This is a genomic window from Mesorhizobium loti R88b, assembly GCF_013170845.1.
GTDB classification, from domain to species: Bacteria; Pseudomonadota; Alphaproteobacteria; order Rhizobiales; family Rhizobiaceae; genus Mesorhizobium; species Mesorhizobium loti_B.
On sequence record NZ_CP033367.1, the window covers coordinates 2,719,748 to 2,829,012 of the forward strand.

The 109,265-nt window shown below is 63.1% G+C and carries 113 protein-coding genes (2 of these 113 running past the window's edge); 62 read left to right on the forward strand and 51 right to left on the reverse strand.

Annotation, left to right across the window (positions count from 1 at the left end; translation table 11 throughout):
* Positions 1 to 282, reverse strand: partial view of an Lrp/AsnC family transcriptional regulator gene (locus tag EB235_RS13165; RefSeq protein ID WP_027030551.1) — the 5' portion only. The gene continues 198 nt to the left of window position 1, outside the view; 282 of the gene's 480 nt are visible here — the first part of the coding sequence; its start codon is at positions 280 to 282; the stop codon falls past the left edge of the window.
* Between the two features lie 252 nt (positions 283 to 534).
* Between EB235_RS13165 and trxB the strand changes: the two genes are divergently transcribed.
* Positions 535 to 1,509, forward strand: coding sequence for a thioredoxin-disulfide reductase (gene trxB / locus EB235_RS13170; RefSeq protein ID WP_027030550.1), 975 nt, complete (start codon positions 535 to 537; stop codon positions 1,507 to 1,509).
* Positions 1,510 to 1,601: 92 nt separating this feature from the next.
* The gene (locus tag EB235_RS13175) at positions 1,602 to 2,498 is read left to right on the forward strand and encodes a LysR family transcriptional regulator (protein WP_027030549.1); all 897 of its coding nucleotides are present in this window, start codon (positions 1,602 to 1,604) and stop codon (positions 2,496 to 2,498) included.
* Positions 2,499 to 2,517: 19 nt separating this feature from the next.
* Here EB235_RS13175 and EB235_RS13180 read toward each other — a convergent pair whose 3' ends face one another.
* The 3 genes from EB235_RS13180 to EB235_RS13190 form a co-directional block, all read right to left on the reverse strand.
* Entirely contained in the window at positions 2,518 to 3,015 is a 498-nt protein-coding gene (locus EB235_RS13180; RefSeq protein WP_027030548.1) for a methyltransferase family protein, read from the reverse strand.
* A gap of 844 nt (positions 3,016 to 3,859) precedes the next feature.
* Positions 3,860 to 5,911 carry an elongation factor G gene (locus EB235_RS13185; protein WP_027030547.1) on the reverse strand — a complete coding sequence of 684 codons (2,052 nt, stop codon included), beginning with the start codon at positions 5,909 to 5,911 and terminating at the stop codon, positions 3,860 to 3,862.
* Between the two features lie 191 nt (positions 5,912 to 6,102).
* A complete protein-coding gene (locus tag EB235_RS13190; RefSeq protein WP_027030546.1) occupies positions 6,103 to 7,632 on the reverse strand; it encodes a putative bifunctional diguanylate cyclase/phosphodiesterase in 1,530 nt (509 codons plus the stop codon).
* 248 nt (positions 7,633 to 7,880) lie between these two features.
* On the opposite strand from EB235_RS13190, the gene EB235_RS13195 reads away from it, so the two are divergent.
* Together EB235_RS13195 and EB235_RS13200 are read left to right on the forward strand one after the other, a co-directional pair.
* Positions 7,881 to 8,276 (forward strand): (R)-mandelonitrile lyase, encoded by a 396-nt coding sequence (locus EB235_RS13195; protein WP_027030545.1) that lies wholly within the window; start codon positions 7,881 to 7,883, stop codon positions 8,274 to 8,276.
* Positions 8,277 to 8,385: 109 nt separating this feature from the next.
* Positions 8,386 to 9,903 (forward strand): MFS transporter, encoded by a 1,518-nt coding sequence (locus EB235_RS13200; protein WP_027030544.1) that lies wholly within the window; start codon positions 8,386 to 8,388, stop codon positions 9,901 to 9,903.
* Positions 9,904 to 9,965: 62 nt separating this feature from the next.
* On the opposite strand, the gene EB235_RS13205 is transcribed toward EB235_RS13200, so the two are convergent.
* The gene (locus EB235_RS13205) at positions 9,966 to 11,168 is read right to left on the reverse strand and encodes a pyridoxal phosphate-dependent aminotransferase (protein WP_027030543.1); all 1,203 of its coding nucleotides are present in this window, start codon (positions 11,166 to 11,168) and stop codon (positions 9,966 to 9,968) included.
* 217 nt (positions 11,169 to 11,385) lie between these two features.
* Here EB235_RS13205 and EB235_RS13210 point away from each other — a divergent pair, with 217 nt between their 5' ends.
* From EB235_RS13210 to EB235_RS13220, 3 genes are all read left to right on the forward strand, one after another.
* Complete coding sequence (locus EB235_RS13210) at positions 11,386 to 12,276, forward strand: EAL domain-containing protein (protein ID WP_027030542.1); 891 nt, start codon at positions 11,386 to 11,388, stop codon at positions 12,274 to 12,276.
* Positions 12,273 to 13,142: an EAL domain-containing protein gene (locus tag EB235_RS13215; protein ID WP_027030541.1), complete on the forward strand. Its 870-nt coding sequence runs from the start codon at positions 12,273 to 12,275 to the stop codon at positions 13,140 to 13,142. Before EB235_RS13210 ends, EB235_RS13215 begins: the two co-directional genes overlap by 4 nt.
* An 82-nt stretch (positions 13,143 to 13,224) precedes the next feature.
* Entirely contained in the window at positions 13,225 to 13,833 is a 609-nt protein-coding gene (locus EB235_RS13220; RefSeq protein WP_027030540.1) for a glutathione S-transferase family protein, read from the forward strand.
* A 153-nt stretch (positions 13,834 to 13,986) separates the two neighbouring features.
* On the opposite strand, the gene EB235_RS13225 is transcribed toward EB235_RS13220, so the two are convergent.
* Both EB235_RS13225 and EB235_RS13230 read right to left on the reverse strand, forming a co-directional pair.
* A complete protein-coding gene (locus EB235_RS13225; protein ID WP_027030539.1) occupies positions 13,987 to 14,187 on the reverse strand; it encodes a hypothetical protein in 201 nt (66 codons plus the stop codon).
* 244 nt (positions 14,188 to 14,431) lie between these two features.
* Positions 14,432 to 14,644: a cold-shock protein gene (locus EB235_RS13230; protein ID WP_010910991.1), complete on the reverse strand. Its 213-nt coding sequence runs from the start codon at positions 14,642 to 14,644 to the stop codon at positions 14,432 to 14,434.
* A gap of 276 nt (positions 14,645 to 14,920) precedes the next feature.
* Here EB235_RS13230 and EB235_RS13235 point away from each other — a divergent pair, with 276 nt between their 5' ends.
* The gene (locus EB235_RS13235) at positions 14,921 to 15,247 is read left to right on the forward strand and encodes a hypothetical protein (RefSeq protein WP_027030538.1); all 327 of its coding nucleotides are present in this window, start codon (positions 14,921 to 14,923) and stop codon (positions 15,245 to 15,247) included.
* A 69-nt stretch (positions 15,248 to 15,316) separates the two neighbouring features.
* Here the strand turns inward: EB235_RS13235 and EB235_RS13240 are convergent, their stop codons facing one another.
* Positions 15,317 to 16,207 (reverse strand): LysR family transcriptional regulator, encoded by an 891-nt coding sequence (locus tag EB235_RS13240; RefSeq protein WP_027030537.1) that lies wholly within the window; start codon positions 16,205 to 16,207, stop codon positions 15,317 to 15,319.
* A 165-nt stretch (positions 16,208 to 16,372) separates the two neighbouring features.
* On the opposite strand from EB235_RS13240, the gene EB235_RS13245 reads away from it, so the two are divergent.
* Positions 16,373 to 17,275 carry an MBL fold metallo-hydrolase gene (locus EB235_RS13245; RefSeq protein WP_027030536.1) on the forward strand — a complete coding sequence of 301 codons (903 nt, stop codon included), beginning with the start codon at positions 16,373 to 16,375 and terminating at the stop codon, positions 17,273 to 17,275.
* A 119-nt stretch (positions 17,276 to 17,394) separates the two neighbouring features.
* Here EB235_RS13245 and EB235_RS13250 read toward each other — a convergent pair whose 3' ends face one another.
* Positions 17,395 to 17,964 (reverse strand): methylated-DNA--[protein]-cysteine S-methyltransferase, encoded by a 570-nt coding sequence (locus tag EB235_RS13250; protein ID WP_027030535.1) that lies wholly within the window; start codon positions 17,962 to 17,964, stop codon positions 17,395 to 17,397.
* A gap of 171 nt (positions 17,965 to 18,135) precedes the next feature.
* On the opposite strand from EB235_RS13250, the gene EB235_RS13255 reads away from it, so the two are divergent.
* From EB235_RS13255 to EB235_RS13295, 9 genes are all read left to right on the forward strand, one after another.
* Positions 18,136 to 19,098: a transglycosylase SLT domain-containing protein gene (locus tag EB235_RS13255; RefSeq protein WP_246741414.1), complete on the forward strand. Its 963-nt coding sequence runs from the start codon at positions 18,136 to 18,138 to the stop codon at positions 19,096 to 19,098.
* A 5-nt stretch (positions 19,099 to 19,103) separates the two neighbouring features.
* Positions 19,104 to 19,592 (forward strand): GNAT family N-acetyltransferase, encoded by a 489-nt coding sequence (locus EB235_RS13260; protein ID WP_027030533.1) that lies wholly within the window; start codon positions 19,104 to 19,106, stop codon positions 19,590 to 19,592.
* Between the two features lie 152 nt (positions 19,593 to 19,744).
* Positions 19,745 to 20,263, forward strand: a complete 519-nt coding sequence (locus EB235_RS13265; RefSeq protein WP_027030532.1) for a phage tail protein — start codon at positions 19,745 to 19,747, stop codon at positions 20,261 to 20,263.
* A gap of 94 nt (positions 20,264 to 20,357) precedes the next feature.
* Entirely contained in the window at positions 20,358 to 21,101 is a 744-nt protein-coding gene (locus tag EB235_RS13270) for a DUF899 family protein (RefSeq protein WP_027030531.1), read from the forward strand.
* Between the two features lie 101 nt (positions 21,102 to 21,202).
* A complete protein-coding gene (locus EB235_RS13275) occupies positions 21,203 to 21,625 on the forward strand; it encodes a pyridoxamine 5'-phosphate oxidase family protein (RefSeq protein WP_027030530.1) in 423 nt (140 codons plus the stop codon).
* 103 nt (positions 21,626 to 21,728) lie between these two features.
* Entirely contained in the window at positions 21,729 to 22,280 is a 552-nt protein-coding gene (locus EB235_RS13280; RefSeq protein WP_027030529.1) for a DUF4142 domain-containing protein, read from the forward strand.
* 274 nt (positions 22,281 to 22,554) lie between these two features.
* Positions 22,555 to 23,019, forward strand: coding sequence for a cupin domain-containing protein (locus EB235_RS13285; RefSeq protein ID WP_027030528.1), 465 nt, complete (start codon positions 22,555 to 22,557; stop codon positions 23,017 to 23,019).
* Positions 23,020 to 23,248: 229 nt separating this feature from the next.
* Positions 23,249 to 23,641, forward strand: a complete 393-nt coding sequence (locus EB235_RS13290; protein ID WP_027030527.1) for a RidA family protein — start codon at positions 23,249 to 23,251, stop codon at positions 23,639 to 23,641.
* 100 nt (positions 23,642 to 23,741) lie between these two features.
* Positions 23,742 to 24,299, forward strand: a complete 558-nt coding sequence (locus EB235_RS13295; protein WP_155256403.1) for a hypothetical protein — start codon at positions 23,742 to 23,744, stop codon at positions 24,297 to 24,299.
* Between the two features lie 163 nt (positions 24,300 to 24,462).
* Here the strand turns inward: EB235_RS13295 and carB are convergent, their stop codons facing one another.
* The 4 genes from carB to EB235_RS13320 form a co-directional block, all read right to left on the reverse strand.
* A complete protein-coding gene (carB, locus tag EB235_RS13300) occupies positions 24,463 to 27,966 on the reverse strand; it encodes a carbamoyl-phosphate synthase large subunit (protein WP_027030526.1) in 3,504 nt (1,167 codons plus the stop codon).
* A gap of 220 nt (positions 27,967 to 28,186) precedes the next feature.
* A complete protein-coding gene (locus tag EB235_RS13310; RefSeq protein WP_027030525.1) occupies positions 28,187 to 29,443 on the reverse strand; it encodes an SH3 domain-containing protein in 1,257 nt (418 codons plus the stop codon).
* Positions 29,444 to 29,800: 357 nt separating this feature from the next.
* Positions 29,801 to 30,559, reverse strand: a complete 759-nt coding sequence (locus tag EB235_RS13315) for a metallophosphoesterase family protein (protein WP_027030524.1) — start codon at positions 30,557 to 30,559, stop codon at positions 29,801 to 29,803.
* A gap of 80 nt (positions 30,560 to 30,639) precedes the next feature.
* A complete protein-coding gene (locus EB235_RS13320) occupies positions 30,640 to 30,996 on the reverse strand; it encodes an ArsR/SmtB family transcription factor (protein ID WP_027030523.1) in 357 nt (118 codons plus the stop codon).
* Positions 30,997 to 31,202: 206 nt separating this feature from the next.
* On the opposite strand from EB235_RS13320, the gene EB235_RS13325 reads away from it, so the two are divergent.
* Positions 31,203 to 32,381 carry an MFS transporter gene (locus tag EB235_RS13325; protein WP_027030522.1) on the forward strand — a complete coding sequence of 393 codons (1,179 nt, stop codon included), beginning with the start codon at positions 31,203 to 31,205 and terminating at the stop codon, positions 32,379 to 32,381.
* Positions 32,382 to 32,414: 33 nt separating this feature from the next.
* Here the strand turns inward: EB235_RS13325 and EB235_RS13330 are convergent, their stop codons facing one another.
* Complete coding sequence (locus EB235_RS13330) at positions 32,415 to 32,879, reverse strand: MarR family winged helix-turn-helix transcriptional regulator (RefSeq protein ID WP_027030521.1); 465 nt, start codon at positions 32,877 to 32,879, stop codon at positions 32,415 to 32,417.
* 184 nt (positions 32,880 to 33,063) lie between these two features.
* Here EB235_RS13330 and EB235_RS13335 point away from each other — a divergent pair, with 184 nt between their 5' ends.
* Positions 33,064 to 33,858 (forward strand): SDR family NAD(P)-dependent oxidoreductase, encoded by a 795-nt coding sequence (locus EB235_RS13335; protein ID WP_027030520.1) that lies wholly within the window; start codon positions 33,064 to 33,066, stop codon positions 33,856 to 33,858.
* Between the two features lie 392 nt (positions 33,859 to 34,250).
* Here the strand turns inward: EB235_RS13335 and EB235_RS13340 are convergent, their stop codons facing one another.
* Positions 34,251 to 34,850: a LysE family translocator gene (locus EB235_RS13340; protein WP_027030519.1), complete on the reverse strand. Its 600-nt coding sequence runs from the start codon at positions 34,848 to 34,850 to the stop codon at positions 34,251 to 34,253.
* 94 nt (positions 34,851 to 34,944) lie between these two features.
* Between EB235_RS13340 and EB235_RS13345 the strand changes: the two genes are divergently transcribed.
* Positions 34,945 to 35,814: a LysR family transcriptional regulator gene (locus EB235_RS13345; protein WP_051429657.1), complete on the forward strand. Its 870-nt coding sequence runs from the start codon at positions 34,945 to 34,947 to the stop codon at positions 35,812 to 35,814.
* A gap of 212 nt (positions 35,815 to 36,026) precedes the next feature.
* A complete protein-coding gene (locus tag EB235_RS13350; RefSeq protein ID WP_032925508.1) occupies positions 36,027 to 36,674 on the forward strand; it encodes a TetR/AcrR family transcriptional regulator in 648 nt (215 codons plus the stop codon).
* A gap of 53 nt (positions 36,675 to 36,727) precedes the next feature.
* Here EB235_RS13350 and EB235_RS13355 read toward each other — a convergent pair whose 3' ends face one another.
* The 3 genes from EB235_RS13355 to EB235_RS13365 all read right to left on the reverse strand — a co-directional run bounded on the left by EB235_RS13355 (position 36,728) and on the right by EB235_RS13365 (position 39,752).
* Positions 36,728 to 37,378, reverse strand: coding sequence for a dihydrofolate reductase family protein (locus tag EB235_RS13355; protein WP_027030516.1), 651 nt, complete (start codon positions 37,376 to 37,378; stop codon positions 36,728 to 36,730).
* Between the two features lie 93 nt (positions 37,379 to 37,471).
* Positions 37,472 to 38,314: a protein-L-isoaspartate O-methyltransferase family protein gene (locus EB235_RS13360; RefSeq protein ID WP_027030515.1), complete on the reverse strand. Its 843-nt coding sequence runs from the start codon at positions 38,312 to 38,314 to the stop codon at positions 37,472 to 37,474.
* 73 nt (positions 38,315 to 38,387) lie between these two features.
* Positions 38,388 to 39,752 (reverse strand): Nramp family divalent metal transporter, encoded by a 1,365-nt coding sequence (locus EB235_RS13365; protein ID WP_027030514.1) that lies wholly within the window; start codon positions 39,750 to 39,752, stop codon positions 38,388 to 38,390.
* Between the two features lie 236 nt (positions 39,753 to 39,988).
* On the opposite strand from EB235_RS13365, the gene mntR reads away from it, so the two are divergent.
* Positions 39,989 to 40,441 (forward strand): manganese-binding transcriptional regulator MntR, encoded by a 453-nt coding sequence (gene mntR, locus EB235_RS13370; RefSeq protein WP_027030513.1) that lies wholly within the window; start codon positions 39,989 to 39,991, stop codon positions 40,439 to 40,441.
* 96 nt (positions 40,442 to 40,537) lie between these two features.
* Positions 40,538 to 40,726 (forward strand): hypothetical protein, encoded by a 189-nt coding sequence (locus tag EB235_RS13375; RefSeq protein WP_027030512.1) that lies wholly within the window; start codon positions 40,538 to 40,540, stop codon positions 40,724 to 40,726.
* A gap of 72 nt (positions 40,727 to 40,798) precedes the next feature.
* On the opposite strand, the gene EB235_RS13380 is transcribed toward EB235_RS13375, so the two are convergent.
* On the reverse strand, positions 40,799 to 42,874 hold the full coding sequence (locus EB235_RS13380) for a hypothetical protein (protein WP_027030511.1): 2,076 nt from the start codon (positions 42,872 to 42,874) through the stop codon (positions 40,799 to 40,801).
* A 184-nt stretch (positions 42,875 to 43,058) separates the two neighbouring features.
* On the opposite strand from EB235_RS13380, the gene ypfJ reads away from it, so the two are divergent.
* The 4 genes from ypfJ (at position 43,059) to EB235_RS13400 (ending at position 48,450) form a co-directional block, all read left to right on the forward strand.
* Complete coding sequence (gene ypfJ, locus EB235_RS13385) at positions 43,059 to 43,985, forward strand: KPN_02809 family neutral zinc metallopeptidase (RefSeq protein WP_027030510.1); 927 nt, start codon at positions 43,059 to 43,061, stop codon at positions 43,983 to 43,985.
* A gap of 145 nt (positions 43,986 to 44,130) precedes the next feature.
* Positions 44,131 to 45,396, forward strand: coding sequence for a TCR/Tet family MFS transporter (locus EB235_RS13390; RefSeq protein WP_027030509.1), 1,266 nt, complete (start codon positions 44,131 to 44,133; stop codon positions 45,394 to 45,396).
* Entirely contained in the window at positions 45,393 to 46,313 is a 921-nt protein-coding gene (locus EB235_RS13395) for an aldo/keto reductase (protein ID WP_027030508.1), read from the forward strand. The genes EB235_RS13390 and EB235_RS13395 overlap by 4 nt, the downstream gene beginning before the upstream one ends.
* 316 nt (positions 46,314 to 46,629) lie before the next feature.
* The gene (locus EB235_RS13400; protein WP_208603629.1) at positions 46,630 to 48,450 is read left to right on the forward strand and encodes a glycosyltransferase family 2 protein; all 1,821 of its coding nucleotides are present in this window, start codon (positions 46,630 to 46,632) and stop codon (positions 48,448 to 48,450) included.
* A gap of 31 nt (positions 48,451 to 48,481) precedes the next feature.
* Here the strand turns inward: EB235_RS13400 and carA are convergent, their stop codons facing one another.
* A complete protein-coding gene (gene carA, locus EB235_RS13405) occupies positions 48,482 to 49,687 on the reverse strand; it encodes a glutamine-hydrolyzing carbamoyl-phosphate synthase small subunit (RefSeq protein ID WP_027030506.1) in 1,206 nt (401 codons plus the stop codon).
* A gap of 272 nt (positions 49,688 to 49,959) precedes the next feature.
* Between carA and EB235_RS13410 the strand changes: the two genes are divergently transcribed.
* From EB235_RS13410 to EB235_RS13425, 4 genes are all read left to right on the forward strand, one after another.
* Positions 49,960 to 50,412 (forward strand): GatB/YqeY domain-containing protein, encoded by a 453-nt coding sequence (locus EB235_RS13410; RefSeq protein ID WP_027030505.1) that lies wholly within the window; start codon positions 49,960 to 49,962, stop codon positions 50,410 to 50,412.
* A gap of 196 nt (positions 50,413 to 50,608) precedes the next feature.
* The gene (locus tag EB235_RS13415) at positions 50,609 to 50,935 is read left to right on the forward strand and encodes a PadR family transcriptional regulator (protein ID WP_027030504.1); all 327 of its coding nucleotides are present in this window, start codon (positions 50,609 to 50,611) and stop codon (positions 50,933 to 50,935) included.
* On the forward strand, positions 50,932 to 51,498 hold the full coding sequence (locus EB235_RS13420; RefSeq protein ID WP_027030503.1) for a DUF1700 domain-containing protein: 567 nt from the start codon (positions 50,932 to 50,934) through the stop codon (positions 51,496 to 51,498). Before EB235_RS13415 ends, EB235_RS13420 begins: the two co-directional genes overlap by 4 nt.
* 48 nt (positions 51,499 to 51,546) lie before the next feature.
* Positions 51,547 to 52,254: a GIN domain-containing protein gene (locus EB235_RS13425; protein WP_027030502.1), complete on the forward strand. Its 708-nt coding sequence runs from the start codon at positions 51,547 to 51,549 to the stop codon at positions 52,252 to 52,254.
* 16 nt (positions 52,255 to 52,270) lie between these two features.
* Here the strand turns inward: EB235_RS13425 and EB235_RS13430 are convergent, their stop codons facing one another.
* Positions 52,271 to 53,212: a LysR family transcriptional regulator gene (locus tag EB235_RS13430; protein ID WP_027030501.1), complete on the reverse strand. Its 942-nt coding sequence runs from the start codon at positions 53,210 to 53,212 to the stop codon at positions 52,271 to 52,273.
* Between the two features lie 99 nt (positions 53,213 to 53,311).
* Here EB235_RS13430 and EB235_RS13435 point away from each other — a divergent pair, with 99 nt between their 5' ends.
* Positions 53,312 to 54,103 carry an alpha/beta fold hydrolase gene (locus EB235_RS13435; RefSeq protein WP_027030500.1) on the forward strand — a complete coding sequence of 264 codons (792 nt, stop codon included), beginning with the start codon at positions 53,312 to 53,314 and terminating at the stop codon, positions 54,101 to 54,103.
* Between the two features lie 54 nt (positions 54,104 to 54,157).
* Here EB235_RS13435 and EB235_RS13440 read toward each other — a convergent pair whose 3' ends face one another.
* Positions 54,158 to 55,135 carry a hypothetical protein gene (locus EB235_RS13440; RefSeq protein WP_027030499.1) on the reverse strand — a complete coding sequence of 326 codons (978 nt, stop codon included), beginning with the start codon at positions 55,133 to 55,135 and terminating at the stop codon, positions 54,158 to 54,160.
* Between the two features lie 186 nt (positions 55,136 to 55,321).
* Between EB235_RS13440 and EB235_RS13445 the strand changes: the two genes are divergently transcribed.
* On the forward strand, positions 55,322 to 55,879 hold the full coding sequence (locus tag EB235_RS13445; protein WP_027030498.1) for a GNAT family N-acetyltransferase: 558 nt from the start codon (positions 55,322 to 55,324) through the stop codon (positions 55,877 to 55,879).
* Between the two features lie 57 nt (positions 55,880 to 55,936).
* Here the strand turns inward: EB235_RS13445 and EB235_RS13450 are convergent, their stop codons facing one another.
* Entirely contained in the window at positions 55,937 to 56,353 is a 417-nt protein-coding gene (locus EB235_RS13450; protein WP_027030497.1) for a MerR family transcriptional regulator, read from the reverse strand.
* 112 nt (positions 56,354 to 56,465) lie between these two features.
* On the opposite strand from EB235_RS13450, the gene EB235_RS13455 reads away from it, so the two are divergent.
* Positions 56,466 to 58,724 (forward strand): heavy metal translocating P-type ATPase, encoded by a 2,259-nt coding sequence (locus EB235_RS13455; RefSeq protein WP_027030496.1) that lies wholly within the window; start codon positions 56,466 to 56,468, stop codon positions 58,722 to 58,724.
* Between the two features lie 22 nt (positions 58,725 to 58,746).
* On the opposite strand, the gene EB235_RS13460 is transcribed toward EB235_RS13455, so the two are convergent.
* On the reverse strand, positions 58,747 to 59,592 hold the full coding sequence (locus tag EB235_RS13460; RefSeq protein ID WP_027030495.1) for an SDR family oxidoreductase: 846 nt from the start codon (positions 59,590 to 59,592) through the stop codon (positions 58,747 to 58,749).
* A 95-nt stretch (positions 59,593 to 59,687) separates the two neighbouring features.
* Here EB235_RS13460 and EB235_RS13465 point away from each other — a divergent pair, with 95 nt between their 5' ends.
* Entirely contained in the window at positions 59,688 to 60,584 is an 897-nt protein-coding gene (locus tag EB235_RS13465; protein WP_027030494.1) for a LysR family transcriptional regulator, read from the forward strand.
* Between the two features lie 6 nt (positions 60,585 to 60,590).
* On the opposite strand, the gene EB235_RS13470 is transcribed toward EB235_RS13465, so the two are convergent.
* Complete coding sequence (locus EB235_RS13470) at positions 60,591 to 61,775, reverse strand: MFS transporter (RefSeq protein ID WP_027030493.1); 1,185 nt, start codon at positions 61,773 to 61,775, stop codon at positions 60,591 to 60,593.
* Positions 61,776 to 61,879: 104 nt separating this feature from the next.
* Positions 61,880 to 63,544, reverse strand: coding sequence for a Na/Pi cotransporter family protein (locus EB235_RS13475; protein ID WP_027030492.1), 1,665 nt, complete (start codon positions 63,542 to 63,544; stop codon positions 61,880 to 61,882).
* 388 nt (positions 63,545 to 63,932) lie between these two features.
* Here EB235_RS13475 and EB235_RS13480 point away from each other — a divergent pair, with 388 nt between their 5' ends.
* The 3 genes from EB235_RS13480 (at position 63,933) to rpoD (ending at position 68,781) form a co-directional block, all read left to right on the forward strand.
* Complete coding sequence (locus EB235_RS13480) at positions 63,933 to 64,310, forward strand: RcnB family protein (protein ID WP_027030491.1); 378 nt, start codon at positions 63,933 to 63,935, stop codon at positions 64,308 to 64,310.
* A gap of 141 nt (positions 64,311 to 64,451) precedes the next feature.
* Complete coding sequence (dnaG, locus tag EB235_RS13485) at positions 64,452 to 66,389, forward strand: DNA primase (RefSeq protein ID WP_027030490.1); 1,938 nt, start codon at positions 64,452 to 64,454, stop codon at positions 66,387 to 66,389.
* 367 nt (positions 66,390 to 66,756) lie between these two features.
* Positions 66,757 to 68,781 carry an RNA polymerase sigma factor RpoD gene (gene rpoD, locus EB235_RS13490; RefSeq protein ID WP_027030489.1) on the forward strand — a complete coding sequence of 675 codons (2,025 nt, stop codon included), beginning with the start codon at positions 66,757 to 66,759 and terminating at the stop codon, positions 68,779 to 68,781.
* A 75-nt stretch (positions 68,782 to 68,856) separates the two neighbouring features.
* Here rpoD and EB235_RS13495 read toward each other — a convergent pair whose 3' ends face one another.
* Positions 68,857 to 69,912, reverse strand: a complete 1,056-nt coding sequence (locus EB235_RS13495) for a TauD/TfdA family dioxygenase (protein ID WP_032925506.1) — start codon at positions 69,910 to 69,912, stop codon at positions 68,857 to 68,859.
* Between the two features lie 276 nt (positions 69,913 to 70,188).
* Between EB235_RS13495 and EB235_RS13500 the strand changes: the two genes are divergently transcribed.
* From EB235_RS13500 to EB235_RS13520, 5 genes are all read left to right on the forward strand, one after another.
* Positions 70,189 to 70,482: a GYD domain-containing protein gene (locus EB235_RS13500; RefSeq protein WP_027030487.1), complete on the forward strand. Its 294-nt coding sequence runs from the start codon at positions 70,189 to 70,191 to the stop codon at positions 70,480 to 70,482.
* Positions 70,483 to 70,590: 108 nt separating this feature from the next.
* Positions 70,591 to 70,860: a putative hemolysin gene (locus tag EB235_RS13505; RefSeq protein ID WP_027030486.1), complete on the forward strand. Its 270-nt coding sequence runs from the start codon at positions 70,591 to 70,593 to the stop codon at positions 70,858 to 70,860.
* 26 nt (positions 70,861 to 70,886) lie between these two features.
* Positions 70,887 to 71,951: a DMT family transporter gene (locus tag EB235_RS13510; protein ID WP_027030485.1), complete on the forward strand. Its 1,065-nt coding sequence runs from the start codon at positions 70,887 to 70,889 to the stop codon at positions 71,949 to 71,951.
* Between the two features lie 13 nt (positions 71,952 to 71,964).
* Positions 71,965 to 72,357, forward strand: a complete 393-nt coding sequence (locus EB235_RS13515; RefSeq protein ID WP_027030484.1) for a thiol-disulfide oxidoreductase DCC family protein — start codon at positions 71,965 to 71,967, stop codon at positions 72,355 to 72,357.
* A gap of 149 nt (positions 72,358 to 72,506) precedes the next feature.
* Positions 72,507 to 73,181: a PadR family transcriptional regulator gene (locus EB235_RS13520; protein WP_027030483.1), complete on the forward strand. Its 675-nt coding sequence runs from the start codon at positions 72,507 to 72,509 to the stop codon at positions 73,179 to 73,181.
* A gap of 69 nt (positions 73,182 to 73,250) precedes the next feature.
* Here EB235_RS13520 and EB235_RS13525 read toward each other — a convergent pair whose 3' ends face one another.
* On the reverse strand, positions 73,251 to 73,511 hold the full coding sequence (locus EB235_RS13525) for a YiaA/YiaB family inner membrane protein (protein WP_027030482.1): 261 nt from the start codon (positions 73,509 to 73,511) through the stop codon (positions 73,251 to 73,253).
* A gap of 63 nt (positions 73,512 to 73,574) precedes the next feature.
* Entirely contained in the window at positions 73,575 to 74,252 is a 678-nt protein-coding gene (locus tag EB235_RS13530; RefSeq protein ID WP_027030481.1) for a PspA/IM30 family protein, read from the reverse strand.
* 184 nt (positions 74,253 to 74,436) lie between these two features.
* On the opposite strand from EB235_RS13530, the gene EB235_RS13535 reads away from it, so the two are divergent.
* Both EB235_RS13535 and EB235_RS13540 read left to right on the forward strand, forming a co-directional pair.
* The gene (locus tag EB235_RS13535) at positions 74,437 to 75,078 is read left to right on the forward strand and encodes a TetR/AcrR family transcriptional regulator (protein WP_027030480.1); all 642 of its coding nucleotides are present in this window, start codon (positions 74,437 to 74,439) and stop codon (positions 75,076 to 75,078) included.
* 47 nt (positions 75,079 to 75,125) lie between these two features.
* Positions 75,126 to 75,419, forward strand: coding sequence for an HlyU family transcriptional regulator (locus tag EB235_RS13540; RefSeq protein ID WP_027030479.1), 294 nt, complete (start codon positions 75,126 to 75,128; stop codon positions 75,417 to 75,419).
* Positions 75,420 to 75,470: 51 nt separating this feature from the next.
* Here the strand turns inward: EB235_RS13540 and EB235_RS13545 are convergent, their stop codons facing one another.
* On the reverse strand, positions 75,471 to 75,998 hold the full coding sequence (locus EB235_RS13545; RefSeq protein ID WP_051429656.1) for a sigma-70 family RNA polymerase sigma factor: 528 nt from the start codon (positions 75,996 to 75,998) through the stop codon (positions 75,471 to 75,473).
* 68 nt (positions 75,999 to 76,066) lie between these two features.
* Here EB235_RS13545 and EB235_RS13550 point away from each other — a divergent pair, with 68 nt between their 5' ends.
* Together EB235_RS13550 and EB235_RS13555 are read left to right on the forward strand one after the other, a co-directional pair.
* The gene (locus tag EB235_RS13550) at positions 76,067 to 77,161 is read left to right on the forward strand and encodes an AraC family transcriptional regulator (RefSeq protein ID WP_245268813.1); all 1,095 of its coding nucleotides are present in this window, start codon (positions 76,067 to 76,069) and stop codon (positions 77,159 to 77,161) included.
* Between the two features lie 131 nt (positions 77,162 to 77,292).
* On the forward strand, positions 77,293 to 77,526 hold the full coding sequence (locus EB235_RS13555; protein WP_027030477.1) for a hypothetical protein: 234 nt from the start codon (positions 77,293 to 77,295) through the stop codon (positions 77,524 to 77,526).
* A gap of 97 nt (positions 77,527 to 77,623) precedes the next feature.
* On the opposite strand, the gene EB235_RS13560 is transcribed toward EB235_RS13555, so the two are convergent.
* The 3 genes from EB235_RS13560 to EB235_RS13570 all read right to left on the reverse strand — a co-directional run bounded on the left by EB235_RS13560 (position 77,624) and on the right by EB235_RS13570 (position 80,156).
* Positions 77,624 to 78,850 carry an amidohydrolase family protein gene (locus tag EB235_RS13560; RefSeq protein ID WP_027030476.1) on the reverse strand — a complete coding sequence of 409 codons (1,227 nt, stop codon included), beginning with the start codon at positions 78,848 to 78,850 and terminating at the stop codon, positions 77,624 to 77,626.
* Between the two features lie 137 nt (positions 78,851 to 78,987).
* Positions 78,988 to 79,608 (reverse strand): ChrR family anti-sigma-E factor, encoded by a 621-nt coding sequence (locus tag EB235_RS13565; protein ID WP_027030475.1) that lies wholly within the window; start codon positions 79,606 to 79,608, stop codon positions 78,988 to 78,990.
* Positions 79,605 to 80,156, reverse strand: a complete 552-nt coding sequence (locus tag EB235_RS13570) for a sigma-70 family RNA polymerase sigma factor (protein WP_027030474.1) — start codon at positions 80,154 to 80,156, stop codon at positions 79,605 to 79,607. The genes EB235_RS13565 and EB235_RS13570 overlap by 4 nt, the downstream gene beginning before the upstream one ends.
* A gap of 328 nt (positions 80,157 to 80,484) precedes the next feature.
* Here EB235_RS13570 and EB235_RS13575 point away from each other — a divergent pair, with 328 nt between their 5' ends.
* The 4 genes from EB235_RS13575 to EB235_RS13590 all read left to right on the forward strand — a co-directional run bounded on the left by EB235_RS13575 (position 80,485) and on the right by EB235_RS13590 (position 83,470).
* The gene (locus EB235_RS13575; RefSeq protein ID WP_208603628.1) at positions 80,485 to 81,354 is read left to right on the forward strand and encodes a hypothetical protein; all 870 of its coding nucleotides are present in this window, start codon (positions 80,485 to 80,487) and stop codon (positions 81,352 to 81,354) included.
* A 50-nt stretch (positions 81,355 to 81,404) separates the two neighbouring features.
* Positions 81,405 to 81,944 (forward strand): sigma-70 family RNA polymerase sigma factor, encoded by a 540-nt coding sequence (locus EB235_RS13580; protein WP_027030473.1) that lies wholly within the window; start codon positions 81,405 to 81,407, stop codon positions 81,942 to 81,944.
* Between the two features lie 140 nt (positions 81,945 to 82,084).
* Positions 82,085 to 82,840 (forward strand): DUF4142 domain-containing protein, encoded by a 756-nt coding sequence (locus EB235_RS13585; protein ID WP_027030472.1) that lies wholly within the window; start codon positions 82,085 to 82,087, stop codon positions 82,838 to 82,840.
* Positions 82,841 to 82,867: 27 nt separating this feature from the next.
* Positions 82,868 to 83,470, forward strand: a complete 603-nt coding sequence (locus EB235_RS13590; RefSeq protein WP_027030471.1) for a general stress protein — start codon at positions 82,868 to 82,870, stop codon at positions 83,468 to 83,470.
* 63 nt (positions 83,471 to 83,533) lie between these two features.
* On the opposite strand, the gene EB235_RS13595 is transcribed toward EB235_RS13590, so the two are convergent.
* From EB235_RS13595 to EB235_RS13620, 6 genes are all read right to left on the reverse strand, one after another.
* Positions 83,534 to 84,700, reverse strand: a complete 1,167-nt coding sequence (locus EB235_RS13595; protein ID WP_027030470.1) for an extracellular catalytic domain type 1 short-chain-length polyhydroxyalkanoate depolymerase — start codon at positions 84,698 to 84,700, stop codon at positions 83,534 to 83,536.
* Between the two features lie 137 nt (positions 84,701 to 84,837).
* On the reverse strand, positions 84,838 to 85,632 hold the full coding sequence (locus tag EB235_RS13600) for an ATP-binding cassette domain-containing protein (protein ID WP_027030469.1): 795 nt from the start codon (positions 85,630 to 85,632) through the stop codon (positions 84,838 to 84,840).
* Positions 85,632 to 86,729, reverse strand: a complete 1,098-nt coding sequence (locus EB235_RS13605; RefSeq protein ID WP_027030468.1) for an ABC transporter permease — start codon at positions 86,727 to 86,729, stop codon at positions 85,632 to 85,634. The genes EB235_RS13600 and EB235_RS13605 overlap by 1 nt, the downstream gene beginning before the upstream one ends.
* A 180-nt stretch (positions 86,730 to 86,909) precedes the next feature.
* A complete protein-coding gene (locus EB235_RS13610) occupies positions 86,910 to 87,866 on the reverse strand; it encodes a sugar ABC transporter substrate-binding protein (protein ID WP_051429654.1) in 957 nt (318 codons plus the stop codon).
* A gap of 112 nt (positions 87,867 to 87,978) precedes the next feature.
* Entirely contained in the window at positions 87,979 to 88,878 is a 900-nt protein-coding gene (gene iolE / locus EB235_RS13615; RefSeq protein ID WP_027030466.1) for a myo-inosose-2 dehydratase, read from the reverse strand.
* Positions 88,875 to 89,993 carry a Gfo/Idh/MocA family protein gene (locus EB235_RS13620; RefSeq protein ID WP_027030465.1) on the reverse strand — a complete coding sequence of 373 codons (1,119 nt, stop codon included), beginning with the start codon at positions 89,991 to 89,993 and terminating at the stop codon, positions 88,875 to 88,877. The genes iolE and EB235_RS13620 overlap by 4 nt, the downstream gene beginning before the upstream one ends.
* A gap of 97 nt (positions 89,994 to 90,090) precedes the next feature.
* Here EB235_RS13620 and EB235_RS13625 point away from each other — a divergent pair, with 97 nt between their 5' ends.
* Entirely contained in the window at positions 90,091 to 91,551 is a 1,461-nt protein-coding gene (locus tag EB235_RS13625; protein ID WP_027030464.1) for a PLP-dependent aminotransferase family protein, read from the forward strand.
* A 33-nt stretch (positions 91,552 to 91,584) separates the two neighbouring features.
* Here the strand turns inward: EB235_RS13625 and EB235_RS13630 are convergent, their stop codons facing one another.
* Positions 91,585 to 92,502: an alpha/beta hydrolase fold domain-containing protein gene (locus EB235_RS13630; RefSeq protein ID WP_208603627.1), complete on the reverse strand. Its 918-nt coding sequence runs from the start codon at positions 92,500 to 92,502 to the stop codon at positions 91,585 to 91,587.
* A gap of 8 nt (positions 92,503 to 92,510) precedes the next feature.
* A complete protein-coding gene (locus EB235_RS13635) occupies positions 92,511 to 93,029 on the reverse strand; it encodes a cupin domain-containing protein (protein ID WP_027030462.1) in 519 nt (172 codons plus the stop codon).
* 134 nt (positions 93,030 to 93,163) lie between these two features.
* Here EB235_RS13635 and EB235_RS13640 point away from each other — a divergent pair, with 134 nt between their 5' ends.
* Positions 93,164 to 94,213: a LysR family transcriptional regulator gene (locus EB235_RS13640; RefSeq protein WP_051429653.1), complete on the forward strand. Its 1,050-nt coding sequence runs from the start codon at positions 93,164 to 93,166 to the stop codon at positions 94,211 to 94,213.
* An 83-nt stretch (positions 94,214 to 94,296) separates the two neighbouring features.
* On the opposite strand, the gene EB235_RS13645 is transcribed toward EB235_RS13640, so the two are convergent.
* The 3 genes from EB235_RS13645 to EB235_RS13655 all read right to left on the reverse strand — a co-directional run bounded on the left by EB235_RS13645 (position 94,297) and on the right by EB235_RS13655 (position 96,701).
* Positions 94,297 to 94,896, reverse strand: coding sequence for a hypothetical protein (locus EB235_RS13645; RefSeq protein ID WP_051429652.1), 600 nt, complete (start codon positions 94,894 to 94,896; stop codon positions 94,297 to 94,299).
* A gap of 60 nt (positions 94,897 to 94,956) precedes the next feature.
* Complete coding sequence (locus tag EB235_RS34740) at positions 94,957 to 95,907, reverse strand: YadA-like family protein (RefSeq protein ID WP_245268812.1); 951 nt, start codon at positions 95,905 to 95,907, stop codon at positions 94,957 to 94,959.
* Positions 95,908 to 96,242: 335 nt separating this feature from the next.
* Positions 96,243 to 96,701, reverse strand: a complete 459-nt coding sequence (locus EB235_RS13655; protein WP_027030460.1) for an Lrp/AsnC family transcriptional regulator — start codon at positions 96,699 to 96,701, stop codon at positions 96,243 to 96,245.
* Positions 96,702 to 96,873: 172 nt separating this feature from the next.
* Between EB235_RS13655 and EB235_RS13660 the strand changes: the two genes are divergently transcribed.
* Complete coding sequence (locus EB235_RS13660; protein WP_027030459.1) at positions 96,874 to 97,614, forward strand: AzlC family ABC transporter permease; 741 nt, start codon at positions 96,874 to 96,876, stop codon at positions 97,612 to 97,614.
* Complete coding sequence (locus EB235_RS13665) at positions 97,611 to 97,910, forward strand: AzlD family protein (RefSeq protein WP_027030458.1); 300 nt, start codon at positions 97,611 to 97,613, stop codon at positions 97,908 to 97,910. Before EB235_RS13660 ends, EB235_RS13665 begins: the two co-directional genes overlap by 4 nt.
* A 52-nt stretch (positions 97,911 to 97,962) precedes the next feature.
* Here the strand turns inward: EB235_RS13665 and EB235_RS13670 are convergent, their stop codons facing one another.
* Entirely contained in the window at positions 97,963 to 98,598 is a 636-nt protein-coding gene (locus tag EB235_RS13670; protein WP_027030457.1) for an FMN-dependent NADH-azoreductase, read from the reverse strand.
* Between the two features lie 111 nt (positions 98,599 to 98,709).
* Here EB235_RS13670 and EB235_RS13675 point away from each other — a divergent pair, with 111 nt between their 5' ends.
* The gene (locus tag EB235_RS13675; protein ID WP_027030456.1) at positions 98,710 to 99,666 is read left to right on the forward strand and encodes a LysR family transcriptional regulator; all 957 of its coding nucleotides are present in this window, start codon (positions 98,710 to 98,712) and stop codon (positions 99,664 to 99,666) included.
* Here EB235_RS13675 and EB235_RS13680 read toward each other — a convergent pair.
* Entirely contained in the window at positions 99,599 to 100,225 is a 627-nt protein-coding gene (locus EB235_RS13680; protein WP_027030455.1) for a TetR/AcrR family transcriptional regulator, read from the reverse strand. The two genes, EB235_RS13675 and EB235_RS13680, sit on opposite strands and share 68 nt — an antisense overlap.
* Positions 100,226 to 100,291: 66 nt before the next feature.
* Here EB235_RS13680 and EB235_RS13685 point away from each other — a divergent pair, with 66 nt between their 5' ends.
* Entirely contained in the window at positions 100,292 to 100,717 is a 426-nt protein-coding gene (locus EB235_RS13685) for a VOC family protein (RefSeq protein WP_027030454.1), read from the forward strand.
* A gap of 404 nt (positions 100,718 to 101,121) precedes the next feature.
* Here the strand turns inward: EB235_RS13685 and EB235_RS13690 are convergent, their stop codons facing one another.
* A complete protein-coding gene (locus EB235_RS13690; protein WP_027030453.1) occupies positions 101,122 to 102,069 on the reverse strand; it encodes a S1C family serine protease in 948 nt (315 codons plus the stop codon).
* A gap of 227 nt (positions 102,070 to 102,296) precedes the next feature.
* On the opposite strand from EB235_RS13690, the gene EB235_RS13695 reads away from it, so the two are divergent.
* On the forward strand, positions 102,297 to 103,169 hold the full coding sequence (locus tag EB235_RS13695; RefSeq protein ID WP_027030452.1) for a S1C family serine protease: 873 nt from the start codon (positions 102,297 to 102,299) through the stop codon (positions 103,167 to 103,169).
* Between the two features lie 53 nt (positions 103,170 to 103,222).
* The gene (locus EB235_RS13700) at positions 103,223 to 103,888 is read left to right on the forward strand and encodes a helix-turn-helix transcriptional regulator (protein ID WP_027030451.1); all 666 of its coding nucleotides are present in this window, start codon (positions 103,223 to 103,225) and stop codon (positions 103,886 to 103,888) included.
* A 6-nt stretch (positions 103,889 to 103,894) separates the two neighbouring features.
* On the opposite strand, the gene EB235_RS13705 is transcribed toward EB235_RS13700, so the two are convergent.
* Positions 103,895 to 104,284, reverse strand: a complete 390-nt coding sequence (locus EB235_RS13705) for a type II toxin-antitoxin system VapC family toxin (protein WP_027030450.1) — start codon at positions 104,282 to 104,284, stop codon at positions 103,895 to 103,897.
* The gene (locus tag EB235_RS13710) at positions 104,281 to 104,544 is read right to left on the reverse strand and encodes a type II toxin-antitoxin system VapB family antitoxin (protein WP_027030449.1); all 264 of its coding nucleotides are present in this window, start codon (positions 104,542 to 104,544) and stop codon (positions 104,281 to 104,283) included. The genes EB235_RS13705 and EB235_RS13710 overlap by 4 nt, the downstream gene beginning before the upstream one ends.
* 176 nt (positions 104,545 to 104,720) lie before the next feature.
* Here EB235_RS13710 and EB235_RS13715 point away from each other — a divergent pair, with 176 nt between their 5' ends.
* A complete protein-coding gene (locus EB235_RS13715) occupies positions 104,721 to 105,587 on the forward strand; it encodes an SDR family oxidoreductase (RefSeq protein ID WP_027030448.1) in 867 nt (288 codons plus the stop codon).
* 19 nt (positions 105,588 to 105,606) lie between these two features.
* Here the strand turns inward: EB235_RS13715 and EB235_RS13720 are convergent, their stop codons facing one another.
* A complete protein-coding gene (locus tag EB235_RS13720; RefSeq protein ID WP_032925503.1) occupies positions 105,607 to 106,122 on the reverse strand; it encodes a TIGR00645 family protein in 516 nt (171 codons plus the stop codon).
* A 420-nt stretch (positions 106,123 to 106,542) separates the two neighbouring features.
* Positions 106,543 to 108,867, reverse strand: coding sequence for an OmpA family protein (locus tag EB235_RS13725; RefSeq protein ID WP_027030447.1), 2,325 nt, complete (start codon positions 108,865 to 108,867; stop codon positions 106,543 to 106,545).
* A gap of 198 nt (positions 108,868 to 109,065) precedes the next feature.
* On the opposite strand from EB235_RS13725, the gene EB235_RS13730 reads away from it, so the two are divergent.
* On the forward strand, positions 109,066 to 109,265 hold the 5' portion of the coding sequence (locus EB235_RS13730) for a YcgN family cysteine cluster protein (RefSeq protein WP_027030446.1). Its footprint extends 247 nt past the window's final position; the window shows 200 of its 447 coding nt (coding positions 1-200); it begins with the start codon at positions 109,066 to 109,068; the stop codon falls past the right edge of the window.

Sequence of the window (109,265 nt, forward strand, 5' to 3'; positions counted from 1 at the left end):
ACCGCGCGTGCGCTCGGCGAAGGTCCGCAGTTCGGCATCGGCCTGGTGATGCAGGCCGACCAGGCAGAAGGCGACGACATCGAGGCCGAGCGCCGGCGCATTGAGCAGCGCGCGGTAGCCGCGGATGATGCCGGCTTCCTCCAGTCGCTTGACCCGGCGCAGGCAGGGCGGGGCCGAAATGCCGACCCGGCTCGACAGTTCGACATTGGTCATGCGCCCGTCCGCCTGCAACTCGCGCAGGATCTTCCAGTCGATGGCGTCGAGGTCGGCTTTCAGGGGCATGGCGTCTCAGCTTGGCGCAAGAATCTTTCGCGATTTTGTAATTAAACGACTTTTGTGTTGGCGCCAGCCCTCATCAACGTGATTTTTGATCGGTAACGAAAGCGGCCATCGTGCGAATAACCGCTTGGGCCGAAGCTTTCCGGGGACGACGGCCCGTTCGTCTTGCTGGCGTGGTTGGCAACCCTTACATTAAGCGCGAATTCCACGTCCTTTCCCAAGGCATACTCCTTGTCTGCCCCGCTGAGGCTTTAAATGACCACCAAGCACGCGCCCGTTCTCATCATCGGTTCCGGCCCGGCCGGCTATACGGCGGCTGTCTATGCCGCACGCGCCATGCTGAAGCCGATGCTCGTCGCCGGCCTGCAGCAGGGCGGCCAGCTGATGATCACCACCGATGTCGAAAACTATCCCGGCTTCGCCGACCCGATCCAGGGCCCGTGGCTGATGGAGCAGATGCTCAAGCAGGCCGAGCATGTCGGCACCGACATCATCAACGACATCATCACCGAGGTCGACCTCAACGCGCGGCCGTTCCGCGCCAAGGGCGATTCCGGCACCACCTACACCGCCGACGCGCTGATCATCGCCACCGGCGCGCAGGCCAAGTGGCTGGGCATTCCGACCGAGCAGGACTTCATGGGCTTCGGCGTTTCCGCCTGCGCCACCTGCGACGGCTTCTTCTATCGCGGCAAGGATGTCGCGGTGGTCGGCGGCGGCAACTCGGCGGTGGAAGAAGCGCTCTATCTGTCGAACCTCGCCAAGAGTGTCACGGTCATCCACAGGCGCAGCGATTTCCGCGCCGAGCGCATCTTGCGCGAGCGGCTGTTGAAGAAGGAAAATGTCCGCGTCATCTGGGACACGATCGTCGACGAGATCACCGGCCGCCCCGGCAAGGCGCCGCTGCCGCCGTCGGTTGAAGGGCTGAAGCTCAGGCATGCGGTGACCGGTGCCGAAACGCACCTCAAGGTCGACGGCGTGTTCGTGGCGATCGGCCATGCGCCGGCGGTCGAGCTGTTCGCCGGCAAGCTGAAGCAGAAGCCGAACGGCTACCTCTGGACGGCGCCGGATTCGACGCGCACCGATGTGCCCGGCGTGTTTGCCGCAGGCGACGTGACCGACGATATCTACCGCCAGGCGGTGACGGCCGCAGGGCTAGGCTGCATGGCAGCACTCGAAGCCGAAAAGTATCTGGCCGGCATCGAGGTGCATCGCGAAGCAGCGGAATAGGGGCCGCTTACAAAACTGTTAAAAAAGCGGCTTAGAAACGCCGTGTAAAAGCCTGATTTTTCATTCAGACGCCGAACAGAACGAGGGGAATTATGGCGTTGGACTGGGACAAGCTACGCGTGTTTCACGCTGCGGCGGAAGCGGGGTCGTTTACGCACGCGGCCGAGACATTGCATCTGTCGCAATCGGCGATCTCGCGGCAGGTCAGCGCGCTCGAACATGATGTCGGCGTGCCGCTGTTCAACCGCCATGCCCGCGGCCTGGTGCTGACCGAGCAGGGCGAGATGCTGTTTCGTACGGCGCATGACGTGCTGATGAAGCTCGAGACCATCAAGTCGCGCCTCACCGAGACCAAGGACCGGCCCTCCGGCGTGCTTCGCGTGACGACGACCGTCGGCCTCGGTGCCGGCTGGCTGACGGAACGGGTGCAGGAGTTCATCGAGCTCTATCCCGAAATCAGCCTGCAGCTGATCCTCGCCAATGAGGAACTCGACCTCACCATGCGCCAGGCCGATTGCGCCATAAGGCTGCGCCAGCCACAGCAGCCGGACCTGATCCAGCGCCGCCTGTTCACCGTGCATTTCCACCTCTATGCAGCCCCCTCTTATGTCGCCAAGCATGGCAAGCCGGCCTCGGTCGCCGAGCTCAGGAACCATCGCATCGTCACCTTCGGCCTGCCGGTACCCTCGCATCTGTCGGAGTTGAACTGGCTGGAGACGGTCGGCGATTTCGATGGCGGCCAGCGCGTGCCGTCGCTGCAGATCAACGACATATTGTCGATCAAGCGCGCCGTGCAGGGCGGCGCCGGCGTCGCCATGCTGCCCGACTATGTGATCTCGAAGGATTCCGGCCTGGTGCAGCTCCTGCCGGAGACCGAGGTGCCGTCCTTCGACACCTATTTCGCCTATCCCGATGCGATGAAGAACCAGGCGAAGCTGCACGTGTTCCGGGATTTCATCATAGCCAAGGCGCGCGTTTGGTCGTTTTGATGCTCGCGCTATTCCGAGATCAGCCCCGCCAGGGTGTCAGGCGCGGCACCCAGCCGGGAACGTTGCGGCGGTAGGTTTCGTATTCGGCGCCGTAGCGTCGGGCGAGCGTCGGCTCCTCGTAGAGCCTGACGAAGGCGCCCATGACACCAGCGCCGATGACGGCATAGGCGAGAAGCGTCCAGCTCGAGAACAACAGCGCCTGGCCGAGGATGATCGACAGCACGGCGACATACATGGGGTTGCGGACATGGCGGTAGATGCCGCCGATCACCAGCCTCTCGGTCGGCGCGACAGGGGCGGGCGTGCCCGACCCCTCGAATGCGAAGCGGGCGAAGGCATGCAGCAGCACGGCGGTCGCGGCGACGATGAGGACGCCGCCGGCAAGGACGAAGCCCGGCAGGGTGGACCACGGCCGGCCCCAGCGATCGCTGAGCAGCCAGGGAATCAGTCCGGCAACCACGCCAGGCGCTGCAATCAGGAAAAGGCCGCTGCCGGCAATCGCGGAAAAGAGACGCATTGGCTGTTCCTCGCCTGGCTGCCTCAGAATTGAACGGCGGCTGCCTGTTTCCAGGTCATCAGCTGTTTTCACCATTTGGGAGCAAAATCGGGCCGCGAATGACGTTTTCATGACGGCAACAGCCCCGCCGCGTGCTCGATTTCTGGCGATTCTGCTGGTCCTATTGGCTCCAGGAGTGGGTTAGACCACAGCCTCCATCTTTTTGCATGCGTGTGTTGCAAAATAGATGCTTGTTTCTTGGGCATGATGAGCAGATATATAGATCATCTCCTGGACGCGTTCTCCTCCCATTAGCGTCCTCGAGTGTTCCCCTCTGGAGGTTAGCCTTAACAGGCACTTCCAATCAAACTCAGCCGGATCTTCGTTGATCCGGCTTTTTTGTTGCCTGAACCCTGCTGGGGTGGCTGAGAAATTCACCAGAATTGCCGCGTAACAGTGACATGTAACCTCTGGTAACATGACAAGGGCGCCCTCGACCTGCTAAGCAGATCATAGGACGCGGTGTGGTTCGGACGGGAGATGGGGGCATCACTCGGACGACCCGGGCTCAGGCGGCTACCGCGTCCGAACCTTTTCCGCCAAAGCGCGGCGACTGCATATGCGGCGGACCTGCCGTTTCTCCTCCCAAGAAAACGGTCCGCAAACAAAACGGCGTCCGGCCCCCCGGGCGTCGTTTTTGGTTTTGGGCATGTTGTTTCCCAAGCCGCGTCTCACTTTTGAGGCGACACGCGTTGGTCCTGCCGCATCACCAACTTTGACAATCTCAACGTTGACGCTGCCCCTCGCTGTCCTGCCGGACATCTCTCCCCGTAGAACGGGGAGAGAGTGGCTGATCTAGACGGAATCAGGCTGCCTTGCCGTTGGCGTTCATTGCTTCGTCGGCGAGACGGCCGGTGAGTTCGGCCATGTGATCGAAGGCGGCGCGATAGCTGGCGACGCCCGCTGTTGCCGAGCGCAGCTCGATGATCAGGTCGCCGATCTCGGCTTGCGGCATAGTCGCCTCGACGACATCCCATCCCGGCCAGTCGGCGCGCGCGTCATAGCCAAGGATCTGGCCGCGCCGCTGCGGGATGAGTGCGATGATTTTCGAGGTCGCTTCCGACGGCGTGACGATCTCGACCTTCATCACCGGCTCCAGCAGCACCGGCGAGCAGGCGGCCATGCCTTCCTTCATCGCCAGCTTCGCCGCCATCTGGAAGGCCATGTCGGAGGAATCGACCGCATGGTAGGAGCCGTCCGACAGGTTGACGGCGACGTCGACGACGGGGAAGCCGAGCGGGCCGGTCTTCAGGTAATCGCGTACGCCGGTTTCGACCGACTGGATGTAAGTCTTTGGCACGACGCCGCCGGTGATGGTGTCGGTGAACTGGAAGCCCGAGCCGCGCGGCAGCGGCTTGATCTCGATCACCACATCGCCGAACTGGCCATGGCCGCCCGACTGTTTCTTGTGGCGGCCGCGCTGTTGCGCCGGTTTGCGGATCGTCTCGCGATAGGGCACCGCCGGGGCATGGCCTTCGACCGGAATCTGGTTCTTGCCCTCCAGCCGCTCGCGCACGACGCGCAGATGCATCTCGCCATGGCCAGACAGCACCGTCTCGGCCGAGTCCTGGTTGTGGCGCAGGCTGAGCGAAGGGTCTTCCTCGGCCAGCCGCTGGATGGCGGCCGACATCTTGACCTCGTCCTTGCGCTCCTTGGGCCGCAGGGCGAAGGCGAAGACCGGCTGCGGCGGCTCGAACTGGAACAGCTGTTTTGTGCCGCCCTTGGCCGAGGTCAGTGTCTGGCCGGTCTTGACCTCGTCCAGCTTGCCCAGCGCCACGGTGTCACCGGCCTTGGCGGCGGTGAGCTTGAACTGGTCCTTGCCGAGCATCTTGTAGATGCCGGAAACCTTGGCGGTGTCGCCGCCAGGCAGCCAGAATTCCCCGCCGTCGGCGACCTGGCCGGACAGGATGCGCGACACCGACAGCTTGCCGCCATGGGGCGTGTGGATGGTCTTCATCACCTGGACCACGGTGGCCGTGCCATCGGCCAAGCCGAGCCGCTTGCGGGTCGCCTCGATGTCGGGCGCGTCATGGCGGATCGCCTTCAAGAGGCGCAGCACGCCATTGCCTTTCTCCGCGGTGCCGATCAGCACCGGCGTCACCGCGCCATCGCGCAGATCGGCGGCGAGGTCGTCGAAGATCGCATCCTTGGGGGGCTCGATCTCCTCGAGCAGATGCTCCATCAACTGGTCGTCATGGTCGGCCAAGGTCTCCAGCATGGAGAAGCGTGCTTCCAGTTCGCGCGCCTTGTCGTCGCCCGGTATCTGAGCCACTTCGCTCTCGGCATATTCGCGGTAGATGTAGGCGCGCTCCAGCGCCAGGTCGATCGAGCCGATGACGATGCCGTCCTTGCGCAGCGGGATCTGGCGCAACAGCAACGGCACCGAGCTTGCCGGCTGCAGCATCTTCAGCGTGTCGCGCACGCCTGCTATCGCCTTGTCGACCTTGTTGAGGAACAGGATGCGCGGCACGCCGAGATCGTCGAGCTTGCGCATGATGAGCTGCAGGGCAGGGATCTTCTTTTCGTCGGCCTCTGCAACCACCACCGCGAGATCGCAGGCGGCCAGCACCGGTTCGGCCTCGAAGGAGAATTCGATCGAGCCGGGACAATCGACGAAGGTGATCTGCTCGCCCATGAATTCGGTGGTGGCGATCGTCGCTTCGACGCTCATGGCGTGGGCGCGCGCCTCCGGCGAATGGTCTGAGACAGTGCTGCCCGATGAAACGGGATTTTGTCGGGGAATGGCGCCCGTACGGGCCAATATGGCTTCGAGAAGTGTCGTCTTACCGCTGGCAAAGGGACCGACTATGGCAATGCATTTCGGTCCCGTGCGTCGTCCTCCGGCGCGAGTACCCATGACTGACCTCCACTCAGGCGTTTCCCTAGGGACCGACTGGCATGCATGGTTCAGGCGTGGTCAATCGGTCCTGAGCGGCGGCCGGCCTGTTCGACCGTCGCGGGCGGGGTTCTTTAGCCACCTGCCCGAAACCATCGTCCCACTTGTTTGCCGGCAGGGCAAGGAAAATAGAAATCCGGTGCTGGGCTGTTTCAGGCGCTGAGCGCCAGCGGTTCGGTGTTGGCGGCCCGCACGGGACCAACCTTGTCACGCGGCGCCGGCCTGCCGAAGAAATAGCCCTGGAAACGGTTGCAGCCGGCTGCCTTGGCCAGAGCGAACTCTTCCTGCGTCTCCACGCCCTCCGCCACGATGGTGACGTCCTGGATGCGCGCGATCTGCGCCAGCGCCGAAACGAAGATCTGTGCCACCTGGTCATGGGCGAGGCTGCGTATGTAGGAGCGGTCGATCTTGATGCTGTCGATGGGCAGGGTCTTCAGATAGTTGAAGCCGCAATGGCCGGTGCCGAAATCGTCGAGCGCGATGTGGAAGCCGAGGCCGCGCAACGCTTCGAGGCGGCGCAGGATTTCCGGCGTGGCGGCGGTCGCCACCGTCTCGGTGATCTCGATGATGAACTGCGCCGCCGAGCGGCCGGTCTCCTTCAGCACGCGGTCGCACATGGTGACGATCTCGTCGCGCTTCAGCTGCTCGCCGGAGACGTTGATGGAGATGCGGCGGCCGGGGAAATGACTGATGTCGGCGCAAGCCCGCTTGAACACCCATTCGCCGAGCATGTCGATCAGCGTCGAGCGTTCGGCAATGGGGATGAATTCGGCCGGCGAGATCAGCCCGCGAACCGGATGGCGCCAGCGGATCAGGCCCTCGAAGGCATAAGTCGACCCGTCCGGGTTGACGATCGGCTGGTAGTGCAGCTCGAGTTCGCCCAGATACACCGCCGCGCGCAATTCCCGCTCGACCAGGCGGCGGTAGCGCTTGTCGGACAGCATCTCCTCGTCGAACACGGTGACTCGGCCACGGCCCGCCGCCTTGCTTTCATAGAGCGCCAAATCGGCCACCAGCATCAGTTCCATCGTGTTCGAGGCGTGCGCCGGCGCCAGCGCCACGCCGACCGAGATGGAGAGCGGAATGGTCTTGCCTTCATGCGATTTGCCGGCCCGCATCGTATCGAGCAATTGCCTGATATCCTTGTTGATGGCAGCGAGGTCGCTGTGCGGAATGATGACACCGAATTCGTCGCCGCCGAGCCGTCCGACCATGCCGCCGGCGAAGATGCGCTCTGACGTCTTGACCAGGTGCACCAAGGCGAGATCGCCGAACTGATGGCCGAACGTGTCGTTGAGCTGCTTGAAATGATCGACGTCGATCAACAGCAAGGTCGCTTCGCGCCGGTCGCGCATGGTGCCCAGGCTGTCGCGCAGCGCTTCGAGGAAGTAGCGCCGTGTCATCGCTCCGGTCATGACGTCCCGGGTCAGGAAATGATGTTTTTCCGCTTCGGCGGCGGCCGCTGAGCGCAAGCGATGGACGACGCTGCTACGCATGTGCATCAGCGCGAGCAAGGCGAGGCCGGTGGCCAGGATCGAGACGGTGAAGGCGCCGCCCGAGGGCAGGTTCCGCGAGATGTCGAGGGCGCCGAGTGCCGCAGTGGCGATGCTGAGCAGAAGCAGGACCTGGATGCCGCGGTAGATACGGCCGCTGTGGTCCTTGATCGTCGCCAGTATGCTCATCTCATCGCCCCCTGCAATGCAGGCACAGGGCTAGAGGCCAGCCGTTAAGAAGACATTGAATTCGCCGTTGTTTCGCTCCGTGTCGCCATGTGGGAAAGGTTCATGGTTAAGGAGGAAACCCGCGTCTCTCTCCCAGCCGCCGAAACGGCCGGTTGCGCCCCGGATGATATCGGTCGAGAATGTTTTCTGCCTCGATGAGGAGCGGCTTTTGCCGCCAGTCGCTTCACCACCAGTGTTGGGATCAGACGATGAAGATCATTGCTTGCGGCAGCGTGCCGACCATCATAGCGCCGGAAAAATATTTCACCGGCCGGGTTCTGCAGACGCCGATCATAGAGGCGGAGGCGCCGGCGCGGCTCAGGGCCACGCTGGTCAGTTTCGAGCCCGGCGCGCGCACCCACTGGCACACGCATCCGCTCGGACAGACGCTCTATGTCACCTCCGGCGCCGGGCTTGCGCAGACATTGGATGGCCCGGTCCAGGAGATCAGGGCCGGCGACGTGATCTGGTTCGCGCCCGGCGAGAAGCACTGGCATGGTGCCGGACCGAAGACGGCAATGACGCATATCGCCATGCAGGAAGCGCTGGACGGCGTCCATGCCGACTGGCTGGAAGCCGTGACCGCCGAGCAATATGGCGGCTGAGTGCTGCGGGCTTATTCGGGCCGCAACATCCTGAGGAACAGCGCCGAGAGGTTTGCTGCGAGTTCGCCGCTGTCGTAGATGGCTGCGAAAGCTGATGTCTGGACATGCCATGCCGAAAAGTCGCCTGCCTCTTGTCGCCGCCGTCTATCTCGGCTCCTTCGTTGCTCTGCTCGACGTCAGCATCGTCAATGTCGCGCTGCCGACCATCCAGCAGGCGCTGCACACCGATTTCGGCGGCCTGCAATGGGTTGTCGATGCCTACACGCTGTGCCTGTCGGCCTTCATGCTGTCGTCCGGCCTGATCGGCGACCGCTATGGCCGCAAGCGCTCGTGGCTGGCCGGTGTCGGCATCTTCGTTGCCGGTTCGCTGATCTGCGCCATCGCGCCCAACCTGCCAGCGCTCATGGCCGGCCGGGTGGTGCAAGGCATTGCCGGCTCGCTGCTCATTCCGGGCGCGCTGTCGATCCTGACGCAGGCCTTCCCGGATCCGCGCGAGCGGGCCGGCGTCATCGGCGGCTGGGCCTCTTTCGCCGCCATTTCGCTGCTGGTCGGTCCCGTGCTGGGCGGCATACTGGTGCAGACGGTCGGCTGGCAGAGCATTTTCCTGATCAACCTGCCGCTCGGCCTGGTGACGATCGTGCTCGGTGCTGTGTCGATCGACGAGACGGCGCATCCCGAACATGCCCATCTCGACCTTGTCGGCCTGGCGCTTTCGATCCTATGGCTCGGCGCGCTGACCTTCGGCCTGATCTCGGCCGGCGAGACCGGCTGGGGCGACCCCAGGACGGTCACGGCCATTGTCGCCGGTGTCATTGGCCTGGCGGTATTCCTTGGCTTCGAAGCGCGCACGCCACGGCCGATGCTGCCACTCGGCCTGTTCCGCGACGTGCGCTTTGCCGTTGCCAACGTCGCCTCGTTCGCGCTCGGCTTCACCTCCTACACCAGCGTCTTCTTCTTCTCGATGTTCCTGCAGCAGGTGCAGGGTTGGTCGCCGACTCAGACCGGCCTGCGCATGGCGCCGGCCTTCATCGTCCAGATGGTGGTGTCGCCTTTTGTCGGCAGGCTCAGTGCCCGGTATGGCCATTCGGCGCTGATGACAGCAGGCTATGTGCTGATCGGCCTCTCGATGCTCGGCATGTGCTGGGCCGGACCGTCGACGCCCTATTGGGCGCTGTGCGTTCTGTTTGCCATCGGCGGCCTCGGCAATTCGCTGGCGATCCCGACCGGAAGTGCCGCCGCCATGTCCTATGCACCGCGTGAGCGCTCGGGCATGGTGTCGGCCGTCATCAATGCCACCCGCCAGAGCGGGCTTGCCATTGGCATCGCGCTGCTCGGCGCCTTGATGAGCATGCGGGCGACGAACCTTTTGACCGGATATCTCAGTGATGCCGGCGTCGCCAACGCCGCAGCGGTGGCCCGCGCCGCCATCTCTCGGCATGATTTCGCGACCGACGCGGCGATTGGCGAGGGCGGCGTGCATCAGCTGTTCGCCGTCGCCTATGCCGGGGGCTTCCATGCGGCGATGGTAACGGCCGCGATCGGCGCGTTCCTGACCGCTGCCCTGTTGATCGCTGTCCTGGCGCCCGCCGAGGCGCGTTCGGCCAGGGAGGCGAAGCAGCAGGCGTGACGTTTCTGGACAACAAAAACCCGGCAGCGACGCCGGGTTTTTCAGTTTCAGCTTTTACCCGATCAGGTCAGCGACGCGGTAAAACGCTGGATGCGTGTGCAGGCTTCCTCCAGCAGCGCATCCGAGGTCGCGTAGGAGATACGGAAGTTGGGGCCAAGGCCAAAGGCCGAGCCGAACACCACCGCGACGCCTTCGGCTTCGAGCAATTCCGAGCAGAAGGCCTCGTCGGTATCGATCACCTTGCCGGCCTTGGTCTTCTTGCCGATCAGCTGGGCGCAGGACGGATAGACATAGAAGGCGCCTTCCGGCGACGGGCAAGAAATGCCACGCGCCTGGTTGAGCATCGAGACGACAAGATCGCGCCGCCCCTGGAAGATAGCCTTGTTCTTGGCGATGAAATCCTGCGGGCCATTGAGCGCCTCGACCGAGGCCCATTGCGCGATGGTGCAGGCGCCCGAGGTCTGCTGGCCCTGGATCATGTCCATCGCCTTGATCAGCTGTACGGGACCGGCGGCATAGCCGATGCGCCAGCCGGTCATGGCGTAGGCTTTCGACACGCCGTTCATGGTCAGCGTGCGCTCGTATAGCTTCGGTTCGACCTCGGCGAGAGTCTTGAAGACGAAATCGCCATAGGTCAGGTGCTCGTACATGTCGTCGGTCAGCGTCCAGACATGCGGATGCTTCAACAAGACATCGGCCAGCGCGCGCAATTCGGCTTCCGTGTAGGCGGCGCCCGACGGGTTGGACGGCGAGTTCATCAAGAGCCATTTGGTCTTCGGCGTGATCGCCTTTTCCAGCACGGCTGGCGTCAGCTTGAAGCCATTGTCGATCGAAGTGTCGGCAAACACCGACGTGCCGCCGCAGATAGCCACCATCTCGGGGTAGCTGACCCAATAGGGGCGGGGGATGATGACCTCGTCGCCGGGATTAAGCGTCGCCATGAAGGCATTGAACAGGATCTGCTTGCCGCCGGTGCCGACAATGGTCTGCTCGGGTCTGTAGTCGAGATTGTTCTCGCGCTTGAACTTTTTCGCGATCGCCTCGCGCAGCGGCACGATGCCCGAAACCGGCGGGTACTTGGTCTCGCCACGGCGGATCGCCTCGATCGCCGCATTCTTGATGTTGTCGGGCGTGTCGAAATCCGGCTCGCCGGCGCCCAGCCCGATTATGTCACGGCCGGCATTTTTCAGCTCGCGGGCTTTCTGCGTCACGGCGATGGTGGCGGAAGGCTTTACGCGGGAAAGGGTGTCGGCAAGGAAGGCCATGACCAGATATCTCTCCTTGAGAAGATCGGCGCGGCCAGGAGCGGCCGCGGCGCTTCTCATGTCGCATGATTTCGCTCAGTGCAAGCCTTCTCGGCTGTGCCAGGTGGGACGGCGCGGTCAATGCGGCGTGATCGGCAACACTAAATTCATTAACGGGCGGTAGAGGCTTGCATGGCAGGATCGCCATCCATTCCGCCAGTTCGCGGAGCGAGGAACCGTGTCGCGCAGCATTGGGCTTGCCCACATCATCCGTCATGATGACGGCACCTCGTCCGGTGTCTGGGGTATCTACACGCTGCAAAGTGCCTTCCAGCCGATCTTCGCCTTCAAGGAGGGAAAGCTGTCGGTTGCCGCCTTTGAAGGGTTGATCCGGCCGTTCCGCAACGGCGAACCGCAATCGCCGATGGCCTTCTTCTCGACCTGTCCGGCCGCCGACCGCTTGCATGTCGAGGCGCTGACCAGGACATTGCATCTGCTGAATGCCGGCGCCTGCCTGCCGCAGGAGGCGTCGATCTTCGTCAATTTCGACCCGTCGGTGTTTACCGAGCGATCGGTCGCCGACAATGCTTTGCGCGAAATGCGGCTGGTGCTGCACGAAGCCGGCATCGATCCTGGCCGCGTGGTGTGCGAGGTGACCGAGCAGAGGTCGGCATCGCAGGAGACCCTGCACAGCTTCGTCGCCGCACTCAGGGGCAACGGGTTTCGCATCGCCGTCGACGACTATGGCGCCGACGATTCCGACATCCACCGCATCAAGGAATTGAAGCCCGACATCGTCAAGTTCGACGCCACCTGGATCAACCAGTTGATGGAATCCGGCGCCGGCTTCGCTTTGTTGACCACCATGGTGAAAAACTTCGAGGAACAGGGTATCCGCACGGTGTTCGAGGGCATCGAGGAGGGATGGCAGTTGGAGCTGGCCGAAAAGTCTGGCGCTTCGATGGTCCAGGGTTTCGTCTTGGCGCGGCCGGAGCTGGCGCCGACCAGTTTTCGCGTTTTCGGCAAGACCACGCCGCAAGCCGTTCCCGCCACTGCCGCATCGACGCCCCCGGTCGCATCGCATGCGACTCGGCCGGCAAAGGCCTTCGGGCGCCGGGTCGCGCCATGAGGTTGGAGCGGCGGCGCAATGCCAGCGATGCGATCTTCGCCGACGAGATCGGCATCGAATATGGTGTCCTTGGCGACTTCCGCCTGCGCAGCGCCTACCAGCCGATCTTCGCCCCGCATGGCCGGACTTTGCACGCGGTGGCGGTCGAGGGCCTGATCGAGCCGCACCGTGCCGGCCGGCCCGTGTCGCCGCGGGTATTCTTTGAAAGCATCGACGTGCCGGACCGGCTGTTTGTCGAGACCATGTGCCGGGTGCTGCATCTCAGGAATTTCCACAACATCGGTGTCGACGGGCTCGATCTGTTCTTCAACTACAATCCGATGATCAACGACCATCCCGGGCGGGCGCTGGCCGAGATCCGGCTGATGAGCCGGCATCTGGGCGAGCTCGGGCTGGCTCCGCGCATGCTGGTCTGCGAAATCACCGAACAGGCGGCTGATGAGGCGCTTCTCGCGCGGCTGGTGCGCGAAATGCGGCGCGACGGCATCCGCATCGCCATCGACGATTTCGGCACCGGCCATTCGACCGAGGAGCGGGTGAGCCTGCTCCAGCCCGATATCGTGAAGATCGATGGCGGCTGGTTCGCGGAATTCTGCCGCCACGCCGCCGCCGAGCGGTTTTTCCGCCCGCTGGTGTCGAGCCTGCATGACCGTGGCGCCAAGGTGCTGGTCGAAGGCATCGAGCAGTCCGTCCATCTGCGCGTCGCACTGGAAGGCGGCGTCGACCTGCTGCAGGGCTTTCTTCTGGGCCGGCCGGCGCTGGCCGGGACGATCTTCAACGAAGAGCCGCTGGTGATCGACGCGCTGCTGGGCTTCGACAACAAGGTCGTGCCCCTCTTTGCCAGGACTTTGCATCAGCGGCGCTGATGGTCGCGCCAAAACAAATCATTGGTTGGCGCCGCCGCCGCTGCGATAATCCCTTTACAAGGCAACGCTGCGGGGACCGTCCATGATACTGTACAGCATGATCGACAGCGGCAATTGCTACAAGCCGCGCCTGCTGATGGCCAAGCTTGGCCTCGCCTTCACCACGATCGAGGTGAGTTCGCATAGCGGCGACACGCGAAAAGCCGACTTTATCGCCAAGAACCCCAACGCCATGGTGCCGCTGCTCGAACTCGACGACGGCCGGCTTCTGGCCGAATCCAACGCCATCCTGCTCTATCTCGCCGAAGGCACGCGCTTCCTGCCGGCGGACAGATATGAGCGCGGGCTTGCCTATCAATGGCTGTTCTTCGAGCAGTACAGCCACGAGCCCTACATTGCCGTGCGCAAGGCGCTGCTGACCTTTCCCGAACGCGCTGGGGATGCGACGCCCGAGCGGCTGGCGGTAACGCTGGAACGCGGCAACAAGGCGCTCGGCGTGATGAACAGATATCTGGAGACCAACGCCTTCTTCGCCGGCGGCGCCTTCAGCGTCGCCGACATCGCGCTCTATGCCTACACGCACACGGCGGAGCAAGGCGGCTTCCAGCTCGACGCCTATCCGGCGGTCGTGACCTGGCTTGGCCGCGTGGAGGCGGATCCGGGGCACGTGCCGATCGAGTGGGTGGGTTGAGACCTTCCCAATAATTCTACTCCGGCGGCCACCTAGCGCGGTTTTCTGCGCTTCCGGTGCTCACGTACTTAAATGTACGCTCCGCTCCGGTTCTCGAAAACCACGCTATCTGACTCGCCAGAGCGAATTCTTGAAAAGGTCTCGGCGCTGCGGCTAAAAACGTCGAAAGTTTCCGGCTCGAACCTCGGCCAACGCCTTTTCGGCAAACTCGTCCAGTCGACCTGCCTTTGCATCGGCCTCGATCTGCTTGTCCCATACGTCTGCCTGGAACGCCTCGAACCATTTGGCAAAGGCTTTTAGTTCTTTGGGGCTCAGGGCTGCGATCGATCTTTGGATCTGTTCGAGCTTGGTCATGAATTGAAAATACATGATCGGGGTCGCAAAGCGAAATGCCTCAACCCCAGACGCAAAAAAGGCGGGATAAATCCCGCCTTCCCGTGCTTGGTAGCCTGATTGGGAGCGTCCGGTCCGGGCTGGCAGCTATCTGCCGATCCAGCTTGTCGGGTCTTCCGCTCCAGCGCGCTTCTCGCGCGACTGTCAGTACATCCGTGACTTGCCGCGCGCCCCGAACTCTCGTCCGGCGCGCGCTATCGCAAAATCAGGCTGCCTTGCTCAGAGATCCAGCGGACGACTTGCCAGTGCGGCGGTCCTGCTCGATCTCGAAGTTGATCTTCTGGCCTTCGACCAGGGTCGACAGTCCAGCACGCTCGACAGCGGAGATGTGGACGAAAACGTCCGCGCCGCCCGCGTCAGGCTGGATGAAGCCGAAGCCCTTGGTGGCGTTGAACCACTTGACCGTTCCAGTTGCCATTTTAGATAGTCCTTCACATTTGCTTTAGATTGACCGGACCGAGGTCCAGCCGGTGTGCATCGAGATTTTGGAGATAGACGTCAGCAAACGCGATTATCGCGAGGCCCGGATCGATCGGCCGAAATATCAATGGGGCTGATATAGGCTGCTTTCGCACAAAAAACAAGACTGTGTGAAAGGGCTGTGATCAAAGGGTTGCCCAATGATTGCCCCAATCTGGTAAAAGCGTGGCATCAGGATCGCAGGCCAAGCGCAGCGATCCGCAGGGAGGGATTCATGAAAACCATTGTGCTTGCTGCCTGTCTTACGCTGGTGGCCGCCGAGGCGCAGGCGATCTCGCGCTATGACCCGACGCATATGAGCTGCGGCAAGGTGCAGTCGACGATCGCGCGCCAGGGCGCAGTGATCCTGCGATACCAGTCGACGCGCGTGCCGGGACTGCCGCTCTACGACCGCTATGTGCAGAGCCAGCAATTCTGCACCATGGGCGAGGTCAGGACGCGCGCCTATGTGCCGAGCGCCGACACCAAGTCGTGCCCGGTCTATAACTGCAAGCGGCCCGACAACGAGCATTTTCACCGGCGGTTCTTCCACCACCACTAGGCCAGACATCGACCGCACCGGAAGCCGACCGCCTAACCGAACAACCGCGCCTCTCGGCGGCATGTGCATTCAGTCGCGAATCTGTTCCATGAGCATGGACACGAACCGCGTCACCTTCTGCGGGCGAAAGCGCGCGGGCGGGTAGACCACGTGAATGCCGCCGGAGGGCAGCGCCCAGTCCGGGAGCATATGAACGAGACGACCCTGCGATAGATGGTCGACGACCAGATAGTCCGGCAGAACCGCCAGTCCGCCGCCAGCGAGCGTCGCTTCCAGGACGGCCGGGGTCGAGTTGATGGAGAACGTCTCGCGCATGGTGATGGTGCGCCGCTCGAAATCGCCTCGGCTGAAGCTCCAGGTGAATGGCTTGCGAAGGACGGAATTGGCAACGAGCGGCAAGGGAGAAAGGTCTCCCGGTTCGTCTACCTTGACCCCGGCGGCGAAATCCCGCGATGCGACCAGGATTTGCCGGAAGGTGCCGATGCGTCGCGCCTGCTGGCTGGAGTCTTCAAGCCAGCCAACCCGGATGGACAGGTCTATCTTGTTGCCGATCAAATCAATGATTGCATCGGAAATGAACAGTTCGACGCCGCAGGCCGGAAATTTCTGCCGAAAGCGGGCGGCGATCGGGGCCAGCACGATAGCGCCATAGTCATTGGACGCAGAAACGCGCAGCACGCCGGCCACTTCGGTGTTGCCCTCGCCAACCTCGGCGACGGCCTCTTCAACGTCCCGCAGGATCAGAACGCAACGTGCATGCAAAAGACGGCCTGCTTCGGTCGGCTCGAGCCTCCGCGTCGTGCGCACGAGCAGCGTGGTCTGCAGCTCGGCTTCAAGGCGGGCGACCTGCTGGCTGACGACGGCTTTCGTGATGCCAAGTCGCTCGGCTGCCCGGGTAAACGAGCCTGCGTCGATGACGGTAGCAAAATAGGCGAGGCGGTTGAGGTTGACTGGTTCCACGGGAACGCCTTCGGTTGATTGTAGGCCTATGGCATACAGTCTGTATTATTGCACGCAGTTTATCAATTAATCCGGCGGAGCTACTGTCCTCACCGTTCTCTCAATCGGCGGCAGACCCGCGGATTGCCAGCGCGACCCGATCCCAATCATTCGAGGAGCTGTTCCATGTTCACGAGAAGACAGATCATCAAGACCTCATTGGCCGTTGGCGCAGCCGCCGTCTTCGCTTCCGCTGGGCGCGGCCAGGCCGCCGGCAGCAAGCTTGACTGGAAACACTTCCCCGCGGGTCCGAATGGCTTTTTCCGCGCGCCGGTGCTGCTGTCGGGGCCGAGCGAAGCCCTGTTGATCGACGGCGGTTTCACCTATCCGGACGGCAAGGCACTCGCCGAGGCCATCAAGGCCACCGGCAAGAAGCTGACCACCATCTATGTCAGCCAGTCCGATCCCGATTACTACTTCAGCCTGAAGCCGGTGAGGGAAGCCTTCCCGGAGGCAAAAGTGATTGCTGCCTCCGCCACGCTCGACGCCATCAAAGGCAGCGTGGAGAAAAAGCTCGCGGTCTGGGGCCCGCAACTGAAGGAAAACGGCCCCCAGGCGCTGTCCGACATCGTGCTGCCCGAAGCATTCGACGGCCCAACGCTTAGTGTCGACGGCGAGACGATCGAGATCGTCAATGCGGAAGAAGGACTCGCCAACCGCCGGTACCTGTTCGTGCCGTCGCTCAACGCCGTGTTCGGTGGTGTGATGATCTTTGCCGGTGTTCATGTCTGGACCGCCGACACGCAGACCAGGGAAAGCCGCGCCGCCTGGGTCAAGACGCTGGAGGCGATCGCCGCCCGCAAGCCGACCGTCGTGGTGCCTGGCCACATGGACCCCGATGCCGCGACCGGTCCCTCGGCCGTGGAATTCACCAAGTCCTATCTTCTCACCTTCGAGGACGAACTGAGCAAGGCGGCCGACAGCGCCGCGCTAAAGGCCGCCATGGAGGCCCGCTTCCCCGGCCTCGGTATGGGCGTCGCCCTCGATGTCGGATCCAAGGTCGCCAAGGGTGAGATGAAGTGGGACTGACCTGGCGACGAACCTCGACTTGATCCGCAGCCTCCAAAGAGAACGGCCGTAATCTTCCGGCCGTTCTTTCCCAGACGTCGAATGGACCGAGGCGGAAGGGCAGTGTCGGCGCCGGCGGTTCAGAACCCGAACGAAACCTGCGCCGGCGGCGGCGGGCCGACGCGCACGCCTTCCATGGCCAGCATCTTTTCCTTGGTGACGGAGCCGCCGGGAGCGGAGAAACCGCCGATCTTGCCGCCGGCGGCCATGATGCGGTGGCACGGGATGACCAGTGGCACCGGGTTGGCGCCAAGGGCAGCACCGGTCTCGCGCGGCAAGCCGGGCTGGCCGGCGCGCTTGGCCAGTTCTCCATAGGTGGTGGTTTCGCCGTAGCCAAGCTTTCGCGCCGCGTCGTAGATGGCGAGGCGGAAATCGTCGACGCCGTCGAGATCGACCGGCACACTGGAGAAGTCGATGTCCTCGCCTGAGGCGTAGGCCTTGATCGAGGCGATGAGCTCGACCACCCATTGCGGCTGCTCGGTATTGGCCGAAACGCCGGCGTGGCGCATCAGCCGGCGCTCCACCGCTTCGCGGCTGCGTTCGGGCAGGCAGAGCCGGATCAGGCCCTTTTCGCTCCAGGCGATGCCCATGAAGCCGATCACTGTTTCTAACACTGCGTGGCCGGCTGTGATCGAAGCTGTCGTTTCCATCATGCGTTCCTTTCCGCAAAGTGGCGAAAACCGGCATTTGCGCTGGTACATATGGAGAACAATATGGCAGTTCGGCCCGAGTCCCGCCACCCGAAAACCACCTGATGGCCCCGATTGCCCGCCCTGAATCGCTGGTGTAAGGGATTTATTAACACCCGACGAACCGGACCCGTGCGCGGCTTGCCAGCAAAACATACCCTTATCGCGATCGGCCTGATCATGGCGGCGGCCGGCATCAGCGGCTGCACCTCGACCTCGCAGATGAAGGCAGCGCCTTCCCTGACCGAAACCGCGACCGCTGCAGGCAGCGATGCCGGCTTCACCATTCCGTTGCCGGAGACGGTTTCGGTGCTGCCGCAATCCTCTGGCGTTGCCCCGGTCCAGACCGCTGAATTGACGCCTGGCCCGACCGCCGCGCCGCTCGACGCCGCCGTCCAACCGGCAGCAGCCGCAACCGCCGCCTTTGCCGGCTCGACGCCTGCCGCACCGGCCGTGCCCGCTGTGATGACCGCCAATGCCTGGCAGGCGCCCGCGCCGGCGCGCGCCGGTAAGCCTGTCGCAGCAGCCGAGACCTATACGACAGCCGGTATCGTGATGCCGGCTGTTGCCAGAAGTGGCCAGAAACTGCCCGGCGTGCAGCAGGTGGCCTATGTCATGCCGCAGAATCCGGCTGCACTCGTGCAGTTCCCGTCCGCGCCGGTTGGTCCGGTCGCTTCGGCGGAAGCGGAACAAGGCCATGTGGGCGTGCGTGGCGACGTCGATCGGCTGATCGTCAAATATGCGGCGCTTTACCAGGTGCCGGTCGATCTGGTGCGCCATGTCGTCAACCGCGAGAGCACCTACAACCCCAAGGCCTACAACAATGGCCATTGGGGGCTGATGCAGATCAAGCACGCGACGGCGCGCGGCATGGGCTATGACGGCCCGCCCAAGGGCCTGTTCGATGCCGACACCAACCTCAAATACGCGGTCAAATATCTGCGCGGCGCTTGGCTGGTGGCCGAGGGCAACGCCAAGAAGGCCGACTGGCTCTACCAGACCGGCTATTATTTCGACGCCAAGCGCAAGGGCTTGCTGGAGGCGACCGGCCTCGGTGTCGACCGCAAGCGGCACCGCCTGCAGCCCGACGCCTGAGCGCGATGCCCGAACCGCGCCCGCCGGCCCAAAACGACATCCGGCTGCGCAAGATCCTCGACGAGACGCTCGTTGCGCCGCACTGGCCGGAAGGCTTTGTCATGCGCTCTCTCGAGCCCGGTGACGCGCTGCCCCTGCATGCGTTGCTGAGCGAAGTGTTCGATGACGGCACCGATGGCCCGTTCGACGAATGGTGGCCGCGTATATCAGACGATCCCGAATTCGACCCGGCGCTGTGTTTCCTCGTCATCGACGCCAAGGGCCGGCTGGCGGCGGCGGCACTGTGCTGGACGAGCGCCTTCGTCAAAGATTTCGCCGTTCATCCCGAGGCGCGTGGCCGAGGCATCGGCGAGGCACTGATGTGGCACGCCTTTGCCACCTTCCGCGACCGGGGTGCGGCCCATGTCGACCTCAAGACCAATACGGTCGCGAACGCCGCCGCAGTCAGGCTCTACGACCGGCTCGGCATGTTCGAGGTGAACTGGGCTGGGTAAGAAGCGCTCGCTGAAGGCGATCAATCGACGACCTCGTCGTCATCATGCAATTCATCGGCTCCCTGCCGACCGTTCCTGAACGATCCGGACGCTTGCACGCCGCCGATACCTGGCCGACAATGCGGATGGGACGGGCCAGGAGGAGCTTTGAAATGCCGCCATTCACCGTCAATCCGCAGCGTTTCGACCCTTACAAGAACTATCGTTTTCGGGTGAAATGGGACGGCCGCTATGTCGCCGGCATTTCCAAGATCAGCGCCTTGAAACGCACCACCGATGTCGTCGAACATCGCGACGGCGGCGAGGCCGGCACAACCCGCAAATCGCCTGGCATCACCCGCTTCGAGCCGATCACCATCGAGCGCGGCGTGACCCACGACCTCGAATTCGAGCGCTGGGCCAACAAGGTCTGGGACCTGCAGGCCGGCGGCGATATCTCGCTCAGGGATTTCCGCAAGGATCTCATCCTCGAGTTCCACAACGAAGCCCGCCAGCTCGCGCTTGCCTACAAAATCTACCGCTGCTGGCCTTCGGAGGTGCAGATGCTGCCCGAACTCGATGCCAACGCCAACGCGGTGGCGATCCAGAGCATGAAGCTGGAGAATGAGGGCTGGGAACGCGACACGGATGTTGTCGAGCCGACCGAGATGGGATTCATCGATCCGCCGTGATTGGCGGAAATGTCGGGAACCGGGTGCAGCCAAACGTCCTTGGGTCGTAGAACAGCCGTGCCGGGACGCCGGCGCGCGGACCCAAGGAGCCGCCATGATCACCTTTCCCAACGAATCCGCCAGATATCGCACCGCCCGCGAAAAGCTCTTGAAGAAGGAAATCGAGTTGCGCCGCGCCATGGAAGCCGTGGCCGAGGCGCGCCGCGCACTGCCGCCGGGCGGGCTGATCCGCCAGGACTATGTCTTCGATGCGCTCGATGCCGACGGCAAGCGGGCGAAGACAAAACTTTCGGAGCTGTTCGCGCCCGGCAAGGACTCGCTTATCCTCTATCAAATGATGTTTCCGCGCCACCCGCAGGAAACGCGCGACGTGGCCGCAGGCGGCGGCACGGCCAAGCTCGCCCGGCCCGACCAGCCATGCCCATCCTGCACGGCGCTGCTCGACCAGCTCGATGGTGCCGTTGGGCATCTGGAAGCCGCCGGTTTCAATTTTGTGGTTGTGGCCAAGACCGGGCTGGAAAACCTGGTCACGCTTGGCCGCGACCGAGGCTGGCGCCATATGCGGCTGGTTTCCTCGGCCAACAACAGCTTCAAGCGCGACTACAATGCCGAAGATGCCGACGGCGCGCAGATGCCGCTGCTGTCGGTGTTCCACCGCGATGGTGACGACATCAGGCATTTCTGGTCTTCCGAGCTTGGCTTCGCGCCGCCCGAGCCAGGCCAGGACCCGCGCGCCATCGGCACCTGCGAGATCCTGTGGAACCTGATGGATTTTACCCCGGAGGGAAGGCCGGATTGGAGGGAGCAGCTGCAGTATGGCGCGGGGTGTTGTCATTGAGGGGCGCCGGCTTTCCCTTCCCCCACAGGGAGAAGGAGAAAGGGAGAACCAAAGCGACGATCGGACGTTGCCCTAGCCAACCCCTTTGACTGGAGCACGCCATGCCAGACCGCAGCCTTGCCGATATTGCCGAGAAAATGCGCGACATCGATGTCGCCATGCTGTCCACCCACGCAGATGGCGGTGCCATCGCCGGCCGGCCGATGAGCAACAACCAGGACGTCGATTATGAAGGCTCCTCCTACTACTTCACCTGGGAGAAGTCGGATGTCGTGGCTGAGATCGAGCGCGACGCCAATGTCTCGCTGGCGTTCAAGGGCGATGACGGCTTCTGGGTCGCCGTCGAAGGCAAGGCAGAGATCATCCGCGACAAGGCGGCATTCGAAGAACACTGGAACGAGGATATCGACGAATGGTTCGAGCAGGGCACCGACACGCCTGGCCTGGCCATGATCAAGGTCGAGGCCACGCGTGCCCATTACTGGGATGGCGAGGATGAGGGCGAGGTGACGCTGCAGTCCTGAGGCCGAAGGTTACCCTTCTCCCGCTCGGGAGAAGGGACCCGCCTCGGCAACCTCGCCGCCTCTGCCGCGTTGGGCCTTCGAGGACACCGTCACGGAGAGTATCATGAGACCGCATCTTGCTATCGCTATGCTGGCCCTAATGGCCGGGGCGCCTTCCGCCTTTGCCCAGCAGTCCGCTCCAGCCGCCGGCGTACCGCCCGTGTCGGAGAACAAGGTCGACACCGACACCTTCACCAAAACGCTGGTCAGCGCCAACCGCTTCGAGATCGAGAGCAGCAAGCTGGCTCTGAAGAAGGGCGTCGCGGCCGATGTGAAGGATTTCGCCGAGCTGATGGTCAAGGACCACACCAAGGCGGGGCAGGACTTCAAGGCCGCGCTGGAGAAGAGCCAGACCACGGCATCGGTAACGCCTGAAGGTCCCCCGCTGCTGCCCAACGACCAGGCGATGCTCGACCAGCTCAAGGCGCTGAATGGCGATGCCTTCCAGGCCAAATACATCACCTTGCAGACGCAGGCGCACAAGCAGGCGGTGGCGATGTTCTCCACCTACGCCCAGTCCGGCGACGACCCGGCGCTGAAGGAGTTCGCCAAGAAGACGCTGGATACGCTGAAGATGCATGAGATGCATTTGAAGGATGTGGCGGCGCTGCATTAGGGGGGCGAGGCGGCGGCTGTGCCACCATCTATTTGACGTTTGCGCTGCCCCTCATTGCCCTGCCGGGCATTTCTCCCCGTAAACGGGGAGAAAGACGCCTGCGCGGGACTTCGCTAAATCCTGTTCGCTGCCGGAGAAGAGCCGGCGTCGCGACAGCCCCTTCGCCCCGTTTACGGGGAGAAGATGCCGGCAGGCAGATGAGGGGCAGCGCTGACTTCGATGGTGTGGTTGTGAGCGGTCGTATAGACTTCCCCCTCCACCCATGGAGCCACCCATGCCCAAGATCGACCTCTCCACCGTGCCCGTCCGCAAAGGCTCCGGCTACCCCGCGCCCTTCGACGCACCTTGCGCCACCCGCACGCGCCGGCGCCTGGGTGACGCCGGCGGCCTCACCGATTTCGGCGTCAACCTGATGACGCTGCCGCCCGGCGGCTGGTCGAGCCAGCGCCACTGGCACAGCCATGAGGACGAGCTCGTCTATGTGCTGGAAGGCGAGTTGACGCTGGTCGAGGATGGCGGCGAGACGCTGCTCAGGGCCGGCGATAGTGCTGCCTTCGCCAAGAACAGCGGCAATGGCCATCACATGATCAACCGGTCGTCGGTTACGGCGCGCTATCTGGAGGTCGGCTCGCGCAACCCGGACGATGTCATTACGTGCTCCGACATCGACATGATGAGCCCGAACTCGGATGGGCGGTTTCTGCACAAGGACGGCACGCCGTATCCGGGGCAGGGGTGAAGTGAGGAGCGGGCCTTCCTTCTCCCCTTGCGGGAGAAGGTGTCGCCGAAGGCGACGGATGAGGGGTGCTCCAGGGAACGCCAACGCCTCACTCCGCTGGAACACCCCTCATCCGACCCGGCGCTAGCGCGCCGTGCCACCTTCTCCCACAAGAAGGGGAGAAGGGAAGAACTGCGCTGGCCTTCCTCCACCACCGCTATAAGCTCCCCTCAACCCAGGGAGCACCACCATGAAAAGAGAAGTCATCGAAGTACCCGTCATGTCAGACAAGGTGCGCTCACTCGGGCTGCCCTGTTCGACCGCGGTGAGGGCCAACGGCTTCGTGTTCATCTCAGCGACGCCACCGGTGGACATGGTGACCGGCGAGATGGTGCGTGGCGATATCGAAACCCAGACCGAGGCGTCGCTCAAGGCGCTGAAACATTGCCTGGAAGCGGCCGGCACCTCGCTGGAAAACGTGGTGATGGTGCGCATCTACGCCGTCAATTCCGGCTTCTACAACGCGATTAACCGGGTTTATGCCAGGTACTTCAGCGTCAACCCACCGGCGCGGAGTTTTGTGCCGGTGGCGTCTTGGCCGATGGAGTTTGATATCGAGATCGAGTGCGTGGCGGTGGCGTGAGCCGGCGGCGCTTGTCTAAGACAAAGACAATGTCTGACCAGACAACAATTATGTTGCATCTCGTCCGAATCGTGCTATTGCTTATCCAGAGGATGGCCCGATGGACGGAAAAAAGTCTCGCAAATCACTACTTGATTTCCTCGACTACCTTGCAAAAAAGGGGTTGATGAACAAGGCAACAGCTAATGCCCGCAAAGCTGCGGCTAATAATGTTCTAAGTATTTTGGATGAAAATGAGGCTGACGACGTCACTGTAGTTGATATCGATCAGCTTTTTGTCCGATTCGCTAATCTTCAAGGCTCTAAATATAAACCTGAGAGTTTGAATGTTTACAAAGGACGTTTAAAGGCGGCGATCGTAGACTTTAAGAACTACCAGAACAACCCAATGACGTTTCGACCTGCGGTTCAATTTAACGGACGCAAGGCAGCGGAGAGGCCGAAAACCGGCGGTCAGGGCGAGGTAGGTCCGCCCGACCCGCCTGTGTTCCGACCGGTGGCGAGTGTTTCAGGCCCTCCCCCGGCATCTGTATCAGTCTTGCCTATACCAATAAGGCCGGATCTCGTCGTTCAGATACAGGGATTGCCTTATGATTTGACAGCAGCGGAAGCCAGTAAGATTGCGAATGTAATTCGCGCGATGGCGTCGACCGAATAGTTTCCCAGTCCAAATGGGAGGCTAGCTCAGCCCAGCTGAGACCACGGGAGCCGCTGGCTCGGTGTCCAAAACCGATGTCCAGCGGCCCTCCTTGCCCGTACAAGTACTGGCTAGGTTAGGATAGCTTATCGTTTTGACGGCTGCAATCTGCGAACAATATGCGCTACGCAAAATACTCCTGCAGCGGCCTGACCTCTAGGCTCCCCGCCTTCAGCGCCGCAATCGCTTCCGCCACCGCAGCCGCACCCGAGAGCGTCGTATAATACGGCACCTTCTGCATCAGCGTTGCCCGCCGCAGCGATTTGGAGTCCGACACCGCCTTCTGGCCGTCCGTGGTGTTGAAGACGATCTGGACCTGGCGGTTGCGGATGGCGTCTTCGATGTGGGGGCGGCCTTCGAGCACCTTGTTGATCTTTTGCGCGTCGACGCCGTTTTCGGCGAGGAAGCGGGCAGTGCCTGAGGTGGCCAGCACCTTGAAGCCGAGGCCGGCCAGGCGTTTCACCGCCGGCAAGATGCCTTTCTTGTCCTCGTCGCGGACCGAGACGAACAGCGTGCCGGAGCGCGGCAGGTCGACGCCGGCCCCTAACTGGCTCTTGGCGAAGGCCAGCGCAAAGTCGCGGTCGAGGCCCATGACTTCGCCGGTCGAGCGCATTTCCGGGCCGAGCAATATGTCGACGCCGGGGAAGCGGGCGAAGGGGAAGACGGCTTCCTTGACCGCGATGTGGCCGGGGTTTCTGGGGTCCGGCATGGCGCCGTAATGGGCGAAGGCGTCTTCCAGCGTCTCGCCGGCCATGATGCGGGCGGCGATCTTGGCGATGGGCCGCCCGATGGTCTTGGCGACGAAGGGCACGGTGCGCGATGCCCGCGGGTTGACCTCCAGCACATAGACCGTGGCGTCCTTGATCGCATACTGCACGTTCATCAGGCCGCCGACATTGAGCGCGCGGGCCAGCGCTGCCGTCTGGCGTTCCAGCTCGTCGACCAGTTCCGAAGGCAGCGAGTGAACGGGGAGCGAGCAAGCCGAGTCACCTGAATGGATGCCGGCCTCCTCGATGTGCTCCAGAATGCCGGAGACGAAGGTCGCCTTGCCGTCGCAGAGGCAGTCGACATCGACCTCGATGGCGCCGGAGAGATAGGTGTCGAACAAAAGCGGGTTCTTGCCCAGCAGCGTGTTGATCTGGCCGGTCTTGTCATTGGGGTATTTCTGCTTGATGTCCTCCGGCACCAGGCCGGGAACGGTGTCGAGCAGGTAGGATTGCAGCATGCCCTCGTCGTGGATGATCTGCATGGCGCGGCCGCCCAGCACATAGGACGGGCGCACGACCAGCGGGAAGCCGAGCTCGCCGGCAACGAGGCGGGCCTGCTCGACCGAATAGGCGATGCCGTTCTTCGGCTGGCTGAGGCCGAGCTTGTGCAGCAGCTTCTGGAAGCGGTCGCGGTCTTCGGCCAGATCGATCATGTCGGGCGAGGTGCCGAGGATCGGGATGCCTGCCTTTTCCAGCGCATCCGCCAGCTTCAGCGGCGTCTGGCCGCCGAACTGGACGATGACGCCGACCAGTTCGCCCGAGGCCTGTTCGGCGCGCAGGATTTCTAGCACGTCTTCGGCCGTCAGCGGCTCGAAATAGAGCCTGTCCGAGGTGTCGTAGTCGGTCGACACGGTCTCGGGATTGCAGTTGATCATGATCGCTTCATAGCCGGCATCGCGCAGCGCGAAGGCGGCGTGGCAGCAGCAATAGTCGAACTCGATGCCCTGGCCGATGCGGTTCGGGCCGCCGCCGAGGATGACGACCTTCTTGCGTGACGAGACCTGCGCTTCGTTGGCCAGCGCGCCGGCGAAGGGCACTTCATAGGTCGAGTACATATAGGCGGTGGGCGAGGCGAATTCGGCAGCACAAGTGTCGATGCGCTTGTAGACGGGATGAACGTCCAGCTTGTCGCGGATTCTCGAAATCACCTCGGCATCGGTCTTGGTCAGCGACGCCAGGCGGGCATCCGAAAAACCCATCGCCTTCAGCATGCGCAGATTGACGGCATCTTGCGGAATGCCGTGCTCGCGGATGCGGGCTTCCATGGCGACGATGCCGGCGATCTGTTCGAGGAACCACGGGTCGATCTTGCACATGGAATGCACGTCTTCGAGCGAGGTGCCCATGCGGATCGCCTGCGCCACCATGCGCAGCCGGTCGGGGGTCGGCGTGCCGAGCGCGGCGCGGATGGCGTTGCGGTCATCGGCGTGGTTGGCGGTCGCAGCGCCGTAGCCGAGGCCGGGGATCTCGATCTCGTCGAGGCCAGTGAGGCCCGTTTCGAGGCCACGCAGCGCCTTCTGCAGCGATTCCTGAAAAGTGCGGCCGATGGCCATGACTTCGCCGACCGACTTCATCGCGGTGGTCAGCACCGGTTCGGCGCCGGGGAATTTCTCGAAGGCAAAGCGCGGGATTTTGGTCACAACGTAGTCGATGCTCGGCTCGAACGAGGCGGGCGTCGCGCCACCGGTGATGTCGTTCTCCAGCTCGTCCAGCGTGTAGCCGACAGCAAGCTTGGCCGCGATCTTGGCGATGGGGAAGCCGGTCGCCTTCGAGGCCAGCGCCGAGGAACGCGAGACACGCGGGTTCATCTCGATGACGACGAGGCGGCCATCGGCGGGGTTGACGGCGAACTGCACGTTGGAGCCGCCGGTCTCGACGCCGATCTCGCGCAGCACCGCGAGCGAGGCGTTGCGCATCATCTGGTATTCTTTGTCAGTGAGCGTCAGGGCAGGGGCGACGGTGATGGAATCGCCGGTGTGCACGCCCATCGGGTCGATGTTCTCGATCGAGCAGACGATGATGCAATTGTCCGCCTTGTCGCGGACGACCTCCATCTCGTACTCCTTCCAGCCGAGCACGCTCTCCTCGATCAGCACTTCGGTGGTCGGCGAGGCGTCGAGGCCGGACTGGACGATGTCGTAGAATTCGGCCCTGTTGTAGGCGATGCCGCCGCCGGTGCCGCCCATGGTGAAGGACGGGCGGATGATGGCGGGCAGGCCGACATGGTCGAGCGCCTGGGCGGCGATCGCCATGCCATGGCTGATGTAGCGCTGCTTGCGGTCGCCTTCGCCGAGGTTCCAGCGGGTTTCCAGCGCGTCGAGCGCGGCGTCGAGATCGGCCGGCTTCTCGGCCTTGACGGCGGCGCGCTCGGCCTCATGCGTCTTGCGGTCGGTGTTCTTGACGTCGGTGGCGTTGGCCAGCATCGACTTCGGTGTTTCCAGGCCGATCTTCTTCATCGCCTCGCGAAACAGCGCGCGGTCCTCAGCCTTGTCGATGGCGGTCGCATCGGCGCCGATCATCTCGACATTGTAGCGCTCCAGCACGCCCATGCGGCGCAGCGACAGAGCGGTGTTGAGCGCGGTCTGGCCGCCCATGGTCGGCAGCAGCGCGTCGGGCCGCTCCTTGGCGATGATCTTGGCGACGACCTCGGGCGTGATCGGCTCGATATAGGTGGCGTCGGCCAGTTCCGGATCGGTCATGATGGTGGCCGGGTTGGAATTGACCAGGATGACGCGGAAGCCCTCTTCCTTCAGCGCCTTGCAGGCCTGGGTGCCGGAATAGTCGAACTCGCAGGCCTGGCCGATGACGATGGGGCCGGCCCCGATGATCAGGATCGACTTGATGTCAGTGCGTCTTGGCATGGCGAAGTTCCGTTTGGCGGGCGGCTTGCACAAAAAACCGGGACGGGAAGACCCGGCCGGTTGTGCTCGCGATTCTGGTATCAGGCTAGGAGGGCCTTATAGGGAAGAGTTTTGGGAGATGTAACCCCGAAAATGCGAGGAAGGCAGTAGGGATTAGGCAGTAGGCATTAGGCAAGTTCGGGCGGCTAATGCCTAATCCCTATTGCCTGCTGCCTGACCTTTAATCCCCCAGCGCCAGGGAGTCCGTGATCTCGAAGCGCTCGGCGACGCCGACGCGTATCATGTTGAGGGTGCCTTCCCTCGTGAAGCGGAAGTCGCTGCGCGAGTTCGAGCCGGCGGGCTGGCCGGCATAGAAGGAGATCAAGCGGGTGCCGCCGTCGGGCCAGGTCACGGTGATGTCGGCCTTGTCGCCGCCGCTGCGAACCACGCTGACCTCGCAGCGCGTCATCGGCTGGCCGACATAGCGGGCGCAAGGGATTTCGCCTGTTGCATCCGGCGCGTGGGCCAGAGGTTGCGTCGGTTCCACCCGAGCCACTGTCTGCGGGTCGATCGCAGGCTCCTCGGCCTTGCTGTCGGGGCGCGGCGTCGGCACCGGAATTCCGGGCGCCGCCACGGCCGGGCTATCATCGGCGGCAGGATCGGCGTCAGCAACCGGATCGGCGGCCGCTTCCTGGACGGGTTGCTCGGCGGCGTTGGCGGCTGGCGTTGGAGGCACGGGCGCTGCCGAGACCGTTGCGGCCGGGGCCGTTGTGACGGGGATCGAAGGCGGCGGGGTGACGGTCACTGCTGCCACCGCTTCCGGGGCCTGGATGGGGCTCTTGATTTCGCTGGTCGTCGGATTGTCCTGCGCCGCCAGCGCCAGGCCATAGGCATCCTGCATGGCGGTGGCGGTGGCGGATTTGACCGGCGCTTCCGGGGCAGCCATGTGGGTGACGTCGCCAAGGCGCGCCGTCAGGTCGGGCGGCGGCGCGGTCTCGGTCTGTGCGACAACAGGGTTGGCGGGAGACGTGGCGCTGACCGAGGCAGCGGCTGGTGCCGCGCTGGCGACAGGGGGCGTTGCAGCGGCTGCGCCATCAGCCGGCGGCGTCTGACTGGCATCCGTGGCGGCGGCAATGGGCGTTGCTTCGTCGGGGTTGGGTACTTTGGCCGGGTTCACCGGAACGAGATAACGCGCCGGCGTCCAGCCGGTGACTTTCGGATTGTCCGACTCGACCATGCACCAGGGGCGCCCGTCAACAACGTTGCAGCCGAGGTTTCTGACGCTCGCACCGGCCGCCAGGCGGGCCTCGGTCTTGCCGATCGCCGACGGCTTGGCGCGGACATTGAGCAGATCGTCGGGAGCGAGTCCGGTGACAATGGAGATGAACGGCGTGTCTTCCGCATGCGCTGGGACAATGGCCGGCCGCGCCGCCATCAGCAGCGGAACCGCAATCAGCGCATGAAGCGTGGTTCGGAGCGTGACTGTGCGCCTCTTCATTTGGCCGTGCGCCGATACTCAAAAAATACCATGCCGCGGTCGTGTTGCCGCATGCCCGGCCGGTTTTATAAGGGACGACGCGCCGCCATGTAAGCCTGAAAATTCGATTGAATCCTGGTGCCGAGGGGGCGGGAGAAACCCTGCTGCTCCTTTCGGAGCCCCAGCTGATCCCCTCGCCAGGTCAAACCTCCCGACCTGGCTAAGAGCGTGCACTATCTAACTTTGATGGGCACAAGGCGCAAGTTTGCGTGTCGGAATCCGTTCAGCCTGGCAGCATGAATGCAAGGGCATTTAGCCTGTGGACATCAGCTTCGCTCAGCCGGGCATGAGCTTCGCTCAGCCTGGCATGAGCTTCGCTCAGCCTGGCATGAAGCCAGTCCTGAGAGCATCGGCCCATTCCGGTCGTCCCGCCTGTTCTGCCTGCCGTGCCGCCGCCTCGTGGTCGTAGTCGACGGCGATGGCCTCGAAACGGTCGGGTTGGCCGGCGCTGCCCAAGGTGACGATGCCGTAGCGAGCATGCGGCGAGCCCTGCTCGGAGACGTGCGCCGGCGGCGTGTCATCATCATAGGCGGGGCAACCGATGCTGCCCGGGTTGAAGATCACGGGGCCATCAGGGATGCGGACCAGCTCCGCCCGGTGGCTGTGGCCGCAGAGCGCAATGCGGCAGGCCGGATCGAGCGCTTTCAACCGCCGCCGGATCGCCGCCAGCGGCGCGCGCACCAGCTGGCCATCGACGACGGCGTCGAGCAGATATTTTTCATCGTGGTCGGGGCGGGCGTGGAAGGCGACGATGCCGGGCGCGATTTCCAGCGTCAGCGGCTGGGCCAAAAGCACCGCGCGCTGCGCCTGCGTCAGCCGCTCCTGCGCATAGACGTCGGACGCCCACATGGTCTCGTCGGCGGGATCGACGGCGACGCGGCGGTCGTGGTTGCCGCGCACCGTCGGCAGGTTCAGCGCCTCCAGCCGCTCAAACGTTTCGCGCGGCCACAGCGGCCCGGAGACGCTGTCGCCAAGATTGACCGTGAGATCAGCCCCGCCGCGCAGGCGCAGATCCTCTAGCACGGCGTCCAGAGCCAGGACGTTGCCGTGGATATCGGCGAGGACGGCAATGCGCATGCGGGGAGGCTCCGGGGACTGACAAATGACCGGTTGGAAGGGGCAAACCTATCCGGATTTGGGCTCCAAGTCCTGTAGGGTCAGGCCGGAACCTCAAGATCGTGGCCGCCGACCGCCGGCAGAGCGGGGTCGTCCACGGCAGCGGCAATGACGCTGTCGAGCAGGCCGGGGAAGCGGGCGTCGAGGTCGGCGCGGCGCAGCGTGATCATGCGGTTGGTGCCGACCACTTCGGCACGGGTGACGCCGGCCTCGCGCAATTTGGCAAGATGATAGCTCAGATTGGTCTTCGAGCCGAGATCGAGGAACTGGCTGCAGTTCAGCGGCACGCCTTCCTTGCTGGCAAGATAGCGCACGATGGCAAGCCGGGTCGGGTCGCCGAGCACGCCAAGCACGATGGGCAGGCTGATCTGGTCCGAATTGGGATGAGGTAACGTCATGGCTGGAACCTAAGCACAGTTCGAGCCGATTTCAACGCGCCGATCAACGCCTGCCCTGCACATTGTTTCTCCCATTTCGACCCATACCGAACGACCGTGCTGACACAGGGCTGTCAGGAAGGTTCAGCTATTTTGCCCTGGCTTCATTGACATCATGCCCTGCTATGTCCAATTGTTCAATAACTTTTGAACTAAGGACGCATCTCATGGATAAACGGATCTTTTGGCTTGCGCTCGGATCGTTTGCGATTTCGACCGAAGGCTTCGTCATCTCCAGCCTTCTGCCCGACATTGCCCGGGATGCCGGCATTTCCATTCCGCTCGCCGGCACGCTGATCACCGCCTTCGCACTCGCCTATGCGCTCGGCACGCCGATCCTGGCGACGCTGACCGGCGAATGGGACCGGCGCCGCGTCATCTTGTGGACGCTGGTGTTCTTCGTTGTCGGCAACATCGTCGCCGCCATGAGCTCCTCCTTCGAAGTGCTGCTGATCGCGCGCATCATCATGGCGCTGTCGTCGGGCCTGTTTGCCGCGACCGCGCAAGGCACGGCGGTGGCGTTGGTCGACGATCATCACCGGGCGCGCGCCATTGCCGTCGTCGTCGGCGGCACCACGGTGGCCGTCGCGGTCGGCGCGCCGCTCGGTGCGCTGGTGGCTGCCTTCGCCGGCTGGCGCGGCACCTTCTATGCCATTGCCGGGCTTGGCGCGCTCGCCGGCGCGATCCTTTGGTACCGGCTGCCGCGCGGCATCGTCGGCACCAAGCTGCCGCTGAAGCGCAGGCTTGCCGCTGCCATGCGCCCCGGCGTGATGCCAATCCTTCTGACCACATTGCTGGCGCTGACCGGCGCCTTCACCGTCTTTGCCTATGTCGCGCCGCTGGCCATAGAGAGCGGCGGCTTAAGCGAAATCGCGCTGCCCGGCATGCTGCTCGCCTTCGGTGTCGGCGCTGTCATCGGCAATATTGCCGGCGGCCAGGCGGCCGACCGTTTCGGCGCCACCCGCACCGTCGGCTGGTCGCTGACGCTGAGCGCGGCCATGCTGGTGATGCTCTCGGTTATCCCGACCTTCCTGCCGCAGCACATTGCCGGTCCGGCGCTGATGGCGATGATGGTGCCGTGGGGCATTGTCGGCTGGGCGTTCCCGCCGGCGCAGGCCAGCCGCATCATCAGGCTGGCGCCGGATGCCGCCCCGATCGTGCTGTCGCTCAACGGCTCGGCGCTCTATCTCGGCGTGGCGCTGGGTGCGGTGGTCGGCGGTGGCGTGCTGCGCTACGGCGCGCCGGCCGATCTCGGCCTGATCGCCGCGGCCTTCCCGTTGATCGGGCTCGGCATCGTGCTGGCCGGGCGGATGCTGGCGCGGCCGGTGGCGATGCCGGCAGAGTAGAACTTCCCGCAGATCTGACCGGAGGCCGTTCTTTCAGCCTGGAAGAGCGGCCGCCGGCGACTCGTAGTCCAGCGCGGCGACTTCATCCAGCATGGCGCGCAGGTCGGCAGCCCGTTGCTTGCCGACCATGGTCTCGAAGCGCTGCTGGGCAATGCTCCACAATTTCGTTGCCTCATCCAGCTTGGCGAGGCCCTGGCGTGTCAGCCGCACCCGCTTGACGCGGCGATCGTCCTTGTCGGCGAAGGCTTCGACAAAGCCGTCGCGGATCAGCGGCTTCAGCGTGTGGCCGAGCGCCGACAGATCCATCACCATCGCCTCGGCTATGGTGCCCATCGCCGGCTCGTTGCTGACGTAGATCTGGTAGAGCAGGCCGTATTGCGTGCCCTTCAGGCCCGAAGGCGAGATCACATCGTCATAGAAGCGACCGAGCTTGCGCGCGGCACGCCGCAACGTTGCATTGTTGCAAGGGCTAAATCCTGGCATCGCAGTCTTGGTCATCACGACTCCTCGCCGGCAAAAGCGTCTGCCGGCCTGCCGCAGAAATAGTTTCTGCCGCCTCCGTTGACAAGATAGTGGCATATACCTACTTCCCAGAAAGTGGCATATGCCACTAATTAGAAATTGGGCGGCGGGACGAGGGACATCGGCCTGTCCCGCCAGGCAGCAACAAAGGAACAGGACAATGAGTGCACAGACAAACAAGGGCACGGCGGTCGTCACCGGTGCTTCATCGGGCATTGGCGCGGTTTATGCGGACCGGCTGGCAGGGCAGGGTTATGATCTGGTTCTGGTGGCGCGACGCGCCGACCGGCTCGAGGAGCTGGCCGAGAAGCTGCGCTACGCCTACGACCGCAAGGTCAGCTTCATCACAGCCGATCTCTCCAACGACGATGATGTGCGCCGTGTCGAGCGGGTGATAGCAGCCGACGACAGCGTGACGCTGCTCGTCAACAATGCCGGACTTGGCGGTGCGCAGGTCGTTGCAACGGCGGATGCCGACGTGGCCGAGCGCATGATCAAGGTCAATGTCATCGCCTTGACCCGCCTGACCCGTGCCGTACTGCCGGGGTTCTTGGCGCGCAACCGGGGCGCCATCGTCAACATCGCCTCCGTGCTCGCCTTCGATACCTCATTCGGCGGCATCTACAGCGGCACCAAGGCCTATGTCGTCAACTTCACCGAGGCTCTGCACCGTGAGGTCGCCGGCACCAATGTGAAGGTGCAGGCGGTGCTGCCGGGCGCGACGCGGACCGATTTCTGGGAGCTTGCCGGCAGCGACATCGACCAGCTTCCAAAGGAAATCATCATGACCGCCGACGACATGGTCGATGCCGCCCTTGTCGGCCTGGCCAAGGGCGAAGCCGTCACCGTGCCGGCTCTTGTCGACGCGGCCAAGCTGGACGTCTTCCTCGGCGCCCGGCAGGCGTTTTACGGCAGCCTGCACGCCGACAAGCCGGCGGCACGATACGGGGTTTGAGGTCACCTCTGTCCGGTCTGGCGCTATGCTATGCACATATCTTTTTGTGACTGGCGTGACTGATCGGCTCTAAGCTTGATTGCCACGTGGTTCCCCCAATCCGTCGCTGCTTCGCAGCGCCACCTTTCCCCCCTCCTGAGGGAAAGGAAGGGAGCGTTGCTGGACGAGCGTTGACATCAAAAAAGCCTGGCACCTTTCCTCTACCCCGTCGATCGGCGGAGAGGTGGCTCGGCGAAGCCGAGACGGAGTGGGGGTCGACCAGCGCTGCATAAGACAATGCATGCGCCAAGCTGCCATGCACGCTATCGCCAAAGACCAGTTGCCTGGAAATGTGTGCGTGCCGTAGCGCTCTGGAGAGGGCAAGGAACCCAGGTCCTGCTGGGACTGCGCTCCTAATGCGACCGCCACATCGGGATGATCGACGCCGCCAACACCAAGGCCAGCACGATGTTGAGCGCGCGCCATTGCCTTTCGGTCTTCAGCAGCCGTGCCAGCACCATGCCGGCGACGCACCAGATGGACAGCGAGATGGCGGCGGTGAGGCCGAAGGTCGAGCCAAGCAGCAAGGCGAGTTGTCCCGGCCCGTCGGCCAATGCGGCGAACGAAGCCGCCGCGCCCAGACCCATTGCCCAGCCCTTGGGGTTCATCCACTGGATGCCGGCGCCGCCGAGGAAGCTGTTCGGTTTGGCCATCGTCACGTCGAGATTGGGCGGGCCGGCGCGGCCGATCTTGATCGCCAGCCAGAGAAGATAAAGCGAGCCGATCACCTTCATCGCCAGTTGTAACGAAGGCACCGCGAGCAGCAGGCCGGCGAGCCCCGCGGCCGCCGCTCCCGTCACTGTGGCGAGGCCGGCGGCACTGCCGATCATCAGCGGAACCGAGCGGCGAAAGCCGAACTGCGCACCCGAGGCGGTCGACAAGGTGGTGGCGATGCCGGGCGTGGCGGTGGCCACGAAAGCAAACAGGATCAGCGGCAGGATGGGCTGGAGCATGGGCGTCCTTTTTTGGAGGCTCCATGGTAGGCTTGGGTTCACATCAGTAAATGCAATGTTTGTGATGTAAGGCATTAGCATCTATAATGGCGGAATGATCCGCAATCTCGATACGTCCCTGGTGCGCACCTTCGTCACCGTTGCCGACAAGGCCAGCATGACGGCGGCGGCCAATGCGCTGCACCTGACGCAAGGGGCTGTCAGCCAGCAGGTCAGAAGGCTGGAAGAGGCACTCGGCTGCAGCCTGTTCGAGCGCGACCGGCGCGGCTTGCGCCTGACGCGGTCCGGCGAGCGGCTGTTCGACAAGGCCAGGCGCCTGCTCAGCCTCAATGACGAGATCTGGGCCGAGATGGCGGGCAGTGCTGTCGCCGGCCAGGTGCGGCTCGGCGTGCCCTATGATCTGGTCGGCACCTTGCTTGCGCCGGTGCTGAAGGCCTATGCCGAGACCTATCCGCAGGTCGAGATCTCGCTGGTCTGCGCCTCGTCGCCGGAATTGGCCTCAGCACTTGCTGCCGGCACCATCGACCTTGCGGTGATCGAGGAACGGGTCGGCCCGACATCGGGCGAATGCCTCGCCATCGACCGGCTGGTCTGGGTCGGCGCCAAAGGCGGGATCGCCCGCGCCAAGCGGCCGCTGCCGGTATCGATCGTTGCCGACACCTGCGCCTTCCGCCCGGTGGTGCTCTCGGCGCTCGCCGAGCACGGGCTGGAATGGCGCACGGTGTTCGAAAACGGCAACATCGATGCGACGACCGCGACGGTGCGCTCTGATCTCGCCGTCACCACGTGGCTGGCTTCCACCGTGCCTTCAGATCTTGACATCTTGCCGTCCGAGTCCGGCCTGCCGCCGTTGCCGAATTTTGCCATCAATCTGCATCTGCCGCGCCACGGCGTTGGGCCTGCGGCGCAGGAATTCGCGCGGCATATCCGCGATGGGCTGGCGCGGCGGCCGCAGGCGGCCTGATTACCAGGTTTCGGCTGTTGCCGAGTTTATTCATTCGATACACGGTTGCCAGTTCGCTGAAACTCGCCCCGGAAACGAGTACGTTCTGGTTCGGCGCTGCTACCGCGACGGGGCTTGCTTTTGCATATATTCCATCCGATCGCGTACGTCGGATTTATGTGTATCAAATATAATGTTATACTGAGCATATTTATTGGGCTTGGGGACTGGCAATGCCGACCGATCGTCGAACCCGTAAGCGTCTCGTCACACGACAGGCCATCTCCGACGCCGCCACCCGTCTGTTCATTGCGCGCGGCTTCGATGACGTGACGGTGGACGAGATCGCCGAGGCCGCCGATGTCGGCCGGATGACGGTGTTCAATCATTTTCCCCGCAAGGAGGACATGTTCTTCGACCGTGACGAAGAGGGTCGCGAGAAACTTCTCGAGGCCTTGCAGGAGCGCGATGCAAATGTCGCTCCAATCGAAGCGATACGTCGGCTCGCTCATCGGGTCGCTACGGAAGAGCAGCCTTACATACGCTTCTTCCCGGGCAGCCGGAACTTCGTGGAGACGATTGAGAAAAGCCCAACCCTGATTGCCCGGGCGCGGGCAATACGCGACGAACTCGCACAGTTCGTCGCGGTGGCACTCGCCGAAAGCGTCGGCAGAGAGCCGACCGATCCGGACGCGCATCTGGCCGCCAATCTAGTCCTGGCAACATGGACCGTGGCTTTCATCCAGGCGCATCGGGTCTATCGGGAAAGCCAGGATGCCGAGAAGGCGAAATCCACCTTTCTCGCGGTGATCGACCGGGGAACAAGAGGCCAGGAAGCAGCCATGGCGGGCACGCCGTACGCCCATGCGAGTTTGTCCTGAAGCGCGTCGCGTTGAAACGGATTCATGCGACGCGCTTCAGGTCTTTGCTTCAGCTATTTCCAGTTCTTCCGCCGCTCGATCTCGGCATCCGACGGCGCCTGCGAAGCGAACGATCCGACCTTGATCTCGCCGCCGCGTTCATAGGTCGCCATGATGACACCGGTGCTGGAGGCCTGCGATTTGACGAGCTTGAAGGCGGCCGGCACAGCCTCGTCGCCGAACAGCCGCTTGCCCTTGCCCAGCAGCAGCGGGAAGATCATCAGCCGGATCTCGTCAATCAGCCCGTTGGCCAGCAAGGTCTGGATCAGCTTGCTCGAACCCTGGATAAGCAGGTCAGGTCCATCCTCTTGGCTGAGCCGGCGCAACGTCGCGACGATATCGGGTCCAAGCGATTGCGTGTTCTGCCAAGTTAGGCTGTCAGGCCGGTGCGTCGCTACATATTTGGTCGCGGGGTTGAAGGCATCCGCGATCGGATCTTTCTGATACGGCCAGTACGCGGCGAAGATGTCGTAGGTTCTGCGGCCGAGCAGCAGGTCGAAGGGTTTGGAGAACAGGTCTTCCATGGCCTTTCCCGCCACCTCGTCGAAGTAATGGAAGGTCCAGCCGCCGAATGCGAAGCCGCCGACCGGATCCTCTTCCGGTCCGCCCGGCGCCTGCATGACGCCGTCGAGGCTGACGAAGGTCGCGGCGATGATCTTTCTCATGGTCTTCTCCCTTGTTCCCATCCACGCCGTCACGGCCGGATCCATCGTAACGACGAACGACAAAGCTGGATTTCGACAGCGGCCGACAAATTTTCAGTGTTTGCCGCTGGTCTGGATGTTGCGTGACGAAAACCACACATCACCAAAGATGGCGGTGGCAGTGCGGTCCGGCGCCTTGTCGCTCGTCAGCCAGATCGAGCGGCTGCGCGTGGCCTGCTCGCGTGTCGGGATCTTCGCCGCAAGGTCCGCAAGCGAGGCGCCGAAGCATGGGATGAACCAGGCGCGCATGAACGGATCGCAGGCAAAGCCCTTTGCTGTGCGGGTCACCAGCATCGCCAGCGGGACGCGCTCAGCCGGGCGCCAGGGGAAGATCATCCGGCCGCCGGGACGCAGCGCCTTCAGCCATGTGGCCGGAGGGGCGACGACGCCGGCATTGACATAGATGATGTCGGATGGCGGCAAGGGCGTGGTCACGGCATCGCCATGGACGACGGTCGCGTTTGGATAGGCTTCGAGATTGTTGCGCGCCAACTCGGCCAGTCTGTCGTCCAGCTCGAAGGCGGTGACGCTGCCGCCAGGCGAAACCAGCCTGGCCAGCAGGGCTGTGTAATAGCCGGTGCCGGCGCCGATATGGGTGACGGTCTCGCCGGGCCTCGGCGCCAGTTTCCCGATCCACATGGCGTGCAGGAACGGCTCGCCATTGTTGATGCCCTTGTCGGCATCGAGCGCCACCAGCACGTTCTGGTAGATATGGGCCGGATCGGCGCTCGGCGTCGTGATCTTGCCGTTGCCGGCAACGATCGTCCACGGCCCGGGGCCGAGAAAGGTCTCGCGCGGGACGCTGGCGAACACCTCTTCCAGGCGTGGATCGGATGAGGCTGCATTGGCCGCCATCAGCCGTGCGTAGAATTTCCTGATGTCTTCGATGTTGCTCATGACAGCAAGCAAGATAGCGCGATTTTCCGGTTTGTCGCGAAGCCAGGCCTTCCGATTTCCCGCCGGACGGACCTCAGCCAACCCCGAACATGGTGTCGTAGAGCAGCTTGAAGTTGAGCACCAGAATGATCGCGGCGACCACCCAGGCAAGTGCGGCCACGCCGCGTGGAATGGCGAGGTTGCCCATCTTCTTCCTGTCGGAGACGAACTGCACCAGCGGCACCACCGCGAAGGGCAGCTGCATCGACAGGATCACCTGGCTGAACACCAGCAATTGGCCGGTGCCTTTTTCGCCATAGAGCGCGGTGACGACCACCACCGGGATGATGGCGAGGCCGCGCGTCAGAAGCCGCCGCGCCCAGTTGGGGATGCGCAGGCGCAGGAAGCCTTCCATGATGATCTGGCCGGCAAGCGTTGCCGTCACCGTCGAGTTCAGGCCCGACGCCAGCAGCGCCACTGCGAACAGGATCGAGGCGATGCTGAGGCCGAGCAGCGGCGACAGCAGTTCGAAGGCCTGGCCGATCTCGGCCACGTCCTGGTGGCCGGTGTTGTGGAAGGCAACCGCCGAGACGATCAGGATCGCGGCATTGACGAACAGCGCCAGCATCAGGGCGATGGTGGAGTCCGTCGTTGCCCATTTGATGGCATCGCGCTTGCCCTTTTCGGTGCGTTCATAGGCACGGGTCTGCACGATCGAGGAGTGCAGATAGAGATTGTGCGGCATGACCGTGGCGCCGATGATGCCGATGGCGATGTATAGCATTGCCGGGTTGGTTACGATTTCGGACGACGGCACGAACATCGCATGCAGGATCGTGCCGGCCGGGGGGGCGGCGACGAAGATCTGGATGGCAAAGCAGCTGAAGATGATGATCAAAAGCGCGACGACGAAGGCTTCGAGATAGCGGAACCCCTTGTTCATCAAGAGCAGCACGAGGAAGGCGTCGAGCGCGGTCAGCATCGCGCCGCCGATCAGCGGAATGCCGAACAGCAGCTGCAAAGCTATCGCGGTGCCGATGACTTCGGCGAGATCGCAGGCGATGATGGCGAGTTCGCAGGCGATCCACAGCACGAAGTTGACGGGACGGGGATAGTAGGCGCGGCAGGCCTGGGCGAGATCGCGGCCGGTGGCGATACCGAGCCTGGCGGCCAGCGCCTGCAGCAGGATCGCCATCAGGTTCGACAGCATGATGATGAAGAGCAGCGTGTAGCCGAACTGCGCGCCGCCGGCGAGGTCGGTCGCCCAGTTGCCCGGGTCCATATAGCCGACCGAGACCATGTAGCCTGGTCCCATGAAGGCGAACAGCCGGCGGAACCAGACGCCCGAACTCGGCACGGCGATGGTGGAATTGACTTCGCGCAGGCTGGGCTGATCGTCCTCATCCCGTCCGGCGAACCGCCATGAGGACCTGGAGGCTGTGGCTTCTGCTTCTGACATGAAAGAACGCTTTCCGCGAGACCGTGCGATGTTCTCCTAAGCTATGCCACGGCTCAACATTATGCAATAGGCTATATTTCATTGTCAGTGCTTTTTGTTCGGCACTCCGAACCGCATGCGAAAGGGGCGATCGGAAACGCCGGTTGCGCCTGTGGGGGAATGCAAATAAACGGCCTGAAGAATCAGAGCCCGTGCTATAAAGCAGCAACGGCTACACTGCCGAGGAGGAGCGCGCATTGGCGCTGAAGAACAGACCGGTCCCGCGCGAACCACTGCCCGACGCCGATGTCCATTCGGAAGGCTTCCGGCAGCAGCGCCAGGCGCGCCGCAGCGCGCTGGTCGAGGATTATGTCGAGCTGATCGCCGATCTGATCGAGGACGGCAACGAGGCGCGTCAGGTCGATATCGCCGCACGGCTCGGCGTCGCCCAGCCGACGGTGGCCAAGATGCTGACCAGGCTGTGCACCGACGGGCTCGTTTCCAGGAAACCCTATCGCGGTGTGTTCCTGACCGATGCCGGCCGCAAGGTGGCCGAGGAAAGCCGCATCCGGCACCAGACGGTGGAAGCTTTTCTGCGTTCGCTTGGCGTCAGTGCCGAGACGGCGCGCATCGATGCCGAGGGCATCGAACACCATGTCAGCGCCGAGACGCTGGAGGCGTTCCGCAAGGCGATGACAGCGCCGCGCTGAAGCTGGCGAATGTCCCGACCGACAAGCCGCTGGAACCGCCTGATGTTACGCACGTTGCTTCTGAAGTCGCGCGATATTGCGCGCAGGGAGGAAGCAATGGGCGTCGAACAGGCACCGACCGCAAAGGGCAAGCAGGCCGCCAAGGGATTGCAGCAAGCAGCGGCGAAGGACGAGCGCAAGACCGAAGCCGAAACCGGTCATCCCCTGAAGAAGGGTGCTGCCCGCTTCGAGGAGCGCTCGAAAAGCTCGGACGGCAAGAGCGCCGGCGCCAAGCAGAAAGACTGAGGCCTCGCGGACGTCAGCGGTTGTCGGCTAATCGTTTGTCCGAATGCGCCTGGACGCTACAATCAAGCGTGTTCACTCACGGACATCCTGGACCCAGCTTCTGGGGTGGCCGTCGACGCGGAACTGGAAGATGAAATAGGGCGGGATGCAGGTGCCTTCGCCCGGCTTGGCCTCGGGCAGATCGTCATAGCCGGCGGTGCAGATATAATCCTCTCGGCAGGGGTGCGCCTTGTCGCAGGCGCGCAGGCCTGCGGTCTTGGTGAACTCCTTGGTGCAGAATTTGTGGTCCTTGCCGGAGGCGATGCAATCGTTGAAGCCGGTTTTGGCCAGCCTGCCGCAACTCGCCTCGTCGGGAAGCTTGTCGCAACTCGCCTTGCGCAGCATGCCGCCGGGAAAGCCGCCGGTCTTCTGTTCGGGATTGTCGTAGCGCTGGCGCGCCGCACCATAGCCTGCGAGCTTGACCACCGGTTTCTTGTCGCGTGCAGGGTCGATGGCGCATGCCTTGGCAGTCGCCGGCGACAGGCGGCAATACTGGTCGTTGCCCCAGGTCGACATCTTGATCTCGCCGAACTCGACGGGGTCGCCGACCGCTGTGCCCTTCTCGCTGACGCAGGTGCCGAAGCCTGGATGGATGGCGCTTTCATGGACGCCGGCGCAGCGTAAGCCGCTACCGCAGGTCCAGTTCTTGAAGCTTGCGTCCGTACCGCGATAACAGATCGAGCCCCAGCCATTGTAGAGGTCTGTGCCCTTCAGCGCCTCGGCGTATTTCTGGTCCGGACGAGCGGCGAAACCTTTGGTGAAATCGGGCTGGCCGCCGGCGGCGAACTGCTCGACGATGGCGCGGCGGCGCGGCAGGTCAGCGAAGAACACCGCCGAGCCCGGCACGAAGACGGCGTTGCGGCGCGGCTCGCTGGCCGGATCGGCGCCAGTGTAGTGGAAGCCGGCAATGCCATGCGTCTGGTGGCAGCCTGTGCAGGTCATCTCATTGAGCCGCAGGTCGAAGCCGGCGACCGACTTGATGGTGGCGAGCGAGTTGCCCTTGGCAACGTAATCCTTCAATGCCTTGTCGATATCGGCGTCGTCGACCAGCCCGTAGACGATGTTGTTCTGCGAGCGGCTCAAGCCGCCGGGCGCGACGGAGACGGCGCTCTTGGCCAGGAATTTCTCGTCGATGACGAGCCGGCCATGGTCGAGGTCATAGATGTTGCGGTCGGTGAGCAGCCATTTGGCGAAAGCCGGCTTGTCGGCCAGCACCGTTGGCCGGTCGATCTGGTTCTCCATCTTCGATTCATAGAAGCTCGAGGTTGCCGGATCCCATTTGAAGATCTTCAGCAGGTACTCGGCATGGCCGCCGAAATCGCGCCGCGTCGAGGCCGACAGCCTGAGCACCTGCATGTTGAGCTCGAGCCGCATGATCTGCGAAGAATTCAGCATGGCGCCGGACAGCGGCCCTTCGTCGGAACGCAGCCATGCCGCAAGCTGGTCGGGCGGCAGGTCCTTCTGGCCGGCGGCAAGCCAGCGCTGGCCAATGTCGGCGCAGGACAAATCGGTAGCGCTCGGCAGATCCTTCGAGGCGCGGGCCTGCGCCTTTCCAGGCTTGGCGTTGAACACAAGGCTCATGGTCAGCGGCAGGCGCGAGGAAATGCGCTGCGCCACTTTGCCCTTGGCCGGCTGTTCCGCGACCGAATAGTGGAAGCGGTAGATCAGCCGGATCTCGCCGCATTCGGTGTGGCCGAGATAGCCGCGATCCATGCGGTTGACGACACCGGTCAGGTCCAGCGTCGAGCCGTCGTCGTCGATGTATTTCGGGTTGAACTTCTGGCTGGTGTCCTTCGATCTGGCCATGGCGGCGACATAGGGGTCGGGGCTGGCCTTCGGCTCGTCCGATATCTCCTGCTTGACCGTGTCGCGCACCGTGGCCAGCGCCGGCACCGAAAACAGCCCGCGATTGTCGACGTCGCGGGTGAGGCCGAGTGCGGGTCCGAGCAGCCGGCTGATCGACAGGCCGCCGCGCTCCAGCGCCTGCAAGGTGGCCGGATCGGTGACGGCGACGCTGGAATCGAGCGTCACCGCGCCGGCGCTTGCTAGACCAAGGCTAAGCAGCGCCGCGAGCAGCGACAGGAATTGACCGACCGTCTTCAGCCTCATGCCCCTTTGTTTGCGGCGATGCTACAGGCCTTCGCGTGTATCGGCCAGTGCGCTGAAGCCATCACGCCGGCGTCGGCCCGGTGACGAAAAATGCTGTGACTTGGCGCAACCATTGGGATAATTGTTTGTTGGGTTGAGCCGGCATGCCGGAGCAACGAGGAAGTTTGCAGCGCGAGGAGTTGCCATGCTCTGGAGAGGCCGTCGTCAGAGTGACAATATCGAGGACGACCGCAGCGACAGCGGTGGCGGCGGTATCGGCGGCGGTGGTGGCGGGTTCCAGCTCCCGATCGGCGGCCGCACCGGTGGCGGCGGCAGCATTATCCTGGTCATCCTGGTGGTGATCGCCGGATGGTATTTCGGCTTCGATCCCTCGGCGATCCTGGGCGGTGGCGATGGCAGTCTGCTGCCGGGCGGTGGCGGCCAGGTCACCGACAACGGCGGCGGCCAGGACAGCGGCGCGGGTGCGCCCGCCAATGACGAGATGAAGCAGTTCGTGGCGACCGTTTTGGCCGAGACCGAGGACACCTGGACCGGCATTTTCAAGTCGCAAGGCCTGACCTATGAGAACCCGAAGCTGGTGCTGTTCAGTGGGCAAATCCGCTCTGCGTGCGGTTCTGCTTCCTCGTCGGCCGGACCTTTCTATTGTCCGGGCGACCACAAGGTCTATCTCGACATGACCTTCTTCCAGCAGCTCGACCAGCAGTTCGGCGCCTCGGGCGAGTTCGCACGGGCCTATGTGATCGCGCATGAGGTCGGCCATCACGTGCAGAACCTCACCGGCATCATGGGCAAGTTCAACCAGATGCGGCAAGGCATGAGCGAAGCCGATGCCAACCAGCTGTCGGTGCGCATCGAGCTGCAGGCTGACTGCTTCGCCGGCGTGTGGGCGCATTTCACCGCCCAGAAGGGCATATTGGAACAGGGCGATTTCGAAAGCGCGCTGAATGCCGCCAAGCAGATCGGCGACGACACGCTGCAGAAGAAGATGCAAGGCTATGTCGTGCCGGAAAGTTTCAACCATGGCACGTCGCAACAGCGCCAGACCTGGCTGGCGCGCGGCTACAAAAGTGGCAAGCTGGCGGACTGCAACACGATGACCGGCCCGCTCTAGGCAGCCATATCCGGGCAAAAACCTGACGGCGAACACGCCGTCAGGGAGAGTCAGGATCGACGTTTTCCGCCTGTTCCCGCATTGTTCCTTTCCGCCGGCTCGCCTATAAGGTGCGTCCGCCTGAGGCTGAGGAGCCGAACCCGTCATGATCGACCCCAAAACCGCCAGGCGGGGCCTCGCGCTGGTTTTCACCACGCTGCTGCTCGACATTATCGGTTTCGGCATGATCATGCCGGTGCTGCCCGCCTATCTCAGGGAATTGACCGGGGTCAGCATCAGCGGTGCTGCGATCGAAGGGGGCTGGCTGTTCTTCGTCTATGCGGCGATGCAATTCTTCTTCGCGCCGATCATGGGCGGCCTGAGCGACCGGTTCGGGCGGCGGCCGATCCTGCTCGCCTCGGTGTTGACCTTCTCCATCGACAATCTCATCTGCGCCGTCGCCTGGTCCTATCCGATGTTGTTCATCGGCCGCGTGCTGGCCGGCATTTCCGGTGCCAGCTATTCGACGACATCGGCCTTCATCGCCGACATTTCGAATGATGAGAATCGGGCGAAGAATTTCGGCCTGCTCGGCATCGCCTTCGGTGTCGGCTTCGTCATCGGGCCGGTGCTGGGCGGATTGCTCGGCACGTTCGGACCGCGCGTGCCGTTCTATTTCGCCGCCGGGCTCGCCTTCGTGAACTTCCTGATCGCGATGTTCTTCCTGCCCGAAACGCTCGATGAAAAGCATCGCCGCCGTTTCGAGTGGAAACGCGCCAACCCGGTCGGCACGCTGTTGCAGATGCGCCAGTATGAAGGCATTGGCTGGATCGGGCTGGTGTTCTTCCTGGTGACGCTCGGCCACATGATGTACCCGGCGGTGTGGTCGTTCGTCTCCAACTACCGCTATGGCTGGAGCCAGCAGCAGATCGGCCTCTCGCTCGGCGCCTTCGGCATGTGTGGCGCGATCATCATGGGCACAGTGCTGCCACGCGTAATCCCGAGGCTCGGCGAGTGGCGGACCGCGGTCATCGGCCTGACCTTCACGGCGGCCAGCGCGTTCGGCTATGCCTTCGCCACGCAGGGATGGATGGTCTATGCGGTGATTGTCTTTGGCTGTCTCGAAGCGCTGGCCGATCCGCCGCTGAGGAGCCTCGCCGCCGCCAAGGTGCCGCCTTCGGCGCAGGGCGAATTGCAGGGGGCGATGACGTCGATCTTCTCGATCACCTCCATCATCACGCCGCTGCTCTATACCGGGATTTTTTCGTGGTTCACCGGGCCAAGCGCGCCGGTGACCTTCGGTGGCGCTCCCTATCTGGTCGGCGCGTGTTTCCTGGTGCTGGCGGTCATCGTCTTCGTCACCAAGGTTGCGCGGCCGGCCGCGGTCAGGACCGTCACCACCGAAGTCGCGGAAGATGGAGCGCAGATATGAGCCATGACAGCCGCATCGCGCTGACCAAGGACGGGGTATCGCTGTCGCGGCTGGTCTTCGGCGCCTGGCGCCTGCTAGACGGCGGCGTCCGCCCGGATGCCGATCAGGTCGCACGGCTGATCGGCAGCGCCGTCGACCTCGGCCTGACCAGCTTCGACCATGCCGACATCTACGGGAATTACGAGGTGGAGGCAGCGTTCGGCGCCGGGCTGTCGCGCTGGAAAGGCAGGCGCGAAGACATCGAGCTGATCTCGAAATGCGACATCATGCTGGCCTCGGCCAACCGGCCGCAGAACCGGCTGAAGCATTATGACACCAGCGCCGCCCATATCGCGACCTCGGTCGAGCGTTCGCTGACCAATCTTCACACCGACTATCTCGACCTATTGCTGCTGCACCGGCCCGATCCGCTGATGGACGCCGACGAAACGGCGACGGCATTGGCCGGCCTAGTCAAGGCGGGCAAGGTCAGAGCGGTCGGCGTTTCCAATTTCACGCCGTCGCAGTTCGATCTCCTGGCGTCGCGGCTGCCGTTCCCGCTCGCCGCCAACCAGATCGAGATGTCGGTGCTGAAGACGTCCGCATTGACCGACGGCAGCCTCGACCATGCGCAGCGTCTGGCCTATCCACCAATGATCTGGTCGCCGCTCGGCGGCGGCTCGCTGTTCACCGGCAAGGAAAGCCGGGAAGCAAGGGTGCGGGCAGCGCTCGCGGCGGTGGCCGCCGAAATCGGTGCCGGCGATCTCGCCACCGTCGCCATCGCCTGGCTGCTGCGTCATCCGGCCCGGCTGGTGCCGGTGCTGGGTTCGATGAAGCCCGAGCGACTGGCGGCCATGGTCAAGGCGCTCGACATCGTGCTCGACCGCCAGCAATGGTTTGCCATACTGGAGGCCAGCGAAGGCCGGCCTGTCGCGTAAGATCAGGGTATCTGCGGACGCCCGCACCGGCCGTCATTGCCTGGGCGCAGATGCCGGCAGGCGAAGTAGCGCGCAAAGGCCGCTCCGTGGCAGGAAGATTGGCCGATATGCGTCAATCGGTCGACATCCTCGGCGCAGACGTCATCTTCCGCTTGTCGGCACTGCCAACGGCCGTTATGTCGCTGTGACGTAGGGGTACGGGACAGTGCGATCCATTGGCGGGCAATTCAGGCGTATGCGGCTCGTGGGCGCCGCGTTGCTTGGCGCTGTCAAGAGCCGTGGCGGCTGGAGGACGGCAATTGCGCGTGCTTCGGCAGTGTTTAGAAGAGAGGGCCTGACCGGTCTCAGGAAAAGCTGGAAACGCGCAATACCGCGCGCCAAGCTGGCAATAGTTCTTGAAGACGGCACCATCGTCGATTGCAACGACTATACCGGCTGGCTGGCCCGTTATGCCGGGATCGACACCTCGAAGCGCGCGCGAATTGCTTCTCGGATCGCCCAGATGGAACGGCGGCCGACAATCTCGATCGTCATGCCGGTTTACAATGCGAACATCGGATGGCTGCGCGAGGCCATCGAATCCGTTCGTGCGCAACTCTACGAGAATTGGGAACTCTGCATCGCGGATGACTGTTCGACAGAGCCTCTGGTGAAGCAGACGCTTCAGGAATACGCTGGGATCGATGATCGGATCAGGGTTGTCTACCGAGACAAGAACGGCCACATCTCGCAAGCATCCAACTCGGCGATAGAACTTGTTGCGGGGGCGTGGATCGCGCTCCTGGATCAAGACGATCTCCTGACGGAAGACGCGCTCTATTACGTCGCGGAGGCGATAGCCGCAAATCCGCGTGCCGGATTGATCTATTCCGACGAGGACAAGATCGACGAGCAGGGCAACCGCTTTTCGCCGCACTTCAAATCGGACTGGAACCCGGAGCTTTTCCTTTCCTACAACATAATCAGCCATCTCGGCGTCTATTCGGCAGCGTTGGTCAGGCAGGTCGGCGGCTTTCGCCGGGGGTATGAAGGGTCTCAGGACCATGATCTGGCGCTGCGCATTGTCGAGGGGATTGAACCCTCGCAGATCGTCCATATTCCGCGCGTGCTGTACAATTGGCGGGCTCATTCCGGCAGCACCGCGGCGTCCGGTGACAACAAGAGCTATGCGGCGATAGCCGGCCAAAGAGCAATTCGGGATCATCTCAAACGCAAAGGCGTGGACGGCGACGTTGAACTATCGCCCTTTGGCCCATACCGGGTTCGCTATAACCTGCCGAAAGAATTGCCGCTCGTCAGTCTGATCATACCAACCCGCAACGATCTGAAGCTGGTCAGGACGTGCGTCGAAAGCATCCTGTCGACGACGGCATATCCACGCTACGAAATCATCGTCGTCGACAACAAATCCGACGATCCGGGCACACGCGATTATCTCGAGAAGATGGGAAAGACGGCGAGCGTCCGTATCATCCGCGACGAGGGCCCGTTCAACCATTCAGCGATCAACAACCGCGCCGTGGCGGCCGCGCGCGGCTCGATCATCGGTTTGATCAGCAATGACATCAAAGCCACTTCCGCCGACTGGCTGGAAGACATGGTCAGCATGGTGCTTCAAACCGGCATAGGAGCCGTTGGAGCAAGGCTTTGGTCTGCAAACAACAGGCTCCAGCATGGCGGAATCATTCTCGGCATTGGCGGCCTGGCCAATCATTCGCATCTCGGTTTGCGGAACGGGCGACCCGGATATATGGGGCGGGTTCAAATCAGGCAGTCATTGAGCGCGGTGACTGGCGCCTGCCTGATCGTGCGAAAAAGCGTTTTCGATGAGGTCGGCGGTCTGGATGAAGGGGTCGAGGCCGCATTCAGCGATATCGACTTCTGCATGAGAGTTCGAGAAGCCGGCTACCGCAACGTATGGACGCCATTCTCGGACCTTTACCGACAGGGGTCGAGGCTGGCTGGTCTCAAGGGAAGGCCAGACAAGACTGCCGGCCGCCACGAGCAGATGGTCCTGATGAGGGAACGCTGGGGAAAGTTCCTCATGGCAGATCCGGCCTACAGTCCCAACCTCACCCTGGAGCGGACCGATTTTTCGCTGAGCTGGCCGCCGCGTGTCCAGGAGCCGTGGGAATAGAGCCGGGCAGGGCCTCTGGTCGAAGAAAAACTCAGGCCCGTTCGGCCAGCAATTCCTCGCCGCGCTTTTCACGGATCAAATTGACGAAACGGCGGAACAGATAGTGCGAGTCCTGCGGGCCGGGCGAGGCTTCGGGGTGGTGCTGGACCGAGAAAACCGGGCGGCCGGTGAGCGCGATGCCGCAATTCGAGCCATCAAACAGCGAGACATGGGTTTCCTCGACGCCTTCGGGCAGCGAGTCGGCATCGACGGCAAAGCCGTGGTTCATCGAGACGATCTCGACCTTGCCGGTGGTGTGGTCCTTGACCGGATGGTTGGCGCCGTGATGGCCCTGGTGCATCTTGGCCGTCCTGCCGCCCAGCGCCAGCGCCAGCATCTGGTGGCCAAGGCAGATGCCGAACACCGGAATGTCGGTCTTCAGCAAATCCTTGATGACCGGCACGGCATAGTCGCCGGTGGCTTCCGGATCGCCCGGGCCGTTGGAGAGGAAGATGCCGTCGGGCTGCATGGCGAGGATCTCTTCCGAACCGGTGCTGGCTGGCACCACGGTGACCTTGGCGCCGAGACCGGCAAGCAGGCGCAAGATGTTGCGCTTGACGCCGTAGTCTATTGCCACGACGTGCATGGAGGGCTCGGCCTGTTCGCCAAAGCCTTCGTTCCAGACCCAGGGCGTCTCGCGCCAGACCGAGGACTGGCCCGAGGTGACTTCCTTGGCGAGATCAAGCCCGATCAGGCCCGACCATGCGGCGGCGCGCTGCTTCAAATCGTCGAGGTCGAAGACGCCATCGGGCGCATGCGCGATGACGGCGTTGGGCATGCCCTTTTCGCGGATCAGCGCGGTGAGCGCGCGGGTGTCGATGCCTGACAGCGCAACAATGCCGCGCTTCTTCAGCCACTCGTCGAGACCACCGACGGCACGGTAGTTGGACGGGTTGGTGACGTCGGCCTTGAACACGGCACCGACAGCGCCGGCGCGTGCGGCCGGGTTGAGGTCTTCGATGTCCTCGCCATTGGTGCCGATGTTGCCGATATGCGGGAAGGTGAAGGTGACGATCTGGCCGGCATAGGACGGGTCGGTGAGGATCTCCTGGTAGCCGGTGAGCGCGGTGTTGAAGCAGACTTCGGCAACGGCGGAACCGGTGGCGCCCAGGCCGCGACCCTCGATGACGGTGCCGTCGGCCAGCACCAGCAGGGCGGTCGGCTTTTCGGTTGCCCAGGCGGGCGTCATCTCGGCCATGCGGCACTCCTATCAGGCCGCGTGCTGCAGTTGGCCCGGTGGCCATCGGCGCGGCAAATGGCGCGAAGCGGCGAATTCGCGGCTCCCACGCAGTCAAGCTTCAGTTCATGCAAGGCTGAGTACATAGGGGAAGGCGGCAGAGTGGTCAATGATCACGCGAAATGCGGCCATGATTTATTTCATCAAGCAATATCATAGGCTTGCGTCATAATATCAGGGTTTGCGTTGGCCAGGCCCCGGCGCTATTGTCCGCGCCGACCGAAGGAGAAAGCATGATGCGCGCGAAAATCGCCGAATCCCTGAAGAGCGCGATGAAGGCGCAGGACAAGCACCGGCTGCCGACATTGCGGCTGATCCAGGCCGCCATCCATGACCGCGACATCGCCAATCGCGGTTCGGCCAAGGAGCCGGCCAGCGACGAGGAGATCCTGCAGATACTGGCCAAGATGGTGAAGCAGCGCGAGGAATCAGCCAAGGCATTCGAAGACGGCAAGCGGCCGGAACTGGCGGCGCAGGAGCGTGGCGAGATGGAGATCATCCGCGGTTTCCTGCCGACGCAGTTGGACGATGCGGCCATCGCCGCGGCAGCGCGCGAGGCGATCGCCGAGACCGGTGCCGCCAGCCAGAAGGACATGGGCAAGGTGATAGCCGCTCTGAAGCAGAAATATGCCGGCCAGATGGATTTCGGCAAGGCAAGCGGTATCGTCAAGGGTCTGTTGCAGTAGGGCCCTGCTGCAGCAGGGCTTTTCTCGCCACGATCATGCTGGCACTGAATTAGCGCGCTCTCGTTCCAATAGGGATTTTTGCACCATCTAGCTTCACCCCAAACTGGCGTGAGCGCGATGGCGCATGCTGGTCAAATTCACTACCTTGCATAAACAGGTAGCGTGCTATATACAGGTCTCGAATTCAGGGCCTGCCATGACCGACTCCATCCTCGTTCAGCTGCGAAAAGGCGCGCTTGATCTGTGCGTCCTGGCCGTGCTGTCGCGGGGTGAAAGCTACGGCTATGAAATCGCCAGCACGCTGGTCGCCGCGGTGAACATGGGGGAGGGCACGATCTATCCCCTGATGCGCCGGATGCAGAATGACGGGCTGGTCGCCACCCGCCTCGTCGAGTCGAGCAGCGGGCCGCCGCGCAAATATTACCGGCTCACGCCGCTCGGCCGGCAGGCCTTTGAAGCTCACCGCCGCGATTGGCGCTCCTTCGGGGGTGCCGTCGACAAACTTCTCGAGGATTTGCCATGACCAGGGACGCCTTCCTGCGCACGCTGAGACAGGGACTAGCCGGGCTGCCGCCGCAGGAGATCGAGGACATTGTCGGCGACTATGCCGCCCATTTCGCCGATGCTCCGGGCCGCAGCGAGGCGGAGGTCGCGGCGGCCCTTGGTGATCCGGCCAGGATCGCCCGCGAGCTGCGCGCCGAGGCAGGGCTGCGCCGTCTTGAAGCCCATTGGAGCGTTTCGAACATGCTGGCGGCGACGTTTGCCCTGGCCGGCCTTGCCTTCGTCGACATCGTCTTCCTGCTGCCGCTGCTCATCACCGCGGTGGTGCTTGCGCTTGCCCTTGGCATCACGCTCGTCGCCATCGGCGCGCTCGGCATCAAGATCATTCTCAGCGCGCTGCTGTTCGAGCCCGGGGTCACCTTCTCGCTCACGCTGGGACGCGTCTTCATCGGCGCCGGACTGGTGAGCGGCTTCCTGGGCGGCGGCGCCTTGTTGCTGCTGGGCATGGGCGCGGGCCTGCGGGTTGTCGGGCGCTATGCCCGGCTGCATTCGCGCATCACGCAAGCCGACCGCAACTCCGCTTGAGCGTTGCCTCGCGCTTGCAATTTGTCATCACGTTGAAGGAAACGGACAATGACTGGAAAACTGGCATTCGTCGCGACAGCCGGATTGGTTGGCGCCGCCCTCTTGTTGGCCGCGGGCATCGGGCTTGCAGGGCCGGATTGGGTCAACGCGGGAGGCTCGTGGATCGGCGGCCAATCCACCTGCGGCGCGATCACATCCGTCAGGAAGGAAGTGACGCTGCCATTCAGCGCCAATGACAGCTTCACCATCGCTTTGCCGGCTTCCGTCCGTTACCAGCCGGGCGACAAGGCCGAAGCTGTGGTGAGCGGCGATTCCACGCTGATCGATCATGTGCGCATGGAAGGCAGCCGGCTCACCCTGGATTGTGATACGGGCTGGTTTTCGCCCCGGCTCGATGTCAGCCTGTCGGGCCCAGCGATTTCGGATTGGAAACTGACCGGCAGTGGCGACCTTGCCTTGTCCCAAATCAATCAGCCCAAGCTGCGGCTGAGCATTCGCGGCAGCGGCAGTGTGGCCGCCACCGGAACCACTCAAACGGTCGATCTGGAAATCTCCGGCTCAGGCTCGGGGCGGCTCAAGGATCTGATCGCCCAATCCGCACAGATAGAGATCCGCGGCAGCGGCGACGCAGAGGTCACCGCGCAGGCCGACGCCGATGTCTCGATTTCCGGCAGCGGTGATGTCGATCTCTATGGGCACCCGACCATGCGGCGTTCGGAGGTGAGAGGCAGCGGCAGCATCACGCAGGTGCCTTAGCCCGAGGCCTTCGCGATCAGTTGGTCGATGTCTCCCCGGCGCGTTTCCGAGGCTCCAACGCGCGGCGCAATGCTGGCGCTTCCTGCTGGATATGATCCCACAACCGGTTGGCGATCGGTCCGTGCGGCCGGTCGCGACGGCGCGCCACCACCAGCTCCTCGGTACGGCCCGGCAGATGCCGGCCGGCAATGGAGTGCAGTCGTCCGTCGTGCAGCTCGTCCTCGATCAGGAAGCGGGGCAGGTGGCCCCAGCCAAGACCCTGCAGGATGATCTCCTTCTTCATGCCCTGGTCGGCCACCAGGCATTGCGGCGCGCCTTCGATCAGCGAATAGTCCTGTTGTGGCGAATGGCGGGCGCTGTCACGCATGACGCATTGGGTGAGTGCCTGCATCTGATCGGGCGTGATCGGCTCTTTAATGCGCTCCGGCAGAAAGCCAGGCGCCACCACGGGAATGAACGGCACCTGGCACAAATCGACCCATTCGACCCTGGTGTCACCCTTGTCGACCCAGTGCAGGATCAGATCCGCTTCGTCGTCGAAGAGGCGCTCCCACGGACCGCCGACGGCCTCGAAATGCAGATGCAGGCGCGTGCCCGGGCACTGGGCGAAAAAGCGGCCAAGCATGCCCAGCACCTGCGGCCGCGGGCAGAGGTCGCCGATGACGACATGGATCTCGCTTTCCTCGCCCATTGAAAGCTGGGCGGCGTGCACCCGCAGGACCTCCAGTTCGCGCAGCAGCGATTGCGCGCGGCGATGGAACGACAGCCCCGCCTCGGTCGGGCGCACGCGATAGCCGCTGCGGTCAAGAAGAATCAGATCGAGCTGCCGTTCGAGCTTGGCAATGGCGGCGAAAACTGCCGGGTGCGAGCGATGCAGCATGGCTGCCGCCGGCTGGAAACCGCCGGTGCGGATCACCGCATCGAAGCATTGCAGATCGTGCAAGGTGAATTCGGCCATGTCAGCTTTGATTACAGAGACTGTCCTATCTTTGTAATATCACTGAAAACGCTGCCCGCCTACGCTCTGCTCATTCAACCTTCCAGAAGGAACTTCATCATGAGTGAGCTGAATTTCGTGACTGTCGGCGACGGCACGCGCATCGCCTATCGCTTCGACGGCGATGCCAAAAAGCCGGTGCTGGTGCTGTCGAACTCCATCGCCACCACGCTGCATATGTGGGACGGCCAGATCGCCGAACTGTCGAAGCATTTCCGCGTCTTGCGCTATGATTTTCGAGGCCATGGCGGATCGAGCGTCCCGGCCGGCGCCTATTCGCTCGACCGGCTTGGCCGCGACGTGACCGAGCTGCTGGATGCGCTCGGCCTTGGACGCGTGCATTTCCTCGGCCTGTCGCTGGGCGGCTTCGTCGGGCAGTGGCTCGGCGTGCGGGCGCCTGAGCGCATCGACCGCCTGATCCTTGCCAACAGCTCGTCACACCTCGGGCCGGCAAGCTATATCGACGAGCGAATCGTTGCGACGCTTCAGGCTCCCGACATGGCAGAGAACGCGGAGGCGTTCCTGGCCAACTGGTTTCCGGCCGCCATGGTCGCGGCCAACGGCCTTGTCATCCAGGAATTTCGCGCCATGCTGCTGAGCATCGATCGGCGAGGCTTGGCCGGCTTGTTCGCCGCCGTTCGCGATTCCGACCTTCGCCGCATTGTGACGTTGGTCTCGCGGCCGACCCTGGTGATCGCCGGACGGTACGACACGGTGACGGCGCTGAGTCACAGTGAAGAGATCGCCGCATCCATCCAAGGCGCGAAGCTGGTCGTCTTGCCCGCGGTTCACCTGTCGAACGTCGAGTACCCTGCCGAGTTCGTCGAGGCTGTGCTCGGTTTTCTGCGCTGAGCGGGAGTGCAAAGCCGAGAGTGCGTGAGGTTCGCGCCTATCAAGGTGCGGACCTCAAGACTCCTTGCACATCGGCAGTGGTTGCGGTGGGGGCGCCGGATGGTCCTTTTTGTACTGGGCGATCATCGGCTCAAGAGTCTTCCTTGGCCAGAATTTCGGTGTGCCGATTTCCTTCAGGCAGGACGCATTCCAATAGGTGCCCGACTGCGAACGGCTAGCCGCTACCGCGGCGATGTCGCGTGATTCTGGGTAGATGTAGAGCGTCGTCGGGTTGTCCTTGACCATCGAGATGATCTGCTGGGCATCCGCCGGCGACCAGCTGGTGCAGCCATTGCTGCGGCCGCCGGCATAGTCCACCAGCTTGCCGAACGGCACCAGACCGTCACGATCGGCGTAGGAGCTGTTCGGATTTTTACGCATGCACATGGTGCGCAGCACCTGTGCCGCGTGGCCGCCGATCACGCGCTGCCTGGCGTTGGCGGCTTCGCCTTCGCCGTCGAACTGGATGAAAGTGCGCAGAAAGGCGGCGTCCTGCTTGGCGCCGGTACGGTAAAAACCCTTGAACGACGTCTTTGTCTCGCGGGTCACGTAGGCGCCGCCGGCGGTCAATTCCGAATCCATGGCATTGCCGAAGTTTTTGGAGCAGCGCCTGCCGTTTGAAAAATCGACCGTGCCTTTCAGGTTCTTGCCGGCCCCGTGACCCGATGCGATAGCGCGAAACGACTGGCTGGCTTCGCAGACGACATAATACCGGCGCCCCAACACGCCATTGCCGAGATCGCCGGGACGCGTGGCGTCCATGGCGAAATAGCAGGGGTTTTTGACGGCGCCTTGCGCGACCTTTTTCTGGTAGAGCGCCCGCGCGCGCTCCAGCACCACTTGTGAGATCTGGCCGTCGGCGTCACCGACATGGGCCTGCAGCCAGGCCGGGACGCCGGAGGGCGCGGCAAAGGAGCGGACCGTCGCCGTCAAGGCAATGACAAGAAGGCTGAGGGTGACGACAATACCCAGAGGGATAGATCTCAACCGCACCGGATCAATTCTCCTGTCGAAGCCACGCGAATCCTGCAGGTGTCGCCACCCGCAACCAATCATAAAATGTCTCGCGCCAATCGGCGAGACACAACTTGTTTAGCGAAGTTCACTTCCGGGCGGCACCGGCTTGAGCCATATCGCGGCCACGGCTATGCCTGGTTCGCCTCCCAGGGAGCATGGATCATGGTCGAGATCGTCAAACCAGCGCTTGAACATCTGCCATCCTACAAGGCCGCGCTCGAGCGCGGCTGGTCGCCGGACAATGTTCGGCTGCTCGACGCGACGCGCGAGCAGCTCGCGGCCATAGAAGACAACCCAGTGGCGTTCCTGGCCAGCCTCGATGATCCCGAAGCCAGGGGTGGTCCGATCACCTTGCCCGACGGCACGCAAGTGCCGCGCCTGCCGGGCTTTCGCCGCTGGATCTGGGACGGTGAGGCATCGGGCTCGATCGGCTTCCGCTGGCAGAAGGGCACCGCCGAACTGCCGTCGCATGTGCTTGGCCATATCGGCTATGCGGTGGTGCCGTGGAAACGGCGTCGCGGCTACGCCACCGAGGCGCTGCGACTGATGCTGGACGAGGCGAGGGCGGTCGGCCTGCCCCATGTCGAGATCACCGCCAAGCCGGGCAATCCGGCCTCGCACAAGGTGGTCCTGGCCAATGGCGGCAGACTGGTCGAGCGCTTCTTCGAGGACGCCGCCTATGGCGGGGTGGAGAGTTTGCGGTTCCGGATCGATTTATAGGGCGAGGTTGGGCAGCCCTTTCGAGCGCTAGCCCCGGCGCGGACTTCGACAATATCCTCACCCGTGCTCGTCGGCACACAGCGTGTGGTCCGACAGCGCGCGGATGACGTAGCAGTCGCCGACCGTCCTGCCGTCGCAGCAGGAGGCGATGCGCTCCAGCTCGGTTTCCAGCCGCTTCAGCTGGGCGATCTTTTCGCGCACGGAGATCAGCTGTTCGCCGGCAATCTTGTCGGCATGGCCGCAGGGCTGGTCGGGGTGGCCGCTCAATTCGATCAACGCGCGTATATCCTCGACGGCGAAGCCAAGATCGCGGGCATGGCGGATAAAGGCCAGCCGTTCCAGCTCCTGCCTGGAGTAGCGGCGCTGGTTGCCTTCCGAGCGCTCGGGCGCCGCGACCAGGCCCATCTGCTCGTAGTAGCGGATGGTCGGCACCTTGACGCCGGTGCGACGCGAGAGATCACCAATCGAAAACATGCATTTTGCCTCTTGAGGCTCTAGTGACTAGAGCAATTATAGTGCCTGACATCAGCATTCAAGACCCATGCGGCAGCACGCCGCGCGGGTGAAAAAGCAGACAGGTGATGTGATGACGGCTCCCCACGAGCAGGCAAGAATCAGGCAGACACGGTTCAAGATCGGCGGCATGGATTGCGCTTCCTGCGCGACCAAGATCGATACGGCGGTGCGCCGTCTCGACGGCGTCGCCGATGTCACGGTTTCGGTGACCGGCGCCTCGATGACCGTCAGCCATGGCGGCCCGCTCAATGACGACAAGGTGCTGCAGCAAGTGGCGCGGCTGGGCTACGGAATCGTCAAGGCCAAAGCGAGGGCCGACGAGCCGGCAGCCAGCGCGCATGACCATGCCGGCCATGATCACGAAGGCCATGACCATGAAGGTCACGACCACGAGGGCCATGACCATGGCGACGAGGTAGCCAAGGAGGCCAAAGGCGCATCGCACCTCCACAGCGATGCCGAGCCTGGGCAGGCGTGGTGGCGCACCCGCCGCGCGGCGCTGACGCTGGCCTGCGCGGCAGCGCTTGTTGCCGCCTATGGCATCGGCCATCTGTTCCCCACGGCCGAGCGCTGGGTCTTCCTGGCCGCGCTGCTGGTCGGCCTGGTGCCGATCGCGCGGCGGGCGCTGATGGCGGCGCTGGCCGGCACGCCGTTCTCGATCGAGATGCTGATGACCATCGCGGCTGTTGGCGCGGTGATGATCGGCGCCACGGAAGAAGCGGCAACCGTGGTGGTGCTGTTCCTGATCGGCGAACTTCTCGAAGGCGTCGCCGCCGGCCGTGCGCGGGCCAGCATCCAGGGTCTGGCCGATCTGGTGCCGAAGACGGCGTTGGTCGAGCGGGCAGGCGGCACGGTTGAAGTTCCCGCCGACCAGCTTGTGGTCGGCGATGTCATCCTGGTGCGGCCGGGCGACCGCATCCCGGCCGATGGCGAGATAACAGAGGGGTCGAGCGACATCGACGAGGCGCCGGTGACCGGCGAGAGCACGCCGAAGCGCAAGGGTGTCACTGAGCCTGTCTTCGCCGGCACGATCAACAGCGATGGCGTGCTGAAAGTTCGGGTAACGGCCGCTGCCTCCGACAACACCATCGCCCGCGTCGTGCGGCTCGTGGAAGAGGCGCAGGAGGCCAAGGCGCCGACCGAGCGCTTCATCGACCGTTTTTCGCGCTATTACACACCGGCAGTGCTGGTGGTCGGTGCGCTGGTGGCGCTGCTGCCGCCGCTCGTTGCCGGTGGCGACTGGAACGAATGGATCTACAAGGGCCTGGCGATCCTGCTGATCGGTTGCCCCTGCGCGCTGGTCATCTCGACGCCGGCGGCGATTGCGGCGGGTCTGGCAGCCGGTGCGCGGCGCGGCCTGTTGATGAAGGGCGGTGCCGTCCTGGAAGGCTTTCGCCGGATCACGGCGGTCGCCTTCGACAAGACCGGCACGCTGACCGCGGGCAAGCCTGTGGTGACCGACATCGTCGCCTATGGTCGCGATGAGCGCTCAGTGCTGGCGCTGGCGGCGGCACTCGAACAAGGCTCCAGCCATCCGCTGGCGGTGGCGATCCTGGACAGGGCCAGGGCCGACAAGGCGCCAGTGCCGCCGGCGCTGGCCGCCAAGGCGATTTCGGGCAAGGGCGTCGAGGGCAGCGTTGGCGGCATCGCGGTTTTCCTGGGCTCCGGCCTGGCGGCGGGCGAGCGCGCTGAGATGACCGAGGCGCAGCGGCTTGCCCTCGACAGCCTCAACGGCCGGGGCAAGACCGTCTCGGTGCTGGTCGCCGACGGCGTGGTGGCCGGGCTGATCGCCATGCGCGACGAACCACGGCCGGATGCGGCGGCCGGCATCACGGCACTCAAGGCTGAAGGCATCCGCACGGTGATGCTGACCGGCGACAACCGCCGCACGGCCGAGGCCATCGCCGCGTCACTCGGCATCGAGGCGCGGGCGGAACTGTTGCCGCAGGACAAGCAGCGCATCGTCGGCGAATTGCAGCGCCAGGGGCTGAAAGTGGCCAAGGTCGGCGACGGCATCAACGACGCGCCGGCGCTCGCCGCCGCCGACATCGGTATCGCCATGGGCGGCGGCACAGATGTCGCGCTGGAAACAGCCGACGCGGCGATCCTGCATGGCCGCGTCATGGATGTCGCGCGCATGATAAAACTGTCGCGGGCGGTGATGGCCAATATCGGCCAGAACATCACCGTGGCGCTGGGGTTGAAGGCGGTGTTCCTGGTCACCACCATTTTAGGCATCACCGGCCTGTGGCCGGCGATCCTGGCCGACACCGGCGCCACCGTGCTGGTGACAGCCAACGCCATGCGCCTCTTGCGCTGGCGCGGGTGAGGCGGTCTTCGGCGGACGCCTGTCAGTTGCTAGCCGTCAGGGGGTCGCTGTCCATCGCCAGGGCCGCGTCCTTCTGGTTCTCCAGCTCCGCGAGCCTGCCTTGGAGCGCGCTTCGGATCGAAGCGTAGGCGGCGGCGCCAAAGGTCAATCGTCGTGGCGCGGGGTTCCGCTCCACCGAGGCGATCATCACATCGACCATCTTGCCGGCATCGCCCTTGATGTCGAAGGAACCCTCGGAAAAGGCCCGGCGCAGGTCGCCGACCGGCGTATTCTTATAGGTGTCGGCCGGGTTGGAGCTGATCAGGCTGGCGCCGAAGTTCGTCTGTGTCGGGCCCGGTTCGACGAGCGTCAGGCCGATGCCGAACGGCTCAACCTCCTGCCGAACGGACTCGACAAAACCTTCGATGCCCCATTTCGTGGCGTGATAGAGGCTGAAGCCGGGATAGGCCATCTGTCCGCCTTCGGAGGAGACTTGCAGGATGCGGCCGCCGCCTTGTTTCCTCAGATGCGGCAGCGCTGCCCGGATCAACTGGATCGAGCCGACGAGATTTGTGTCGATCAGGTCGCGGATCTGGCTATCGTCCAGCTCTTCTGCGGCGCCGAACAGACCATAGCCGGCGTTGCTGACGATGACATCGATGTGCCCCAGTTCGCCAAAGGCCTTGTCGATCGTTGCCCGGATCGCATCGCTGTCGGTCATCTCAAGCGAAGCGACCCGGAGGCGATCGCCATGTTGCGTCTTCAGATCGGCGACCGCCTGCGGCTTGCGCACCGTTGCGGCGACACGGTCGCCACGGGCCAGAAGCCTTTCCGTCAGAAGTCGTCCGAAACCAGATGAGGTGCCGGTGATGAACCATGTCTTAGCCATGGAATGTCCTTTCATTGCTGGAGTTCGGCCAAGACTACGCCATCCAACTCATGATACTATCCGTTCAATTCCATATGCCTTGATGAAGATTTCCCATGAATGGCAAGCCCGGACTTCCGGAATTGACGGCACTCGCTGCGATTGTTTCGCACCGCAGCTTCCGCAAGGCGGCCGACGATCTCGGCCTGTCCCCCTCGACGCTCAGCCACATGATGCGGACGCTGGAGCGGAGCATGGGCGTGCGGCTGCTCAACCGCACGACGCGCAGCGTTGCACCGACCGAGGCAGGAGAGCGGCTCGTCGCGCGCTTGCGGCCGCTTTTGTCGGATATCGACGCGGCACTGGCCGAGGTCGATGATTTCCGCGGCCTTGCGTCAGGCACGCTGCGGATCAACACCAGCGAGATCGCTGCCCGCTTGCTGCTTCGATCGGTGGTGCCGGCCTTTCTTCAGCGCTACCCCCAAGTTTCGCTCGATCTCGTCACGGAGGGAAGACTGGTCGATATCGTCGCCGAAGGCTTTGACGCCGGGATCCGCCTGGGCGAGGCGGTGCCGCAAGACATGGTCGCGGTGCGCTTCGGCGGGCCGACGCGCTTCATCGCCGTTGCATCGCCGGCCTATCTTGCCAGCCGCTCGGTTTTGCAAACGCCCGATGATCTGCGGGGTCAAACCTGCATCCGGTTCCGCTTGCCGAGCGGCAAGCCCTACCGATGGGAGTTCGAGAAACATGGCCAGGAAATCGCCATCGATGTCCCCGGCGTTTTGACACTCGACAATATGGAGTTGATGGCCGAGGCGGCTGCTGCCGGCATGGGGATCGCCTACATTTCGGACAAATCCGCCAAGCCCTATCTCGATCGGGGAGCGTTGGTCGCCGTACTGGACGATTGGTGTCCGCCCATTCCCGGCCTGTTCCTCTATTATCCAGGCCACAGGCTGGTGCCGCCGGCGCTGCGCGCCTTCATCGACGTGCTGAAGGAGGCGAAGGGGTGAGGCCGGCTACTCGGCCGGCGCCGTCAATGGCGGGGTGGCGTTGCTGCGGCCTTCCCAGACCTGGGAGATGACAGCCACGACCACGGCGACCAGCATGGCGACAGCGCCGACCACCGGCAGGCTGCGGTAGCCGTAGCCGGCATTGAGCATGGCGGCGCCCAGCGACGCGGCGAGCGCAATGCCGACATTGAAGCCGGACGGGATCAGCGAAGAGGCGAGGTTCGAGGCATCCGCCGTCCAGGCCAGGATGCGGGTCTGGATCGGCGTGCCGATGGCGAAGTTGAGGCCGCCCCAGATGACGATCGCGACGATCATCGGCAGGGGATAGGGGCTGACGGCATAGATGATGGCCAGCGTCACCGCTTGCAGGCCAAGCATGGTGATCAGCGACGGCATCAGCTTCCAGTCGGACAGCTTGCCGCCGAGGAAGACGCCAAGCGTTGCGCCGACGCCGTTCAGCAGCAGCACCCAGGGAATAAGGTTCTCGTCAAGCCCGGTGACCTCCAGCAGCGTCGGCGTGATGTAGGTGAACAAGCAGAACTGGCCGAGCATCAGCATCAGCATCAGGATCAGCGAGGTCCAGACCTGCTGGCGCGCCAGCACGCGGACCTCGCGGGCTAGGCCGACGGGCTTGGCCGATGACCCGGTGGTGCGTGGCAAAAGGGCCGCCATGGCAAGCGTTGCCGCCACGCCCAGCGCGCACATCACCCAGAAGGTGGCGCGCCAGCCCCAGATGTTGCCGATCGCGGTGCCGGCCGGCACGCCGATGACGTTGGAGACGGTGAGGCCAGACAGGATAACCGCCACCGCCATGCCGCGTTTGTCCTCGGGAACGAGGCCGACCGCCACCACCATGGCGATGCCGAAATAGGCGCCATGCGCGATCGCGACGGCAATGCGCAAAAGCAGCATCGAAGTGAAGTCGGGCGCCACCGCGCAGGCGGCCTGGCCGATGGTGAAGATGACGGCGAGGCCGAGCAGCAAGGTCTTGCGCGGCAACGACTTGGTGGCGAGCGCCAGCAGCGGGCCGCCAATGGCGATGCCGCAGGCATAGCCGGAGACGAGATAGCCGGCCGAGGGCACCGAGACGCCAAGCCCTTGCGCCACTTGCGGCAGCACGCCGGCGATGACGAATTCGGTGGTGCCGAAAGCGAAGGCGGCGATGAACAGGGCAATGAGCGGAAGCGACATGGGCAAGCCTTGGCTGGAACGGCCTCAAACCATGGATGGGCGGTTTGGGCAATCCAGAAATTTTTGTCGCGAGTTTAGGTTTTCTTGAGTGAAGCGGCAGCTTCTCAGCTCGCCTTCAGCCTCGACCCCGTGAGCAGGCCGCGCTCTTCCAGCACCGGATAGGCCATCGAGGCCAGCAGCGAATTGATCTGCTTCAGGTCGCGGATGGTGTCGAGGTGGATCGAGCTGGTCTCGATGCTCCTGGCGGTGCCCTCGCGCAGCCGCAGGAAGTGGCTGGCGCTGGTTTCCTTCTCGCGGTCGCGCAGCTGGTCCTTCTCCAGCACCAGCTGGCGGGCGGTTTCGGAATCGCGCGAGACCAGGACGTTGAAGGCAAGCCGTGCGTTGGCCAGCACCGAGGCGTGGAAGGCGCAGAGTTCGCGCCAGCCCTCGGGCGTGAACTCCAGCCCGTGTTCGACCTTCTTCTTCACATGCACCAGCATGTTGCGCACGATGATGTCGCCAACCTGCTCGAGCTTGACGCAGGCACCGATCAACTCCTGGCAGCGCAATGCCTCGTCCTCGGTCAGCGGATTCTTGGTGAGCTTGGCGAGGTAGAGTTTTATGGCCGCGTGCTTGCGGTCGACGCGGTCGTCGAGCGCTGCAAGCGCCTTGATCTTGTCGCTGTCGGCACTTTCATAGAGTTCCATGATGCGCTTCAGCATGATCTCGACGGTTTCGCAGACCCGCACCACTTCGCGCGTCGCATTGCCCAGCGCCTGACTTGGTATGTCGAGCGCGCTTTCGTTGAGCGCGGACAGCTCGATCACGTCGAGCGAGGCCGCCGGCACCGGCTTGGTGCCGAGTGCCACGATCTTTTCCGAGGCGCGATAGACGAAGCCGGCCAGCGGCAGGCCGGCGAGCAGGATAATGACGTTGAACAGGATGTGGGCGTTGACGATCTGGTCGGCGGCCGTCGCGCCAAGGAAGCCGACATGCGGCCTGAAGATCATGAACAGGATCAGCATGACCAGCGAGCCCAGCCCGCGCATCAGGAGATTGCCGATCGGCACGACGCGCACGGCCGGCCCGGCCGAGCGGGTCAGCATCGGCGCGATTATCGAGGAGCCGAGATTGACGCCGAGGATGAGGACGACGCCGAGTTCGGGACTGATCAGGCCACGGCCGGCGAGCGTTGCCATCAGCAGCACCGCTGCGATGCTCGACTGGAACAGCCAGGTGATCAGCGCCGCCAAGAGATAGGCAGTGATGGAATCGCTGGAGAAATAGTTGATGATCACCGGCATGAGCTGGCTGTTGCGCAGCGGCTCCGATGCCTGGCCGATCATTTCCAGCGACAGGATCAACAGGCCGACGCCGACCAGGATGCGGCCGGTCTGGCGCCAGTCGCGGCGCTCGGTGGCCATGAACATCACCGTGCCGGTGATCAGGCAGAGTGGCACCAGCAGTGTGAGGTCGAAGGTCAAGAGCTTGACCACCAGCGCCGAGCCGATCTCGGCGCCGCGCACGGCCAATTGGCCGGCGGCACCCGAGACAATGCCGGAGCCGGCGAAGGAGCCGACCAACAGCGTGACGGCAGTCGAGCTCTGCAGGGCGATTGCCAGACCGGTGCCGGTCAGCACCGCCATTATCGGATTGCGCATGGTGGCGCGCAATTTATGGCGCAGCACGTCGCCATAGGCACGTTCGACGCCGGTCTTGACCATGCGCGTGGCAAACAGCATCAGCGCGACCGCGCCGGCCAGATGCAGAAGGACGACGGAACCGCTCATTTCGGCGCCTGCATGCGGCCGGGGCGCGCGGTGCCAACAGCGCGGCGATCATGGGGGAAAACGAAGGTTCGAATCATGTTCATGGCAGCCACCGATAATGACCAGAATACTTTAGCCGAATAATAAAATTTTGTCGATTTCAAGAGGCCGTCGCGGCGCGACAGGGCGTGTCGGAAAATGGACGGATGCAGGAAATGGCTGCATCGCGGTCCACGGCACTGCGGCGGGTCGGCCGCTGTTCGCGGGCGTCTCGCTGTCAACTTTGCGACGATGTTCAAATTCCCGAAATAAGCATAGGATTTCATTACATAATTGTAATGCTTCCATTCAGTTTCAGTTCATCCGCTGGCCGTTATTCCTTGGGCATCGACAACCAAGGAGACTTCTCATGAAACGCATTGTTCTTTCTGTCCTCGCCGTCTCGATGCTGGCCGCGACGTCGCTCACAGGCCAGGCCGCGCCGATGAATGCGCCGGTCGCGCCGCAGTCGAACTACACCAAGGTCGACTGGCAGAAGCCCACCCATCGTGACGAGAAGAAGCGCGTCATCCAGAAGCGCTTCCAGAAGAAGGTCGTCGTGAAGCGGAACGACTGGCGCCATGGCCAGAAATATTCCGGCTGGCGCCAGCATCAGCCGGTCCGCGATTACGGCCGCTACGGTCTGCGTCGCCCCGGCCCCGGCCAGGAATGGATCCGCGTCGGCAACGACTATGTGCTGGTCAGCATCCTTTCCGGCATCATCTTCGGTGCGATCGCCGCGCACTAAGCCAACAGCGCGGGACTGAAAAGCAGGGCGGCCCGTAACGGCCGCCTTTCTTTTTTGCCCTGTGGAAACCGGGTATGGCCCGTATTGGGGGTCGTCGGATTTCTCCGGCATGATTATATGGTGGGGAAACGAGTTCCCTCAATGCGCTTTCCGCCGGCCTTTCTCGACGAGATTCGCGACCGCGTGCCGATTTCATCGGTCATCGGCCAGCGCGTCGCGTGGGATCGCAAGAAGACCAACGCGTCGCGCGGTGACTATTGGGCCTGTTGCCCCTTCCATGGCGAGAAGAGCCCGTCCTTCCACTGCGAGGACAAGAAGGGCCGCTACCACTGTTTCGGCTGCTCGGTTTCGGGCGACCATTTCAAGTTCCTCACCGAACTCGAAGGATTGAGTTTTCCCGAAGCGGTCGAGAAGATCGCCGACATGGCCGGCGTGCCGATGCCGGTCCGCGACGAACGCGAGGAACAGCGCGAGAAGGAACGCGCCAGCCTGACCGATGTCATGGAGATGGCGACTGCTTTCTTCCAGGAACGGCTGCAGGGACCGGAAGGGGCGAAAGCCCGCGCGTATCTCAGGGATCGCGGGCTGACACCGGCGACGCAGCAGTCGTTCCGGCTCGGCTTCGCGCCCGACAGCCGCAATGCGCTGAAGGAGCATCTGGCGGCAAAGGGCGTGCCGAAAGCCGACATCGAGGCGTGCGGGCTGGTGCGCCATGGCGACGACATTCCGGTCTCCTATGACTGGTTCCGCGACCGCATCATGTTCCCGATCCCGGATTCGCGCGGCAGGATCATTGCCTTCGGCGGCCGTGCGCTGGCGCCCGATGCGCTGGCCAAATACATGAACTCGCCCGACACCGAGCTCTTCCACAAGGGCAATGTGCTCTACAATTTCGCCCGCGCCCGCAAGGCGCTGGCCAAGGGCGGCACGGTGATTGCCGTCGAAGGCTACATGGACGTCATCGCGTTGGCGCAGGCCGGTTTCGAGAATGCCGTGGCGCCGCTGGGCACGGCACTCACCGAAAACCAGCTCGAATTGCTGTGGCGCATAGCGCCCGAGCCGATGCTGTGCTTCGACGGCGACAAGGCCGGGCTGAAGGCGGCATGGCGCGCCGCCGATCTGGCGCTGCCTTCGGTCCAGGCCGGCCGTTCGGTGCGCTTTGCGCTGCTGCCGGAAGGCAAGGATCCAGACGACCTGGTCAAGGCCGAAGGTCCGGACGCGTTCCGGGCGGTGCTTGCCGATGCGCGTCCACTGGTCGACCTCTTGTGGATGCGCGAGACGGCGGGCGGTGTCTTCGACACGCCGGAGCGGCGGGCGGAACTTGGAAAGACGCTGCGGGAGTTGACCAGTCGCATCCGCGACGAAAGCACGCGCTATCACTACCAGCAGGAAATGCGTGAACGGGAAAAGAGCTTCTTCGGCTCGCAGCGCGATACACGGCAAGGGCGCCAGGACTGGAAACCGGGGCAGCAGGGCAAAGCAGCCGCACCCGGTGGGCAATTCGCCAAGCCTGGCGGCGGCCGCATGGCGATCACCGAAAGCCTCGGCCAATCCGCGCTGGTCAAGCGCGGCAGCGAAGGCATGTCGGTGCGCGAGGCGACGATCATCGTGGCGCTGGTCAACCATCCGGCGCTGATCGACGAGAATTTCGCCCATGTCGAATTTCTCGATCTCGTCAATTCCGACCTGCAGCGGCTGCATGCCGCCATCCTCGACGCGATGGCGCACGACATGGCCAATGACCGCCACGCCGTGGTGACCACGATCGAGCGCGCCGGCTGCGCCGAGATCTGGGAGCGCGCCGTCGGCCTGATCCGGCGGGCGCGGCAGTGGCCGGCGCTGGAGGCAGCCGCGCTCGACGATGCCCGCGACGCTCTGAACCAGGCCCTGCACTTGCAGCGCAGCGCACGCACCTTACATAAGGAGCTGAAACAGGCGGAAGCGGCGCTCGAAGCAGATCCATCGGACGAAAACTTCCGCCATCTGATCGAAATTCAGGCGCAATTTCAGGATGTACAGGCGACGGAAGCGCTGATCGAAGGATTTGGCGTTTCGTCGGGCAGGGCTGGGCGAGCCTAAGTGCAGCTGAGTGCAGGAATGAGAGCGTGGCCAAGCTTCCCCACGGGGCGGGGCGCGCTAAGTCGGGTAATTGATTCGCTTTTTTCATGCGAATCATGCGAGAGCCGCTTGACCTTCCGACAGAATGGCGGAATCAGGACGATTCGAAACGTTAACCCGCACCCGCGCCGACGGGAAATGAGCGATGTGAGGTACTGGTCACTGGACAGGCAGGCAGCCTGCCACAGATATCAGGGTTAATCTGGACTTAACGGTAGATACGGTTACTGGCCCGGTGAAGCGCGTTTCATAAGCGAGCACATCCGGTTTTGACTGGTCCGACAGTTTACGCGGCTTCGATGGCAGCCGCTTGGAGAAGATAAAAATTATGGCGACTAAGGAAAAGGAAGAGGTCGAGACCGAACGCGAAGGCGCCACCGATGGCCCTCTGCTCGACCTTTCCGATGATGCTGTCAAGAAGATGATCAAGGCCGCCAAGAAGCGCGGCTATGTGACCATGGACGAGCTGAATTCGGTGCTGCCTTCCGAGGAAGTGACCTCCGAGCAGATCGAGGACACGATGGCGATGCTGTCCGACATGGGCATCAACGTCGTCGAGGATGACGAGCAGGGCGAAGAGGCCGAGGCCAGCGACACCGCGGCGGACGCCGAGGAAGACGCCAACGAGCTGGCCGAACAGACCGGCACGGCGGTCGCCGCCACCACCACCAAGAAAGAGCCGACCGACCGCACCGACGATCCGGTGCGCATGTATCTGCGCGAGATGGGCTCGGTGGAGCTTCTGTCGCGCGAAGGCGAAATCGCCATTGCCAAGCGCATCGAGGCCGGCCGCGAGACGATGATCGCGGGCCTCTGCGAAAGCCCGCTGACCTTCCAGGCCATCATCATCTGGCGCGACGAACTCAACGAATCGAAGATCCTGCTGCGCGAGATCATCGACCTCGAAGCCACCTATGCAGGCCCCGAGGCCAAGCAGGCACCGGTGGTCGAGCGCGTCGAGGAAGCGCCCAAGGTCGAGGAAAAGTCGCGCCGCGGGCGCGATGACGAAGAAGACATCACCAATGTCGGCGCCGACACGCGCGGCATCGGGGATGACGACGAGGAAGACGAGGACGAGGCGAGCCTGTCGCTAGCGGCGATGGAAGCCGAACTGCGTCCGCAGGTGATGGAGACGCTCGACGTCATCGCCGACACCTACAAGAAGCTGCGCAAGCTGCAGGACCAGCAGGTCGAGAACCGCCTGGCCGCCGCCGGCACGCTGTCGCCCAGCCAGGACCGCCGCCTGAAGGAGCTGAAGGACCAGCTGATCAAGGCGGTGAAGTCGCTGTCGCTCAACACGGCGCGCATCGAGGCGCTGGTCGAGCAGCTCTACGACATCAACAAGCGGCTGGTGCAGAACGAAGGCAAGCTGTTGCGGCTGGCCGAAAGCTATGGCGTGCGCCGCGAAGAGTTCCTGAAGGAATATCAAGGTTCCGAGCTCGACCCCAACTGGACGCGCTCGATCGCCAACCTGACCTCGCGCGGATGGAAGGAATTCACCAAGAACGAGAAGGATGCGATCAAGGAGCTGCGCGCCGAGATCCAGCATCTGGCCACCGAAACGGCGATCTCGATCCTGGAATTCCGCAAGATCGTCAACCAGGTGCAGAAGGGCGAGCGCGAAGCCGCCATCGCCAAGAAGGAAATGGTCGAGGCCAATCTGCGCCTCGTCATATCCATCGCCAAGAAGTACACCAATCGCGGCCTGCAGTTCCTCGATCTGATCCAGGAAGGCAATATCGGCCTGATGAAGGCGGTCGATAAGTTCGAATACCGTCGCGGCTACAAGTTCTCGACCTACGCGACGTGGTGGATCCGGCAGGCGATCACGCGTTCGATCGCCGACCAGGCGCGCACCATCCGCATTCCGGTGCACATGATCGAGACGATCAACAAGATCGTGCGCACCTCGCGCCAGATGCTGCACGAGATCGGCCGCGAGCCGACGCCGGAAGAACTGGCCGAAAAGCTCGCAATGCCGCTCGAAAAAGTGCGCAAGGTCTTGAAGATCGCCAAGGAGCCGATCTCGCTCGAAACGCCTGTGGGCGACGAGGAGGATTCGCATCTGGGCGATTTCATCGAGGACAAGATGGCGATCCTGCCGATTGACGCGGCGATCCAGGCCAATCTGCGCGAAACCACCACGCGCGTGCTGGCCTCGCTGACGCCGCGCGAGGAGCGCGTGCTGCGCATGCGTTTCGGCATCGGCATGAACACCGACCACACGCTGGAAGAAGTCGGCCAGCAGTTCTCGGTGACCCGCGAGCGTATCCGCCAGATCGAAGCCAAGGCGCTGCGCAAGCTCAAGCACCCGAGCCGGTCGCGCAAGCTGCGTAGCTTCCTGGATAGCTAGGACTTCCCGATTGCAAAGAAATCAAGGGCGCCCATCGAGGCGCCCTTTTTATTTCAGGTGGTTCATCGAATTGCTCTACAGCGGCACGTTCAGCCGCGTTCCCTTGACGATGATGCCGCCGCGGTCGCCGATCTCGATCGAACCATAGCGCTGCCTGAAGCACGGGGGCAGTGGACGGTCGCTGGGAACCGACAACCACAGGCGCAGCATGTGGCGCCGCTTGTCCGGCTCCGGCCAGTCGCGAAAACCCATGCGGTCGTGCAGCAGCGAATGATTGTAGACGAACTGCATGTCGCCGGGCCGCAGCCGCATCGACAGGTTTAATTTCGGGTCATTGGCAAGGCTGTCGAAGAGATCCAGCGTTTCGACATGGGCGGCACTCAGCCGCATGGCATCGGGGAAGCGCTGCGCGCTGTCGATGTACTGGCGCTGATAGATGCCTGTCAGCAATCCGGCGTGCCAGTTGAGGACCGGAATCTCGAAATAGGGCTTTTCGCCCTCCGGTATCTCGCCCCGCCGGTCGGTGGCAACAGGATCAAACAGCAGGCGGGCGAGATCCGGCCGCCTTTTGCGCATCTCGTTGTAGATCGTCACCGTGCTGACCAGCAGGGACTCGCCGCCTTGCATGGCATCCTTCAGGCAGAGCAGGCCGACGACATCGGCGGAATCGGTGTGAAACGTCTGGCGCTCCGCCGTCTGGTAGATGCGCGTCGTGGTGGCCTTCGCGTCGGCGCCGATGTCGCGGACATGGCCGAGTATGTGGCCCTGGGCATTCTGCGAGCGCGCGCTTCCCAGATGCGCGCCAATCCCGCAGAAGATCGCTGCCGTCATTTCAGCGGAATATCTGTCGACCGGGAGACCGCGCAGCACCTCGAAGCCAATGCCTGCGATCAGTTTTTCGCGAAGCGCGGCAAGATGGCCGGCGAGCCGGGGCAAGGGGAAGTCGGCCCTGGTCAGGCCGCCGATATCCTGCGAGCCGGCGAGAAAGCCGGTTGCCGCCGATTCCAGTTCGGCGACGTCCTGCGGGCCCAATTCGACCAGCCATGTTTCCGGATGCTTTGCCATGTCCTCGCCAATCCATGCGGCGGGACTATCGATCCGTTCCGGCGGCAGGTCTGTTGTCTCGCGCATGAAGTTCTCCTGCGGCTGGCTGGCCCACGACGTCGGCGGGGATTTCCCGGATCGATGACCACGGCGGAGATTGCCGCAATCAGGCGGGTTTTTAAACCGGCTTTCCTGGTTGGCGGTGACCGTCGCCTCAAGCTCCCACATCAGGGCGTGGATGCATCCTTGCGGGACGTCCGTCGCGGGAGGATAATTTCGTATCGGATGCATTTTCTGGGCGACAACCCGGATGCCCGCCCCGGCCAAGCCGCCGTGCTCCGTGGCCCCGGAAGGAGGCGTACCATGACGACCTACATCATGCTGATGAACTGGACCGAGCAGGGCGCGAAGAACGTGCGCGATTCGCCCAAGCGCCTCGACGCTGCCAGGAAGCAGTTGGCCGAGATGGGCGGATCGTTCAAATCGTTCTTCCTGACCATGGGCGAATTCGACATGGTGGCGGTGGTCGAAGCGCCCGACGATGCGGTGCTGGCGCGTTTTGCGCTGATGCTGGCCGCGAGCGGAAACCTCAAGTCCCGGACGCTGAAGGCCTTTCCGGAATTCGCTTACCGCGAGATCATCTCGTCGCTTGGGTGAAGAAATAGGCCGGGCTTCTGGGAGTCGATGGCCGCGTGCAGGCCCGACGGCGCTTTGCCGCAGGACAGGACGCTTCACCATGATAGATTGCGGCCAAGGGAGATCCCAATGACTAAGGTCTCGATATTGGCTACCGGCCTTGCCGCATTGTTCGTGATGCCGTTCGCCGCCAGCGCTGCCGCGCAAAAACCGGTCGGCATGGCCAATCCGGCATCCCTGCATTGCGGCGAGATCGGCGGCCGCCTGGTGATCAGGAAGGACAAGGCCGGCAACGAATACGGGTTCTGCCGCTTGCCCAACAGGCGCCTGTGCGAGGAGTGGGCGCTGTTTCGCGACAACAAATGCGTCGGGCCGAAAGCGGCCATGCGCCGCAAGTGACGCGCACGCCATCATAGGGTGAGATCATGTCCGAGCCGCATTCCCATTCGCATCTCTGGCCCGGCGTGCCGCTGGCGCTTGGCTCGGCTGTCCTGTTCGGAGCGACGCCGCCGCTGTCCAAGCTGCTGCTCGATGCCGTGAACCCCTTCATGCTGGCCGGCCTGCTCTATCTCGGCGCCGGTGTTGGCCTTGCTCTTTATCGCCTGCTTCGCGGCAAGCAGGCCGCCGCCGGCGAGGCGCAACTGGCTGCCCGGGATATTCCATGGCTGGCGCTGGCAATCGGCATGGGCGGTATCGTCGGGCCGGTGCTGCTGCTGTTCGGCCTTAGCCTCAACACCGCGTCCAGTTCGGCGCTGCTGCTCAATCTCGAAGGGCTGGCGACCATGGCGATTGCCTGGCTCGTCTACCGCGAGAATGTTGACCGGCGGCTGCTTTTCGGCGCCTTCGCCATTCTGGCCGGTGCGGTGCTGCTGTCATGGAATGGCGGCGGCGTTGCCTTCAACCCTGGCGCCCTTCTGGTGGCGGGCGCTTGTTTAGCCTGGGGACTCGACAACAATTTCACGCGCAAGATCTCAGCCACCGACCCGGTGGTGATCGCCATGCTGAAAGGGTTGGTGGCGGGTGCAGCCAATGTCGGACTGGCTCTTGCAGGCGGGGCTTCGTTTCCCGCAACATCCATCGTTGTGGCCACGGCTGCCGTCGGCTTCCTTGGCATCGGCGTCAGCCTGGTGATGTTCATCCTGGCATTGCGCCATCTCGGTACCGCGCGGACAGGCGCCTATTATTCACTCGCGCCTTTCATCGGCGCGCTGCTGGCGATCTTCGTTCTCGGCGAGCCCATCACGATAAGGCTGGCGATTGCCGGGCTGTTGATGGGCATCGGCCTGTGGCTGCATCTGTCGGAGCGCCATGAGCATGAACATGACCACGACGAACTGGAACACGAGCACAGCCATGTGCATGACGAACACCACCAGCACCATCATGACGGGCCGGTGAGCGAGCCGCATTCACACTGGCACCGGCATGCGCCGATGCGCCACCGGCATCCGCATTATCCGGACCTGCACCATCGTCACGGCCACGGCTGAGCATGCCCAGATCATGCTCAAGCAAACACCCAGGCCTGAACTGACCGTTTGGTACAACACGCGTTGCCCTGTCTGCGATGCCGGCATTACAAGGCAGAAGCGGCGACTGATCGAAGCGGTGAAGGCTGGGCGGATCGCGTTTCGAGACATCAATCTGGAGCCGGCGGCACTTGCCCGTTTTGGTGCCACGCTGGAAGACATACGCCGCCGGCTGCACGCCACCGATACGGATGGCCATCTGCTGGTCGGCGCCGAAGTCGCGATTGCGGTGTGGAAGGCGACGCCGGGCGAGGGCTGGCTGGCGACGCTTTTCGGCAATCCGGTTGCCTTGCCGCTGACCCGCTTTGGCTATGACCGCTTCGCCGACCTGCTCTATGCCTGGAACCGCCGAAACGGCCGCTGGTAGGCAATTCATCTCCATCGAACGGAACGGGCTCGGATCAGAGATTGATCTGGCTGGCGCAACATTCAGATACATCGTAAGATATATCTTGACTCCATAAGAGGGTGCGCCTAATTGAGATATATCGTAAGATAGAACTCAAGGAGCAATCAATGCACAGACACAATCATTTCGGCGAACGCATTTTCATGCACATGGCCGGCAAATTTGGTGGCAGAGGGGGCGGCGGCTTTGGACCGTTCGGACATGGCGGTCGCGGTGGCGGGCGTGGTGGCCCGGGCGACATGTTCCGCGCCGGCCGCATGCTGGCCGATGGCGATCTCAAGCTGATCACGCTGTCGCTGCTGGCCGAGGCGCCGCGCCACGGCTACGACATCATCAAGGCGCTGGAAGAGCGCACCAGCGGCATCTACAGCCCGAGCCCGGGCGTGGTCTACCCGACGCTGACGTTCCTGGAAGAAGCCGGCTATGCCGCTTCCGCCGCGGACGGCAACAAGAAGGTGTTTTCGATCACCGAGGCAGGCCAAGCGCATCTTGCCGACAATCGCGAGATGATCGACGGCGTGCTCGAACATCTCGAACGCTTCGGCCGCAAGATGGCCAAGGCGCGCGACTGGTTCGGCTGGAACGACGATGGCGACGAGCGTCGCGGTGGCCGCGGCGGCCGTGGCGAGCGCTCGGAAACACGCGATGAGTTCCGTGCCATCCGCCACCGCCTGCGTGCGGCTCTGGGCGAAATCGTCGATGCCCCTGCTGAAAAGCAGGCCGAGGCGATCGCTATCCTCGAAGCCGCGGCCGAAGCGCTGGAAGCGCTGTCGCAGCGCTGATCCAAGCGCGACAAACGCATGAAAAAGCCCGGGGAGACCCGGGCTTTTTTGCGTCAGGGCAGGCCGGCATCATTCCTTGCCGACATATTCGCTGATCAGCTTTTCGTTGCGGGCCTTTTCGATCTTGGCGGTCATCTCGGACGACAGGCGCTCATCGGTGCGGTACTTGACGAGGTTCACAAGGCTGCCGGTCAGGAGCAGGATGCCCATGGCCCAGTAGCCCTTGGTCGCCAAGTCGACCGGTGCCAGCCAAAGCGACAGGCCGAGCATGAAGTAGGCGGCACCGACCGAGGCGGTGTTGAACATGATGTAGGTCTGGTTGGCGTTCATTGGAGTTCTCCGTTGATTTGATGATGGTTGGGTTGATGGAAATCAGATTGGAAAGTCTGGTTTTCAGTTGATGGTCTTGAGGCGCTCGAGCACGTCCCTGCCACGGACCTTCATCGCCGGGCCGTGACCGGCGTCGGCGAGGCGGTCGCGGATCGCTTCGTGACGCAGTTCGCTGTCGATCTCGTCCAGAATGCCGGCCTCCTCGAACGGATCGCTGGCTCCCTTGATGCGCGCCAAGAGCTCCTCGGCGTCGTTGAGGTTTCCCGAATTGCCGATCGACCTGACCAGGCGTGACTGCGCCTTGCGCTCGGCATCGATGGCGCGGGCCGAGATCATGCCCTGGTTGAGGTCGATGATGCGGCGATGCGCCCGCTCCACCGAAACGCGCATGCGCAAGGTCTTTTCGCCAAGGCTCTGCACGCTGGCGCGGCGGACTTCACGCTCATTCTCCAGTTCGGCTATTGCCGCGGCACCGCTTTCGGCCAGTCCGTTGTTGCCGGCGGCGAGCGCGCTGAGCGTGCGGCTTTCGAGATCGGCGTGGCGGCGTTCGAGCTGGTCGAGGCCGGCCTGCTCGGCGCGCTGGCGAACGATCAGCGAGGCGAGCGTCTGCTTGGCGGCGGCAAGCCCCGTCTCCGCGTCGCGGATGCGCTGCGCCAGAAGGTCGATGGCGAAGCGGTCCTTGAGGCCGTCCTCGGCCCGTGCGCTGGCGCCGTCGAGCAATGTTCTGATCAGGCTAAGCATGGTTCTTCTCCCTTCGAATGTTGCGGTGAACAATGTTCACGAGGTCAACATAACAGGAAATGAACATTGTTCAAGAGGCTTTTGAACGCTGTTCACGAAATCCTGGATATGGTAAACGAAGGGACGATCATGGTTCGAAACACCTGCAGCTCGGGCCGAGGCAAGGCCATCCACAAGGACAAGCATGGCACTGGACAGGGAAGAAACAGGCGAGCGGGTGCTGGCCATTGCCGAGGTGCTGCTCAACCAGGGTGGCATGGACAATCTGAAGGCGAGGACCATCGCCGAGCAGGCGGGCATCTCGGTCGGCTCGGTCTACAATCTGTTTGCCGATCTCGACGGGGTGCACCGTGCCGTCAACATGCGGCTGCTCGACCGGCTGGGCGCGGCAGGCGCGGCGGCAATGGCGGATCTCGGCAAACGCGGCGTCACCGATGTGCGCCAGCGCCTGCTGGCGTTGGCCGGCGCCTATGTGCGCTTTGTCGAGGCGCATCCCGGCAGTTGGCCGGCGCTGCTCGCCTTCAACAGGCGGCGCCCGACGCTGACCGAGCCGGACGCTTATGAAGCGCGGCTCGACCAGCTGTTCGAGATCATCGCCCGGGCGCTCGCCGGCGGCGATTTCGACATCGACGACGATACGCGCCGGATCGCCGCGCGCACGCTGTGGTCCAGCGTGCACGGCATCGTCACCAGCGGCTATGCGGCCAGATCCGTGCGCCGGCAGGCCGACGAGATCGACCAGCAGATCGAGCTCCTTGTCGCAGTCTTCATCAAGGGGCTGGAACGCGGCGGCACATTCGCGCATTCTGGGACGAAAACGTCGTGAATCGCGAATGGACCGCGGTGTGCAGGACGAACAAGGAGATTTGAGCGATGTCTTTTCTGAAACGTCTTTTCGGCGGCGGCGGTGAAGCGGCGGCCGAGCCCAAAAGTGCCGCGCCCGCCAAGCAGGTCGAGCACAAGGGCTTCCTGATCAGCGCCACGCCCTACAAGGCCGAGAGCCAGTACCAGACCTGCGGCACCGTCTCGAAGGAGGTCGACGGTGTAATGAAGGAACACAAATTCATCCGCGCCGACCGCTTCGCCGGCCTCGACGACGCTGTCGACATCTCGATCAAGAAGGGTATGCAATTGATCGACGAGCAGGGCGAGCGGATTTTCGGGTAGGGGTTGGGAGCGGGCGATAAGCAACTTGTACCAATTGCGGCCACGCAGCTTTTATGCGGGTTTGTCGCTCGGTTGCCACCGGGTCAAGAGCAGTTCTCGGGCCTGCGCGAGACGCGACATCACGGTGCCAGGCGGCACTCCGACCACGTCTGCGATTTCACGGTAAGACATATCGTTGAACTCACGCATAACCATGGCTTCACGCAAGGGCGCCGGCAGCCAATAGACAAGCTGCCGGATGGCTGTGCCTTCCCCGTGGTCCGGGATTTCGGAGCCGGGCTCCGCCGGCGTCTCCTGCTCAGCAAGCCGGGCGAATTGCGCGTAGCAGACACTCCTGAGAATGGAGAGCAGCCAGGGCCTGACGGCCCCACCGCGCCGGCCTTCGAAATGATGCAGCGCACGCCGGTAACATTCCTCTACAGCGTTCTCAGCGTCCGTGCGATTTCGCAGCAGGAAATAGGCGAGCCTGTACGCGTCATCGAGGCATGGAAGGGCCGCGTCCTGAAACCGGCGCGTTCGCTCGCCGCTGGCTTTGTGGTGGCCCGCAATGTGGTGGCCGGCTGTTTGATATCGGGTCATTTCATAACGTCTCGCCGATGTCTTTACCTGAAACCGGCGGGGTGGTAACAAGCGGCCCGACCGCAGTCGTGGACTATCGCGCCAAGCGTGTGGACTGTGGTGACATGCGCCTGCCAAAGCAAAAACGATTGGCGCTCGTTTTGAACTCGAACGCATCACATTCACGGTACGGGGTAATGCGCCAAGCGCTGCCGCCAAATCGCCTGTCGATCTCCCACCACGGTCTCGCCAAGGGATCGGCCTACGAGGCCTGGCGGGAAGGTATTTGCCGCGAGTTTTGTCGGCTCGATGTTGGACCGGCGCAGGACAACTACATCGATTGCGACAATGAATTCGTGCTGCTTGACTCGATCGCCATTGCCACCCCGAAGGGACGCTCGGCGCGCTTTGCACGGACCCGCGATCTTTTGGCCGATGGCTGCGACGATCTGGTGCTGATTTCCGCCACGCGCGGCCAGGTGAGTGTGACCCAGGGAAGCAAGAGGATCGATCTGACGGCGGGACAAATGTGCCTGACCGAAATGAACATCGCCGGCTCCTTGGACCTTAACCAGACCGGCGGATTTACGACAACAAGGTTTCCGAGACGCCTGCTTTTGCAGGTCGCGCCGTCGGCCGAGACGCAACTGGCACGTACGCTGGGGCATGACCGGGCCTGGGGCGTCATGATCGAGCGTTATTCAGCGCTTTGCAGTGAGATTTGCGGAGAGCTCGATCTCGCCGGGCAGAAGACGGCGGCGCGGCACCTGGCGGATCTGGTCGGTCACTTCGTTGGAACAAGTGCCGAGCAGAAGAACCTGGCCGGGCAAAGCGATGTTTCGATCGCGCGGTTGAATCTGATGAAAGCCGACATTCTCAAAAATCTCGACAAGAGCCACCTGACCGTCGAGGCCGTTGCCAAAGCGAACGGCCTCAGCCCGCGACAGGCGCAGCGTATGTTCGCGTCCTCCGGCACGACGTTCTCGGAATTTGTGCTGGAGCAGCGGCTGCTGCTTGCTCGCCGGTTGCTGCTGCGTGAATCCGCTCGCCATCGCAAGGTCAGCGATATCGCCTTCACGGTCGGCTTCAACGACCTTTCCTACTTTCACAGGACATTCAAGCGGCGGTTCGGCGTCACGCCAGCTGATATTCAGCTAGAGCCAGGCGCGGGTCTGACGCAGTAGCGCCATGGGCCATCGTGCGACATCGCGTGGACACCAAAAACCGGGCGTTGTGCACTGACATTCCCATCGGTATCGGCGGAGCCGCGAATCTGTGCTAAGCCGCCGCGCAAACAAACCAAAGGACGACACCCGTGAGTGAACTGACCGTGGCCGAGGCGACCGACAATATCTATGCCTCGCTCCGAGCGGACAATGCCGAGCTCGACGCCCATATCGCGGCGCTCAAGGCTGCGCTGACGCGAGAGGGGATAAAACAGGCGGTGTTCGATCCGACCAAGCTGGCGCAGGGCAACCGCTCGGGCCGCAAGCTGATGCAGGCTTATTTTCGCCAGCGCGGCGTCAGCGTGAGTTTTTCGGCGGATTAGAACGACGCCGGCGAGCTTACGAGCCCAACAACCAGCTCGCTCAACCTATTCCAAGCATTCGACGCTGACCATTATCGCGTCGCATGCCCGTCTGGTCTCAAGGCCGGAAGATCTTGCGAGGGCCATTGTCAAAACTCCTGCGGCCGCGTTTCCAACCCGTAATCACAGGCGCGGCTTCGCGCACGGCCGCTGACGGTCCGTCACAGTCGAGCAGCACGATATCGGCCTGCGCCCCGACTATCAGCCCATAGGGCGCTGACATCAGCCGGGCAGCGCCTGATGTCACCATGGCGAAGACTGCGGCAATATCCGCGGCCAGCGTCAATTGCGCGACGTTGGCGTAGAGATTGGCCATGCGGATCAGCGAGGCATCCCCGAATGGCGTGAAAGGGTTCAGCACATTGTTGGTGGCTATCGCCACGGCGACGCCCGCTCTGGCAAGACGATCGGCGGGCGCGATCCCACGCGGCACCAATCTGTCGTGGCCTCGCCCATTGAGGAAGAGATCCGTCGCCGGAAGCACTGCGAGCCCTATCCCTGCGGACGCCAGTCGGGCGCCGATCTGGGAGACCTGATCGAGCCCCATCGCAGAAAGGTTGGTGACATGGCCGAGCGCAACGCGGCCTTGCCAGCCTCTTTCCACCGTCTGCGCGATGACGGACGGCAAATCCGTCCTGTCCGGCTCGAGGCTGAAATCCAGGTGAAAATCCGCAGCCACATCGTGTTTTTCGGCGAGGTCGAAGATGCGTTCGATATGACGCTGCGGATCGGGGTCCGTGTAAGGGCATCCGCCAACAAGGTCGGCCCCATTGGCAAGCGCCGCGTCCAGCATCGCAAGAGTGTCGGATTCATTGGTCAGCCCGTCCTGGGCGAAGGCGCAAATCTCGATGTCGATGGCGAAAGAATAATCGGTGCGGATACGTTTGATCGCCTCGAACGACCGGAAGCCCGCGCGCGGATCTATTTCCACGAAGCTGCGCATCCGCGTCGTGCCGTGGCCGATGGCCTTTTCAACCACGCGTGACGCGCGTTCGTAGACGTCCGCTTCCGTGAAACCCGATTTGGCTTTTGAGGTCTCGCGAACCGCCTCGGCCAGCGTGCCTTCGCAGATGGCGCAGCGATCGAGAATGCAGGCCTTGTCGAGATGGATATGGGCATCGACAAAGCCCGCGCAGGCAAAATTGCTGCCGGCATCGAACTCTTCATCCGCTTTGCCGGGAACAAACGGATCGATCGCCACGATCCTGCCATCGGCAACGGCGATGTCGACGATCGGGCCGGCATCTGCAAGCCGGACATTGCGGATAATCAGATCGAAGGTCATTCGCGTGTCACAAGCGGTTGGCGCAGCGTCGCTGAGGAGGCGTGCGGAATATCCGGGTTTGAAACTCCTTCTGTTTCGATCCCAAACGAGCACCTCTGTAAAGTCCAGCAGAGCGGGTAGCTTCGACTGGAATTGCTCTAAAGCCTGAGCAGCGGCTGTATGATGCGTCCAAGTCGGCTTTGAAGCACGATATTGCCCTGGAGTGCTACGATACAGATGCAGGGGTCGCCCTCACATACGGTCGGCTTGTGTTCCATCGTCTCGTCGGCCTCGTCGAAGTCGCCAGGCCCGTAGCGGCCGAACTGGTGCTCGAATGCCCCTTCGAGGACGCATGTCCATTCGTAGCCGGTATGCTTATGGTGCGGCAGCCTGGTTCCTGGCGCGGCCTTCAGCATGAACACCTTGATGTTCGAGACTTCAGGCACTGACACCGAACGCTGGCGCACACCCGGCCCGACCCAACGCCATGGCCCAAGCCGATAGCGGTCTAGCGGTTGTTTTGGTCCCGTCTCGGGGGCAGCGAAGTCACCTTCGATCAGGCGCAACACACTGCGCAGCGCGCCTGGCTCCATTGACACCGGCGTTGCCTGTTCAAGAAGCTCGCCACCTATCGCCTCGTACCTTTCCACCTTGCGGCTGCAGGCAGTGCACAACGACAGATGCATCGAAACGACGAGCCCGCGTGCTTCGTCAAGCGTGCCCGAAGCAAAGGCCGCGAGGGTTTCGTCGGTCGGATGATGGGCAATGGCCTCAGTCATTTCAGCTCACCAACTCTGTCTCTCAACCTTTGCAAGGCAAGCCTGATCCGCGACTTGACGGTGCCCAGCGGGATGCCGAGGAGATTTGCGATTTCGGCGTGTGCAAGGCCATCGAAGAATGAGAGGCGAATGACGCGCAACTGTTCATCCGGCAGTGCTACTATCGATGATCTGACATACGCTTCACGCTCGGCGACGAGCAGTTGACTCTCAGGCTCGTCATTGTCTTGCTCTTCCAGCATGCCATCTTCCTCGGCCCATGCAGCGGCGCGGCCTTCGCGGCGACTTTCATCGACGCTGATATTGCGGGCGATCGCATAAACCCAGGCCGACGCGGTCGCTCGCTCGTGATCATATTGTGCAGCCTTGCGCCAAAGCCGGATCAATGTTTCCTGCGCCAGATCCTCTGCACGGTCACGACTTGCACCGCGCCGCATCATCATCGCCTTGATGCGCGGCGCATAATGTTCGAACAGTTCCGCGAACGCGTCGCGATCCTGACTTGCCGCGACACGCCTGATCAGCCTGGCTGGATCGAATTCCACCATCGTCCTGCTATACGCTCTATCCTGCTCCGGCTGGCAAGGCAGCGTTACTGGCTTTGTCGAGTCCATTACGCATCAGGCGGCCTTTTGGATCACTGATTTTGACCCACCCCTGACTTCCCGATCACTTTTTTCCGGCCAGCCCACACGTTTTTCAGCGAGCTGTGATCCATTTCGGCACGGCAACCGTATTGCGACTGGAATGATCAGAACCCTGTGCTCCGAGGGCAGCTCATCAGAAGGCAGGCATGCGTGATCTCTGACGAAAGGTGTGCTTCCACGCTCAGCAGGCGCGCACGGATCCAAGACGCAAACAGGAAGGGGGCCTGACATGCCAAACGTTGTCTTGATCGTCGGCAGCGCACCAGATGCCGTTCGGTGCGGAGATTGGCCCAGAGGGGCGTTTTCCTCGATTGTCGTCATAAACAATGCCTGGCGCGTGCGGCCTGACTGGGACTATTTGATTCACCCGGACGATTTTCCCGATGATCGCCTGCCGAGCGACCAAAGTCCGCGAATGGCGTCGATCATCAAGTCGAATGCCTTCGTCCCTGCCCAGAATGCATTCGGTGGGTTTGTCTATGCGGGCGGCACAATGGCCTTCACCGCTGCCTATTGGGCTCTGAAGGCCCTCAAGCCTGATGTGATGGCGTTCCTGGGTTGCGACATGATTTATCCCAACAACGCGCCGACGCATTTCTATGGCGTTGGAACAGCTGACCCGCTGCGCGACGACGTGACATTGAGAGACCTGGAAGCCAAGTCTGCAAGGCTGTTCGCCAAAGCCCTGCGTTGCGGAACAGTCTGCCTCAATCTTTCAAACCTTCCTGAAAGTCGCCTTGCCATACCGCGGGCAACCCTGCGGTTTATCGAGCGACTTACCCCGCTTCGGCTCAAGGCGATCAAGGCGATGCTTGAAGGCGCCGTCGATCCGATTTCTATCGAAACCGCCGACACACTCGAGGATGAACTCGGCTATTTTGTCGAACATGGGCGGTACTGGGAACACGCGTCGGATTTCGATGAAGCCGCGCTGGAGAAAATCGATCAGCGCTGGCGTTCGTCGGTAGGCCAGCTGCCAGCGTCGGTTGCTCCGAGCGATGGTTGCTGGGGACGCGGTCGAGCGCGCAAGGGCGATATTGTTCAACCGGAGCGTCGGGTTGGTCGCGACGCCCCCTCCCATTCCGCCGAAGGCGCATAGATCCAGGTGGCTGAAGGACAGGAGCCGCTTTGGAAGAGGGCTGCGTCATGCTGACTCGAGACGAGATAACAAAGCTCATCTTACGAACGAGCATGCGTGATCGAGACGCGTTCGATCTGCTCTACAAACATACGTGCGCGAAATTGTTTGGCACATGCCTGCGTATTCTGGGCGACAAAGGGGAAGCCGAGGAGGCGCTGCAGGAGGTCTACGTAAAGATATGGACCAAGGCTGATCGCTATGCGGTCTCCGACCTCAGCCCGATCTCCTGGCTTGTGGCGGTTGCGCGCAATCATTCGATCGATCTTATCAGATCACGCCGCCTTCCAGCTTTCGACCTGGCGGCCGCGGTCGATATTGCCGACATGAGACCGTGGGCCGAGGAGCTGCTGATTGAAAGCGACCAGATTGCTCGTCTCCACCGATGCATCGACGCTCTGAGCACAGAAAAAGCAGCGGCCATCAGGGGCGCATATCAGCAGGGCATGTCCTACGCCGAGCTTGCAAAGCGTCACAACGTACCGCTCAACACAATGCGAACCTGGCTTCGGCGCAGCCTGATCAAACTTCGAGAGAGCTTGGAGGAATGACTTTCAGAACCCCGCTCTTGGCGGATTTCGCCAGTTCCTAGCGCCCGGCTCAGTAGCAGATTATCTCAGATCGTCCGGAACAAAGCTAACTGGCGCAGATTAGGTCCACAGCACATGTGTGCATAAAAAGGACCTTCATCATGAAAACCCGCCTATTGCTGGCCTCACTGGCCACAGCCACAGCCATGGCTTTCGCCCTGCCTGCACTCGCCGCCGACAGCGCACAGGACTTCGTCAACAAGGCCGCTGTGGGCGGCATGTTCGAGGTCGATTCGAGCAAGGTCGCCGAAGGCAAGGCGCAGGATCAGAGCGTCAAGGATTTCGCTCACAAGATGATCGACGACCATGGTGCGGCCAACGCCAAGCTGGAGACGATCGCCGGCGAGCAGAAGCTGACGGTTCCCAAGGAATTGGACGCCAAGCACAAGGGTGATGTCGACACGTTGCAGAACGGCACGGATCCGATCGACGCACCCTACGTCCAGATGCAGCGCGATGCGCATTCGGAGGCTGTTGAGCTCTTCGAAAGCTATGCCAAGGATGGCGACAATGCGCAGTTAAAGACGTTCGCGCAGGAGACCCTGCCGACACTCAAGATGCATCAGGAGATGGTCGAGAAGATCGTGTCCTCGATGGGCGACAAGTCGGCCGCGACGACCTCGGCCACACCGGCCGTGGCTACGACCGACAGCACGACCCCATCGGCTCCGGTTCCCGGCGCCAACAGCTTTACCGAGGACCAGGCCAAGGGCCGCATCCAGGATGCGGGCTTCGCCGATGTTTCGAAGCTGACCAAGGACGACAAGGGCATCTGGCGCGGCCAGGCAACCAAGGCCGGAAAGACCATTTCGGTCGCTCTGGATTACCAGGGCAACGTCGTTGCCGGCACCAACTAATCAACCGCGATCAAGGAGATCCAAGAGATGAAAACCGTAACCGGACTGTTCGACAATTATGAAGACGCTTCCGACGCCGTTGGCGAACTGGAGGCCACTGGCATCCCGCATTCCGACATCAGCATCGTTGCCAACAACGTGGACGACCGTCACGCTGTCGACGGCTCCAAGACCGCGGACGATGCCGCCGGTGGCGCCGGTCTCGGTGCCGTTGTTGGCGGAGCCGGCGGGTTGCTGACCGGCCTTGGCCTGATGGCCATTCCGGGCGTCGGCCCGGTGGTGGCTGCAGGGTGGCTGGCTGCTACTGCCGTCGGTGCCGTTGGTGGTGCGGTGGTTGGTGGCGCGGCTGGCGGCATCGTCGGTGCCTTGACCGAGTCCGGCGTTGCTGAGAACGATGCCCATGTCTACGCCGAGGGTGTGCGGCGTGGCGGTACGCTGGTCACGGCCAAGGTCGAGGACCAGCTGGTGCCGGAGGCCGAAAGGATCCTGGGCCAGACCAATTCCGTAAACCTCGAGGAGCGGCGCGGCGAATACCAGGCCGGCGGCTGGACTGGCTTCGACGCCGACGCGGAGGATTACCGTCCGTCCGAAACCGGACGCGAAGCCACTCGGGATGTGAACCGGATCTAATCTCCAGGGCCTCGCTGCCAACAGGCAGCGGGGTCCTCTCTCGAGGAGTCTTGGGTTCACCGGTTAGCGCATCAGTCCGGCTGCGCGGAGTGCATCTTCAATCACCTTGCCAATACCTGTCGCCGAACCGCTTGAACCATCAGCATGCGATTGTTCCGCAGGTTCGCCACGCACTGGCCTCGACTTTTCCGGCGCAGCATATGTGCGCAAAGCGGTGTCTGAAGCGCGATGGGCAGAAGCGGGCTTTGCGTTCGTCCGATTTGCAGCATCCCGATTTGTGAGATCCCAAAACGCCGCAATGCGGCGTGTCGACGATATTCCGACGTCCAGCAGGAACGGCGCGGCATGGCCGAGCGCGCCATCACCGACGCTCTTCACAGGGGTGCCATGGCCCATGCCGGCAATGGTGTATTTTTCGATCACCTCATGGCCATCGCTGTCGCTCCAGACCTGCCGCGTTTGTCCATCGACGGTCTCTTTTCGAGCCGGGCTTGCCCCGACGCGATGAACGCCCTGCCATTGGGCAACAAGGGCGTCCGCATTTTCAGGCGTCACCGTGTGGTCGGCCGTGCCTTGCCAGATCGAAATCTTCGGCCATGTCCCTTTGTGCGACGTCGCCTGCGCCAGGCGCCGCTGGAGTTCCGGCTTGGACGGGCCGCCATGGCCACGCATGCGATCGAACGCTTCCGGGATCGTCGACGCACTGCCATAGGCAAGGCCGGCAATGACCGCGCCGCCGGCGAACACCTCCGGATATGTTGCCAACATTGCCGCTGCCATGGCGCCGCCGGCTGAAAGGCCGGTGACGAAAACGCGCCGTCGATCCAGGCCATGTTTTGTCACCATGGTTTCGATCATCTGGCGGATGGAGAGCACTTCACCGCGATCGCGGGTGATGTCCTCGGGCACGAACCAGTTAAAGCAGAGATTGGCATTGTTGGCGCGCTGCTGTTCCGGCAGCAGCACCGCAAAGCCTTGCTCTTCTGCCAGACGCGACCAGCCCGCCCCGTGATCGTAGCCGGCCGCCGTCTGCGTGCAGCCGTGCAGGACGACCACCAACGCTGCTCCGCGCGGCAAGTTCTCAGGAATGTAGAAGCGTGCCCGCAAGGCGCCTGGATTGGACCCGAACGCGGCTAAGTCGGACAGACTGTCGAGATGGCCCGGTTGGGAAAATGCCGTCCGGCCCCGCATGGCGGAAAGGCGAGCAATCGTGTCTGAGATGTTGCGCAAATCGAGATCCTAGACCGCCGGAATGGCGGAAGCCTGAGCACAATGCACTCGGAGCAACATCGTTGCTGCACTGCACAATAACAAGCTTACGCGGGGGTAGACGAGAGGCGTGCTCCGTCCCAGATCGGCGCCATACCTCAGGCTGGCCCCTTCCTGACCGACTTCGCCAGTTCCTGTTCCAGATCCACCAGTTCCTTGCCGCCCGCCATCAAATTGAGCAGCTGGTCGCGGTTGATTGCGCCCTTGGCGTAAGTGCCGGTGCTTCTGCCGCGCTTCAACAGGGTGAAGCGGTCGCCGACGACATAGGCGTGGTGAACGTTGTGGGAGATGAAGATGACGCCGATGCCGCGCGCCTTGGACTGGACGATGAGCTTCAGCACCACGGATGCCTGATGGACGCCCAGCGCCGATGTCGGCTCGTCCAGGATCAGCACCTTGGCGCCGAAATAGACGGCACGTGCAATGGCCAGGCACTGCCGTTCGCCGCCTGACAGCGTGCCGACCGGCTGTTCGGGGTCGCGCAGCTGGATGCCCATCGCCGACAGCTCGGCATAGGCGGTGCGGTTGGCGAAGTCGGCGTCGAACTGGCTGATCGGCCCGAACTTGCGCATCGGCTCGCGCCCGAGGAAGAAGTTGCGCGCCACGCTCATCAGCGGCACCAGCGCCAGGTCCTGGTAGACGGTCGCGATGCCGCTGTTGCGGGTATCGGCGGGCGAGGCAAATCGTGTCGGCTTGCCCTGCACGCGGATCTCGCCTTCGTCGGGCGTATAGACGCCGGACAGTGTCTTGATCAGCGTCGACTTGCCGGCGCCATTGTCGCCGAGCAGGCAATGCACCTCACCGGGGCAGACATCGAAGGACACATCCTTCAGCGCCACGACCGAGCCGAAATACTTGCTGACCGATTTCAGTTCGACATAGGGCTCGGCCATCACCGGCTCCTCATGGCACGGTTGCGCACATAGCTGTTGAACAGCACCGCGATGACCATCATGGCGCCCATGAACAGCTTGAACCAGTCGGTGTCGATGCCGGTGTAGAAGATGCCCATCTGCACCACGCCGAAGATCAGGGCGCCGAACATGGCGCCGATGGCCGAGCCATAGCCGCCGGTCAGCAGCGTGCCGCCGATGACGACGGCGATGATGGCTTCGAACTCCTTCTGCGTGCCGCGCAATGTGTCGGCCGAGCCGGTGACAAGCACCTGGATCGCCGCGAACAGGGCTGCGGCGAGTGCGGTCATGACGAACAGGGTGATCTTGGTGCGCGCCACCGGCACGCCGAGATTGCGGGCGGCATTGGCTTCGCCGCCGGCGGCGAAGATCCAGTTGCCGAAGCGGCTGCGCGTCAACAGCCAGGTGCAGGCCAGCGTCAGCCCGATCCACCACACGATCGACACCGGAATGCCCGATATCGACGGCAGGCCGTCCGCCCGCTTGCCGATCAGGCCGATGTCGGCAAGCCAGGCGATAAGGCCGGAGAACACCTGTCCCGAAAACAGGCTGTTGAGCGGATCGTGCAACGCCAGTTCATGCACGCCCGAGACCTGGGTTCGCCCTGAAATGCCGCGCGTGAGGCCGAGCGTCAGGCCACGCAGCATGAACAGGCTGCCGAGCGTCACGATGAAGGAGGGCAGGCCGGTCCTGACGACGGCGAGCCCATTCAGCGCGCCGATGCCGCCGCAGACGGCGAAGGTGAACAGCAGCGAGAGCCAGATCGGCCAGCCCCAGAACACGGAAGGGATGGCGATGAGGATGCCGGCAAAGCCGATCATCGAGCCGACCGACAGGTCGAACTCGCCGGCAATCATCAGCAGGGCCACGGGGGCGGCGAGAATGCCAAGCTGGGCCGAGACTTCGAGGAAATTGATGATGCCCTTGGCACTGAACAGTCCCGAGCCTCCCGCCGTGATGGCGAAGAACACGAAGACCAGAACGGTGCCGGCGGCCGCGCCAAGCTCGGGCCTGCTCAACAGGCGGCTGAGGCGTGAGACGGACCGGACCCGCTCGTCGCTCGTCTCTGAAACCATGGCTGCTTACCCTTCAGCTAGAGCCGTTCATCGTTTCATGGAAACGCTGAACAGCTCTATCCCCATCCTCCGACGCAATTCCCCAGGGAAATCGCTACGCGGTTTTCCCGGGAAAACCGCTTCACACTTTTCCTGGAATTGCTTTGTGAAACGGCCGGGGCGAGGCCCCGGCCGCCAGTATCAGCGCTTGCCGAGTTTCGACAGTTCGATAACCGACGCTGCGGTGTCCTTGGTGACGAAGCCGGGGCCGGTCGGATAGTCGGCGATCGGCATGATCTTGTACTTCTTCCAGAGGTCGAACATCGCGACCGGAATATAGCCCATCGCATATTGCTGGGCGTCGATGCCCCATTCCATCTTGCCGGCGACAACGGCCTGCAGGATCGTCGGCGAAAGATCGAACGTGCCGGTCTTCACCTTGCCCGACAGGCCCAGTTCATCAAGGGCGGCCAGCGTCGGTTCGGCACCGCTGGCGCCGACGGCGAGAATGAACTGTGTATCGGCATGAGCGGTCATATAGGCGATCACGCGGTTCTTCATTTCGGTCGGGTCGATGACGCCGTTCATCACCGGCACGTCGACGCCAAGACCCTTGGCAAAGCCGGCGCAGCGGTCGTCAAGGCTCGAATTGCCGACCTCATGGTTGGCGCAGACCGCCTTGGTGAGGCCGAGCGCCTTGATGCGCTCGCCGGCCATGACGCCTGCCTGGAATTCATCCTGCCCCATGAACAGCAGTCCGCCAAGGTCATGGGTGAGCTTCGAGCCACCGGAATCGATGACGATGACCGGGATGCCGGCGGCGACGGCGTTCTTGACCGGCGTTGAAAGGGCGGCCGCGTCGGGGATCGAAACGACCATGCCGTCGGGCTTCGAGGCCGCGATGGCGTCGATCATCTGCGCCATCTTGGCCATGTCGAAGGTCTCGGGCGCCAGATATTCGGCCTTGACGCCGAGCGTCTTGGCCGCATCGTCCATGCCGTTCTTGACGACCGACCAGTAGGGGTCGCCGCTCTGGCCGTGGGTGACGAACACCACGCGCGTTTCGTCGGCGGCCGCAAGGGTCGTGGCCGCCGCCATCATCGTGAAGCCGGCCAGCAGGCCGAGCGCAGGCTTTACTAATTTCGCAAGCGAAAACATAGAACCTCCTGTTTGTTTTCCGCCGCCGCAATTACGGTCGGCGGTCCAGTTGCCCCTTCATTCCAGTTTCATTCATCAGCACTGGTTCCTTGATGGCCGCGTGCGGCCCCGATCATTTCGTTACGGTAAATCCGGCTTCCCTCGCCATGCGCGACAGGTTCTGGAATCCCATCGTCGCATAGGTTAGCGGGATGGCCCTGCTGGGATCCTGCTCGGCCTCGACGACCAGCCAGCCGCTGTAACCATTGTCGGCCAGCACGCGCAAAATGGTGGGGTAGTCGATGGAGCCGTCGCCGGGAACGGTGAAGATCCCTTCCATGACCGCGCCCATGAAACTCATGTCCCTGGCGCGGGCACGCTCGAGCACGGCCCTGCGGGTGTCCTTGCAATGCACATGCACGACGCGTTTGACCTGCGCCTTGATCAGGGCCAGCGGGTCGCCGCCCGAAAAGATCGAATGGCCGGTGTCGTAGAGCAGGCCAACGGCTTCGCCGGTGTGGCGCATCAACAGGCCCACTTCGGCATCGGTTTCGACGATGGTTCCCATATGGTGGTGAAAGGCCATGCGCACGCCGAAATCGGCCATCCGTTCCGCCAGCGCCGTCAGCTTGCGGCCATAGGCCGGCCATTCCTCCGGGCTGAGGACCGGACGCTGAGAGATCGGTCCCCAGATGGCATTGTGGCGCCCGCGCGAGGTGTCGGCATAGACGACATGGGTCGAGCCCATATCCTTCAAAAGCTGGAGATGCGGCGTGATCGCATCCATCTCCGCATCGACATCCTTCTCGTCGCAACGGCCGTCATACCAGCCGGAAATCACGTCCAGGCCATAGCGCTGCATGATCGGCTTCAGTTCGGCTGAGAGGCGCGGAAACTTGCCGCCAAGTTCCGTGCCGGCATAGCCGGCTTGCCTGGTTTCGGCGAGGCAGACTTCAAGCGGCGTGTCGCCGCCGAGTTCCGGCACGTCATCATTGGACCAGGTGATCGGATTGATGCCGATGCGGACCTTCACGGGCGAACTCCTGATTGCTTCAACTGGGCAAGGTGATGGCGGGCAAGACCGGCCAGCAACGTCATGTCGCGACGCGCATGCTCGGCGGTGTTGCGCGCTGGCGTGCCTTCGACGATCGCCGACCAGAAGCCTTTCAACTCCTCGACGAATGCCTCTTCGTAGCCGCTGCGGATGTCGCGGCTGGAAAGCGTGTGGCCGTCGCCGGTGCGCAGGGTCAGCCGCGTCGGCTGGTGGTTGAGATAGGGCGAGGGGAATTCCAGTTCGAGCGAGGCGTCGTCGAAAAAGAGCGTGATGCGCTCGCGATAATCGGGCAGCCCGGGAGTGGCGATGTGGGTCATGGTCCACAGCGCCTGGCCGCCAAGCAGCCGCACGGTGCCCTGGCCGCCTTCGCCCTTGGCGAAGAGCGATGCGCCGATAATCTCGCCATCGGTGACGCCAAGCGCATCGAGCAAGCCATGGACGGCGTTGACGTCATGCACGATCGACGAAGCATAGGCGCCGACGAAGCCGCGAAAGGCGTCGGGATCGTCCATCCCGGGCACCGCGCGCGCCACCTGCTCGCGCTGCTTGGCTTCGGTCGAGGCAATCAACCCCTCAGCGACGTCGTCACCACGGCACGTGGAGGCGTGCCGGACGAAAGGCCAGGCGTCGGGATCGTTGACCTCGACCGAAATGTAGCGAAGCGTGCGCGCCGTTCCGGGCAGCATTTTCAGTGTCGCCTCGTAGCTGGGGTCGAAACGCTTCATGTAGCCGACCTGAAGCACCTTTCCGGCGCGATCCCTGGCGGCGATCAAGTCATCGATGTCGCCGGCGCTGTAGCAAAGCGGCTTTTCGCAAAAGACATGCAGCCCCCTAGCGAAAGCGGCGAGCGTTTGTTCCCGGTGCAGCGCATCCGGCGAGGCTATGACCACGGCGTCAAGCGGCATGGCGAGCAGCGCGTCGAGATCGGAGAATGTCTTGAGGCCGAATTCCTCGCCGACAAAGGCGCGGACCTTTCGCGATGGATCGTAGACGCCAACGATCTTGAACTGGCGGTGCAGCTTGAGCAGGTTTGGAATGTGCTCGACCTGGGCGACGCCGCCCGCACCGATCACGCCCACCCTTATGCACTGCATCGGCCAGCCCCATCTGAACCCTAACGGATTTTTCTTGAGCCTAAGGCTGCTTTGGTTCCATTGTTAGAACCAGATTCCATTGATTTTTGGGAACCAGATGAGAATCAGCTTCCCCATCGACGGCATCGCTCTGGATCGCGACAGTCCCGCCAATTTGCACCGGCAGCTCTATGTCCAGTTGCGCGGCCTGATCGAACGGCGCGTGCTGCCCAGCGGCCACGCACTGCCCTCGACACGGGTCATGGCGCGGGATCTGAATGTCGGACGCAACACGGTGATTGCCGCTTGCGACCAGCTGGCGCTGGAGGGCTATCTGGCGATACGGCCACGCAGGCCGTCAGTGGTGATGGACCTGCCGACCCGCTCAGCGGCGGCGGACCATGTATCGGTCGAGGACGCCAATTTGATATCGCGGCGCGGACAGACAATGCTTGCCCAACCCTATCATCATGGCCGGCCAGGCATGCTTGCCTTTCATCCCGGCATGCCGGACCCGGACAATTTTCCCTTCAATACCTGGTCGAAACTGCTCAGCCGCCGCGCCAAATTCGCGCATATCGATCTTTTCGGGACCTATCACGTCAAAGGCTATCCGCCGCTTTGCGAGGCGATAGCGCGCTACCTCACCGCCTCGCGCGGCGTGAAGTGCACGCCTGAGCAGATCGTCGTCACCAATGGTGCGCAATCGGCGTTCGATCTCCTGGCCCGGCTGCTGATCGATGACGGCGACACGGTGTGGATGGAGGAGCCGGGCTATTACGGCGCGGGCTCGGCCTTTGTCTCGGCCGGGGCGAAACTGGCGCCGCTACGCGTCAGCAATGCCGGCTGGGATCTTGATCCGCCGCCTGTGGTTCCGCGCATGATCTTCGTGACGCCGTCCTGCCATCACCCGCTCGGTATAACCATGCCGATGGAACAGCGGCTCAATCTCTTGCACATGGCCGAGACGTGGCGTTCCTGGATCATCGAGGACGACTATGACGGCGAATACCGCTTTCAGGGCCAGCCCATTCCGGCACTGCAAGGCATCGGCGCGTCAAACCGCGTGGTCTATGTCGGCACCTTCGCCAAGATCCTTTTCCCGGCCATGCGGCTCGGCTTCATGGTGGCGCCCAAGGCGATCGACCATACGATCGTCTCGGCGCTGAGCGTGAGCGGCCAGTTCGCCCCTTTGCTGACCCAGGCAGCGCTGGCGGATTTCATGAACGAAGGGCATTTCACCCGCCATCTCAGGCGCATGCGGCGTCTCTATGCGGAGCGGCGCCAGTTCTTCCTCGAAAGCGCGCAAAGGCATCTGGGCGAATGGCTGGATTTCCATGCCACCGAATCCGGCATTCAGGTCGTCGGCATTTTTCGCGGCAGATGCAGCGACAGGGCGGTTGCCGAGGCGGCGCTCCACCAGGGCATCAACGTCTCGGCGCTGTCAATGCAGTACCGCCACGGCACGGAGCAGAACGGTCTTGTCATGGGCTTCGCGGCCGCCGATGCGCAGACAACCGAAAAGACGATGCACAAGTTTCGCACCGTGCTGAAAGCGCATTTTTCCGCGAACGGATAAGCAGAGGTTAAACCCGGGATTGGGCGACGTTTACTAGAGATGCTGGCGGAGGAAGGCTCCCACCATGTCGACGGCCTGGCGCGCGGCCTGCAACTGGGCAAGGTTGGAGGGGAAGACATGCGTCATGCCTTCCCAGATGTGCAGCGCCGCCTCGCCGCCCGCGCTCGACGCCGCCTCGACCACGCGACGTGAATCGTCGAGCAGGATCTCGTCATCGCCGACATGGACCAGCAGCGGCGGCAGGCCGCCCAGGGGCTGATAGAGCGGCGAGGCGCGGGGATCGGTGGGGTCGGCGTCTTTGAGGTAGAGGTCGGCCGCTTTTTTCAGTTCGTCGCGTTTCACCAGGGGATCGGCTTGCGCTGTCGTCAGCATCGAGCCGCCGGCCAGCGCAAGATCGGTCCATGGCGACATCAGCACCGCGCAACGCGGCATGACGCCGGCGCCGTTGCTGGCCCTGGCCGCCACAAGCGCCAGCAATGACAACGCAAGACCGCCGCCGGCCGAGTCGCCGGCAATCGCGATCGCCTCGTAGCCGAGGTCGCAAAGGCCGGTGAATACACTGAGCGCGTCGTCTATGGCCGCCGGAAAGGCATGCTCGGGCGCCAGCCTGTAGTCGGGAATGAAGGCCGGTGCGCCGGCGCGCTGCACGATCTGGCTGACGAAGTTGCGGTGACCGATGGCGGAACCCAGAACATAGGCCCCGCCATGAAGATAGAGGATAACCGCTTGTGTGGCACTGGCCGTTGGCCGGCACCAGACGCCCGACACCGCTCCGACCGTGCCTGTCTCGAAACTGACACCGTCGGCTGCAGGCGTGTGTTGCATCAGCTCTTCGAAAACCGGCCGCGATGCCGGGGCAAATTCCAGCGCCGGCAGCGTCGCCAGCAAGTCGCGCATCGCTTGCATGACGGCGCGGTCACTCTCGTCCTCGGGATGGATTTCGACGCTCATGAGTTGGCTCAAGGCTTGAGAAGTTCGGTGCGGAATTCCGGGGCGAGCGCCGCGGCCTTGGCGAGGAAGGCGCCGAATTGGTCCTTTGTCAGTTCTGGCGCGGATGCGGTGCGGCTCTCGACCGGTGTGCCGACCTGGGCAAAAAATACCTCCTGCCCGGCGGGTGCGCATAGGCACAACATGCGCACATCCGCGCCTGAGACATTCTTGAAGGAATGCGGCGCGTTGGCGGGGATGTTCACCGTCATGCCTGCCTTGGCCACGCTTTTCTCGCCACGGAAGATGAATTCGATCTCACCTTCCAGGAGATGGAACATTTCCTCGAAATCATGCCGGTGCGGGCCGGGGCCGCCGCCATTCGGAACCTTCATGTCGATCAGGCAGAAGCGTCCGGCTGTCTGTGCGCCGGACAGCAGCACGGTGTAGGTGTCGCCGACCACGGCCAGATGCTGAAGCGACGCATCGTCGGGATCGACGACAGAGAGCTGGCGATCGAGGTCGTCCGGGGGGATTTCGAATTCGGGCATGTCTGGTCTCCAGGGATTGTATCGGCGGGGCTGCCAGCTGTCGTGTCATTGGTACCCGCTAGTTAGGGCCGGCACAGCAAAAAGCTCGTTCGACCGGCTGGACTCACTGTCCCACGGATGGAACAGTCGCCGATATGATCGATCTCAATGATTTGCGCGTTTTCGAGAAAGTGGCGGCGACCAGCAGCTTCTCGGTTGCGGGCCGCGCGCTCGGCCTGCCGAAATCGACGGTCAGCCGCAACATTGCAAGGCTCGAGCAGCAGCTGGGCGCGCGGCTGTTCCAGCGCACCACCCGAGCGGTGATCCTCACCGCCGCCGGGGAAGCGCTGCAGACGCGTTGCGTCGAGCTGATGGCGCGGATCGACGAGACGGTGACCTATGTCGAGAGCCTCGCCGGCGAGCCGCGCGGCCTGCTGCGCATCAGTGCCGGCATTGGCTTCGGCATCAATGTCCTGTCCCGGCATCTGCCTGCATTCCTCGCCCGCTTTCCGCATGTCGACGTCGCACTCGACCTGACCAGCCGCGACCTTGATCTTGTCGCCGAGCGGGTCGACGTGGCGATCCGGATGGGGCCGCTGCCGGATTCGGCACTGGTGGCGACACGCCTGGGCAGCGTGCGCCGCTGCCTCGCCGCCGCGCCCGACTATCTCAGCCGGCATGGCACGCCGCTGACGCCGGCCGATCTATCCACGCATGAGTGTATCGAAATGCCGCGCGGCGACGGCCGGACGCGGACCTGGCATTTTTACCGGGGCGGCGAGATGGCCACGGTCGACGTCCGCAACCGGGTCAGCGTCAACGATGCGCTGACCATCCACCAACTGGTCCGCAATGGCTCTGGTCTCGGCATGCTTTCCACGTATCTCTGCCTCGACGACTTCACTGAGGGCCGTCTCGTCCCGTTGCTCACCGATTGGGACATCGCGCCGGTCGAGGTCAACCTGCTGTTCCCGAGCAAGCGCGAGCTGTCGCAGACCGTGCGCAGCTTCGTGGATTTCATGCGCGAGGTTTCAGTCCCGAACGAGCATTGGCAAGGCGGCATTCTCGACATGGATCGAGGCCTGGCGCCCTGCGTCAACCTGGCGGACGAAGACGGCGCCTCGACGAATACACATGACGCCGCCGGGCGATTCCGGTCACGTTTCAAAGACGTTCGGGCCGAGCTCAAGTCGACATGCAGATAACATTGTTTCGGATCAACGTCGTGGTGCTGATCCATGCGCTCAAGCATCTTCCGCGTAACACGACTGAATAAGGCGTGCTTTGATTATTTCTTTTTGGCCTGATGTTTTGTGGTGATGGCGGCGGCGGGCGCTTCTGGTTTCTCTTGAGCGGGTGCGGGCGCAACAGGGGAGGGACTATCGGGGGCCGACGGCGTGCTGGCGCCTAGTTTGACCGACATGCCCGATATCTTCCATTGCCGGTCGACAGGGGCGAAGGCAAATTCGAAATTTAGCTGCATGGCGGCTGACGGGAAAAAACCCGCCATGTGCAACATGCCGTTGGCTTCGATCTGCGGCATCAACGTCAGCTGCGGCTCGAGCACTGCGACGCCGCTGAGGTCGACTTCCTCGTTGCGCAGCTTTGCGAAGGCCTCAGCCAGACGGGCTGGGTTGTTCGTTTTAAACTCCGGAGCACCCAGCTCGCGCAAGACGGAATAGTCGCCTGTCTTGTTGGCATGGTCCAGCGCCAGCAATGTGGACCGGATCAGGATCAGGATGCCGTTGTGGTCGATGTTGGCCGGCTTTGGGCTCTCGGATGCCTTGGGGGTGGAGCGGTCGTCCTTTTTCGCTTGAGAATATGCCTGTGGTGTTTGGCTGCAAAACAGGGCCAGAAGCAGTGCTGTCAGCCATGTAAATCTGCGCATTCCAAACCCTCCCGGCATCGCTGCCGGCCGCTTCTTCGCAATCTGCCGCAGTGTAGCCAGCTAGAACTCGCCTGCCAGGCCGACGCGGAAACCGTGGCTGCTGCCGCCGCCATAGGCATAGCCTGCGGTGAGCGCGAAAGGCTCGTTGAAATCGAAGCGATGAGCGAACGAGCCACCGAAAGCCGTTTCGCCTTTGAAATAGCCGACATTCCCAGCCCAACTCGTGCGGCCGGGGGCAGATGGCATTGGCGCGGTGGTCATGGCGATCGCCGCTGCGATGCCCTGGCGAGCCTCGGTCCGATTCTCGGAAATCTGGTTGCCCAGATCAGCGAAACCACTTTCCAGGGCACCGACCCGCCCGTCGAGCAGGGCAATATCGCTTGTATTTGTCGTCACACGGGTATCGAGGGATGCAAGCATCGTGTCGTGGCCGTCGAGCCGGATGTCCTGTTGGGTATTCGTGGTTTCCGTTTGCGTGATACGCGTCTCGTGATCGGTGAGGGTCGCATCCTGCTCGGTGTTCTTTGTCTCGACGCTGTCGAGCCTTCCGTCCTGCTCGGTGTTCTTGGCTTCCACGGCGTCGAGCCGTCCGTCCTGCTCGACGTTCTTTGCCGAAGCATCGCCAACAACACCGTCGACATAGTCCTTGTTAGCTGCATCCGTTCCCGCGGTCGGGGTACCAACATTTTTTACAACATTGCCACCCATGTCGACCGCCCCACCGAACGTGGCGGCTCCCGTCGCAGCGTCGAAGTTAATCTGGCTGCCGCTCGGGCCTATAGTGATTCCTGGCGCGGCGACAAAAGAGTCGTCTGAGTTACTACAATCGTCGTTGATCGTTGTGCCGATCACGCCGGCAAAGCTACAGATCGTGTTTTCGGGATCACCCGCGTCGCCGCCGAAAACGACCTGTGCTGAAGCCGGCGTTACCCAGTAAACGGAAAGCAGAGCGAAAAATGCCAGCAACGCCCTGCGATGGCTGCGAAACCTGCAGTCCGAATTCGAAAACATAAGCCCCACCCGCCCGCTGGTTTATGCGTCGGAGCTAAAGTTGGACGGTCGGAAACGTCTGTCAAGCAAAAGCCCTGGAAATACTCACATTTCTGTGGCCAATAGCCGCAATGCATCGTCACTGTTGCTTATGCGCAACTCGATATGAGGCCAAGGCTGGCGTTGCCGACGGCCGGAGACCTTCTCCGGCGTGATGAAATTCAATGTAGATTAGGTTGGCCGCCGCCTGTTGTCGCCGTAACCCACCATCAAGTTGGGCTGTTGTGGCGCGGCGCCAGAGCCAATCCGTCAGGCCGTCGTTGCGCGACTCTCATGGCCTCTCTGAGTCTCGATGATCAGATCGGCAATTCCGACGTGTATTTGATCGTCCAGCTCGGGACGTCGGTCTTGACGTTCTGGACGCCCTTGATGCGGCTGAGATGCTCAGACTGGAAGCGGCGGTAGTCGTTGATGTCGGCCGCCACCACGCGCACCATGGCGTCGCAGTCGCCGAGCATCAGATAGCATTCCATCACTTGCGGCAGCTTGGCCACTTCGGCGGCGAAATGCTCGATCGTGTCCTCGTCCTGCGTCTTCAGCCAGATGCGGGTGAAGAAAGTGAGGCCCTTGCCGATGCTGGCCGGGTTGAGCACGGCGACATAGCGGTCGATGACGCCAGCCTCCTCCAGAAGCTTCACCCGGCGCAGGCAAGGCGAGGGCGACAGGCCGACCTCATTGGCCAGATCGTTGTTGGCCATCCGCCCGTTGCGCTGCAGCGCCCGCAGGATGCGCCTGTCGATGTCATCCAGGTTCATGGTGTTGAATTCCACCCCTTCCACGAATTGTGACATTGAATGCCAAAATAATGGCAAAGACAACAATCTTCGCAACCAAATTGCGAGGCCAACTTTGTATGGTTGCGCCGACATCATCACCATCCGACGCGTAACCGAAAACGGAGGCCGCGAGGCCAGTCTGTGGAAAATCATGAGCGTTTCTGAAGCAGCATCGTCCGAGGCGATTGACGGCGGATCGGGTTCGGAGTTCCGGCGCGGGGTCATGTCGTGCGTGCCGGTTCTGCTCGGCACAACCCCCTATGCGCTGGTGCTGGGCGCGCAGGCGACGCAGAAAGGCCTGAGCGCCGTCGAGCTGCCACTCATGACGGGATTGAATTTCGCCGGCGGTTCGGAATTCGCGGCCATCCAGCTCTGGACATCGCCGCCGCACATCGCGCTCATCGTTGCCATCACCTTCCTGGTCAACAGCCGTCACTTCCTGATGGGGGCAGCCCTGGCGCCCTTCCTGGGGCATTTGCCGCAGCGCAAGGCATTCGCGGCCCTGTTCTTCCTGTGCGACGAAAGCTGGGCGCTCGGCCTGGCCGACGCCAAACAGCGCACCGAGGCCGGCATCACGCCGGCCTTCAGCCTGCGTTACTACATGGGCGCGGCCCTGGCGATGTACCTGGCCTGGGTGGGCTTCACGGCGGCGGGCGCGCTGCTTGGGCCGATGCTCGGCGATGTCCAGCACTACGGTTTCGACATGGCGTTTCCGGCTGTCTTCCTGGTGCTGATGCGCGGCATGTGGAAGGGGATGGCGGCGGCGCGGCCCTGGCTGGTCAGCCTGGTCGTTGCCGCCCTTGTCTATCTCTTCGTTCCCGGCGCCTGGTACGTCGCGGCGGGCGCGGTGTCGGGGCTGGCCTCGGCCTGGCTGATGGCAGGTGATGCATGATCGGCGCTGCAACCCTTCTCACCATCGTGCTGATGGCCGGCGTCACCTATCTGACGCGCATCGGCGGCTATGTCGTGCTGCGCAACCGCACGCTCAGCGCACGTGCCACGGCGGTGATGGAGGCAGCGCCCGGCTGCGTGCTGATCTCGGTCATCGCGCCGGCCTTCGTGTCGCGGAACCCTGCCGACCTTCTGGCGCTGGCCATCACCTTTGTCGCCGCGACGCGGTTGTCCATGCTGCCGACCGTCTTGATCGGGGTCGCTTCGGCGGGTCTGCTCAGGCACTTCATCAGATAGAACGAAAAAGGCAGGCGCGGGCGCCTGCCTTCGAGCTCAGATGGTTGGTTGTTTACGCAGCCGCAGCAACCTGCTGGCTGGCGGCTACGACCGCGTCGACCTTGGCGGTCGCCTTGGCGAGTGCTGCGGTCACCGCGTCCGGGCCCATGCCGACGCCTTCGATGCGGATGACGTCGACATCGGTCATGCCGAGGAAGCCGAGCACGCCGCGCAGATAGGGGACGGCGTGATCGAACTGAACGGCGGCACCTTCCGAATAGATGCCGCCCGAAGCCAGCACGATATAGACCTTCTTGCCGGTGACGAGGCCCTTGGGGCCGCCTTCGCCGTAGGCAAAGCTCTTGCCGGAGCGGGCGATGTGATCGACCCAGGACTTCAGCGTCGAGGAGATGTTGAAGTTGATGAAGCCGGTGGCCAGGATCACCGTGTCGGCGGCGAACAGCTCGTCGAGCACGACGTCGGAGACGCCGACCACCTCAGCCTGGCGCGGGGTGCGCGCTTCGGCAGGCGTGTAGATGCCGGTCGAATAATCAGCGTCGATATGCGGCAGCGGGTTAGCGACGAGGTCGCGCACGACAAGCGTGTTTGACGGATCGGCGGCGACGAGTTTTTCGGCGAATTCGGTTGCAATGCGGGTCGAGTGCGAGGCAGCGCCGCGCGGGCTCGACGTAACAAGAAGAATGGACATAGCGGGGCTCTCCAGTAGGGGATTGAATTGTCCCACCACATATGGGGCTATCGATCCATCAGATAAACTGGTATATTTTCGATACGATCCATCCACAAAATAGATACAATGATGCAACCCAACCCAACCCTCGACCAGCTTCAGATCCTTGTCGCCGTTGCCGATACCGGGAGTTTCTCGGCAGCCGGCCGCAAGCTCAACCGGGCGCAATCCGTCATCAGCTATGGCATTGCCAATCTCGAGGCGCAGCTTGGGCTGAAGCTGTTCGAGCGCGAGGGCACGCGCGAGCCGCAGCTGACCGAGATCGGCCGGGCGATGCTGGACGATGCGCGGCGCATGATCGGTGTGCTGCAGCGCATCCGCTCACGCGTCGACGGCCATCATCACGGGCTTGAGGCCGAAGTGGCGCTGTCGGTGGATGTGGCGTTGCCCTCGCCCGTGCTGGTGCAGGTGCTGAAGGCTTTCGAGGCGCAGTTTCCGACGGTTATGTTGCGCCTTCATATCGGCACGCTCGGCATCATCCCCGATCATGTTGTCAGCGGCCAGGCAGATCTTGGTATTGGCGGCCTGCTGGGCGACGTTGACGTCCATCTCGTGCGCATCGGCTTCATGTCGATCGTACCGGCCGCGGCGCCCACCCATCCGCTGGCGCTGCTGCCGAAACCGCTTGCGATCGAGGATGTGCGCGACCATACGCAGCTTGTCGTCACCGACCAGTCCGAGCGCACAAAGGGGCGCGACTACGGTGTCTTCGCCTATCGCACCTGGCGGCTGACGGACATGCGCACCAAGCATATTCTGATGCGCGAGGGGTTGGGCTGGGGCGGCCTGCCGCGCTGGCTGATAGCAGACGACCTGGCCAGCGGCCGGCTGGTCGAACTCGACCTCGAACCCTTCAGCGAGGTGAAGTCGCCGCTGTTTGCCATGCACCGCAACGACCGCAGCCCGAAGCCGGCCGCCGCCTGGTTGATCGACCAGTTCAAGCGCCAGCTCGGTTGCTTTAACGAGTTCGAGCCGGGCGAGGTGCCTGAGGAAGAGCCGGAGACAATCCGTCAATCAGCGCCATGAGCACAGCGCGATAATCTTCCGCTGACGCGCCAGCCTCGATGGCGAGTGCGGCGCGGTCGAAGGCGGAAGCAAGCAGCGCGGTCAGTGCTTGGGCCGGCAATCTCGTCATCCTATTGGCGCGCATCGCGGCGACCAGGCCCTCGCGCAGCGAACGGTTGCCGTGGCGGTTGTCGATCGCGTCCATGGCGGCGCGGCCGAGCACGGCCGGGCCGTCGAGCAGCAGCAGCCGCGTGCGGCCGGGGGCGCGCATGGCGTCGAGATAGGCGTCGGAGCCGGCGATGAGCCCATCGCCGGCTTCAAGCGAGGGTGGCGAAGCGCGTTCGATCTCGTCGGCCACGGCTTCAGCTTCCTGCTCGACCACGGCGGCAAACAGCGCCTGCTTGTCCGCAAAATGGTGATAGAGCGCACCGCGCGTGACGCCGGCGGCGGCAACGATCTCCGGCGTGCCGGTCTCGGCATAGGATTTTTCCGTGAACAGCTTTCGCGCCGCGGCGATCAGATCGGCACGCGTCGCCTGGGTGCGGTCGCGGTTGGAGCGCCGCGCGGATTCCTGTTGCATACATGCAGCCTGTATGTTAATTCGATCTACATGCAGACTGTATGTTAATTGATGGGGGAAGGAAAGATGAAGACCACGAGCTATTACCCGGTGCTGATGACCGGCGACGTCGCCGGCACGGCAGCCTTCTACATCAAGCATTTCGGCTTCCAGCCGCTGTTCGAGAGCGACTGGTACGTGCACCTGCAATCGGTCGACAACAAACGCGTCAATCTCGGCATCGTCCAGGGCGACCACGAAACAATCCCGGAAGAGGGGCGGGGGCGCACGTCGGGCCTGCTGATCAATTTCGAGGTCCGCGATCCCGACGCGGTCTATGAGCGGATCCTTGCCGCCGGCCTGCCAATCCTGCGGAAGCTGCGCGACGAGCCGTTTGGGCAGCGCCATTTTATCACCAGGGATCCCAATGGCGTACTCATCGACGTGATCAAGCCGATCCCGCCCAGCGAGGAGTTTTTGGCGCAATATGCGGAGGGGGCGGCGGGGACTTGATCGAATGGTCCTGGGGAAAAGATTCCTGCTGCTTCTCCACGCAGCCGGCGCTTCGCGTATCACGAAGTCGTGCAACATCAGCAATGGCTAACCTAGGGATAAGGTGATTGTCTGCCTTGTCTCAAGGGAAGGGGAAGTCATGTTTAGAGCAGTTTCTGTCGCAGGCCTTGCCGCCGTCATCGGTCTCTTCGCCGCCGGACTGGCGGATGCGAAAGGCGGTCACTCGATGCACACCGCGTCGCCATGTTCACCCGATTACAAACGGCTTTGCTCAACGACACCCATTGGCAAGGCTGCGTCGTGCCTCAGGAAGCACCTCAGCGAATTGAGCCCTGCCTGCAAGGCAAAATACTCCAAGTAATCGCTTCCGCGAAATCAGGTGGCACTTCGGTTGACCATGGATCTCAGCCGCGCGCCACCGGCGTCACCGTCACCTGGCTGACGCCGGTGCGGCGCACCACGGTGCACAGCGTCTCGCGGCCGATGCGTTCGGCGTCGAGCATGCGCACGAGGTCGTCGACGCCGGTGACCGGGCGGCCGTCTATTGCCGCGATGATGTCGCCTTCCTTCAGGCCTGCTTTGGCCGCCGGGCCGTCCTTCTCGACGCTGCGCAGCCGCACCGCCGTGCTGGTCGACACCTGCGACAACAAGGCGGCGCGGCGCGGCAGGTTCGTGGTGTCGGCGGAAATGCCGATGAAGGCACGGCGCACGCGGCCGAAGCGGATGATCTCCGAAATGACGAAATTGGCGGTGTTGGAGGCGACCGCGAAGGCAATGCCTTGGGCACCGTGGATCATGGCGGTATTGACGCCGATGACCTCGCCGACCGACGACACCAGCGGACCGCCGGAATTGCCGGGGTTGAGCGCTGCGTCGGTCTGGATGACGTCGTCGATCAGCCGGCCGGTCGAAGCGCGCATGGAACGGCCGAGTGCGGAGACGACTCCTGATGTGACCGTCCATTCGAAGCCGAGCGGGTTGCCGATGGCAATCGCGATCTGGCCGCGCCGCAGCCGCTTGGAATCGCCCAGCGGCGCCACATCGGCAAAGCTGCCGTCGGCGCGTACCAGCGCAATGTCGGTGTCGGGATCGCGGCCCAGCACGCGGCCCTCGCTGGAGGCACCGTCCGGCATCGAGACGCGCACCGTCTTGGCGTCGCCGACGACATGGAAATTGGTGACGACCAGCCCGTCCGGCGCAATCACGAAGCCGGAGCCATGGCCGCCCTGGCCGCCAATGCGCTCGATGCGGCAGACGGCGGGACCGATGCGGTCGACCGCATCCGCTACCGTCGTCGAATAGGCGTCGAGCAATGTATCGTCGGGTTCAAATTTGGCAGCGGCGAGGGCCATGGTCAGGCTCCGTGTTTTCAGGCGAAAGGATGACTTTTTTCTTGTGCGTGCCGTTATCCCAAAACCGCTGAGCACTTTTGGGCGGCACGCACTATATGTGCGGAGCGGCCGGAACCGCCGCGACCTGACCAGATGGCCAGTCAAACCAGCAACTAGCCGTCAGGCGAGTACCTCCGGACGCACTGCCGAGCGATATCTGGGGCATGCAAGAAACCCAGGAGACCAATATGAGCGATTTCAATCTGAGTGCGTTTTCGGAGGCTGTCGCCGATCTCGCAGCCAAGGCGGCGCCGGCAACGGCTGGTTTCGCCACCCATCATCACCGCACGGCGAGCGCCTTCCATTGGAGTGACGGCTATTTCGTCACCGCCGAGGAAGCTGTCGAGGCCGGCGAGGAGATCGAGCTGACGCTGGCTTCGGGCGAGACGGTGAAGGCCGAACTGGTTGGGCGCGATCCTTCGACCGGCGTTGCCTTGCTGAAGCCGGCCACTGCCGTCAACGCCGCGCCGCTGGCCAAGGCCGACGCGGTGCGGCCCGGCAACATTGCCATCGCCGTCGGCAGCAGCCAGGGCTCGGCACTGGCCGTATCGGGTTCGGTCGGTGAAGTCGGCCCGGCCTGGCGCTCGATGCGCGGCGGCACGATCGACCGGCGCATCAATCTGGCCGTCGGCGCCGGTGGCCGTTTCGAGGGCGGCCCGGTGCTCGACGCCAAGGGGGCGCTGATCGGCATGCTGTTGTTCGGGCCGCGTGGCCGGGCGCTAGTCATGCCTTACGAGACGATCGAACGCGCGGTGGCGACACTGCGCGAAAAGGGCCATGTTGCGCGTGGCTATCTCGGTGCCGGCCTGCATCCGGTGCGTGACCGCGACGCGCATGGCGCGATGGTGATGAGCCTCGACGACAACGGTCCGGCCAAGGCTGCCGGCCTGTCGCTGGGCGACATCATCGTGGCGTGGAATGGTGAAGCCGTGCATGGTCCGCGCGACCTGATCCGCAGGCTTGGACCGGATAGCGCCGGTGTTTCGGTGACGCTTGGCGTGGTGCGCGGCGGCGAACAGCGCGATGTCGCGCTGACCGTTGGCGAAAAGCCGCTGAGCTGAGAGGGCTGATGGAAAGCGATACGCTGACAAGACCTGACGCGGCTGGGCCTGATATGGTTGGCCCGGACGTGGCGGGCGGCGAGCGCCGGTTCGTGGTGCTGATCGCGCTGCGCGATGCCGCGCGCGCCGAGCGCTTGTCAGCTTCGCTTGCCATGGCGCACGATCTGCTTCCGGTCATGGCCGGCGGCGGGGTAGCCGATGTCGCGGTCATCGATGATACCGTTGCCAACAGCGCGGCCTGGGTCGATCGGGTGAGGGCTGGCCATACGCCGCCCCCACAGGTGCTGCTGTCGGCGCGCGCCATCCGGCCGGAAGGCCAGGTGTTTGCGGTGCTGCCGGTCAGCGCGAATGCAACTCTGATAGCGGCTGCCGTCAGGTTGGCGGCGGCCGGCTACCGGGTGTCCGGCGACAGGCGTTCGACGCCGGATCGCCATGATGATTTCGATAGCGGAGCCAACAGAGTTGGAAACGAAGGCGGGCTGTTCGGCGAGGAATCGCTCGACGATGGTGTTGCCCCCCGCCCGTCGCTGTCGCCACGCGAGGCCGAAGTGCTGGCGCTGCTGGCCGAAGGCGCGCCCAACAAGGTGATCGCGCGGCGGCTCAACATTTCCGTGCACACGGCGAAATTCCACGTCGCCGCGATCCTGATCAAGCTGGGGGCCGCCAACCGCACGGATGCCATTGCCATTGCGATGCGGCAGGGGCTGGTGCTGGTCTGATATTGATCACACCGCCGCTTCGATGTCGGTCAGTCGGAAGTCATCACCCTTGAACAGCAGCGGCATGGCTTCGAGCCTTGCCGTGGCGTAGGCGATACAGTCGCCGAAGTTCAGCGCCGCCGGATGTCGGCCCTTGCCGTAACGCAGAAACGCCTGGCGGGCGACAGCTGCGTGGTCGGCGGTGAAGGCGATTGTCTCTATCGACGCAGTGCGTAGAAACGCATCCAATTCTTCCATCATATCGGATCGATGCAGTCCCGTGAGGACCATCGTTGTTTCAACGAGGTTGGGTGCCGGAATTCTGCGTATTTCGGCACGATCTATGGCGGAGAGGTAGATGTCGCGATCGGCCTCGGATCGCAGGATCGCAACGATTGCCGATGAATCAATGATCATCGGTTCGGAATGCCCAGCTCATCGTATCCGAGAATCTCATCATCCGTCATGTCGGAGATGCGTGGGATGCGACCCGCTCGGTCAGAAATTTCCCTAAGCTTTGTTAGTAAATCAGAGTCTTTTGGTCTCGGCACCAGCCGTTCGCGCGCGACCTCGCGCTCGAGGCTCTGGCGGATCGCCTCCGTCACGGACACGCGGCGGCGCCGGGCGAGTTCTCGCGCCAGTTCTTCGACTTCCGTGTTCTTGATCGAGAGTGCCATTCTACATTCTACCTGTTTGTATAGAATATATACCTGACGGCCGTTTTCGCCAACAGATTTCGGGCACCGGTTCGACCAGCCTCCCCAGCGTCACCATGGCTTCCCTTGGCAAGCTCTTGTATCCGGCGGCGGCGCGGGCAAGGATTGTCTGGAGAAACAATTCACGCGGAGGAAAAATGTCGCTCAAGGGAAAGACGCTGTTCATCTCCGGCGGGTCGCGCGGCATCGGGCTGGCGATCGCGCTGCGGGCCGCGCGCGACGGCGCCAATGTGACGATCGCCGCCAAGACCGCCGAGCCGCATCCGAAGCTGCCGGGCACGATCTACACCGCCGCCGAAGAGATCGAGCAGGCGGGCGGCAAGGCGCTGCCCATGTTGTGCGATATTCGCGACGAGGCGCAGGTCGCCGAGGCTGTTTCAAAGACGGTCGAAAAATTCGGCGGCATCGACATCTGCGTCAACAATGCCAGCGCCATCCAGCTCACCGGCACGCTGGAGACCGACATGAAGCGTTACGATCTGATGCATCAGATCAACACGCGCGGCACCTTCCTGGTGTCCAAAATGTGCATTCCGCACCTGAAGTTGGCTAAGAATCCTCACATCCTGAATCTGGCGCCGCCGCTCGACATGAAGGCCAAGTGGTTCAAGAACCATGTTGCCTACACCATGGCCAAGTTCGGCATGTCGATGTGCACGCTGGGCATGAGTGCCGAGTTTGCCAAAGACGGCATCGCGGTCAATTCGCTGTGGCCGATCTCGACCATCGATACGGCCGCGGTGCGCAATCTGCTGGGGGGAGCAACGGTTGTGGCGATGAGCCGGTCGCCCGATATCATGGCCGACGCCGCGCATGCCATTTTCATGCGGCCGTCGCGCGAAGCATCAGGCAATTTCTACATCGACGAGGAGGTGCTGCGCGCCGAGGGCGTCAGCGACTTTTCGGTCTATTCACCAGGCGCCACCGGGCCGTTGGCCGGCGACTTCTTCGTCCCGGACGAGGTGTTTGCGCGGACGGATAGCAAGATCAAGAATATTTACTGACGGGAAGACGGGGGCTGCTTCACACCTCGTCCTTCTTGCCTTTGCTCAGCCCCATGAGCCGGTCGATATAGGCCAGCATCAGCGCCGAGACGACGAAGGCGAGGTGGATGATGGTCAGCCACATCAGCTGTTCGTTGGTGTAGGAGGACGAGTTCAGGAACACCTGCAACAGGTGGATGGACGAGATGGCGACGATGGTCGAGGCGACCTTGACCTTCAGCGAACCGACATCAATCGTGCCAAGCCAATGGACGCCACCATCCTGGTCGTCGAAACGGCTGACGAAGTTTTCGTAGCCCGAGATGATGACCATCACGACCAGCGAAGCAACCAGTGCGGCGTCGATCAGGCCAAGCATCTTCAGGATGGTGTCGGTGTCACCGAGCGTGAAGGCCACGGCGACGAACTCGTAGAGCTTCTTGCCGAACGATAGCGCATAGACCGCCAATGCCAGGGCCAAGCCGATATAAAAGACGACGAGCAGCCAGCGCGAGGCGAGGATGATCGATTCGATGGCGAGTTCGAGACGCTTCATGGCTGGTTCCGCTTGGTTCTCTTGTCGGTGTCGGGCCGTATTTCGGCCAGCTTACCTCGGTTTGCAAGACAAATTGATGGACAGGTTCGCCGTCCCCAAGGCGACGCCGAACAGCTTTATCTCGGTGTTTTTGACGCAGTCCCCGCGAAAAAAGATTTCACACTTTTCATGGAATTGCCCTTAGCAAAAAAAACCCGCCGGCGAGGGCCGGCGGGGCTCAATGCATCCCGCTGGAGTCGGGATGGGGCAGGGAACGCCCAGACCAGAATCTGGGGTGTGAAAGCCCGTGATTCAATGAGCCGGCTCTAATGCCCGTACAATTCTTGTTGAGCCAGGGCATGCTTCCCATCCCGGTTGACCGGGATGGGGTTGTTTGCCGACCTAATTCCAGAAGCCACTGCAAGCTACTGGAAAATCAGGTCAATTGTTGCTGGCGACGGGTGCCACCAGCGAGGTGATGCGGCGGATGGCAACGCGCCGGTTCTCGCGGTTGGGTGCCGATGTGTTCACCTTCAGATACTCCTCGCCATAGCCCTGTGTCGTCAGGTTCTCCGGCGGGATGCCGAAGGCGTTGGTGAGCGCCTCGGCCACCGATTCGGCACGGCGATCCGACAAGGCCAGGTTGGCCTCCGGCGTGCCGACCGCATCGGTATGACCTTCGATCAGGAAGGTTTCCGCCGGGTTCTTCTTCAACAGCTTCTCCATGGCGTTGGCGACGCCCTCGAGCTTCTGCACCTCGGTGTCGGAGATCGAGGCCGAACCGAATTCGAAGTTCAGCGTGTCGAGGTCGACGCGGCGTGCGATGTCGCGCACGCGGGCCGAGCGCTTGACCTCGTCGATCGAATACAGACGCTGGACCTTCTCCACCGGCGGCTGTTCGAGGAAGGTGTAGTAGTCATCCGGGCTCTCGACGTCCTCGGAATCGAGGATGTATTGCCGGCGCGGAATGGTCAGCCGCATCGGCGGCAGGTCGTCGCCGGGATCGCGCCAGTCGCCCTCATCCTGATAGTCCTGCTCGTCGACATAGCTCAGCACATATTCGCGGCCATCGGGCGTGATGCGTGAACGCTGAATGACATCGCCATAGCGATTGCGGATGGTGACGATCTGGACGCCATTGCCGCGCTCGACGGTTTCGCGGGTGCGGTTCTGCGGCAGATCCTCATAATAGACATCCTTGGCGCCGCGATTCATGCGCGTGCCGTCATTGCTCTGGACGATCGTCTGGCCGCCGAGCTGGATGATGACGCGGTCGCCGATCTCCTTGAGCACGTCGACGCCCTTGGGGCGGCGGCGATCACGGATGTTCTCGTCGGGCGCGCGGTCGAGACGCTTGCCTTTTTCTTCCGTCACGGGGACGAATTTTTCAGGCTTTAGCTGTTGCTGGGCGGCCTTGTCGTCGGCGGGCGGTGGACCCTGGTCGACAGGAGCGACGACCGGCTTGCCGGCCTTATCGCCGCCTTGCTGGGCGTTCTGGCCACCATTCTGGTCACCGCCATTCTGCTGGCCGTTCTTGTCGCCATGCTTGCGGCCGCCACCTTTGCGCTCGGCATCCTTCTGGCTGTCGAGGATAGGGGCAGCATTCGGATCGGTGGGCGCCTCGCCTTGCACCGGGGTTTCACCTTGGACAGGTGCTGCCTTGTTGCCATTGGCCGGCTGTTCGCCGGTAGCCGGCTTCTGGCCATTGGCGGGCTTCTCGCCATTGGCAGGCTGTTCACCTGTCGCGGGCTGCTTGCCTGTCTGCGGCTGTTCGCCATTGGCGGGTTGCTCGCCATTCGCGGGCTGTTCACCCACCGGCTTCTTGCCGTGCTTCTTTGTCTTGTCCTGGGGCTGTTCGCCCTGGACCGCCGGCTGTTCGCCGGCAGGAGCCGCCTCGACCTTGGGCGTCGTTCCTTCGCCAGCGGGCGCTTCCTTCGGCGTTGGGGCAGCTTCCGGTGTTACGGCCGGTGCCTCCTTCTGCTGGTCCTGCTTGTGTTTCTTGCCGGGCTTGACCTGCTGGTTGTCGTTGGCGGGCTCGGCCTGGTTGGCGGGCGCCTGCCCGGCAGGGGCTTCGGTCTGCTGCTGGTCGCGCTTCTTCTTGCGCGGCTGCTGTTCGCCGGTTGCGGGAGCGACCTCGCCAGCGGGCGCCTGTTCGGTCTGCTGCTGCTGGTCGCGCTTCTTCTTGCGCGGCTGCTGCTGGTCGGTTGCGGGAGCGGCTTCGCCTGCAGGTGCCAGCTCGATCTGCTGTTGCTGCTGATCGCGCTTCTTCTTGCGCGGCTGCTGCTGGTCGGTTGCGGGAGCAGCCTCGCCGGCGGGTGCCTGCTCGGTTTGCTGCTGCTGATCGCGCTTTTTCCTGCGCGGCTGCTGCTCGTCGGTTGCGGGAGCGGCTTCGCCCGCTGGCGCCTGCTCCGTTTGCTGCTGTTGGTTGTGTTTCTTGCGCGGCTGCTGCTCGCCTTGCGCAGGTTGCTCGGCAGGCGCCTGTTCGGTCTGCTGCTGCTGATCACGCTTCTTGCGCGGCTGCTGCTCACCTTGTGCCGGTTGCTCCGCCTGGGCGGGCTGCTCCTGCTTTCTCTTCCCTTGCTTCTGCGCGCAGGCTTCGGCCGATTCGCCCTCGGCGCAAGCGGCTTGCGCCAAAATGAACGGGGCTGACGTGCGCTGGGCCAGGCCGAATGCGGCATTGCCTTGCAGCGGGTACGCGCCCAACGGCGCGGATGCCATCAACAGGCCAAGTGCGGTGCCTGCCAGAATCCGTGGTTGGCGTTTCATCGAAAACTCTCCTTGTGGGGTCCCATCCTTGCCGAAACCGATCTTGGAGCGATTGGTTCCAGTATGGCCCACTTATACACCGTACGGGGCGATTGGCCGGCCTTTTGAAGGCAACTTCGTGTCTTTCGGCCGGGTTGCGGCCGCATTTCAACCGTTGCGGCGCTTGACCTCGGCGCGTGCCGGGGCCACATCCCCAAAATGGAAGCGCCGTTCTGGAAAACAAAGACGCTGGAGGCGATGAGCCCGGCAGAGTGGGAATCGCTGTGCGACGGCTGCGGCAAATGCTGCTTGTCGAAGCTCGAGGACGAGGATACCGGCGAGATCTACTGGACCAGCGTCGGTTGCCGGCTGTTCGACGCGCAGAGCTGCCGCTGTTCGGACTACGCCAACCGGCTGGC

Excerpts from the sequence above, each read along its gene's own strand:
- trxB (WP_027030550.1), top strand. The coding sequence starts at position 535 with ATGACCACCAAGCACGCGCCCGTTCTCATCATCGGTTCCGGCCCGGCC.
- EB235_RS13175 (WP_027030549.1), top strand. The coding sequence starts at position 1,602 with ATGGCGTTGGACTGGGACAAGCTACGCGTGTTTCACGCTGCGGCGGAA.
- EB235_RS13180 (WP_027030548.1), bottom strand. The coding sequence starts at position 3,015 with ATGCGTCTCTTTTCCGCGATTGCCGGCAGCGGCCTTTTCCTGATTGCA.
- EB235_RS13185 (WP_027030547.1), bottom strand. The coding sequence starts at position 5,911 with ATGGGTACTCGCGCCGGAGGACGACGCACGGGACCGAAATGCATTGCC.
- EB235_RS13190 (WP_027030546.1), bottom strand. The coding sequence starts at position 7,632 with ATGAGCATACTGGCGACGATCAAGGACCACAGCGGCCGTATCTACCGC.
- EB235_RS13195 (WP_027030545.1), top strand. The coding sequence starts at position 7,881 with ATGAAGATCATTGCTTGCGGCAGCGTGCCGACCATCATAGCGCCGGAA.
- EB235_RS13200 (WP_027030544.1), top strand. The coding sequence starts at position 8,386 with ATGCCGAAAAGTCGCCTGCCTCTTGTCGCCGCCGTCTATCTCGGCTCC.
- EB235_RS13205 (WP_027030543.1), bottom strand. The coding sequence starts at position 11,168 with ATGGCCTTCCTTGCCGACACCCTTTCCCGCGTAAAGCCTTCCGCCACC.
- EB235_RS13215 (WP_027030541.1), top strand. The coding sequence starts at position 12,273 with ATGAGGTTGGAGCGGCGGCGCAATGCCAGCGATGCGATCTTCGCCGAC.
- EB235_RS13220 (WP_027030540.1), top strand. The coding sequence starts at position 13,225 with ATGATACTGTACAGCATGATCGACAGCGGCAATTGCTACAAGCCGCGC.
- EB235_RS13225 (WP_027030539.1), bottom strand. The coding sequence starts at position 14,187 with ATGACCAAGCTCGAACAGATCCAAAGATCGATCGCAGCCCTGAGCCCC.
- EB235_RS13230 (WP_010910991.1), bottom strand. The coding sequence starts at position 14,644 with ATGGCAACTGGAACGGTCAAGTGGTTCAACGCCACCAAGGGCTTCGGC.
- EB235_RS13235 (WP_027030538.1), top strand. The coding sequence starts at position 14,921 with ATGAAAACCATTGTGCTTGCTGCCTGTCTTACGCTGGTGGCCGCCGAG.
- EB235_RS13245 (WP_027030536.1), top strand. The coding sequence starts at position 16,373 with ATGTTCACGAGAAGACAGATCATCAAGACCTCATTGGCCGTTGGCGCA.
- EB235_RS13250 (WP_027030535.1), bottom strand. The coding sequence starts at position 17,964 with ATGGAAACGACAGCTTCGATCACAGCCGGCCACGCAGTGTTAGAAACA.
- EB235_RS13260 (WP_027030533.1), top strand. The coding sequence starts at position 19,104 with ATGCCCGAACCGCGCCCGCCGGCCCAAAACGACATCCGGCTGCGCAAG.
- EB235_RS13265 (WP_027030532.1), top strand. The coding sequence starts at position 19,745 with ATGCCGCCATTCACCGTCAATCCGCAGCGTTTCGACCCTTACAAGAAC.
- EB235_RS13270 (WP_027030531.1), top strand. The coding sequence starts at position 20,358 with ATGATCACCTTTCCCAACGAATCCGCCAGATATCGCACCGCCCGCGAA.
- EB235_RS13275 (WP_027030530.1), top strand. The coding sequence starts at position 21,203 with ATGCCAGACCGCAGCCTTGCCGATATTGCCGAGAAAATGCGCGACATC.
- EB235_RS13280 (WP_027030529.1), top strand. The coding sequence starts at position 21,729 with ATGAGACCGCATCTTGCTATCGCTATGCTGGCCCTAATGGCCGGGGCG.
- EB235_RS13285 (WP_027030528.1), top strand. The coding sequence starts at position 22,555 with ATGCCCAAGATCGACCTCTCCACCGTGCCCGTCCGCAAAGGCTCCGGC.
- EB235_RS13290 (WP_027030527.1), top strand. The coding sequence starts at position 23,249 with ATGAAAAGAGAAGTCATCGAAGTACCCGTCATGTCAGACAAGGTGCGC.
- EB235_RS13295 (WP_155256403.1), top strand. The coding sequence starts at position 23,742 with ATGGACGGAAAAAAGTCTCGCAAATCACTACTTGATTTCCTCGACTAC.
- carB (WP_027030526.1), bottom strand. The coding sequence starts at position 27,966 with ATGCCAAGACGCACTGACATCAAGTCGATCCTGATCATCGGGGCCGGC.
- EB235_RS13310 (WP_027030525.1), bottom strand. The coding sequence starts at position 29,443 with ATGAAGAGGCGCACAGTCACGCTCCGAACCACGCTTCATGCGCTGATT.
- EB235_RS13315 (WP_027030524.1), bottom strand. The coding sequence starts at position 30,559 with ATGCGCATTGCCGTCCTCGCCGATATCCACGGCAACGTCCTGGCTCTG.
- EB235_RS13320 (WP_027030523.1), bottom strand. The coding sequence starts at position 30,996 with ATGACGTTACCTCATCCCAATTCGGACCAGATCAGCCTGCCCATCGTG.
- EB235_RS13325 (WP_027030522.1), top strand. The coding sequence starts at position 31,203 with ATGGATAAACGGATCTTTTGGCTTGCGCTCGGATCGTTTGCGATTTCG.
- EB235_RS13330 (WP_027030521.1), bottom strand. The coding sequence starts at position 32,879 with ATGACCAAGACTGCGATGCCAGGATTTAGCCCTTGCAACAATGCAACG.
- EB235_RS13335 (WP_027030520.1), top strand. The coding sequence starts at position 33,064 with ATGAGTGCACAGACAAACAAGGGCACGGCGGTCGTCACCGGTGCTTCA.
- EB235_RS13340 (WP_027030519.1), bottom strand. The coding sequence starts at position 34,850 with ATGCTCCAGCCCATCCTGCCGCTGATCCTGTTTGCTTTCGTGGCCACC.
- EB235_RS13345 (WP_051429657.1), top strand. The coding sequence starts at position 34,945 with ATGATCCGCAATCTCGATACGTCCCTGGTGCGCACCTTCGTCACCGTT.
- EB235_RS13350 (WP_032925508.1), top strand. The coding sequence starts at position 36,027 with ATGCCGACCGATCGTCGAACCCGTAAGCGTCTCGTCACACGACAGGCC.
- EB235_RS13355 (WP_027030516.1), bottom strand. The coding sequence starts at position 37,378 with ATGAGAAAGATCATCGCCGCGACCTTCGTCAGCCTCGACGGCGTCATG.
- EB235_RS13360 (WP_027030515.1), bottom strand. The coding sequence starts at position 38,314 with ATGAGCAACATCGAAGACATCAGGAAATTCTACGCACGGCTGATGGCG.
- EB235_RS13365 (WP_027030514.1), bottom strand. The coding sequence starts at position 39,752 with ATGTCAGAAGCAGAAGCCACAGCCTCCAGGTCCTCATGGCGGTTCGCC.
- EB235_RS13375 (WP_027030512.1), top strand. The coding sequence starts at position 40,538 with ATGGGCGTCGAACAGGCACCGACCGCAAAGGGCAAGCAGGCCGCCAAG.
- EB235_RS13380 (WP_027030511.1), bottom strand. The coding sequence starts at position 42,874 with ATGAGGCTGAAGACGGTCGGTCAATTCCTGTCGCTGCTCGCGGCGCTG.
- ypfJ (WP_027030510.1), top strand. The coding sequence starts at position 43,059 with ATGCTCTGGAGAGGCCGTCGTCAGAGTGACAATATCGAGGACGACCGC.
- EB235_RS13390 (WP_027030509.1), top strand. The coding sequence starts at position 44,131 with ATGATCGACCCCAAAACCGCCAGGCGGGGCCTCGCGCTGGTTTTCACC.
- EB235_RS13395 (WP_027030508.1), top strand. The coding sequence starts at position 45,393 with ATGAGCCATGACAGCCGCATCGCGCTGACCAAGGACGGGGTATCGCTG.
- carA (WP_027030506.1), bottom strand. The coding sequence starts at position 49,687 with ATGGCCGAGATGACGCCCGCCTGGGCAACCGAAAAGCCGACCGCCCTG.
- EB235_RS13410 (WP_027030505.1), top strand. The coding sequence starts at position 49,960 with ATGATGCGCGCGAAAATCGCCGAATCCCTGAAGAGCGCGATGAAGGCG.
- EB235_RS13415 (WP_027030504.1), top strand. The coding sequence starts at position 50,609 with ATGACCGACTCCATCCTCGTTCAGCTGCGAAAAGGCGCGCTTGATCTG.
- EB235_RS13420 (WP_027030503.1), top strand. The coding sequence starts at position 50,932 with ATGACCAGGGACGCCTTCCTGCGCACGCTGAGACAGGGACTAGCCGGG.
- EB235_RS13425 (WP_027030502.1), top strand. The coding sequence starts at position 51,547 with ATGACTGGAAAACTGGCATTCGTCGCGACAGCCGGATTGGTTGGCGCC.
- EB235_RS13430 (WP_027030501.1), bottom strand. The coding sequence starts at position 53,212 with ATGGCCGAATTCACCTTGCACGATCTGCAATGCTTCGATGCGGTGATC.
- EB235_RS13435 (WP_027030500.1), top strand. The coding sequence starts at position 53,312 with ATGAGTGAGCTGAATTTCGTGACTGTCGGCGACGGCACGCGCATCGCC.
- EB235_RS13445 (WP_027030498.1), top strand. The coding sequence starts at position 55,322 with ATGGTCGAGATCGTCAAACCAGCGCTTGAACATCTGCCATCCTACAAG.
- EB235_RS13450 (WP_027030497.1), bottom strand. The coding sequence starts at position 56,353 with ATGTTTTCGATTGGTGATCTCTCGCGTCGCACCGGCGTCAAGGTGCCG.
- EB235_RS13455 (WP_027030496.1), top strand. The coding sequence starts at position 56,466 with ATGACGGCTCCCCACGAGCAGGCAAGAATCAGGCAGACACGGTTCAAG.
- EB235_RS13460 (WP_027030495.1), bottom strand. The coding sequence starts at position 59,592 with ATGGCTAAGACATGGTTCATCACCGGCACCTCATCTGGTTTCGGACGA.
- EB235_RS13465 (WP_027030494.1), top strand. The coding sequence starts at position 59,688 with ATGAATGGCAAGCCCGGACTTCCGGAATTGACGGCACTCGCTGCGATT.
- EB235_RS13470 (WP_027030493.1), bottom strand. The coding sequence starts at position 61,775 with ATGTCGCTTCCGCTCATTGCCCTGTTCATCGCCGCCTTCGCTTTCGGC.
- EB235_RS13475 (WP_027030492.1), bottom strand. The coding sequence starts at position 63,544 with ATGAGCGGTTCCGTCGTCCTTCTGCATCTGGCCGGCGCGGTCGCGCTG.
- EB235_RS13480 (WP_027030491.1), top strand. The coding sequence starts at position 63,933 with ATGAAACGCATTGTTCTTTCTGTCCTCGCCGTCTCGATGCTGGCCGCG.
- dnaG (WP_027030490.1), top strand. The coding sequence starts at position 64,452 with ATGCGCTTTCCGCCGGCCTTTCTCGACGAGATTCGCGACCGCGTGCCG.
- rpoD (WP_027030489.1), top strand. The coding sequence starts at position 66,757 with ATGGCGACTAAGGAAAAGGAAGAGGTCGAGACCGAACGCGAAGGCGCC.
- EB235_RS13495 (WP_032925506.1), bottom strand. The coding sequence starts at position 69,912 with ATGCGCGAGACAACAGACCTGCCGCCGGAACGGATCGATAGTCCCGCC.
- EB235_RS13500 (WP_027030487.1), top strand. The coding sequence starts at position 70,189 with ATGACGACCTACATCATGCTGATGAACTGGACCGAGCAGGGCGCGAAG.
- EB235_RS13505 (WP_027030486.1), top strand. The coding sequence starts at position 70,591 with ATGACTAAGGTCTCGATATTGGCTACCGGCCTTGCCGCATTGTTCGTG.
- EB235_RS13510 (WP_027030485.1), top strand. The coding sequence starts at position 70,887 with ATGTCCGAGCCGCATTCCCATTCGCATCTCTGGCCCGGCGTGCCGCTG.
- EB235_RS13515 (WP_027030484.1), top strand. The coding sequence starts at position 71,965 with ATGCTCAAGCAAACACCCAGGCCTGAACTGACCGTTTGGTACAACACG.
- EB235_RS13520 (WP_027030483.1), top strand. The coding sequence starts at position 72,507 with ATGCACAGACACAATCATTTCGGCGAACGCATTTTCATGCACATGGCC.
- EB235_RS13525 (WP_027030482.1), bottom strand. The coding sequence starts at position 73,511 with ATGAACGCCAACCAGACCTACATCATGTTCAACACCGCCTCGGTCGGT.
- EB235_RS13530 (WP_027030481.1), bottom strand. The coding sequence starts at position 74,252 with ATGCTTAGCCTGATCAGAACATTGCTCGACGGCGCCAGCGCACGGGCC.
- EB235_RS13535 (WP_027030480.1), top strand. The coding sequence starts at position 74,437 with ATGGCACTGGACAGGGAAGAAACAGGCGAGCGGGTGCTGGCCATTGCC.
- EB235_RS13540 (WP_027030479.1), top strand. The coding sequence starts at position 75,126 with ATGTCTTTTCTGAAACGTCTTTTCGGCGGCGGCGGTGAAGCGGCGGCC.
- EB235_RS13545 (WP_051429656.1), bottom strand. The coding sequence starts at position 75,998 with ATGACCCGATATCAAACAGCCGGCCACCACATTGCGGGCCACCACAAA.
- EB235_RS13560 (WP_027030476.1), bottom strand. The coding sequence starts at position 78,850 with ATGACCTTCGATCTGATTATCCGCAATGTCCGGCTTGCAGATGCCGGC.
- EB235_RS13565 (WP_027030475.1), bottom strand. The coding sequence starts at position 79,608 with ATGACTGAGGCCATTGCCCATCATCCGACCGACGAAACCCTCGCGGCC.
- EB235_RS13570 (WP_027030474.1), bottom strand. The coding sequence starts at position 80,156 with ATGGTGGAATTCGATCCAGCCAGGCTGATCAGGCGTGTCGCGGCAAGT.
- EB235_RS13575 (WP_208603628.1), top strand. The coding sequence starts at position 80,485 with ATGCCAAACGTTGTCTTGATCGTCGGCAGCGCACCAGATGCCGTTCGG.
- EB235_RS13585 (WP_027030472.1), top strand. The coding sequence starts at position 82,085 with ATGAAAACCCGCCTATTGCTGGCCTCACTGGCCACAGCCACAGCCATG.
- EB235_RS13590 (WP_027030471.1), top strand. The coding sequence starts at position 82,868 with ATGAAAACCGTAACCGGACTGTTCGACAATTATGAAGACGCTTCCGAC.
- EB235_RS13600 (WP_027030469.1), bottom strand. The coding sequence starts at position 85,632 with ATGGCCGAGCCCTATGTCGAACTGAAATCGGTCAGCAAGTATTTCGGC.
- EB235_RS13605 (WP_027030468.1), bottom strand. The coding sequence starts at position 86,729 with ATGGTTTCAGAGACGAGCGACGAGCGGGTCCGGTCCGTCTCACGCCTC.
- EB235_RS13610 (WP_051429654.1), bottom strand. The coding sequence starts at position 87,866 with ATGTTTTCGCTTGCGAAATTAGTAAAGCCTGCGCTCGGCCTGCTGGCC.
- EB235_RS13620 (WP_027030465.1), bottom strand. The coding sequence starts at position 89,993 with ATGCAGTGCATAAGGGTGGGCGTGATCGGTGCGGGCGGCGTCGCCCAG.
- EB235_RS13625 (WP_027030464.1), top strand. The coding sequence starts at position 90,091 with ATGAGAATCAGCTTCCCCATCGACGGCATCGCTCTGGATCGCGACAGT.
- EB235_RS13630 (WP_208603627.1), bottom strand. The coding sequence starts at position 92,502 with ATGAGCGTCGAAATCCATCCCGAGGACGAGAGTGACCGCGCCGTCATG.
- EB235_RS13635 (WP_027030462.1), bottom strand. The coding sequence starts at position 93,029 with ATGCCCGAATTCGAAATCCCCCCGGACGACCTCGATCGCCAGCTCTCT.
- EB235_RS13640 (WP_051429653.1), top strand. The coding sequence starts at position 93,164 with ATGATCGATCTCAATGATTTGCGCGTTTTCGAGAAAGTGGCGGCGACC.
- EB235_RS13645 (WP_051429652.1), bottom strand. The coding sequence starts at position 94,896 with ATGCGCAGATTTACATGGCTGACAGCACTGCTTCTGGCCCTGTTTTGC.
- EB235_RS34740 (WP_245268812.1), bottom strand. The coding sequence starts at position 95,907 with ATGTTTTCGAATTCGGACTGCAGGTTTCGCAGCCATCGCAGGGCGTTG.
- EB235_RS13655 (WP_027030460.1), bottom strand. The coding sequence starts at position 96,701 with ATGAACCTGGATGACATCGACAGGCGCATCCTGCGGGCGCTGCAGCGC.
- EB235_RS13660 (WP_027030459.1), top strand. The coding sequence starts at position 96,874 with ATGAGCGTTTCTGAAGCAGCATCGTCCGAGGCGATTGACGGCGGATCG.
- EB235_RS13665 (WP_027030458.1), top strand. The coding sequence starts at position 97,611 with ATGATCGGCGCTGCAACCCTTCTCACCATCGTGCTGATGGCCGGCGTC.
- EB235_RS13670 (WP_027030457.1), bottom strand. The coding sequence starts at position 98,598 with ATGTCCATTCTTCTTGTTACGTCGAGCCCGCGCGGCGCTGCCTCGCAC.
- EB235_RS13675 (WP_027030456.1), top strand. The coding sequence starts at position 98,710 with ATGCAACCCAACCCAACCCTCGACCAGCTTCAGATCCTTGTCGCCGTT.
- EB235_RS13680 (WP_027030455.1), bottom strand. The coding sequence starts at position 100,225 with ATGCAACAGGAATCCGCGCGGCGCTCCAACCGCGACCGCACCCAGGCG.
- EB235_RS13685 (WP_027030454.1), top strand. The coding sequence starts at position 100,292 with ATGAAGACCACGAGCTATTACCCGGTGCTGATGACCGGCGACGTCGCC.
- EB235_RS13690 (WP_027030453.1), bottom strand. The coding sequence starts at position 102,069 with ATGGCCCTCGCCGCTGCCAAATTTGAACCCGACGATACATTGCTCGAC.
- EB235_RS13695 (WP_027030452.1), top strand. The coding sequence starts at position 102,297 with ATGAGCGATTTCAATCTGAGTGCGTTTTCGGAGGCTGTCGCCGATCTC.
- EB235_RS13700 (WP_027030451.1), top strand. The coding sequence starts at position 103,223 with ATGGTTGGCCCGGACGTGGCGGGCGGCGAGCGCCGGTTCGTGGTGCTG.
- EB235_RS13705 (WP_027030450.1), bottom strand. The coding sequence starts at position 104,284 with ATGATCATTGATTCATCGGCAATCGTTGCGATCCTGCGATCCGAGGCC.
- EB235_RS13710 (WP_027030449.1), bottom strand. The coding sequence starts at position 104,544 with ATGGCACTCTCGATCAAGAACACGGAAGTCGAAGAACTGGCGCGAGAA.
- EB235_RS13715 (WP_027030448.1), top strand. The coding sequence starts at position 104,721 with ATGTCGCTCAAGGGAAAGACGCTGTTCATCTCCGGCGGGTCGCGCGGC.
- EB235_RS13720 (WP_032925503.1), bottom strand. The coding sequence starts at position 106,122 with ATGAAGCGTCTCGAACTCGCCATCGAATCGATCATCCTCGCCTCGCGC.
- EB235_RS13725 (WP_027030447.1), bottom strand. The coding sequence starts at position 108,867 with ATGAAACGCCAACCACGGATTCTGGCAGGCACCGCACTTGGCCTGTTG.